Below are 115343 nucleotides of genomic sequence, written 5' to 3' on the forward strand. Positions count from 1 at the left end.
TCTTAATGAAAGTGGTAGCTGTTGATGTCTTAAGCGCATCGTCAAGTTCAAATCATCGAGTAGATCTTGCATATGCAATGATTGTTTTTCAATAATTTTGGCGTATTCTGTTTGCTCACTATAAGCTAATTGATCATCGTTCAATAGCTCTGCATAACCACGAATAGAAGCAAGCGGTGTTTTCATATCGTGTGAGACATTACTAATCCATTCCTCCCGCATAATCTCTAATCGTTTTCTTTCCTGTTCATGGGCTGCCAATTCTCGTGATACTTCATTTAAATTTTCAAAAACTGGTTTATATACACCACCAGGAGTTGTAGCAGTCTGATGTTCATGGTTTTTTAAATGGCGAATGCGTTCTATCATTGCATATAGAGGCTTCGTTAACGTACGACCAAAAAGCCAGCCAACTAATGTAGCTACTAACAAGTCGGCAATAACAATGAAAAGTCCGAATTTACCAATAAACTGTAAAAATGATGTGCCGGAAACATGCATGACTAACCGCGAAACATCACTCCTAATACCAATGAGATAACTAACCTCATCCTTGACGCCAATAAAAACAGTCGTATCAGCTTCAAATTCTTTATATTTATAAACTTGGATTAAGTCAATAGGTGCATAGTGTGAAGGTGCCTTTTCTGGTGTAAAGTGTGCATCAATAACTTGACCATTTACATCAAGCAATTGAATCCAAGCATTCCGCTGATGCAACTGTTCAAGCCCTTCTTTATTGATTGTCGCTGACCCATTCTTTATCTCAATATATTGTTGGAAATCCCGTACAAAGTCTTCCTCTTTAGTTGCAGATGGACCATCATAATCATTTGACAATCGATAAGTAAGGAGTCCTACGAAAATGGCTGTATTGACGAAAATAACAATAATGACAATAGATAGTACGGAAAGGAGAAAGCGCGCTGTTAATTTCCACTTCATCCTTGCGCCTCTTTTGGTATGACAAATTTATAGCCAAGTCCCTTTACTGTTGTGATGTAAAGAGGTTTAGAGGCATCCTGCTCAATTTTCTCACGTAGACGTCGTATATGCACCATGACCGTATTATCAGAGCCGAAAAAATCCTCTCCCCAAACACGTTCAAACAATGTTTCCTTACTTAAAATTCGATTAGGATTATGCATAAAGCAGGCCATTAAACCAATTTCCTTAGCTGTTAACTCCAATAAAACCCCATCCTTATGCACTTCCGTTTCATCAGCGTTTAGCTGGAATGGTCCAACCTTTAGTGCTTTTTCGGCAATGCTCGGAGTGGTATCCAGTAGTTGATAGCCGGCTCTACGTAATTGTGCCTTTACACGATAAGCAACTTCCTTTGGACTAAAAGGCTTCGTAATATAATCGTCGCCACCAATGGCTAGTCCTAAAATTTTATCTATTTCCTCATTTTTAGCAGACATGAATAGCACAGGCACATGGGACACCTCTCGGATTCGTCGACATAAATCGTAGCCCTCACCATCTGGTAGCATGACATCTAGCAGGACTATATCTGGATTTGTTTGTTGGAAACTTGTCCAAGCCTCGTGAATGGAGCCAGCTGTATAAATTTGTTTATAGCCCTCTTTTTCTAGACTACGTTTTAGAAGATTAGCTAAATCAGCCTCATCGTCCACGACTAATATGGTTGGTTCTTGCACTTATTCACACGACCTTTCAATTTAAAAGAATCTTTTCTGACAATCATTATAAATGAAATGTACAAGAAAGAGGAAATGAAGCATTGTTTTTGTAAAATTTGACCTAGCTGGCATTCCCTTATAATGAGTTGAGAGGGAGGAATGAAACCTTTACACATTCTAAAGCGTAAAAAGAGTATTACTATTTAGGGGGAATGACAATGTTTAAAAAAATAGCAGCGGATGCACTTGGACTTTCAGATATTGGGGTAGTTGTACCAAAAGAGGATTATGATAAAACGGATGCGGATGATTTTATCCTACATGAAATTGATGAGAAAATTTATTTTCTAATTAAAACGAAGGCAGATGAGTATTGCTTTACAAATCGTGCCATTATTCATGTAGATGGCGAAAGCGCTATGAGTAAGAAGCGATTACTACGACGCTATGACTATTCTATGTATTCCATTACAGATGTTTTTCTCGAAACAGCAGGAACAATAGACCTTGATGTCGAAATTAAGTTTACAATCGGCAATTCTCCACTTTCCATCGACATCCACAAACGCTTTATTGATGACATTAAAGATTTGTATAAAGCACTACATGCCATTAGCTACGAGCAGAAGCACAATGCCTATAAATTAGAGGTAGCAGAAAAAAGCCTTAACATTGCATCATCATCACTTGGTCGAATTGGCAATGACAATATATCTCCAGCGTCGTCATTCAAAGAAATTACAAGCTTTGCGAACAAATGGATGATTGAACATAAAGATAAATATAAAAAAGAAGACTTCTCACATATTTTTGATTTATATATGAATAATTAAATCTTTAGCACTCGGCGTAATGCACGTTGTCGCTTTGCTTTCTCATACATCCTGACAACTGTCAAAGATAAGTATTCATAACACGAACTTTTGGTAGGCTTCTTGTCGAAAAGATTAAATAGCTCTCTGCAAATGTGGAGAGCATTTTTAACATAAAGTTATACATAAAAATCAAACTAGGAGCGTGACGAAAAATGACAAACGAATTGCATGTGCTTGAAAAAGAAGGATTAAAAAATGATGACTTTATACAGCAACCGCAAGCCGCTGAGACATTGTTCGTAAATGAGTTCATCGATGGAATTTTAGATCCCTCACAGAAAATGTTGGGGCCAGTTAAAGATGGTGGGACAATCATTGCCAATACAACACCTGGATGCTGGGGACCCATGCTTACGCCTACTATTCGTGGAGGACATGAAGTAACAAAGCCTGTTTTTGTAGAAGGGGCTGAGGTGGGTGACGCTATTGTCATAAAAATACAATCAATTCAGGTTACATCGTTAGCAACCTCATCTGGACATGATGAAGCCATTACTGATCGATTTATTGGCGATCCGTTTGTTTCCGTCAAATGCCCTGGCTGTGGCAAGCTACATCCAAATACAGTCGTAAAAGGAATAGGGCCACAAGCCATTCGCTGCTCGACATGTGATACCGAAACAGCACCATTTAAAATAACAAACGGCTATACAATGGCACTAGATCATAGAGGTCAAATGGGTGTGACTGTTGGACGAGAGGGTGCTCGCCGAATTGCTCTTGACGCTAAAAACTACATGAGAACACCTGAAAATTCTATACAAAATCCTGTTGTTGCATTAGCACCAAGCGACTTAGTCGGTGTAATGGCCAGAATGCGACCATTTTTAGGTCAGCTTGGAACAACTCCTTCTAAAGCGATGCCAGATTCTCATAATGCGGGTGATTTTGGTTCGTTCTTGATTGGCGCCCCACATGAATATGCCTTTACACAAGATGAATTGGATGTACATCGTACGGATGGACATATGGATATTAGTCGAGTTCGTGAAGGAGCTACCCTAATTTGTCCTGTGAAGGTTCCTGGGGGTGGTGTCTATATTGGTGATATGCATGCCATGCAGGGAGACGGCGAGATTGCAGGACATACAACAGATGTAGCAGGTATCGTACAGCTCCAAGTTAGTGTCTTGAAAAAGGTAGCATTGGAGGGCCCAATCTTACTACCGAACGTGGAAGATCTACCTTATACAGCAAAGCCCTTTACAAAGGAAGAAAAACGGCGTGCTCGCGAATTAGCAGAGGAGTTCGGGGTGAAACAAGTTGAAGAATCATTTCCTGTATCTGTGGTAGGTTCTGGTAAAACATTAAACGAAGCTACTGATAATGCCATCTATAGAGCTGCAAAACTATTTGAGATGAGCGAGCCAGAAGTATTAAATAGAGCAACGATAACAGGTTCCATAGAGATTGGACGTCATCCAGGAGTTGTCACAGCAACCTTCCAAGTTCCTAAAACAATATTAAAGAAGGTACGAATTTTTAAAACTGTTAAAAAACAATATGATTAATAGTGTTCTTTTTTCGAAAGCAAACTTTTATAGGTTTGCTTTTTTGTATGGTTAATAAAGTATATAAGTAAGCATTTGTCTGAAAAATGAAGTTTAGATTGAATTCTATTGTTGTGTTGATATAATAATTAAAGTTTAACAACGATCAACATGAAAATAGTTTTGAATAGATGAGTAAAGATTAGAAAAGTTGGTGTCAAATGGCAGATTCCTTGAGTGTGGAAAATAAGTTAGAGAAAAAGAATAGTATTAAACCCTTTATATTAAAAATGAGGGGAGGAGGTCATGCGCCATCTCGGACTAATTTCGCAGATGCCTTCACAGGAGCAATTGGTGGATTAATATGTATCTTTGTGCTCCTCTGGCTAACAAGCTTTACAGATGCACCTTGGTTAATGGCATCACTAGGTGGAAGCTGTGTGCTTGTATTTGTTGTCTGGAATGCCCCATTGTCGCAGCCTCGAAATATTATTGGTGGTCATTTAATTTCTGCGTTTATTGGTTTGGCCATGTATGCATTACTAGGTTCGAGCATGCTATCTATTAGTCTTGGTGTTGGGTTAACCATATTTTTTATGGCTTTTCTAGGCATTATCCATCCTCCAGCGGGTGCTAATCCTATTATTATTATTTTAGGAGGCTATGGTTGGAGCTATTTAGTAATGCCCGTATTAATTGGTGCCGTTATTATTGTAATTTTTGGGTTATTGATAAATAATTTACGAGAAAAAAGAAAATATCCACTGTTTTGGTGATGAAAGTTTTCCATCTATGAAGTGTTTTCACTTAATAGATGGTTCTTTTTTTTGTTAACGTTTTCGTTATGCATATCACTATTTTTTTAGCATATGTTAGTTAAGATTTGTTATATTGAAGAAAGAGTGTTAAAAACATGTATTTTAATGATAGGGGAAGATCTTTGTTGGTCGAATTCGATGGGAGGCTCCAATTGTATGCTGTTGGACTGTGATGAGCAATTATTCAAGGCTTATAAACAAAGAAGTGAAGAGGGTGCTGAAAATTTACTAGCAACATGGCTAGAGGCAGAGTCATATCTGCAGGAAGATCCAAAAATACTTGGAACTTCACTCTCACCCCATTTATTTTTAGTTAATGAAGAAACGGCTAAAAATATTGCCTTTTCCACAGCTCGTAAATATTGGGGTCGTGTATCAACAGAAATGCAAATGTATTTTGACAAATATGGTTTAGAAGCAAAATTTGTGAATGAACGGCTCAATGCTTTTTTCTATACGCAAAAAGGAAAAGAAACTTTTTTTGACCAGCTCTTTGCACAACATACCATAGATTTAGAACGATTAATTTGGCTAGTTTTTGGGAAAAGAATGCAAATGGAAATGCCAGTTAATGAGCTGCAGACCATAATTTTGTATAAGTTTCAAGATGATTATTTAGTGCATATGCTGTATAAACAACATGCTTCATTTTGGCATTGGCTATTTATGAAAAAAGTTTATTCACTGTTTATCCACAGACCTTTAGAGCAATTCACATTTCTTTATGAAATAATGGGTCTTTTTGAGAATTCTGTGAGAAAAAGTTGTGAACATGTGGATAACTTTGTGAATAACTATAAAACGATACTGGATAAGTGTATAACTCATGTGGATAAGCATAATGCTAGCTGTTTGGCAAAGAAACAGTTACGTCTTTATCAAATTGTTACACATTATTGTTTATCAGAGGACGATTATGACAATGTCAAAGCGCTGATAACTTCATTCGAAGTAGAGTGGCGCTACTCCATGTACGCACTTACAGAGAAGGAAAAAGTGTTAATTGCCTATATTTTATTTCATATAGCTAATAGAGAACATCAGAGTGATAAAGTTATACATTATGGCGAGTATTTATTGGAGGACGAACGATTAAATAATTATGCTATCGAAATTTTACTAGAATACAAGGATCTTTTACCAAATCGTAAACCCACACCACCTGCCATTATTAAAAACTATCAGCTTAATTATTTAGAGAATTTATATGCTATACTACTCGATCATTATGTAAAAATGGCGTTTTATGAGGATGGATTACTTTTATTAAAGGAGCACGTACTAGCGTCTAATAAAAAAATTAATGCTTCATTAGTACAAAAAAACTTTAGTAGTGAACAACTGATCGCTATTGAGGCATACGTTCAACAGGACATTGCACTACATGTGAATAACTCATTACAGCATATTGGCTTATCCGTGGAAGAATGGCGACGTAATTATCGACAACCTGAAGTGCCATACCATGTTGTAGCGCAAAGTGCCTCCTTGCATATGTTAAATATTTTAAGAGTATTATTTGTAACCGAGCAATTTGAGCTTTTTGAAAAGTTGATGGAAATTTATAAAAAATATTTGCTAATTGATGATCATTTTGAAAACATGCGCATGTTTATTAGTGCATATGTATAAATAATTGATAAAAAACCCGAGCTATAGTAGGAAACACTCATTTAGTTTTTCCTACTAGTTCGGGTTTGCTGTAGCTAATCTGCAAAGCAATTTTTTAGTCTAAAACGCCTTTTTCCTTTAAGGCTTTGATTTGTTCAGCACTATAACCTAAAGAAAGTAAGACCTCTTCATTATGTTCGCCTAGTTTGGCACCAACATGCTTATATTCTGGCTGTGCACCGTCAAATTTAAAGGGTGATGCTATTTGATTTTGCATCGTCCCATCACTTTTTGGAATAGCTACAATCATTTCTCTTGCCCTTAGCTGTGGATGCTCACATGCTTCTGGAAATGTTAGAACGGGTTCTACACAGCCTTCAAAATCCTCGTTAAATACCTCAAGCCATTCCTCATATGTCTTTGATAGAAATGCATCATGAACTGCCTCTTTAAAACGAATCTGCGTATAGTAGGAATCATTGAAGGTATTATCAATCAACTCTGGAATATCAAGTGCCTCACAGAGCAATTTACGGAATTGAGGTTCTAAACTACCAACAGAGAAAAAGCGTCCATCCTTTGTTTTGTAAAAATCATAGTAACTTCCGCCATTTAATATTTCTTGCTCTGGCTGCGGCACACGACCACCTCCAATAAAGGCAGAGCCGTACATAGCATTAAGGGAGAATACAGCATCTGTCATACTAATATCAATGAATTGTCCTTCTCCTGTTTTTTCACGATGCAAGGCTGCAGCTAGTACACCAATAGCGGCATGCATAGTCCCACCGGCTATATCCGCGAGTTGAACACCCATTGAAACAGGTTTTTTATCCTTATGGCGTGAATAGTCAAGTAATCCTGCTAATGATAGATAGTTATTATCGTGTCCAGGCCGGTTGCTATAAGGTCCTGTTTGACCATAGCCTGTAATTGCACAATAAATAACTTGAGGATTTATTTCTTTAAGTGCCTCATAGCCAATGCCAAGCCTTTGCATGACACCAGGTCGAAACCCCTCGATAATAACGTCGTATTCTTGAACAAGTGTTCTAACAATGTCTATAGCCTCTGGTGATTTTAGGTTTAATGTAAGTGACTTTTTAGATCGATTTAAATGTTGGTGAATATATGCCTCGTGATCATCATCATAGGGTGGCATAATCCTAGTTAAATCAACACGCTTTGATGATTCAACATGGATCACATCTGCCCCTAAATCAGCAAATATCATTGTTGCCATTGGTCCTGGTAGTAATGCAGAAAAATCGAGAATTTTTAACCCCTTTAAAATGCCCAAATCTTCCAACCCCTTTTTGTGTAGGCTACACGACCATCCCTATGATGGCAGCGCAGCGCTTTTCTCATAATCCCCATTGTGTGAAAAGCGACATAACATCCTGTATTAATACAGTTTATTTTATTTTAATGAGTATTATAACAGAATATATATTAAATTGCCTATGCTATTTTTAATTATAAAATAAACCTTACGAATTTTATATGTCAGAATAACAATAAAAATAGGAAAATTTAGAATTTAGATCCTTTAGCAATTTTCAGTTATTGAATGTTGAATTTCAGATAATTCAGTTAACTTTAGTTTGAATAAAATGAAAGTTTTCTAGATGTCCATATGATTCGGACCTCTTTATTGATACAATCTATGTTCTAGTGTACAAAGGACAGAATTAAACCGATATAATAGGCTCAAATATTGTTATAAATAAAAAACTAATATACATAGGTGGAAGGTAATGAAAACATATCAGTTAAAATTAAAGCATTTAATTATGGGTGTAGCGATGGCAGCATTCTTCTTTACAAGCATTGGCAGTGTTTGGAGCGGATACAGAATGAATGTTGATTCGATAAAGGAAAATACACTTGAGACAAATCGAGTGTATGCGCAAAAACTGGCATCAACGGCAGATGGCTATCTTGATGAAGCCTTTCAACTTTTGGGTTATAGTGCAAATCAAGTAAGTACAAATATGAATGATGAGCATGCGCTAAACCAGGAAACAGAGCGTCTAAGATTGCAAAATCAAATGTTCAATTCTGTAGTCATAACAAATGCAAAAGGTCTTGTCTTATCTGTATCTCCGCCATCAGTTGAAATTAAAGGGGAGGTTTTAACATCTATTGGGGCAAAGGAGGCGTTATCCAAAAAGAAACCATTCATCTCTAAACCATATGAGGCGATGACAGGACGTCTTATTATTTTTATATCTCATCCTATTTTCTCAGAGTCCAACGAGTATTTAGGGATGGTGGCGGGGACTATTTACTTAAAGGAACCTAATGTCTTTCAAACGTTACTTGGAGAACATTATAGTAAGGATGGCTCCTACGTCTATGTAGTAGATTCTGATGGACGCGTAATCTATCATCAGGACCCAAGCCGTATTAATGATGTCGTAACAAAAAACAAAGTGGTTCAAGCTGTGATGTCAGGCAAAAGTGGGATTCAATTAGTCGAGAATACAAAAGGAGTAAAAATGCTAGCTGGCTATAGTGCAGTCCCTTCAACAGGTTGGGGAGTTGTTGCTCAAAAACCTTTAGAAGTAGCATTAGCCCCTTCATTTGATCGTGTACAGGAGGTCATTATAAAATCTGTACCGCTTATGGCTGTTTCAATTATTATCGTCCTTTGGGCTGCAGCACGGATAGCCAATCCGTTACAGCAATTAGCTATTTTAACAGAGGAAAGTCTCGATAAGAAGGATGTAGAGGGGTTAAAGTCGGTTAGTGGCTGGTATTTTGAAGCTTATTCTTTGAAGAATGTGTTGATTCGGAGTTTATCATTTTTACATGGACAAGTCACATTTTTCAAGGACCAATCAACCGTCGATCCACTAACGGGTGTTACGAATCGACGTACAATGGACTCCGTACTTGCAGAATGGTCTGCAAGTAATGTACCTCATGCGTTTATTCTGTTAGATTTAGATCACTTTAAAAGTGTCAATGATACATATGGTCATGCCGTTGGGGATAAAGTATTACAATTTTTAGCGAGACACATGGAGTCTGTAGCACGTGAAGGCGATATTTGTTGTCGCTATGGTGGCGAGGAATTTGTTATGCTACTGCCGAAAACTACGGCAGATGAAGCGACACAGGTAGCAGAGCAATTACGTGAAATTTTATCCACTACAGAAAGCCCCTGTGGTAAACCAGTAACGTTATCAGCAGGAATTGCTGTGTTTCCAGAGATGGCCGATTCTACAGAGGCATTAATTGAAGCGGCAGATAGTGCATTATATCGAGCAAAACAAGCAGGGCGCAATCAAGTAAAAATTGCTGAGAAAATTTGAATAAAAAACTTATAACAAATGGGCTTACATCTCTAATTTTTGGGGTAATTGATTAATGCAAACATCATTTGGGCAAGCTATTCTTAAGTCATCCGCCAAATGACTTCTCAACCATGTTCAAATGATATGTAACTCGGGTCACATCTCTCGATCGACTTGACAAGACGTAAGGTTATCCCCCTTTCCCTTATGACACCCAAGTACGACTAGATGTATGCCTATATATCGTGAAAGCCAAGAGAGCACCGATGCTCCTTGGCTTTTTTATGTTTTCGTCAATGTTGCTTGCCGGAATGGGTGCATTGATCACAAATGGTGTTAATCTGCTCTGAGAGTGTGTGGAGGTGATCCAAACGAGTCAGGAACCGCTCAAAGGAAACAAGGAAGTGATCCAAATAAAGCAGCTCCCGCTCATAAGTCGTTTGAAGGTGATCATAAAAGGGAAGCCCCGCTCATAAGTCGTGAGAAGGTGATCATAAAAGGGATGTCTCCGCTCATAAGTCGTGAGAAGGTGATCATAAAAGGGAAGCCCCCGCTCTAAAGTGGAAAGAAGGTGATCATAAAAGGGATGTCTCCGCTCATAAGTCGTGAGAAGGTGATCATAAAAGGGAAGCCCCCGCTCCAAAGCGGAGAGAAGGTGATCATAAAAGGGAAGCCCCCGCTCCAAAAAGGTGAGAAAGTGATCATAAAAGGGATGTCTCCGCTCCAAAGTGGAGAGAAGGTGATCATAAAAGGGAAGCCCCCGCTCCAAAAGGACGTGAAGGTGATCATAAAAGGTATGCCTCCGCTCCAAAGTGGAGAGAAGGTGATCATAAAAGGTATGCCCCCGCTCTAAAGCGGAGAGAAAGTGATCATAAAATGGGAATCCCCGCTCATAAGTCGTGAGAAGGTGATCTTAGAAGGGATACCTCCGCTCCAAAGTGAAAAGAAGGTGATCATAAAAGGGATGCCGCCGCTCCAAAAAGGTGAGAAGGAGATCATAGAATGGATGCCCTCGCTCTAAAGTGGAAAGAAGGTGATCATAAAAGGTATGCCTCCGCTCCAAAGTGGAGAAGGAGATCATAAAATGGATGCTCCCGCTCCAAAGTGGAGAGAAGGAGATCATAAAATGGATGCCCCCGCTCCAAAGTGTAAAGAAGGTGATCGTAAAATGGATGCCGCCGCTCCAAAAAGGTGAGAAAGTGATCATAAAAGGTATGCCTCCGCTCCAAAGTAGAGAGCAGGTGATCCTATAAAGGGAGAATCCGCTCAAAGGAAACGAGAAAATGATCCAAACAAACCTCCCCTCCTTTGAAAAGGTGAGAAGCTTAACAGAAGCGTAAGACTCCCCCGAAAAGTAACATGAAATCGAAAAGAGAACCCCTTCAAAAACTCATATGATTATGAAGAAATTTACCTAACTATTTTCGATTTATCTATGAAGGTTCACTAGCTTTTGGTCGATATAAAGAGTATGAGGAAAATGATAGTTGTACGTATCAAAATACATAAGTGAAAGGAAGAGTGGAATGGATAAATCTAAAATCCAAAAAGTAAATAAAGCCTTGATTGCAACAGTATTTGCTTCAAGTGGGATTGCTGTTGTAGTGCCTTCACCACAAAAAGCGGCAGCGGCTACTTCTCCCTTTACGGATATTAACCAATACTCGGATAATTATAATGAAATATTAAAAGCTTATTCTCAAGGTATAATGAGCGGTTTTTCGGATAACACTTTCCGCCCAAATGTAAGTGTAACTCGTGGAGAGGCAGCGAAAATGCTGGCTACAGCGTTAAAATTGGATACGAAAAATATCCAAGATCCTTACTATAAGGATGTACCGAAGGGCAATCAGTATTATAAATATGTAGCGGCATTACAAAATGCTGGCATTATGTCTGGTTATTCAAATGGCACATTTATGCCAAATGAAGTGCTTACTAGAGGCGAATTAGCCAAAATGGTTGTAGTTGGATTCCATCTAGAGGTTTCTCCTACATACAATAATATTTTCAAAGATGTGAATAGCCAAACAAGCAATGCTATCTATATTCAAACTTTAATCGATTTGAATATTACGAAAGGCACAACGCCTGTTACATTTTCTCCATTTGATCCTGTAACGCGCGGACAGTTTGCTTCATTTGTTGTAGGTTCACAAGAGAAGAAGAATAATGAAACATCATACAAAATTACAAATGTTGATGATGACGCTGTTTACATAAATGGGAAATCTTATTCGATTCCGGAAAGTTTATCCCATATCTTTAATGACTATAATGCACCTGTATTAAAAGGTGCCTTTATTGAGGGGGATCTTTCGGGGAAAAGTATTCGCTCCATCTCAAAATTAACGATTAATGCAAGTGGTACAAGTTCAAGCTTCCTTGATTTCGATGGTGATTATGGATCATTAGGCGCAACGATTGTTGTAAATGGTAATTATATTGAGTTCTCAAATATGACGATGACAGGAACAATGTTTGTCAACGAAACCGTTCGTCCACCGTTGCATTTAGGGGCTACACACAATCAGCCATTAGCTCTTGGACGCGTGGCAAGCAACAATATCTCATTTATTAATTGGTCAAATCCAGATAATAACAAAGGTGAAGATTCGCCAAATAACAATTCAAATGATCTTCAAAATTGGACAAACCCAAAACCTGATAAAGATAAGCCATTCGTCAACTGGTCTAAAGAAAAGCAGGAAATGAAAAACGTTGAAAAGCATCTTGAATTCTATAACAGTAGCGTTTCTCGATTAGTTGTATCGCAAACAGGTACAAAGATTGAAACGAATACAAAACTCCCTCGTGTAGACATCATTGGAAATGTACGAGAGTTTGAAATTCAAGGTGATATCGGCACGTTAAATCTGAATACAGAAACGAAGCTTACAATCTACGGTTCAGGAAATATAGATTGGATTAATTACAATAGCTACACAGATCTTGAGCTATATATTGATGGTCGTATCGGCACATTATTTGTAGATAACTCATATGGAAAAATTGATATTGGCGACTATACGTATATCGATAAAGTCATCTTACCTAAAGATGGATCACCAAATAATATCTTCGATGATTTCCTGGATGATAAAGATAATATCGGCAATATTACTGATCCAGATGGTAAACCAATTGATAAAGACGAAAACGAGAATCAGGTTCCAGATGATAAAACAAAACCGATTGTTAGTATAACGAATGTCAAAGTACTAAGTGGTAGCGAGATTCAAGCAGACTTCACATCAGATGAGGTTGGTACGTACTACTATATTGTGCGTGAAAAAGGTGAAGAGGCACCAAATAAAAGTGAAATGGTCAACCGACTCTCCAATAAGAACGTGGCACATGGTACGGGGGCAGCTATCAAAGGAACAAATTCTATCAAGGTTTCTAATTTAGGTGAGAAAAAAGAATATGTCATCTACATTATGGTCGTGGACGGTTCAAAAAATGCTTCGGATACCGTGTCACAATCGTTCCAAATGAAAGATGGAACTCCTCCAGTAGTCAAATCCCTACAAGTTACTCCTTTACATGGAGGCACTCGAGCTGAATTTACTTTTGCAGCTAGTGAACCAGGAGATTATTACTACTATGTACGTAAGAAAACAACAGCAGCAGATCCAACTACAGCAGATATCGTTGCTAACCCAACTGGAAAAGGAGTAGCAAAAGCTGGTGAACTTGGCATAAAAGAAATGTTAACAGACTTAGAGGCTGAGACTGAGTATCAGCTTTACGTTGTTATGAAGGATAATTCAGGTAACTACTCCGTAGATCCTGCTGTAGCTAAGGAATTTAAAACAGGTGAGCTTGATAATATTCCACCATATGTTGTTGGTGGAGAATTAGTCTTACTTGATGAAATCAAAAATGAATTTTATATAACAGTAAGTGAAGAACTGGATCCTATTTCTGCAGAAAAAGTAGAGAATTATGATCTTTCTGGCACAGGTATAGTAAACCAAGGAGCACAACAACCGATACATCCCACAAAGGTTGTCTATAATAAAGCTCAGAAAAGACTTATTTTCACTATTCCATCACTTACAGGCTTTGTTAATGGGGATAACCTAGTTGTTACTATTTCACCGAATGTCAAAGATTTAGCTGATATTGAATTTGAAAATATAAAAAATATCCCAAATAATACCGTTCCACGAAATACAGCTGAGTACATTCATAATGATATGGAATTACCGGTTCTCACAATTATAGGGGAGCCAGTAATAAATAATACAAAGGATCAAACACTTCTAGAGTTTAATGCTTCAAAAGCGGGGACGTATCATTATTTAATTATGGAGTCAGATTTAACTCTAACGCGTGATGATCGTTTACGTTTAATTGAGGCAGTTCAATTAAATGAGACAACATTTAAAGTTGGAACACAGGATGTGGCAATTATAGGTAGTGGTGGAAATAAACCAGCACAATTAGGGAAGCAGAAAGTAACAATCCCTTTACCAAATACAATACCACCATTAGATCCATTTAAGAGCTACTCCATCTATATGGTATTGCGTGATCGTTCAGGAAATGTTTCTGATATACAAACAAAACATGTTATTGATGATAGAACGGCACCTAAGATTGAAAATACCTCTATTAAAATAGCTGAGGGTGATACAAAAGCATCCTTTAAATTTATGTCTGATGAAGCTGGAACGTATCACTATATTCTTAGAAGAGCTGATGATTCAACAGTTTCCGTACCAACTAGCGCTGAGGAAGTTATTGCAAGAGGAAGAGCAAGTACTATGCGAAAAGATACAAATGAAATTAACCTTTCTCCTCTAGAACCACATCAGAATTACGAGCTATATGTTGCAGTTCAGGATAGATATAAGAATGCAACAATGGTCCAAGTTGGTACAGAGTCAACAATCTATACACATGATGAAAAACAAAATAAACCAATTAGTCTAACGCCTGGCGAAAGTGGAACAGGTGTAATGGCATATAAATTCTTCTCTGACGGTACACCACCAAAAGTAGAAGATCCAATCGTTAAACAGCTTGATGGTAAAACATTAGAAGTGACTTTCTCGGAGGCTGTTGATTTAAAAGACTCGGACTTCCAATTAGTGGATCCTGAAACAGGTAACGCGATTACTCCTACTTATGCTTCATGGAAGTGGCAGGATAAAGTAGAGGATATTAATGAATGGAAGCCACGTAAAATGATACTTACATTTGCTAATGAAGTAACACAAAGTTTTGATATGACAATTAATGCAACTGCAAAGGATAAAGGCGGATGGACGTTTAGTAAGCTATCTTCATCATTTATCTATAGAACGCTTACTACAAACATTGAGAGTGCTAAATTACAGCCTCCAATTGCAACAGATAGAAGCAAAACTATTATTACTACATTTGACTTTACATTCGCAGATCCATCTGTGGTACCTGGAGAAGAGGCTAAATTCTACTATAAAGCCTACAGTAATACTTATACCCAAGCCCAAATTGATGCCGTTAAACCAGTAGAGGTAATCATACCAGAGACGCCTGGAGCCCTAGTAAGTTTAAGTAGTGGAAATGGTAAAACAAAGCTTTCTGATGGACGTACTGAACAATCTATTACTCATCCATCTGTTTCGTTTATTGAAGGGGATTATATTGTCATTGTTATTGTGGATAAATACGGGAATATGTATAAAGTACAAGGTAAAATAACAAAATAAATAAGGCTAAGGTAAGTAAGATTTAAGTATATTTTTAATGTAAAAATAAAAAGGAAATTTAAAAATATAAACGCAAGAAATCTCTCCTAGGGTTGATTTCTTGCGTTTTTTTAAGTTTGGGGAAAGTATGCAGAGGGAGAAGCCTGTACTAAACTAATTGCCCGTTATGAAACATATGAGTAAAGAGTTGTAAAGGAAAATCTCAAACTAAATGCAAATGAGAGTTACGTTATATGATTCGAATTGTTCTTTGTCCCGGCTCTCGGATTGTTATAAATGATAATAAGATTTAATTTCTTACAATCTGAAACGTTCCAGAAGTAGTTGTTTGGATAATATGGCGATTACCACTGACAGTAAAGTCGGCTGGGACTTGCTTACCAAAATCATTGGAGCGATAGAAGGATGAATTAGCTGGTAATCCCTCCATAATGATTTCCATATTGGCATCGAATGTCACAGGCTCCTTATTTAATTCAGCTTTGAGTGTAATACGATTGCCCTTTTTCGTTACTTCTATATTCATCACGCCTTCATCCTCATTCACTAGCGTATAGAGTGGAGGAATGATGATCGTCATTTTATCTTTTGTCGTGAGAATAAAGCGTTCTGTATCAATCTCTGTCTCAGCAACATTAATTTTGGCTTTATAGGTATTTTTGTTTTTTGTCATAGCTGTAGTTTTACCTGGAGCAGCTGCGACATCAGAGAGAACGGGTTTTTTAGGTACGTTGTCTTTTGTAGGGAGTGTATATTTACCTTGTACAAAATCAACTAAAGTCCAGACATTCGGCACTAGTTCCTGTTGTACAGGTGTTAACGCTTCAAAGGCTGTTTTAACTTCCTGAACATCATGAACCGTGGATGTTTTCGGCGATAGGGAAGCAATGGCATTTTCAACTTCCTTTGCAACTATTTTATCCTTCGCCACAAGCAGTTCAGCATCAAGTAACTTCTGCTCGATCCCTACAGGTAAAGAAACATTGGTAAATCTCCGCAATGCATTAAGCTCCGCCCTGGCATCGGCCACCTCTTTATGGAACGTCAGGCGAGATGAATTAAGTAGTTGAATTTTATTGACCACTTTATCAACAGATGTATTTGGTGTGATATAGGACGTTAATATTTTTTGCGCAGAGGCACTTACATAAGACTTTTGCGCAGCGTTTAATGTATTATACCAATCGCGTGTTTCAAGGACATTTTGATAATAATGAACAGATGATGATTCTACAGAATTTAGCTTTTCTTCAATTTGAGCAGCTAGTTTACGGTAAGCCACTCTCGTTTGTTGATGTGCTGATAAGGTTGAATAGTTCGTCACATATTGTTTTTCAACTTCCGTCAACGCATTATATGCTTTAAGAGCTGCCTCTAAATTTGGTTGGAAGGTAGCAGTTGTATTGTTTATGTTGTTAATTAGTTGTATAACATTCGAGACGTTAGCATTGTAGTTGTATACATAGGCAGTTCTTGAATGGTCAGTCAAATTAGCTGCCGATGCTGGCGCACTGTAAAGTAGTGAAGGAACGGCCACTAAAGTCAGCAAGGCCAATCTTTTTTTGTTTTTCATCTTGGAGAATCCTCCTATTTTAATTGTTATTGTATATGGAACTATAACCCAACTAATATTTGGTATTATACTAATTTTATCATAGCCTAGGAATTTTTTATGCATTTTTTGGATGAATAGGTATATTGGTTATAAATTTAATTTAAGAATGGTATAACTTCAGTACCTATAAAGGGAATCAGACTGATTAAGATAATAGAAAATATAGTGAAAAAACAGGTGATGTAAGGTTAATACATTGCCTGTTATTTTTATGTAGTAGAAATCTGTTTATCCAAAGGCACAATGAATAATTGAAGCAAACAGTGCTACAGGCATCACCAATAATCTTCATACCAAAATAACTTTAACATGTGCACAACCTGTAGTGATGATGATCCTTATTTAACGTGGTCTTCTATATGGAATGACAAAATTAAGCTTCCTAGATGTCAAAGCAACTCATGGGGCATAAAAAGAATTTCAGGAAGCTGCAAATTGAATAGTGAAGGGAGGCCATTCTAGGGATGGATAGGATGATCGAATCGGCGGATAAAACATTCAAAGTAGCGGATAGAATGATCGAATTAATCGATAAATCCAAAAAACTCATGGATAACCCTAAAATGTACTCTAGTGAACATCTAATGTTCAGAAATTGTTGAGAATGGTGTTATAAATTTATAGTGTTATTTTTGTGAGGATCACACGTGCAATTATCAAAAGTGACTAGGCATCTTATTGCCTGGTCGTTTTTTATTTTTAGCACAATTTGTTCAGAAACTGTTCAGTTTATTAACGTAAGCTAGAAGCAATAAAAGAAGAGTGACTATAGGAATCACAATAGTTTGGCAGGTAATGAACAAAAAGGATGGTACATCATAATGGTAGTATGGCGTCAGTATTTAGTTCCAGAAACACAGGCAGCTAAAGTGACTTATGGAAAACAAAATACAAAAAAATATATTATTATTCATGAAACGGATAATGAGAAATCCGGGGCCGATGCGGATGCCTACGCCCGTTTACAATATAATGGTCATTATAGGGAAGCTAGCTGGCACTTAACGGTGGACGATAAAGAAGCGGTTCAGTCATTTGCGTTTGAATATGCATGTGTGGGGGCAGGATCAGCTAAAGGTAATTTACAAAGTATCCAAATAAACATTTGTGTCAATTCAGACGGAGATTATTTACAGGCTGTGAATAATACAGCTGTTATAGTTGCAAGGATCATGAAAGAAGAAAACATTACAATTAACAACGTAGTACAGCATCATTATTTCAACAACAAAAATTGCCCAAGAAAAATGCGGGAAGAGCGAGTAAAATGGATGCAGTTTATTTCTATGGTTAGAAATGCTTCGGTCGGTACTGTAAGGAAGAGAAATGCCGCAAATGCTACTACGAAGTATTTTGTCGTAACAGGCCTATATGAAACTCAACAAGCTGCTGAAAATGCACATGATGTGTTAAAGTACCGGTTTGGCTGGAATGCCTATATTGAACAATTAAACGACAAATGGAGAATTAAGGCCGGAAAATTTATAAGCAAAACGGAAGCAAAAGTAGCGGAGAAGAAAATAAAAGTCGCACAACTATCAAAGATAACAGAGGTAGTGGCTGACTTAACTGAGTGAAATCGGTTGTTCAGGAATTGTTCAGAACAATGTAGTAAGCTAATTTATGTAATCTTGTCAAATGTCTTAATCCTTAAACAAACCAAGAAAGACTAGGCCCTTTTGGGAACCTAGTCTTTTTTGATTATTTTAGCAGATAGAAAGAGGAGAGAGCAAATGACTGTTAGAATAGACTAATACTGATTTAGAAATCAAGTCATGAGCTAGATGGAGTGCAAATTTTAAGTCGAATTACAGAATTCGGGCTATAAACTGCTGAAAGAAAATGTTGTTGTAGATCTTGAACAGTGGCTATCTAACTTCAAGTCAATGCCTCCAATCCAACAGCGGATAAGTATAAAAAGTATTCCAAGTAAGTTTTACATGAAAAATTATCTTGATATGCAAGAAAAAGTTCATGAGGAAATTGAGGACTGGTTTCAAAGGTGGAAACCAATGGAGTTTAACAACATTGAAAAGGACTCTACTAAGCGCAGAGTCCAATTTTTAGCTCTAATATGTTCTAATGATTAATTTGCAGATTTATACTGCCCTCTATAAATAGAGATAGCGTTGTTTAAATATTCAGTTGCACTTGAAACGTCATACTGTGACGAATTGCTATTAGATGTAATTCTTTCAGCATATGAAATTGCGGAGTTGAAATCATCCCATTCTCTTTGAGTTGTATAAAGAGTACCCGATGTCAAGCCAGCTCCATTTTCAGAGACAGTAACCCGTACACTATAAGCATAATTCACAAGTGATTGTAAATTAGTTTTATCCACATACCCATTATTCCCATACTTATAAGCACTCTTATAAGTCCAAATAGCATTGTTTAAATTATTGATAGCATTAGCTATATCCGTTTGAGTTGCATAATAATTATTAACAACTGATTGAGCCGATGATACAGCAGACTCTATTGCGTTTCTTTCTGTTTGTGTAGTCCATGGGGTATTATATGGCACATTCGAGCCATCCCAAGAAACCGTAACGTATTGAACAGAATTGATTAAAGATTGTAGTGAAGCTTTATCGCCATAGCCATATTTTGTTCCGCTTTTTTGAGCAGCTTGATAAACAGCTAGGGCATTTTTGTATTGACTGATGGCATTTTTCACTTGTTCTTGGGAGGCACTGTTGTTGTTTGCTACAGCTCTTGCGCTTGCTACTGCTGAATCAAATGCGTTTCGCTCAGCCTGTGTTGTCCACTTGTCTGTTGTTAAAATATCATAGCCGTTTACAGATACATGTACATACGGTGGTGATGCTAGTAGTGTATTAAGCTCTTTTTTATCAATAATAGGAAGAGTAACCGAAACATTTTTATTGTCTACTTGTACGTTCCCTACTTGATGTCCTGAATCTAACGCTACTTTAGTACCGCCTTTTACAACGATTTGATCAATTTTTCCTTCACCGTACAGGTTGAAATCTTTGTCCACATTAATTGTAAGTTTTTCTACATTAGACATTACCTCAAAAGAAGTAACTTTCCCTACTACATCCACTTTTGAAAGTGTTTGATCAGAAGATACATTAACTTTAGTACGTGCTAAATTAATATCAGCTGATTTCATATCTCTTAACGTTACATATAACCAATTTACCTTTTTTGTGACAATTGGTTTTAGCGTAATTGTATCACCCACTTCGACTTCATCGAGCGTTATGGCCTTCTTTACTCTGTTAGTAATGATCAACTGACCATCAACACTAACGTCTTGAATCTTTACATAGTCTGCATTTACAGTGAGGTCTCCAGAGATATCTGCGTCACCACCGTCGAAATAGACAGATTTTTTGCTTGTCCCTGCTTTGTTTAATGTTAAAGCTGTGACGTCCGTAATTTGGCCGTTTTTTACGACAATAGTAGCTCGGGCGTTTGTTAAAGCTGTTTTGTTAGAAGTTTGAAAAAGAGATTTTAAATCTTTATGGACTCTAAATGTACCGTTCGATGTGATGACCGTATCTTTTGTTAGATTTCGGATAGTCACAGATTCACCAATGACTTTTTTTGTTGCTGCTACTTGAGTTTCATAGGAATTTACTTGATTTAAAGGTGTAGCGGCACTTGCGGAAGACACTGGTATTACTAGCGTCGCTGTAATAGCCGTGGCCATTAATGTTGATAGCGCTTTATTTTTCATGTAAGTCACTCCAATCAGGTTATTTATTAGTTAATATATCATATTTTTCTATAATTTAGAATTGGGGGAGGATGTTATACTATGAAGCCCTATTCAAATAAGTCATAAGTCCTTTCCTTTGTAAAATGAGTTATTGGCGAAATATCGGTATTTCTCTCTATTATTATGTAAAATTTCTACTTTATTCGATAAATATTTTATTGTGATACTATCTTCCATCCTTTATCATTATTATAAAAAAGGGGTGTTAGTGGTGAAAAAATCGAGGGGTATTGCATTAAAACTATCTTCCTTAATTATAGGATTATTTTTAGTATTATTTTTATCCTATACAGTGACCACGGGCATTATCATAAAAAAACAAAGTGTTGAAGACGCAGAGCATGGAACATTGCAAACGGCTGAATCTTCAGCAGCTATTATGAGTGAGCGTTTTAAGAAAGCCAATACAACATTACATACGACAAAGCGCATTATTGAAAGCATGGAGAAAAATAATACATTATCAGCTCAGGGCATCCTAGACATGATGAAAAGTAATTTAGCTAATAACGATGATTTACTTGGGGTTGGAGCTGTCTTTGAGCAAAATTCTATTATGCTGAAGCCGAATGATGAAGCTACTTTAGTGGATTCCAAAAATCGATTTGGCCCTTATTTAAGTAAAAATGGTAATGACATTACGACAGCTCTTATTGAAGGTGTCGATGATAAAAGTGTTTCTGAATGGTATTGGATACCAAAAGAAGAGGGACGCGCAGTTTTGACTGAACCGTATGATTATAATGTAAACGGACAAACCGTTTTAATGACAACCATTTCGGTGCCATTAGTCAATGCTTCTGGTTCATTCTTTGGTGTACTGACAGCAGATGTTTCTATAGATTTTTTAAATGAACTAACAGAATCGGTTGCACCAGAAGGTGGTTACGCAGCCATTATTACGAATAAAGGTATACTGACAGCCAATAGCTTTGGTAAAGAGCTAGATGGTCGCAATATGCAAGAGGATCCGACTTGGAAAAGTATAAGTAAGACAATGGAAAATGGCGAGCTAACAAATATGTACATTGATTCTAATCAGCTAAAGGAAAGGGCTTATAATGTCTTTGCTCCAATGATATTAGAGGATATTGATGAAACATGGACAGTTCAAGTCGTGTTACCCGAATCAAAAATACTAGAGACATATAATCACGTATTCGTATTTACGATTATTGCCTCCATTATTATGGTAATTTTAATGACAGCTGCAAGTGTGTTATTCATCTATAAACAGCTAAAGCCACTCAAGTTTTTACGTACATCTATCGAAACGGCAGCAGAGGGAGATTTAACCCAAAAGGTGGATGAGAAGTATATTAAGGCTGATGAAATTGGGGCAGTTGCATTAGCTTACAATAATATGCTAGATAAAACCAATGGTGCGATTCAAACCGTATTGAACTCTACTACATTATTAAACCAATCGTCCAATCAAGTACATGAGGCCTTTAATGAAATTGTAGCGTCTAGTCAAGAGGTGTCTGTTGCCATCAATGAAATTGCACAAGGCGCATCGAAGCAATCTGAGGATACGGAAGAAACGAATTATCGAATCATGGATTTATCTGAACAGATTGATGCCATTACAGCTCTTTCTAATGAAATGGATGAACTCTCTCATAAAACGAACGAAACAACAGAAAAGGGATTGTACGAGGTTGAAAGCTTACGTGAACGTAATATAGAGACAAATGAGATGAACGGTCGTATTCAACAACAAATCGAATCATTAGCCTCTCACATTGCGAATATTAATCATATCATTGCTTCGATCCAAAGCATTACTGAGCAAACTAATCTATTAGCTTTAAATGCAAGTATTGAGGCAGCACGTGCTGGTGAACATGGTAAAGGATTTGCTGTCGTTGCAGAGGAAGTAAGAAAGTTAGCCGAGCAATCTAAAAGTGAAACAGAAATTATTAAGAATACAGTAGAAAGCATCCTTGAAAATTCACAGCAAACAGTTGCTGTCATTGCATCTAATGCGGATTTAATGCAATCTCAAAATGAATCCGTACAAAGTACACAACTGGCATTTAAAGATAACAGTGATTTGTCACGTTCAATTGCAGCCTCTATTAGTGAATTAATGAGTAAGCTATCGAGTATGTTAGAGCATAAAAATCAAGCGATTATGGCCATCCAAAGCATATCAGCAATTTCAGAGGAAACGGCTGCCTCAGCTGAACAAGTAAGTGCATCTGCAATGGATCAACAAGCAGAGTTACAAAAAGTAGCCGAGTCTATACAAAATATGAACGATATTTCCAATGAACTGCAAGAAGTCGTGAATCGTTTTAAATTAGCGTAAAATGAAGGGCTGCCTAAACAAATAGGCAGTCTTTTTTTATTGGAAGAGACATTGACCTAGTAGAAATTCGGCACTACTATAAAAGAAGGGAAGGGGGTCATCGAAATGATGTATCTCGGAATGATTTTCTTTCAAATTGTTGCACCTATTTTAGTGTTACTTATAGTAGGTGCTATCTTACAAAAGAGATTTCGCTTTAATTTAAAAGCGTTGTCTCAGCTTATTACATATTGCTTTATGCCAGCAGCTGTTTTTGTAAATTTATATGAGACGAGTGTAGAGCTGTCTGTACTGGCAGAGGTCGGATTGTTTATTGTGCTTTTTATTGGGAGCCAAATGCTACTCAGTCACCTTTTTGCGAAGTGGCTTGGTTTAGTTAAAACAGAGGCAGCAGTTTTTAAAAATAGTGTTGTGCTCATTAACTCTGGGAACTATGGCATTCCGGTAGCTCAAATGATTTTTGTAACACAACCTATTGGTGTAGCGATTCAGGTCATCCTTGTAATCTTTCAAAATATGACAACTTATACATATGGTTTGTATAATTTAATTTCCTCTACCAAATCAGGAATGACGATTATTAAAGATTTTTTTAAAATGCCCATCATTCATGCGTTGATTATTGGTGTAGCCATGAACTATTTTAATATCGGTATTCCACAGTTTATTAAAATACCAATAGACCATGTAGCAGATGGCTTTATTGCTGTGGCACTAATCACGTTAGGTGCGCAATTATCGCAGCTTGAAATCAAATCTATGTTTAATAAAACGGTTTTCGTCAGCTGCTTCACACGTTTAATTGTCGGACCAGCCGTAGCTTTAGCCATTATTTTTTTATTGGGGTTAGATGGAGTTGTCGCTCAATCACTATTTATAGCCAGTGCTTTCCCGACATCCCGCAATAGCTCTAGTCTAGCATTGGAATACGATGTGGAATCGGCAACAGCTGCCCAAACTGTTTTATTTTCAACTATTGTCAGCTGTATAACGGTAACAATAGTGATTTATCTTGCGGACGTATTATTTGCTTAATCAATAGAATATTAAAAAATAATGAATGGAAAACTTCCATCTCATAGTAATATCTGCTACACTAGCATCAAACTAAATAGTATTAACTAGGGGAGTCTGATGAGTCAGGCTGAGAGGGAAACGCTTAGAGGTTTCTTGACCCTTTGGACCTGATCTGGCTCATACCAGCGTGGGAAAGTTAAGAAACTATTGCATAGTATGTGTATGCAATTTCAACCTTTACATTCGTGGCCGGATCCAAATAATTATTTTGGATTCGGCCTTTATTTATTTGTTAGGGTGAGCTAGATCCGGTCCTTGTAACAAAAAACATTTAAGGGAGAGAAGTAGCTCATGTCAGCAATTAGTGAAAAGAACATTACGATTATGTCTAGCTTTGAAGGAAGCAAAAAGGTGTATGTTGAAGGTTCCCGTCCGGATATTTTAGTACCAATGCGAGAAATTGCATTAAGTCCGACAACAGGAAGCTTTGGAAATGAAGAAAACGCCCCTATTCGAGTATATGATACGAGTGGTCCCTATACAGATCCATCTTATCAAGTAGATATTACAAAAGGTTTACCTGCCTTACGAAGTGGATGGATTCAAGAGCGAGGAGATGTAGAAGCATATGAGGGCCGCTCTATAAAACCGGAGGATAATGGTTTTCGTCGTGCAGATGATCCGCGTAATCATGAAAATGTCTTTCCTGAATTGGCAAGAAAGCCTTTACGAGCAAAAAAAGGGAGAAATGTAACGCAGCTGCATTATGCAAGACAGGGGATTATTACACCTGAAATGGAGTTTGTAGCGATACGTGAAAATATGGATCCAGAATTTGTCCGATCTGAAATTGCAGCTGGGCGCGCTATTATGCCTTCTAATATTAATCATCCAGAGGCGGAGCCAATGATCATCGGTCGTAACTTCCATGTGAAAATCAATGCCAATATTGGGAATTCCGCGGTATCGTCTTCTATAGCAGAAGAGGTTGAAAAAATGACATGGGCAACACGCTGGGGTGCTGATAATATTATGGATCTTTCAACAGGTAAGCATATTCATACAACGAGAGAATGGATTATTCGAAATGCAGCGGTACCAGTGGGGACAGTGCCAATTTATCAAGCATTGGAAAAGGTAAATGGCGTAGCAGAGGATTTAACGTGGGAAGTTTACCGTGATACGCTTATTGAGCAAGCCGAGCAGGGTGTAGATTATTTCACGATTCATGCAGGTGTACTATTACGCTATGTTCCCCTTACAGCTAATCGTGTAACGGGAATTGTATCTCGTGGTGGTTCTATTATGGCACAGTGGTGTTTATATCATCATCAAGAGAATTTCCTTTATACTCATTTTGAGGAAATCTGTGAAATTATGAAGACTTATGATGTTGCTTTTTCTTTAGGTGATGGCCTACGTCCAGGTTCAATTGCAGACGCCAATGATGAAGCCCAATTTGCAGAGCTTGAAACACTAGGTGAACTAACACAGATTGCGTGGAAACATGATGTTCAAGTGATGGTGGAGGGGCCAGGTCATGTACCGATGCATCTGATTAAAGAAAACATGGACAAGCAATTAGAAGTTTGTAAGGAGGCGCCTTTTTATACGTTAGGTCCACTTACAACGGATATTGCTCCAGGCTATGACCACATTACATCGGCTATTGGGGCAGCGATGATTGGCTGGTTTGGGACAGCAATGCTCTGCTATGTGACACCAAAGGAGCACCTTGGCTTACCTAATCGCGAGGATGTTCGAGTGGGAGTAATTACGTATAAAATAGCGGCACATGCGGCAGATTTAGCGAAGGGGCATCCTGGTGCACAACGCCGAGATGATGCACTATCAAAAGCACGTTTTGAATTCCGCTGGCGTGATCAATTCAATCTATCTCTCGATCCAGAAAGAGCGGTGGAGTATCATGATGAGACTTTGCCAGCAGAAGGAGCAAAAACAGCACACTTTTGCTCTATGTGTGGTCCTAAGTTCTGTAGTATGCGAATTTCACAAGATATTCGAAATTATGCTAAAGAAAAAGACTTGAATACGACAGAAGCGATCCATCGAGGTATGAAGGAAAAGGCAGAGGAATTTAAAAAAGCGGGTAGTCAGATTTATCAATAATGTAAAAAGGCTTGTGTTGTAGTATCGACACAAGCCTTTTGTGATTAAAAAACTCCATGTGAGTGAAAAATTCACATGGAGTAAAAATTGGATTTGGATATCAATAATAAGTGGAATATTAAACGTTTGTTGGTTGTTTTACATATGGGTTTGTAAGATCCATACCTTCTAATGAAAGACCCATTGCTTTTGCTACACCTTCACCATATGCTGGATCTGCTAAATAGCAGTGAAGGATGTGACGGCGCTTGATGAATTCTTCAACAGAAGCCATATCATTTGCCGTATTTTCAAATAGACGTTGTTGCTCTTCTGCCGTCATAAGTCGGAATAGTTTACCTGGTTGTTCAAAGTAATTGTTGTCGTCTTCACGGAAGTCGTGAATACCTGCATGACCATCGATACGTAATTCAGGCTCTTTATAGTCTAAGTTATGCTCCCATTCACCATAGCTATTTGGTTCATAACCTAGTGTTGAACCAAGGTTGCCATCAAAACGCATTGCACCATCACGGTGGAAAGTGCGGAATGGACATTTCGGTGCGTTAACAGGAAGCATATAGTGGTTAACACCGAGACGATAACGCTGTGCATCTGCATATGCAAAGATACGACCTTGTAACATTTTATCTGGTGAGAAGCTAATACCAGGAACAATATTAGACGGTGCAAATGCAGCTTGTTCAACTTCTGCAAAATAGTTGTCCGGGTTTTTGTTTAACTCAAACTCACCCACTGGAATTAATGGGAAGTCTTTTTTATACCATACCTTTGTTAAATCAAATGGGTTGTATGGTAGCTCGCGAGCTTGCTCTTCAGTCATTACCTGAATGTACATTTTCCATTTAGGGAAATCGCCTTTTTCGATTGCTTCATATAAATCACGTTGTGAAGATTCGCGGTCTTGACCAATGATGTCATTAGCTTCAGCGCCAGTTAAGTTTTTAATGCCTTGCTCTGTACGGAAGTGGAATTTAACCCAAACACGTTCATTATCAGCATTGATAAAGCTATACGTATGAGAACCAAAACCATGCATATTGCGGTAACCAGCTGGAATACCACGGTCAGACATTACGATTGTCACTTGGTGAAGTGCTTCTGGTAATGAAGTCCAGAAATCCCAGTTAGAATTAGCGTTTTTCATATTTGTACGTGGGTCACGTTTTACCACGTGGTTTAAATCTGTGAAGTGTAATGGGTCGCGGAAGAAGAATACAGGTGTATTATTACCTACTAAATCCCAGTTACCTTCTTCTGTATAGAATTTAAGAGCAAAGCCACGGATATCGCGCTCAGCATCTGCCGCACCACGTTCACCTGCAACTGTAGAGAAACGTGCGAACATTTCTGTTTTTTTGCCAATCTCTGAGAAGATTTTAGCTTTTGTATATTGAGTAATATCATGCGTTACAGTAAAAGTACCAAATGCACCTGAACCTTTTGCGTGCATACGACGCTCAGGAATTACTTCACGGTTGAAATTTGCTAATTTTTCAACTAACCATACATCTTGAAGTAAAAGAGGGCCACGTGGACCTGCTGACATAGAGTCATGGTTACTTACTACTGGAGCGCCACCTGCTGTTGTAAAACGACGGCTACGATCATTTGCGTTTGTCATATTAGTTTACCTCCTGAAAAAAATGTGAGTCAAACTCTTCATCTATAACTATAACAAATATAAAATAGAATTGCTAGTACATTATAATAATTATCGTTAAAGAATTTATATATTTAAGTATAAACTATAAATATATGCGCTATACAGAAGTAATATACATAGTTTTTCACTTGAATTTTGCTTAGCTAATCTCAATTTGTAAAGTAATAAAGAGAAATGACTGCGTTAAAAATATCTTTATTGAAAATAAAGTGAGCTAATTGAAAACTATTTTAAACAAACTTTTATTTTTTTCTATATCGGTTTGGCGTAATACCAGTTTGTTGTTTAAAGATTTTAATGAAATAATTTGGATCATCAAATCCATTTAAATGAGCAATCTCACTAATTGCAAAATCTGTTTCTAGTAGCATTTTTGTAGCATGATGAATTCTAACTTGCTGTAAATAGCGCTTAAATGGCAGGCCTTGCTTCTTAGAGAAAATCGTACTTAAATAATTAGGACTAATTCCGAGCTTATGAGCAACAAAGGGTAGAGATAATGCACTATCTTTAAAGTGTTGATCAATTATTTCTAAAGCTAGTTCAACATAATCGGCTCTTTTCTCCATCCGGGCTTCTCTTGCTAACTCGATTAAAGTTTGTGTAAAAGAAATAATGCTGTTGAGAATAGTATAAAAAATAGGATGCTCGATAATGATGTGAAATAGCTGACGATAGTTTTGTTCAATAACAGCTTTTTCATGTAATTTATATTTCAACATAAAGCGCCGGATTTGTGCTAAGACACTTGTCAGATGAATACGTAAATCATCTTGTTCATAATAGATTCCCTCATTAGAAAGTCGATATAAAAAAGTTTTAACAGCCTCTAAGTTTCCATCTTCCAAACTACTTATTAATAATTGTTGCTCCTCTGGTGTTAGTAATGGATCAAAGGGCTGTGTTTCAAATTGTTTGCTGGCATAAAAAATATGACCAAAGCCTTCGTAAAAACTTTGATGTAGTGCACGCTTTGTTAATGCATACATATTTTTAATGGTTGTAGGTGTTCCATCATATATCCCGATATTTAAAGAACTATTACTAATCAAACGCCATTCCTTCATTAACGTTCGAACATCCTTCTCCACCATTTTTATATCGTCTGTGTCAAAAAGACATACGATTTTATTGGATAGAGGATATGTTTTCATATGGAAATGAATTGGAGTTTGTTGGAGCCAAGTGTAGAGCTTATTAAATGTCTCGTGATGCTCGGGTTCAATCATTGTAAAATGCAAAGTAGGTTCAATAGAGCTAGATTTGTTATCTAAAAATAATTGATAATAAAAGGAATCATTTGTCGCCTCTTGTGCATAATCTGTAATTTTTGGTGTGCGAAGAGAAATGGCAGCGAGTTTTTGCTTTAATAGTTCTAAGTCAATTGGTTTCACAAAAAGATGGGCAACCTGTAAATCAATTGCTTTTAATGCATTTTTAAATAGGGGTTCTGTCGTCATTGCTAGAATGGCACCGGATAGTTTTTGTAAATCTCGATAAAGAGCGTTTAAGCGATTATTAGGAAATAAATCGATATTTAAAAGAATCGCATCTGGTTCAAATTGTCGAATACTTTGAGTCACTTCTGAAATACTTGTACACATTTCAATAAAAACATCTCCAGGAAAATATGTATGTAAAAACCATTTTATGCCTGCTAATTCGGTTGGGTCACGATCAATTAATAACAGCTTCATACCATCAATCCTCCTTAAAATATTCTAGTTTCATATAAGATTACGATTATATTAATAAAAATAACATAAGAATCTGAAAAAAGTCTTGTTTTCTCTTTTAAAATTCTCTATATTCTGAAAAAGGTAGTTAGTACAATGTAAATAGAGTAATTGAACAACTATCAGCAACATCGAATTTTGCAATGAAAACGCTTAAAAGTGTTTTAATGCTGATGTTTTAACTATTACGATGAAATAAATCCCCCAGTGGATTTCGCAGATTTTGAAGAGGAGCTTTTTGAGCAATTTCGAGAAAATCTGGACGCATTGTTTTTCTACGTAAAAGCTAAGCGTCAACGGCTATGATGCCAAGGCGTAATTGATTTACATAGTTACATAAGGGAATAGGAGGATGTCATGTGAATTCGATCATCGAGCTTGATGGCAATACATTAACAAGACAACAAATTGAGGAAATCGTAAAGGGGCAAGCAACTGTAGCACTTTCTGCAGATAGTTTAGAACGAATTCGTTTAAGTAGAGAGCGTATCGAAAAACGTTTAGCAGAAGGGCAAACGATTTATGGTGTAAATACAGGGTTTGGAAAACTCAGCAATATAAAAATTGAAGAAGAAGATATTGAATTATTACAGTTGAATTTACTACGTTCAGATGCAACGGGTGTTGGCGAACCATTCCCAACTGATGTTGTACGCGCAATGATGGTGTTACGTGCTAATGCATTGGCTAGAGGATTTTCTGGTATTCGTGAAGAAACCGTCCAGCTATTATTAGATCTTATTAATAAAGGCGTGCATCCAATTGTTCCATCACAAGGTTCGGTAGGAGCAAGTGGTGATTTAGCGCCATTATCCCATTTGGCATTAGTATTAGTGGGTGAAGGTAAGGCAGAGTTCAACGGAGAAAAAATGAGTGGTAGCGAGGCGTTAAAGCAAGCTGGATTAACACCAGTTCGACTACAAGCGAAAGAGGGTCTGGCACTTGTTAACGGTACGCAAGCAATGACAGGTATTGGAGTTTTAACGGTCAATGAAGCTGAACGAATTGGACTTGCAGCAGATATGGCGGCTAGTTTGACGCTAGAAGCATTGAAGGGCATTACGTCAGCATTTGATCCAGCGCTATTAGCTGTAAGACCACATCCAGAATTAGAGCTGGTTGGTGGACGTATTCGTAAGTGGCTTGATGGTAGTAAACGTGTAACAAAGCAAGGGGAAATTCGCATGCAAGATGCGTATTCGCTACGCTGTATTCCGCAAGTACACGGTGCATCTTGGCAGTCATTTTTCTATGCAGAGAACCGCGTTCAAACGGAAATGAATGCTACGACAGATAATCCGATTGTATTAGAGAGTGGTGAAGTATTGTCGGGAGGTCATTTCCATGGTCAACCGATTGCTTTAGCAATGGACTTTTTGAAAATTGGTGTAAGTGAATGGGCTAATATTTCAGAACGTCGTACAGAACGTATGGTAAATCCACAGCTTAACGAAGGCTTACCGCCATTTTTAGCGACAAATCCTGGAATTGAATGTGGACTGATGATTGCACAATATACAGCGGCTTCCATTGTCTCAGAAAATAAAGTCTTGGCACATCCCTCTAGTGTGGATTCTATTCCGACATCAGGCAACCAAGAGGATCATGTGAGTATGGGCACAACTTCGGCTCGTCAAGTACGTCAAATTGTTCACAATGCGGCTCGTGTTATAGCAATAGAGTTGATTTGTGCATCACAGGCAATTCATTTAGATAAAGCGGAAGAGCAATTATCTCCAACAACTCGAAAGTATTTAGAAAAAGTGCGTGAATTCTGTCCACCATTATTAGCAGATCAACCAATCGGTGATGAAATTGAAGCATTGGCTAAGTATTTATTAGCAAGTGATGATCTAGTTAATGAGTATGTGTAAATTAATTGAATAAACTTGTTAGAAATCAAAGTTAAAAGCTCTTTCTAAATAATATCTGAGGGGGACTTGGATGGAATTTCAACAACAAGAGCTGAGGCAAGACTCGGTTTTCCGAGCTTCCTCCGCTTTGAAAATGATTATATGCAGTTTAGTTGGAATATTCAGTTTCTTTGTTTCGTTTGAATGGCAAGGCAAAGATACAATCTTAATCGATCATATTGTGAACTTTATCCGTGCAGAGGTACCACTATTGGTGACTGCATATGTTCTGATCATGCTCGTAGGGGGAGCATTACTTCCATTTTTAACTAAAAAATGGAATAACTCAATTGTTAGTATTGTGTTATCTATTTTTAAAGTGTGTGGAATGGTAGCAGGAATTTTATTAATTTTTAATTTAGCACCGGGATGGCTAGCGAACGAAAGTATTGGACCGTATTTGATGGAGAAGCTTATTAAGCCTGTAGGAGTACTGATTCCAATTGGTTCATTATTTCTAGCACTTCTTGTAAGCTATGGGCTACTTGAATACATTGGTGTGTTAACGCAACCGTTTATGAAGCCAATCTTTAAAACACCTGGACGGTCAGCAGTTGATGCTGTTGCCTCATTCGTGGGTAGTTATTCGGTTGGTTTACTTCTAACAAACCGTGTCTATATGGAAGGGCGTTATACAGCGAAAGAAGCTGCTATTATTGCGACCGGCTTCTCTACTGTATCGGCAACGTTTATGGTAGTCATTGCGAGTACGCTTGATATTATGCAGCATTGGAATGCATTCTTCTGGGTATCGCTCGTAGTAACATTTGTGGTCACGGCCATAACAGCTCGTATATATCCACTTCGTTCAATGAAGGATGAATATTACCAGGGTTCGACACCTATGCCCGAAAAGATCGTTAAGAAGGATCGTTTTAAGGAAGCTTGGCGACAAGCGATGGAGGCTGTAGAGCAAAACCCACCTTTATCCAAAATTTTATGGATGAATTTGAAGGATGGTTTCATTATGGCAATGGGTGTTATTCCTTCTATTCTATCAATAGGTTTACTTGGATTGGTTCTTGCGACGTACACGCCTATTTTTGATTGGTTAGCTTATATTTTTGTACCTTTCACTTACGTACTACAAATTCCAGAGCCATTTTTAGCAGCCAAGGCACTATCTTTATCGCTTGCAGAGGTATTTTTACCAGCACTTGTCGTGACACAAGCACCACTCGTAACAAAATTTATTGTAGCAGTAGTATCCATTTCGGCTATATTGTTCTTCTCAGCCGTTATTCCACTAATTTTATCATCTGAAATTCCATTGACGTTGCGTCAAATTTTACTGATTTGGTTTGAGCGTGTCGTATTAACTTTAATTATCGTAACACCTATAGCATTTTTACTATTTTAAAGGAGAGTGTTTTGTATGGTATTCAAAACAGAAATTCGTGCACCACGTGGAAATGAACTAACATGTAAGGGTTGGACACAAGAAGCAGCTATGCGTATGTTAATGAACAATTTGGACCCAGAGGTTGCAGAAAACCCGGATGAACTGATTGTTTATGGAGGTATTGGTAAGGCTGCCCGTAACTGGGAGAGCTATGAACAAATTATTGCTTCTTTAAAAGAATTAGAAAATGATGAAACATTGCTCATTCAATCTGGGAAGCCAGTAGCTGTTTTCCGTACACACGAGCATTCCCCACGTGTATTAATTGCCAATTCAAACCTTGTTCCTGCATGGGCAAATTGGGATCATTTCTATGAATTAGAAGATAGAGATTTAATGATGTATGGTCAAATGACTGCAGGAAGCTGGATTTATATTGGTGCTCAAGGTATTTTACAAGGTACTTATTTATCGTTTGTTGAAGCAGGGAAAAAAGTATTTGGCACTGCGGATTTACGTGGTAAATTCATCCTTACAGGTGGTATGGGTGGCATGAGTGGTGCACAGCCATTAGCTGGAAAAATGGCAGGAGCTGTAATTCTAGTTGTTGAAGTAGAACGTGCACGCATTGAACGTAAAATTAAAGAAGGTTACTGTGATTACATTGTGGAAACGGTGGACGAAGCAATTGCCTTAGTGAATAAATTACGTGACCAAAAAGAGCCTGCATCAATTGGTCTTGTTGGTAACTGTGCAGACGTCAATCGTGAACTGCTAAATCGAGGGATTATTCCAGACTTTGTAACAGATCAGACATCTGCACATGACCCTATTAATGGCTATGTACCAAACGGCATGACATTTGAAGAAGCACTAGAACTGCGTAAATCAGATGTTAAAACATATGAACGAAAAGCGAAAGAAACAATGGCAGAACATGTGCGGACAATGCTAGAGTTCCAAGAAGCGGGCGCTGAAGTATTTGATTATGGTAATAACATTCGTGCATACGCTAAAGAGATGGGTGTAACAAATGCCTTTGATTTCCCAGGCTTTGTACCAGCATATATTCGTCCATTGTTCTGTGAAGGCAAGGGTCCATTCCGTTGGGCGGCTCTTTCAGGAGACCCAGAGGATATTTATAAAACAGATGCACTTGCGAAAGAGATGTTCGCTGAAGATGAAGGCCTTGTTAACTGGATTGATATGGCGCAAAAAATGGTTAAATGGCAAGGCTTACCTGCACGTATTTGCTGGTTAGGCTATGGTGATCGCCACCGTTTTGCATTAAAAGTAAATGAAATGGTTGCCAATGGTGAATTATCAGCGCCAATTGTCTTTGGCCGTGATCATTTAGATTCAGGTTCAGTGGCATCGCCAAACCGTGAAACAGAAGGAATGTTGGATGGTTCGGATGCAGTATCCGATTGGCCAATTTTAAATGCTCTTGTCAATACAGCGAGTGGTGCAAGCTGGGTAAGTGTACACCATGGTGGTGGTGTTGGAATGGGTTATTCCCAACATGCAGGCCAAGTGCTAGTAGCAGATGGATCTGAGCTTGCTGCAGAAAAAATTGCACGTGTATTAGTTTCAGATCCAGGGATGGGCGTTGTTCGTCATGCAGATGCAGGCTATGACATTGCTATTAATACAGCGAAAAACAAAGGTGTGCATATACCAATGTTAAAGGGTGATGTGAAGTGACCATTTTAATCAAGAATGCCAATGAAGTGATTACATTAAAAAGTAACATACAAGGTCCGCGTACGAAGGAACAAATGCGTGAAATTGCGGTGGTAGAAAACGGCTCTGTTCTTATTGAGGCAGATCATATTGTTGCTGTTGGAGCTTTGGATCAACTAGAGGTAGACTTTCCTGATTTAGTAAAGAAAGCGGAGACTATTGATGCTTCAGGTAAGATAGTTATGCCAGGGTTAGTTGATTGTCATACACATTTAGTACATGGTGGGACTCGTGAACAAGAGTTTAATATGCGACTTAATGGTTCTACCTACATGGAAATTATGAATGCTGGTGGTGGCATTCACGCTACAACTAAACGTACACGGGAAACTAGCTTTGAAGATTTATATGAAAAAACGATGCAACACTTAGATGTATTTTTAAAGCATGGTGTGACAACAGTTGAAGCGAAATCAGGCTATGGCTTGGATTGGGAAACAGAAAAGAAGCAGCTGGAGGTAGCAAAACAATTACAAGCTACACATGACATTGATGTCGTGAGTACATTTATGGGAGCGCATGCAGTACCGCGAGACTATAAAGGTCGTGAGGATGAATTTGTTGATGTCGTCATCAAGGATATGTTACCTAAAGTGGCCGAGCTAGAACTAGCTGAATTTAATGATGTATTTTGTGAAAAAGGTGTATTCACACCAGAGCAATCTCAACGAATTTTAGAAGCCGGGAAAGCACTTGGTTTAACCCCGAAAATACATGCTGATGAAATCGAGCCATATAAAGGTGCAGAGCTTGCTGCGGAAGTAGGGGCAATTTCGGCAGAGCATTTGTTAGTGGCATCGGATGAAGGTATTAAAAAAATGGCTGAAGCAGGTACAATTGCTGTCTTGCTACCGGGAACAGCATTCTTCTTACGGGCACCATTTGCAAGAGGACGCCTAATGATTGATGAAGGGGTGCCCGTAGCAATCTCAACGGACTTTAATCCTGGATCATCTCCGACAATGAGTCTACCATTTATTATGAATTTAGCTTGTATGCATATGGGTATGACATTGGAGGAAGTATTAACAGCTACAACGATTAATGCGGCTTATGCACTGAATCGGGGCGAACAAATAGGGTCCCTTGAAGCGGACAAAAAAGCGGACGTTGTGATTCTAGATGTTGCTAATTACAAGCAATTACAATACTTCTACGGTATGAACCATACACATACGGTCATCAAAAATGGTCAAGTTGTTGTGCAAAATGGAATTCTGCTGAAAGATCAATAATATTATGGGCATAAATAAGGCTAGAAAGCTTTATTTATGCTTTTTTTATATATAGGTTGCAATTACTTTGGTAAAAGATTATAATCAATTTAAATAGTAATTCATGAATTACAAATTACTAAAACCTTGATATTGATTGAAGGGGTTACTCAATGAAAAAATTTCATACTGAAGAAGAAGTGCTTGCGAATTATGATTCTTCAAAATATCAAACACCTGATGGGTATACAGCGGATATTGCTATTTTTACAATTACGTCAGAGAAAATAGAAGAAAAAGCACCTCCTCAAATGACACTGAAGATTATGTTAATTAAGCGTGCGGCAAAAGATGCTGAAGGAAACCAGAATATTGAAGGGGGAAAATGGGCACTTCCAGGAGGATTTGTAGATGCTGTTCAAAAGGAAACAGCATATATCGCTGCTAGAAGAGAATTAAAAGAAGAAACAAATGTAGAAGGTTTACATGTACAACATTTTGGTGTTTATGATGAAATCGATCGAGATCCACGTGGTTGGATGATATCGAATGCGTTTTATGCAATTGTTCCTGAGACATATATAGAGCAACGCCAAGCTAATGATGATGCTGATGATGTACAGTTATTTGATATAGAAAATGTATTTTCGCTACAGTTAGCTTTCGATCATCGAAGAATTATTACAGATGCGTTGGAATTTATTAAAAGGGATATGATACAAACGACAGTTGCCAAAAACTTTTTACCACAAGAGTTTACTTTATCTGAATTACAGCGGGTGCTCCTGACAGTTGGAGAAGATCCTCGAATTTCAAATGATTCAGTATTTTTTACAAAAGCACCTAAATTACCTTTTATCCAAAAAGTGTTAGATGAGGAAGGTAAACCGAAGAAAACGAAACGCAATTCATTTAGGCCTTCACAACTTTATACATTCACTGATTTTGAAATAGTGGAGTCCATCTATCATTAGGAAAGAGCCATCTTTCCTGATTGTTTTAAATGAAGTAATTTGTAATTTTTATATTACTAATTAATAAAGTGGAGTGATGAGACGATGATGAAAAAACGTGCATTAATTAATATTGATTATACAGTGGATTTTGTAGCGACAGATGGAGCTCTTACTTGTGGAGAGCCTGGGCAGTTACTCGAACATACAAATGTTGAATTAACAAAGGAATTTATTAAGAACGGTGATTTTACAGTTTTTGCGATAGATGTTCATGAACAGGGGGATGTCTACCATCCAGAAACAAAGCTATTCCCACCACATAATATTCGAAATACAGAAGGTAGAAATTTATATGGAGCATTAAAGCAACTATATGAGGCAAATAAAGAGCAGGATTGCGTCTATTACATGGATAAAACACGCTACTCTGCTTTTGCAGGAACAGATTTAGAATTGAAATTACGTGAAAGAGGAATTACTGAGCTTCACTTAATCGGCGTTTGTACAGATATCTGTGTTCTTCATACAGCAGTAGATGCTTATAATAAAGGGTTCGATATTGTCATTCATAAAGATGCTGTTGCCTCCTTTAACCAAGCAGGACATGAGTGGGCGTTAGGGCATTTCGAGCACACGCTCGGTGCCACTATTATTTGACAATAAGGGATGGAGGAGAAAACATGAAATATGCAGACGATAGCTTCATGTTACACACAGATTTATATCAAATTAATATGGTTCAAGCTTATTGGCAAGATGGTGTTCAACAACGAAAAGCTGTTTTTGAGCTATATTTTAGAAAACTTCCATTTGGCAATGGCTATGCGGTATTTGCTGGTTTGAAAAAAGTGATCGATTTTATTAATAACTTTAGATTTTCCCAAAGTGATATTCAATATTTACGAGAAGAGGGGAAATATCCAGAGGATTTTCTTCAATATCTGCAGGAGCTTAAGTTTACAGGAAGCATAAAGGGAATGAAAGAGGGTGAACTTGTCTTCGCCAATGAACCTATCCTGCGAATTGAAGCACCATTGGCAGAGGCCCAATTAATCGAAACCCCTTTGTTAAATATTGTGAACTACCAAACGCTCATCGCCACAAAGGCTTCACGTATCAAGCAAGTGACAGGTGAGGATATTGTTATGGAGTTCGGCACTCGACGTGCACATGAATTTGATGCTGCAATTTGGGGTACTCGGGCTGCTTATATAGGTGGATTTTCTGCAACAAGTAATGTGAGAGCGGGGAAATTGTTCGGTATTCCTGTGTCAGGAACTCATGCCCATGCAATGATTCAAACCTATCGAGATGAGTATACTGCTTTTAAAAAATATGCAGCAGCTCATAAAGACTGCGTTTTCTTAGTAGATACTTATGACACGCTACGTTCAGGCGTTCCTAATGCTATTCGTGTGGCAAAGGAGCTTGGAGATCAGATTAATTTTGTTGGTATTCGTTTAGACAGTGGCGATTTAGCCTACCTTTCAAAAGAGGCAAGAAAAATGCTAGATGAAGCAGGGTTTACAGAAGCTAAAATTATGGCTTCGAATGATTTGGACGAATATACAATCATGCATTTAAAATCGCAAGGTGCGCGAATCGATGCATGGGGCATCGGAACAAAGCTAATTACAGCCTACGATCAAGCTGCTCTTGGTGGAGTATACAAATTGGTTTCTATTGAAGATGAGAGGGGAGAAATGGTTGACACCATTAAAATTTCAGCAAATCCTGAGAAAGTAACTACACCAGGGCGTAAACGTGTTTACCGTATTATTAATAATGAGAATGGTCATGCTGAAGGGGACTATATTGCATTAGATGAAGAAAACATAGAACAAGAAGAAAGATTAAAAATGTTCCACCCTATTCATACGTATATTAGTAAATTTGTTACGAATTTTTCAGCAAAAGAGTTACATGAAAGTATTGTCGAAAAGGGAAAAGTGATTTATGAGGAGCCGACTCTTCAAGAAATTCAAGCATATGCGAAGGAAAATTTACGTTTGCTCTGGTGTGAGTACAAACGAACAATGAATCCAGAAGAGTATCCAGTCGATTTAAGTCAAGCTTGCTGGGACAATAAAATGGCAAGCATACAGACAATTAAAGAAAAAATCTCACAAGGAAACAGCAGGAGGTAGAGAAAATGGCGAGGATAGGTATTTATGGTTCATCTTTTGACCCTATTACCAATGTTCATCTTTGGACAGCAAGTACGGTCGCACACCGCTGTAAATTAGATAAAGTTATCTTTTTGCCATGCTCAAATAAACGCAAAGATAAAACGATAAAAACCGCTGATATTCATCGTTGGAATATGCTACAGCTCGCTATTGCTAAGGACGATCGTTTTATTGCAGATTCCTATGAGATGGACCAAGAAGGCTGGAACATCTACACATATGACACGATGAAATACTTTAGAGAAAAACATCCAGATGATGAAGTCCATTTTATCATGGGGGCTGATTTATTAGTGGATATTGGTGCAGGGCTGTGGAAAAAAGGCGACGCATTAGTAGCAGAAAATAAATTTATTGTAATGGCAAGACATGGAATTGATATGCTGTCCACGATTAGTCGTTCTCCTATATTAAGGAATCATGATGATGGTAGATTCCATCTAATCGATAAAGGGCTAGCGATGGAAATTAGTTCTACCTATATTCGAGAAGAATTTGCTATGCGGGGAGAACCAAGATACCTCTTGCCTAATGCATGTTACGACTATATTAAAGAACATCATCTTTATCAAAAATAGTAAAGTACGGTTAAAAGTGTGGATAGGTGCCACACTTTTTTAATTTTGAAAAGATGGTGAATTTTATCATATGCTCCTCTAGGTAAGCTATAATAAAAAGAGCAATAACATACAATCTTTTTGCTGGTAATAATTATAATGATTAATGTTAGAAAGGAATTCATGGATGTGCAACTTACATTAACATTTCTTATTTTAGGAGTAACGATTTTCGCATTTGTGACCAATAAAGTACGGGCAGATCTTGTAGCAATTGTGTCACTTCTAGCATTTGTCATTACGAATATTTTAACGCCGGCCGAGGCATTAGCTGGTTTTTCTAACTCTGTCGTTTTAATGATTGCAGGGTTATTTGTCGTGGGTGCAGGAATTTTACGGACAGGACTTGCAGGAATGGCAGGGCAACTTTTACTTAAGTGGTCTGGTAATAGTGAGCTAAAACTATTTGTGTTACTGCTTATTATTGTAGGATCAGTCGGTGCCTTTATGAGTAATACCGGTACTGTAGCACTAATGATGCCGATAGTCGTGAGTATAGCAATTAGTATGAAAGTCAGCCCTTCTAAATTTCTTCTACCACTTTCATATGTAGCAAGTCTTTCTGGGCTGATGACTTTGATTGCATCACCAACAAATTTAATCGTTAGTCAGTTATTGGTCGACCGAGGCTATCATAAACTTGGCTTTTTTGAAGTGACCCCTATTGGTATTATCGGGATGATTGCGGGGATAACTTACTTAGTACTTGTGCGTAATATTTTGTTACCAAAGGATCGTAATCGAACTCAGACAAATGAGGGGTATAAACTTTCACCTAAGAAAATTATTAAGCAATATGATTTAAATAATCGCCTATTTAAAATCTCTGTTCCTGATGAATCACCTATTATTGAAACATCTTTAGCAGAATTAAAACTGCCAGCTACGTATATGCTTTGTATGATGAAAATTCATCGTAAATCTCAGGAGGGCATTAACTTATTACCGATGACTTATCAAGAAATGGCTGGTCCAACAAGTGTTATACATGCAAAAGACGAGCTATATGTTCAAGGTGAAGAAGAGGATATTCGTCGGTTTGTTGAGGATTATCAGCTTGAGATGCAAGGATTAGTAGAAGGAGAAGCCGACGAACTAGTATCGAAACATCTTGGTATTGCAGAAGTATTGCTCACACCTAATTCAAGCTTTATCAATGAAACGGTCAGCTCTCTTGGATTCCGAGAAAAATATAACTTAAATATCATTGGTATTAATCGTAGAGGTGGCTATAAGCTCCAAGATATGGTTTCACATAAATTGAAATTTGGAGATGCGATATTAGTGCAAGGAGCATGGGATGAAATTCTTTTGTTAGCAAGAGAGACCCAGGATGTTGTGGTTGTCGGTCAGCCTAAGGAACATGCAAGTGTAGCAGCGGCTACAGGCAAAGCTGGTATTGCAGGTATTATTATGTTGTTCATGATTTTTTTGATGGCATTCGAAATTTTTCCTGCTGTCATCTCGGTCATGATTGGTGCTGTCCTAATGATATTGACGGGTTGTTTAAGAAACATGGAAGATGCCTATAGCAATATGAATTTTGAAAGTATCGTGCTTGTAGCTGCTATGCTGCCAATGGCGACAGCATTAGAAAAAACAGGAGGCATGGCTATTTTATCTGATGGGATCATCAATGCTCTAGGCGATTTCGGACCTTATGGTGTACTAATAGGTGTTTATATTTTAACTGCTGTATTTGGTCAATTTATTAGTAATACAGCAACTGCAGTATTGTTTGCGCCGATTGCCATGAGTGCCGCCATTGCAATGGATGTAAGTCCCACAACATTTATGATTGCAGTTGCGGTAGCCGCAAGTATGGCATTTGCTACACCAATTGCTTCCCCAACAAATGCACTAGTAATGACAGCAGGGGGCTATAAATTTATGGACTTTGTCAGAATAGGGGTTCCATTACAAATTGTTATGTTCATTGTCATGATGGTAGCCATCCCATTCTTTTTCCCATTTTAAAATCTCAGGCTATCCATCTAAAGGAATCGAGAAGTACTTCTCGATTCTTTTCTAATTGATCACGTGGAGTAGATTTGATGTTTCGTCCGTCATAAATGTAAATGAAAAAGAACATAGAGAAAGTCTCAACTTTTTTAGTCTATCTTTAGGTTGAAAACTCAATTTTAATATTCAATTATTTTGATTATAGTTCTAAAAAAAACTACTAAATTATTATCGAGGGATATGCTAAAATAAAATACAACAGCTAGTGAAAACATCTTTATTAGCCAAAATATTTTATGTTATTAATATAGGAAGTTTTCCTGCTTTGAGAAAAAACTTAATTTTTTTTTAGAAAAAGTGTTGACCTTTTAAAAATAAGGGTGTAGTATTATACAAGTCGCCACGGTGACACGCTAAAATAAAGCAAAACATGAACCTTGAAAACTGAACAAGCAAAACGTAATCAATAAAGTTTTAAGTAACTAGTTTTGGCTAGTGAACGAAACAAAATTTTGGACATCAAAATTGATGCCAGCAAAACAATTTGAGCTAATCAAATTTCTTTTATGGAGAGTTTGATCCTGGCTCAGGACGAACGCTGGCGGCGTGCCTAATACATGCAAGTCGAGCGAACAGAGAAGGAGCTTGCTCCTTTGACGTTAGCGGCGGACGGGTGAGTAACACGTGGGCAACCTACCTTATAGTTTGGGATAACTCCGGGAAACCGGGGCTAATACCGAATAATCTGTTCCACCTCATGGTGGAACACTGAAAGACGGTTTCGGCTGTCGCTATAAGATGGGCCCGCGGCGCATTAGCTAGTTGGTGAGGTAACGGCTCACCAAGGCGACGATGCGTAGCCGACCTGAGAGGGTGATCGGCCACACTGGGACTGAGACACGGCCCAGACTCCTACGGGAGGCAGCAGTAGGGAATCTTCCACAATGGGCGAAAGCCTGATGGAGCAACGCCGCGTGAGTGAAGAAGGTTTTCGGATCGTAAAACTCTGTTGTAAGGGAAGAACAAGTACAGTAGTAACTGGCTGTACCTTGACGGTACCTTATTAGAAAGCCACGGCTAACTACGTGCCAGCAGCCGCGGTAATACGTAGGTGGCAAGCGTTGTCCGGAATTATTGGGCGTAAAGCGCGCGCAGGCGGTCCTTTAAGTCTGATGTGAAAGCCCACGGCTCAACCGTGGAGGGTCATTGGAAACTGGGGGACTTGAGTGCAGAAGAGGAAAGTGGAATTCCAAGTGTAGCGGTGAAATGCGTAGAGATTTGGAGGAACACCAGTGGCGAAGGCGACTTTCTGGTCTGTAACTGACGCTGAGGCGCGAAAGCGTGGGGAGCAAACAGGATTAGATACCCTGGTAGTCCACGCCGTAAACGATGAGTGCTAAGTGTTAGGGGGTTTCCGCCCCTTAGTGCTGCAGCTAACGCATTAAGCACTCCGCCTGGGGAGTACGGTCGCAAGACTGAAACTCAAAGGAATTGACGGGGGCCCGCACAAGCGGTGGAGCATGTGGTTTAATTCGAAGCAACGCGAAGAACCTTACCAGGTCTTGACATCCCGTTGACCACTGTAGAGATATAGTTTCCCCTTCGGGGGCAACGGTGACAGGTGGTGCATGGTTGTCGTCAGCTCGTGTCGTGAGATGTTGGGTTAAGTCCCGCAACGAGCGCAACCCTTGATCTTAGTTGCCATCATTTAGTTGGGCACTCTAAGGTGACTGCCGGTGACAAACCGGAGGAAGGTGGGGATGACGTCAAATCATCATGCCCCTTATGACCTGGGCTACACACGTGCTACAATGGACGATACAAACGGTTGCCAACTCGCGAGAGGGAGCTAATCCGATAAAGTCGTTCTCAGTTCGGATTGTAGGCTGCAACTCGCCTACATGAAGCCGGAATCGCTAGTAATCGCGGATCAGCATGCCGCGGTGAATACGTTCCCGGGCCTTGTACACACCGCCCGTCACACCACGAGAGTTTGTAACACCCGAAGTCGGTGAGGTAACCTTTTGGAGCCAGCCGCCGAAGGTGGGATAGATGATTGGGGTGAAGTCGTAACAAGGTAGCCGTATCGGAAGGTGCGGCTGGATCACCTCCTTTCTAAGGATTATTTCGGAATACAAACCTAGGGTTTGTAAGATTACGTTTTGCGTTCAGTTTTGAAGGTTCATTCTTCCGAATGAAATACTTCAAATATTTGCTCCTGTCGCTACGCTTTCGTCGCAAAGCTGCGAAGAAGTAGAAGCAGGCAGTAACTTTGTTCTTTGAAAACTGGATAAAACGACATTGAAATTGTAACAAACACATTTATTTTTTAAGTTTTTTATAGGCTTAATAACATTAGTAAGGTTTCAAGACACAAGCAGTTCTAGGAAGCAATCGAGTGAATGAAGGAGCGTACTTCAGTACGTGACTGATTGAACGAGTGAAGCTGACAACGAAATGCGATGTGTATTGAAAGCTGTAGGTTAAGTTATTAAGGGCGCACGGCGAATGCCTTGGCACTAGGAGCCGAAGAAGGACGGCACTAACACCGATATGCTTCGGGGAGCTGTAAGTGAGCTTTGATCCGGAGATTTCCGAATGGGGGAACCCACTACGTTTAATCGCGTAGTATCTTGACGTGAATACATAGCGTCTTGAAGGCAGACCCAGGGAACTGAAACATCTAAGTACCTGGAGGAAGAGAAAGAAAAATCGATTCCCTGAGTAGCGGCGAGCGAAACGGGAAGAGCCCAAACCAAGAGGCTTGCCTCTTGGGGTTGTAGGACACTCTATACGGAGTTACAAAAGAGCGAGTTAGATGAAGCGACTTGGAAAGGTCCGCCAGAGCAGGTAAAAGCCCTGTAGTCGAAAGTTCGTTCTCTCCTGAGTGGATCCTGAGTACGGCGGAACACGTGAAATTCCGTCGGAATCCGGGAGGACCATCTCCCAAGGCTAAATACTACCTAGTGACCGATAGTGAACCAGTACCGTGAGGGAAAGGTGAAAAGCACCCCGGGAGGGGAGTGAAAGAGATCCTGAAACCGTGTGCCTACAAGTAGTTAGAGCCCGTTAATGGGTGATAGCGTGCCTTTTGTAGAATGAACCGGCGAGTTACGATTACGTGCAAGGTTAAGCTTTAGAAGGCGGAGCCGCAGCGAAAGCGAGTCTGAATAGGGCGAAATAGTACGTGGTCGTAGACCCGAAACCAGGTGATCTACCCATGTCCAGGGTGAAGGTAAGGTAACACTTACTGGAGGCCCGAACCCACGCACGTTGAAAAGTGCGGGGATGAGGTGTGGGTAGCGGAGAAATTCCAATCGAACTTGGAGATAGCTGGTTCTCTCCGAAATAGCTTTAGGGCTAGCCTCGTGATGAGAATACTGGAGGTAGAGCACTGTTTGGACTAGGGGGCCATCCCGGTTTACCGAATTCAGACAAACTCCGAATGCCAGATATTTATACACGGGAGTCAGACTGCGAGTGATAAGATCCGTAGTCAAAAGGGAAACAGCCCAGACCACCAGCTAAGGTCCCAAAGTAATCGTTAAGTGGAAAAGGATGTGGCGTTGCACAGACAACCAGGATGTTGGCTTAGAAGCAGCCATCATTTAAAGAGTGCGTAATAGCTCACTGGTCGAGTGACGCTGCGCCGAAAATGTATCGGGGCTAAACGATTCACCGAAGCTGTGGATTGACATCTACGATGTCAGTGGTAGGAGAGCGTTCTAAGTGCGTTGAAGTCAGACCGGAAGGACTGGTGGAGCGCTTAGAAGTGAGAATGCCGGTATGAGTAGCGAAAGACGGGTGAGAATCCCGTCCACCGTATGACTAAGGTTTCCTGAGGAAGGCTCGTCCGCTCAGGGTTAGTCGGGACCTAAGCCGAGGCCGACAGGCGTAGGCGATGGACAACAGGTTGATATTCCTGTACCACCTCCTCACCGTTTGAGAAATGGGGGGACGCAGTAGGATAGGGTAAGCGCGCTGTTGGTTATGCGCGTCCAAGCAGTAAGGCGTGTGTGTAGGCAAATCCGCACACTGTAACGTTGAGCTGTGATGGCGAGTCCGTATGGACGAAGTTCCTGATTTCACACTGCCAAGAAAAGCCTCTATCGAGGTGAGAGGTGCCCGTACCGCAAACCGACACAGGTAGTCGAGGAGAGAATCCTAAGGTGTGCGAGAGAACTCTCGTTAAGGAACTCGGCAAAATGACCCCGTAACTTCGGGAGAAGGGGTGCTCTTGAGCGTGCAAGCGCATGAGAGCCGCAGTGAATAGGCCCAGGCGACTGTTTAGCAAAAACACAGGTCTCTGCAAAACCGTAAGGTGACGTATAGGGGCTGACGCCTGCCCGGTGCTGGAAGGTTAAGAGGAGTGGTTAGCGCAAGCGAAGCTGCGAATTGAAGCCCCAGTAAACGGCGGCCGTAACTATAACGGTCCTAAGGTAGCGAAATTCCTTGTCGGGTAAGTTCCGACCCGCACGAAAGGCGTAACGATCTGGGCACTGTCTCAACGAGAGACTCGGTGAAATTATAGTACCTGTGAAGATGCAGGTTACCCGCGACAGGACGGAAAGACCCCGTGGAGCTTTACTGTAGCCTGATATTGAATTTTGGTACAACTTGTACAGGATAGGTAGGAGCCAGAGATCTCGGAGCGCCAGCTTCGAAGGAGGCGTCGGTGGGATACTACCCTGGTTGTATTGAAATTCTAACCCATGCCCCTTAGCGGGGCAGGAGACAGTGTCAGGCGGACAGTTTGACTGGGGCGGTCGCCTCCTAAAAGGTAACGGAGGCGCCCAAAGGTTCCCTCAGAATGGTTGGAAATCATTCGTAGAGTGTAAAGGCACAAGGGAGCTTGACTGCGAGACCTACAAGTCGAGCAGGGTCGAAAGACGGGCTTAGTGATCCGGTGGTTCCGCATGGAAGGGCCATCGCTCAACGGATAAAAGCTACCCCGGGGATAACAGGCTTATCTCCCCCAAGAGTCCACATCGACGGGGAGGTTTGGCACCTCGATGTCGGCTCATCGCATCCTGGGGCTGTAGTCGGTCCCAAGGGTTGGGCTGTTCGCCCATTAAAGCGGTACGCGAGCTGGGTTCAGAACGTCGTGAGACAGTTCGGTCCCTATCCGTCGTGGGCGTAGGAAATTTGAGAGGAGCTGTCCTTAGTACGAGAGGACCGGGATGGACACACCGCTGGTGTACCAGTTGTCTTGCCAAAGGCATCGCTGGGTAGCTATGTGTGGACGGGATAAGTGCTGAAAGCATCTAAGCATGAAGCCCCCCTCAAGATGAGATTTCCCATTACACAAGTAAGTAAGATCCCTCAAAGACGATGAGGTAGATAGGTTCGAGGTGGAAGTGTGGTGACACATGGAGCTGACGAATACTAATCGATCGAGGACTTAACCAAATTGTTTGAAGCATTCAATGTACGTTTATCTAGTTTTGAAAGAATAAGTCTTTCAACTGAATAAGTGAAGTGATGATGGCAAAGAGGCCACACCCGTTCCCATACCGAACACGGAAGTTAAGCTCTTTAGCGCCGATGGTAGTTGGGGGCTTCCCCCTGTGAGAGTAGGACGTCGCTTCGCTTATTTTTTGTGGAGGATTAGCTCAGCTGGGAGAGCACCTGCCTTACAAGCAGGGGGTCGGCGGTTCGAGCCCGTCATCCTCCACCATATGGTCCCGTGGTGTAGCGGTTAACATGCCTGCCTGTCACGCAGGAGATCGCCGGTTCGATCCCGGTCGGGACCGCCATTATTTTTGCCGGTGTAGCTCAGTTGGTAGAGCAACTGACTTGTAATCAGTAGGTCGTGGGTTCGACTCCTATCGCCGGCACCATTCCCTTGGAGGGGTAGCGAAGTGGCTAAACGCGGCGGACTGTAAATCCGCTCCTTAGGGTTCGGCGGTTCGAATCCGTCCCCCTCCACCATTTTAGGGGCATAGTTCAACGGTAGAATAGAGGTCTCCAAAACCTTTGGTGTGGGTTCGATTCCTACTGCCCCTGCCAGGTATTGAGGTACTCGTTCATATACAGCTGTTATGATTTATATAGTGGCGATTGTGGCGAAGTGGTTAACGCATCGGATTGTGGTTCCGACATTCGTGGGTTCGATTCCCATCAGTCGCCCCATTTCAACATTGGGGTATAGCCAAGCGGTAAGGCAACGGATTTTGATTCCGTCATGCCTAGGTTCGAATCCTAGTACCCCAGCCATTTTTTTCTTTAACGAGCCATTAGCTCAGTTGGTAGAGCATCTGACTTTTAATCAGAGGGTCGAAGGTTCGAGTCCTTCATGGCTCATCATTTTTATTTACTAAGCGCCCGTAGCTCAATTGGATAGAGCGTCTGACTACGGATCAGAAGGTTATGGGTTCGACTCCTGTCGGGCGCGCCAATAAATATATTTTACGGAATGTAGCTCAGCTTGGTAGAGCACTTGGTTTGGGACCAAGGGGTCGTAGGTTCGAATCCTGTCATTCCGACCATCTTTTATTTAAATGGGGCCTTAGCTCAGCTGGGAGAGCGCCTGCCTTGCACGCAGGAGGTCAGCGGTTCGATCCCGCTAGGCTCCACCATTTCAATATTTTTGGAGGTATACCCAAGTCTGGCTGAAGGGATCGGTCTTGAAAACCGACAGGCGGGTAACACCGCGCGGGGGTTCGAATCCCTCTACCTCCTCCATTTCGGGTCAGTAGCTCAGTTGGTAGAGCATTAGATTGAAGCTCTAAGTGTCGGCGGTTCGATTCCGTCCTGACCCACCATTATTTGCGGGTGTAGTTTAATGGTAAAACCTCAGCCTTCCAAGCTGATGTCGTGAGTTCGATTCTCATCACCCGCTCCAAAATGGGCCTATAGCTCAGCTGGTTAGAGCGCACGCCTGATAAGCGTGAGGTCGATGGTTCGAGTCCATTTAGGCCCATCATTATTCCGAAGTAGCTCAGTTGGTAGTAGCACCTGACTGTTAATCAGGTTGTCGCAGGTTCGAGTCCTGCCTTCGGAGCCACGGCCCGTTGGTCAAGTGGTTAAGACACCGCCCTTTCACGGCGGTAACACGGGTTCGAATCCCGTACGGGTCATCAAGCATGTAGCACAGATGTGTGTTACATGCTTTTTTCTATATGTAGATGTTCAACCAAGACTATAAAACCATTAAAAGGTTCTGTAGCTTTTTTATGGTGAACATAGGACAGTATAAGTGCTTTAGCTCATTTCAAGGTCCTGTTCCATTTATCAATCACATGTTTCACCCACTAATAAATTTGAACAAACTATTTCATATATGCAATATGTATGTTTTTTCAACAGCTATTTTCATGGTGCTTGCCGTATCGTTGCTCTAATATGAGGGTAAGTGGAGGAATCGATATGAGTATACAGGAGATAGAGCAATTCTTAAGTCAATATCAGAAAGAACAAAATAAATCAGATCTTTGGTTAGAGAATAGATTGCAAGAGATTAAGAGTGAAGGTGAATATTACCCCACAACAGAGGAACTAGTTTTTGGAGCACGTGTCGCATGGCGTAATAGTAACAAATGTATTGGACGCTTGTTTTGGCAGTCATTGCATGTAGTAGACGCACGAGATCTTTTAGACGAAGAGGATATTTTTCGAAAATTACTAGAGCATATCGATTATGCAACAAATAGTGGGAAAATCCGCCCTACAATAACCGTGTTTGCCTCAGATCGAGTACGGATTTGGAATCACCAACTTATCCGTTATGCGGGCTATGAAACGGAATTAGGTGTTATAGGTGATTCTCATTCTGTTGCGTTTACACAAGTATGTGAAACGCTAGGCTGGAAAAGTGAGAGAACAGCTTTTGATGTGTTACCACTTGTTATACAAGTAGATGGGCGAGCTCCAAGGCTGTTTACAATTCCAGCAGAATATATTTTAGAGGTGCCAATCCGCCATCCAGAGGAAGCTGAAATAGAAAAATTAGAGATGAAATGGTATGCTGTACCCATTATCTCGAGTATGCGTTTTCGAATGGCAGGCATTGATTACCAAGCTGCTCCTTTTAATGGTTGGTATATGGGGACAGAAATTGGAGCACGTAATTTAGCTGATCATGACCGCTATAATATGCTACCAGCTATTGCTGAGATTTTTAATCTTGATACAACCAAACAAGCTTCTCTTTGGCGTGATCGTGCATTAGTGGAGCTTAATATAGCAGTTCTCCATTCCTTTAAAGAAGATGGGGTAAGCATTGTCGATCATCATACAGCGGCTCAGCAGTTTAAATTGTTTGAGGAAGCAGAGCTATCGGCTGAACGGGAAGTTACAGGCAACTGGACATGGTTAATTCCACCGCTTTCACCTGCAACAACGCATATTTTCCATAAGCCCTATGTAAATGTCTATCATACACCAAATTATTTTTATCAAAAACCATGCTATTAACAATAGAAGACTCTTCAATTTCCTATCAGTAAATTTATCAATTAATTGTATTTTAAGAAGAGGGTGATCCACTATGTTGGAGCAGCAAATTCCAGATATCCCGTGGCAACAATTGACCACACCTTATGGAAGAGGTGCAGCCATTCCGCAGCTGATTGAAGAGGAAAATTACCGACAACTAGCTGAGTTAATTGAACATCAAGGTACACTTTGGCAGGTGACACCATGGGTTTTGTTAATCCTTTTAAAAAAGCTGGGTAGTCAAGATAAGGAGGATGTCTCCTTACAAGAAATTGAACTTTATTTAGCCGTTGCTCAGGCGATTACTGTGGATTATTTAGAGCCAACACAAACTGTTCAACCCATGCAGAAGCTGCTAGATAGAAACTACTTATGGACAGAAAATGAAGAGGATGACGATCAAGAGTGGGAAAGAGAAACGCCGACGGGCTATGAGCAGACAGCATTTTTAAGCTATTATTATTTCAGCTATCTACTCTTACAAGAGGCTATCCCTAGTTTAACGGCTATTACAGTGCACAATAACGAAGCAGCAGACCGTCTTGCGGAACTGCTAAGGTTATTAGAGCAGCTGAATAAATAGGTTGATAAAAAAGCAGATGAGAAACATATGCCATTTCCCATCTGCTCCAATTTAATGGACATATTCATCTTTAGAAGCTCTCATTGAGCAGAAGAAAAGTACCATTGCCACAACTACAAAAAGCCAGCCAGCAATATCCCAGCCACCGAATAAATCATGCAAGTAGCCAAAAAGAATAGGACCAATTGCGGCAAATAAATACCCTAAAGATTGTGCAAAGCCTGATAAATCTGCTGCTTCAAAGGCAGTACGGGTGCGAAGGGTGAAAAACATCATGGCTAATGCGAATGAAGAACCACCTGCTAATCCTAGAAGGACCATCCAAAGTACTCCAAGGCTTGTCCATTCCATTACAACACCAACAAAGCCTACTAAATAGAACGACGTAAACATCAGTACAAGAGGTCGCTGTGAAGTCATTTTACTAGCAATAATAGGCACAGCTAATGCCATTGGAACTTGAGAGAATTGCATAATAGAAAACATCCAGCCAGCCTTATCAGGAGCTAATCCTTGGGCAATATAGATTTCTGGAATCCAAGCTGCAGTCGTGTAGAATAATAAAGACTGTAAACCCATTGCGCCTGTGACGGCCCACGTAACAGGTGATTTCCATAGTGGTGGACCTGACTTTTTAGATGAGGTAGTTGGTTCAGGTTTATTTGATTTTAATTGAGGTATCCAAATTAAAATCGTAACGACAACAAGTACAAGAGCAATGGCCAAAGCCCCTTGCCAGCCTAATGATGAATTAGCTATTGGATAGCTAATACCTGCGCCAAGGCCAGCAGTTAAATTCATGGACATGGTGAAGAAGGCCATCAGTAAGCCTACATGGTATGGAAATTTCAATTTTAGTAATCCTGGAATGAGTACATTTCCAAAAGATATTGCTACGCCAATTAGCATAGTACCAAATATAAGTAATCCTGTTGTTCCAAGTGAGCGTAGAACTATCCCTAAGGCCAATAGAATAGTGGATAAAAATAAAGTAAGCTCAAGCCCTAGTTTACGTGCTACGATAGGTGCAAAAGGCGATATGATGGCAAAAGCAAGCAATGGAATAGTTGTTAGAAAGCCTGCTAATACATTAGAGATACCAAGATCATCACGGATAAAGGATATGATTGGACCAACAACAGTTAATGGCATTCGTAATGTAGAGGCAATAAAAATAACCCCAAAGACTAAAAGTAATGTTGTTCCTTTCCAGCTAATTTTTTTACTTGGATAACTAGCGGAATGATCATTTGTAGTCAAAATAACTCCCCCCTGTTATTAACCATTCTAATTGAACTACTATAACACTTTATCACACTATTAAAAATAGTAGAAGATTCATAAAATACAGAACATTTTCCGTGTTGTTGAAATGTCTATGGTCTTATGTTAGTATAATAATCATCATAAATTTAATAATTATATGCCTCATGTTTGTATTGAGGTAGAGGTCGCGATATTTATAAGTATGCTAATTGAAATGACAAGCATTGATGAGATTAGCTGAAAGGAAATATTGCCGAAGTGTGAGGGGACTTGAAAACCTCATGCTGGGGCTGTCTCCGAAAGGAACAGAACTGTCACGTTTGTACAACGTGTTGAGCTATCATTTAGGAAAAACTGAGGATTAACTTAGCCATCACATTGTTCATGTGATGGCATTTTTTTGCCTCATAAATAGGAAGGAAGCTATATCGTGAGTGAAATAAAAGTAAATCAGCTCGGTCATAACGAACCAAAGCTGAAAAAAGAATTAAAAAGCCGTCATATTACAATGATTTCTTTAGGCGGTACAATTGGTACGGGGCTATTTTTAGCTAGTGGTGGTGCCATTGCACAAGCAGGGCCAGGAGGCGCATTGCTTGCCTATGCCTTAATTGGTGTTATGGTGTACTTCCTAATGACGAGCTTAGGAGAGATGGCTGCTTATATGCCATCATCAGGTTCATTTAGTACGTATGCAACAAAATTCGTAGATCCAGCACTAGGCTTCGCTTTAGGTTGGAACTATTGGTATAACTGGGCAATTACGATTGCAGCAGAAATTGCAGCAGTGTCTTTAATAATGAAATATTGGTTCCCAGATAGCTCATCAGCACTTTGGACAGTATTATTTATTGCTGTTGTGCTAACGTTTAATTTACTTTCTGTAAAGAGCTATGGTGAAAGTGAATATTGGTTTGCTATGATTAAAGTAGCAACGGTCATTGTTTTTATTATTATTAGTTTATTAATGATTTTTGGTATTTTAGGTGGTCAGGCACCTGTAGGCTTCACAAATTTCTTTATTAGTGATGGGCCATTCCATGGGGGCTTCCTTGCTACCTTTGGTATTTTCCTGGCTGCAGGGTTTTCATTCCAAGGAACAGAGCTTCTAGGTATAACAGCTGGTGAAACTGATGATCCAGGTAAAAATATTCCGAAAGCTGTAAAATCCGTATTCTGGCGTATTCTTTTATTCTATATTTTAGCAATTGGTGCAATAGGAATGCTGATTCCTTTCACAGATGAGCGCCTATTATCAGAAGATATTGCAGTATCACCATTTACATTAGTGTTTGATCGCTTAGGTATCGCCTTTGCTGCGTCGTTAATGAACGCTATTATTTTAACGGCTATGCTATCAGCAGGTAACTCAGGGCTTTATGCATCATCTCGTATGTTATGGCAATTAGCGGTGGATGGTCATGCGCCTAAAATCTTTACAAAGCTTAGTCGCCGTGGTATTCCAATTTACGCGCTACTAGCAACATTAGCTGTAGGCTGTTTAGCATTTTTAGCGTCATTTTTCGGTGACGGTGTGGTGTATATCTGGCTATTAAATGCCTCTGGAATGTCTGGCTTTATTGCATGGCTTGGCATTGCATTTAGTCATTATCGTTTCCGTCGTGCATTCGACGCACAGGGCTTAGATCCAAAGCTATTACCTTATAAAGCAAAATTGTATCCATTCGGACCACTATTCGCCTTTACAGTTTGTATGATTGTGGTCATTGGACAAAATTACACAGCCTTTACAGGAGACAAAATCGATTGGTACGGTATTCTAGTTTCTTATATTGGAATTCCATTTTTCTTACTATTATGGTTAGGCTATAAAATTAAACATAAAACAAAAATGCTTCCACTTAATGAGTGTGATTTAAAAGTGGAGGATTAAATAGAAAAGCTGTTCTGTATACCGTTGTATGACGGTTGATAGGACGGCTTTTTTATATTTGGGCGTTAAATTTATTTCTTAATCTATATCATATATATGGTAATATACTATAGATGTGGAAAGTCATACTAATGGCTTTTTAGTTAGGAAGAGGTGCATGAAAATGCAAAAACATATTTTACTAGTTGAAGATGATGAGGCTATTCGTGAAATGGTAGAAAACTTTTTACTATTGGAAGGCTTCGGTGTTACAACTGCAAAGAATGGAGAAGAGGCATTACAGTATTGTTTAAACCATTCATTTGATTTAGTTATCTTAGATATTATGATTCCTAAACTTAATGGATTAGAAGTACTAAAAATAATTCGAGAACAAGCAGCGCTTCCTATCATCATTATGTCAGCAAAGGATAGTGATGTAGATAAAGCTTTAGGGTTAGGCTTAGGTGCAGATGATTATATTGCTAAACCATTTTCTATGCTAGAGTTTTCTGCTCGCGTAAAAGCCGTTATTAGACGAGCAACCAAATATTCTAGTCAAGTGGATAACAAACAAGATGTAGTAGTGATCGATAATTTAACGATAAATATGATTAACTTTTCTGTAGATAAAGATGGGCAAGAAGTGAAACTAACATCTAAGGAATTTGCCATTTTAAAATTGCTTGTAACAAATCGCCAGCGAGTTTTTACTAAGGAGCAAATTTATCAGACAATATGGAAAGATACTTACTACGGTGATGAAAATATTATTAATGTACATATAAGAAGACTTCGCGAAAAAATTGAAGATGATCCGTCTAATCCTCATTATATAAAAACGCTGTGGGGAATTGGCTATAAGTTTGAGGGATAAAATATGACGTTATGTCTATTACTAATTATTTTGTTGCTGGCGGGTATTATTCTTTATCAAAGAAAAGTAAAAAAAGAACAAGATGATACAATCCAATACATGCATGAAAAAATACAAGCAATTGTTAATAAACCAACTAATGAAAAGGTTTTAGTTGCTACGACAAATCCAGAAATTCAGCAATTACTGATTACAATAAATGCCTTATTGGATGACAAGCAAAAGGTTCTTGCTACACATCGAAAAATGGAAGATTCAATGAAAAAGATGTTGGCAAATATTTCACATGATCTTAAAACACCTTTAACAGTTGTATTAGGCTATATTGAAATACTTCAGCTTCAAAGTTCAATTAGTGAGGAAGAGCGACAGCGATTACTCACTGGTGTTCATGCTAAAACGTTAGAAGTATTAAAAATCATTCATACATTTTTTGATCTGGCAAAATTAGAGGCAGGAGATGCAAATTATCCAATCACGAAAATCAATATTTGTGAAATATGCCGAAAAAATATTTTATCCTTTTACGATATGGTCACATCGGTGGGATTAAATATCAATATTTCAATCCCCGAACTTCCTATGTATGCCCTTGGTAATGAAGAAGCGTTAGATAGAGTTTTAAACAATCTATTATCAAATGCTATAGCTTATGGAGCGGATGGCAATGTGATTGGCTTAACCGTAAGAAATGATGAGACAAACATTTATATTGATGTGTGGGATCAAGGCAAGGGCATTGATGAATATCATATCGATACTGTTTTTGAAAGAATGTATACACTAGAAGACTCTCGAAATAAATCCTTCCAGGGAAGCGGCCTAGGTCTAACCATTACAAAGCGTCTTGTGGAAATAATGGATGGTTCCATCCAGCTATCAAGTATTCCTTATAAAAAGACCATTTTTACAATTGCTTTAAAACGAATGATGTATTGAATTCACACTGCCTGTAGAGCTTTCAATGCTTTACAGGCTTTTATTTTGCTCTTAAGAAATTTGTAAGAATCAAGTAATTAATTAGAGAGGTTCATTTTTTATAATGAAACTAGCCACAATTGAGGGAGAGATTTACATGACATACATTGTAAAAACAAATCAGCTTACGAAAGTGTACGATGGTAAAGAAGTGGTATCCACTGTCAATATGAACGTCAAAAAGGGAGAGATTTATGGATTTTTAGGTCCAAATGGTGCAGGTAAAACCACTGTCATGAAGATGCTAACAAATCTGACGAAGCCAACAAGCGGGGATGTAGAAATATTTGGCGAAAAGCTGACGGATCGATCCTATGAAGTACTAAAAAGAATGGGAACGATTATTGAGTATCCTATTTTCTATGAAAAATTGACGGCTAAGGAGACCTTAGAACTGCATTGCGAATATATGGGGTATTACGATAAAAAAGAAATTGCTCATGTTCTAAATTTAGTAAAATTATCAAATACAGAAGAGAAACGTGTAAAAGACTTTTCTCTAGGGATGAAACAGAGACTAGGCATTGCACGTGCCATTATAACAAAGCCAGAACTTCTTATTTTAGATGAACCAATTAATGGATTAGATCCTGTAGGGATTAAAGAGTTGAGAGAGCTCTTCAAAATGCTCTGTAAGGAGTATGGTATTACGATTATCATCTCCAGCCATATATTAGGGGAAATTGAACAATTGGCTGATACAATAGGTGTCATTAAGGATGGTAGGCTACTCACGGAAGTTACAATGGAAACAATTAATCGTAATCAAGCAGATTATATTGAAGTCATTGTCAATGATGGCAAGAAGGCAGCTTTTATTTTAGAAAGTGTATTGAAGATTGCTAATTTTAAGCTGATGGACGACAACTCTATTCGAGTTTATGATTCGACAGTATCCCAAAAGAGCCTAACAAAAACATTAATTGAACATGACATCGAAATCGAAGAGATAAGCAAAAAAACAAGCTCACTTGAGGATTATTTCCTAAAATTAATCAATGGAGGAGTTGTCCATGCTTAATTTAATGCGTTTAGAAATGAAAAAGTATCATTTAGGCTCATATGTTAAGGGGGCTATTATTGCTAATTTTATTATTCTTGGATTTCTATTTTTGGTAGTAGGTATTTCCAAAGTGGAGGGGGACCAAGACCTTGAAAATTACCAGGTTGCTTTAAGTGTCATTGAATCAATGATTAGAGTCGTCTTTAGTATTTTTGCTTCTACGTTAATAGCTAAGTTGATTATCGGAGAATATAAATTTAAGACCATCACCTTAGCTTTTATGTATCCTATAAGTAGAAAGAAATTAATCGTCGCGAAGCTTGCCATTGTAATGCTTTTTACGTTTAGTACGATCATCATTTCAAATGCTTTTATTACAACGGCTTTCTGTGTTATTAGTGATAAATTTGATTTGATTCCAAATGTACTATCAAGCTCATTAATCTTACAACACATTCCTTCCGTATTGATGAATGCGATTGCTGCCTCGGGTATAGCTTTAATCCCATTGTATTTCGGAATGAGAAAATACTCCATACCAGCAACTATTATTTCATCGATTATAATAGTATCTCTGACTTCGTCTAATACAGGTAACTTTACGTTAAACGATATTATTTTTATTCCTATTACTTTAGCAATTGTAGGTCTAGGCATTGCCTATTTAGCCATTAGAAATATTGAAAAGGTGGATGTTTAATCAAAAAAATACCAGGTACTCATTCTATCTACAGAGTACCTGGCTTTTTATTATCCAAATATTGTTTCCCACAGTAAGTAAATATTCAGCGTAACAACAATGACTACGACAAACCAACCCAAAATTGTTGTAATACGGTGATTAACTAGGCTACCCATGATGTCTCGTTTACTTGTAAACATAACAAGAGGGATAAGTGCAAAGGCAATACCAAATGATAAAACAACCTGACTAAGAACTAGAGCATAGGTTGCATTCACACCAGATGCAATGATTGCAAGTGGAGGTACCATGGTAATTGCTCTACGTAAATAAAGAGGTATTTTTCTTTGAATAAAGCCTTGCATGACTACATCACCGGCTAAAGTCCCTACAGAGGAGCTAGCAAGCCCTGCAATAAGTAAACCAAGACCAAAAGAAATGGCAGCCAATGGGCCAAGAGCCTCTTTTAAGCCGTTATAGGCAACATCTAAATCTTCAACTACAACGCCTTGTGTATGGAATACTGCTGCGGCGATAATAAGCATGCTCATATTAATAGCTCCAGCAATAATCATAGCGATGATAATATCAATAAATTCAAAACGGAAAATGCGTCTTTTTTCTTCTTCATTACGACCAATAATACGGCTTTGAGTTAATGAAGAATGTAAGTAAATAGCATGAGGCATGACGGTTGCACCTAAAATACCTGTTGCTAATAATAGTGAATCTACACCTTCAAAGTGTGGTGTGAACATGCCAATCGCCACATCGCCCCATGCTGGCTGCGCTAAAAATGTTTGGAAGGCAAATGCTAATACGACAATTAAAACCATACCAGAAATCCCCGCTTCAAAGGCTCTGAATCCTCGTCTTTGGAGTTCTAAAATAGCAAATGAGCCAACCGCTGTAATCAATGCTGCTGGTAGCATTGGAATATTAAATAACAAATAAAGCCCTAAGGCTGCTCCGATGAATTCCGCGAGGTCTGTGGCAATGATAACTAACTCTGCCTGAATCCAAAGGAATATAGAGGTTTTTTTAGAAAAATGCTCGCGTGCCACTTCAGGTAGGTTTTTTCCTGTCGCGATTCCAAGCTTTGCAGATAAGGATTGAATTAAAACAGCCATTAAATTGGAAAAGGCAATTACCCAAAGTAGCAAGTAGCCATATTGTGAGCCTGCTGTTATATTTGTGGCAAAATTGCCAGGGTCGATATAAGCTACGGCTGCAATGAAAGCGGGCCCTAAAAACGGTAAAAAGCGTCGCCAACCTTTTATATCTCCGTCTAAAACAGCCTCGGCTGGCGATTTTGTGACTCGTTTATAAACCATATTGTTCCCTCGTTTCAAAAAGTATCATCAACGAAATAAAGTTTCCTATAGGAAAATAAGATATTAGTATTCTAACGCTAGGAATAAAAAAAGTGAAGTAGTTTGCATTATCTTTTGTTTAATAAGTATGGACAATTCTCATCATTTTCTAATTAGACTTTCACCGCTTGCATCGTTTACGATGAAAAGAAAAGGTGAAGGATGGATTCGACATGACCAATCGAATTTTAATTATAGAAGATGAAGAAAAAATTGGGCGAGTGCTACAGTTAGAGCTTCAATTTGAAGGCTATGAAGCAGTAATGGCTCATACAGGAACAGATGGTTTACTTCAATATCGTGAGCAGCAATGGGATTTAATCCTACTGGATGTCATGCTACCTGAGATGAGTGGTATTGACGTGCTAAAGCGAATTCGTGCAACAGAAACCCAAACACCTATTATTATGCTGACTGCCAAAAGTGAGGTGGAGGATAAAGTAAAGGGGCTAGATTTAGGCGCCAATGATTATGTGACAAAACCGTTTGAAATTGAGGAGCTGCTTGCGCGTATTCGCAATGCTTTACGTTTTTCACAAAAGACTAGTCCAAAGCAAGCTGCTCTCACATTTGGACATTTATCTATAAACGAGCAAACAAGAGAAGTTGTATATTTTGATAAGGAGATTCAACTGACACCCCGAGAATATGATTTGTTGTTCTATTTACTAAAGCATCCAAAACAGGTACTGACTAGAGAGCAAATTCTAGAGGCTGTATGGGGCTATGATTATTATGGAGATACAAATGTTGTAGATGTTTATATTCGTTATGTCCGACAAAAGCTTGAAGCTGCTAATGCAAAGCCCATTATTCAAACGGTTCGTGGAGTTGGGTATGTGCTAAAGGAACATAGCTATGAGACTTAAAACAAAAATTCATTTACTAACAACGATGCTCATGCTTGTCATTTTAGTGGCAACTACTAATGGCATTTATTTTTTGTATGAGAAATTTGCCTATGATACGGAATACAATCAGCTCCAGTCACGGGCAAATGATTTAAGCTCTTCACTGAGTCAGTTAAATGCACAAACCAACCTCCAGCAAGTATTAAGGGTATATATGCCAACGGACGGTGCTGTCTATATTTATGATGGAGAGCGTTTGAAAACAAAGGTTCAGGCTACACTTGAAATGCCAGAGGTCCCTTCCATTACCTACACGATGCCTACCATTTGGATAGACGGAACAGTTGTAGACATAACATTACAGCAATCCATGGAAGAGGTAGAGCAGACATTAGACTTACTAAAGGTGATCTTAGTCGTTGTATCTATTATGGCAACGCTCCCCATTTTCTTAGCAAGCTTAGTACTTGGGCGCTTAATTTTATTACCACTAGAGCGTTTAAACATTACTATGCGTAAAAGTGCAGCGACAGGGAAATATGAAAAAATAGATATTCCTGAAAAGGGTGGAGACGAGTTAACAAACATTAATCGTACCTTTAATATGATGATGGAGAAGCTTGAACAGCATTATCAAAAGCAACAAGAGTTTGTTTCAAATGCTTCCCATGAGCTAAAAACGCCGATTACCGTTATTGAAAGCTATGCAAAATTACTCCTTCGAAGAGGCTTTGATAATCGTGAAGTTGCGCAAGAATCATTACAAGCGATCGCTAATGAATCGACTCGCATGCATGAAATGGTACTACAATTGCTAGAACTAGCTAAAAATAATGAGCATCTGGCTATTCATTTGGAACAGCTAGAGCTTGAACCGTTCTTGCAGAAAGTTGCCTCACAAATGCAGCAGGCTTATCATCGAACATTTATAGTCGATGCGAAGCTTCCAAGATTTATTTATAGTGATGAAAAAATCTTGAAGCAACTACTTTTTATTTTGCTCGATAATGCTAGAAAGTATAGTGAGGATGAGGTGCGTATTCTTACAGCAGAAACAACCAATCATGCCTGCATTACCATCCAAGATTTTGGTATAGGTATTCCAGAGGAGCACTTACCTCATTTGTTTGAGCGTTTTTATCGGGTAACAGAGGATCGAAATCGTAAGACAGGTGGCTCTGGATTAGGGCTTGCGATAGCCCATGAGCTTGCAGAACAACTGGGCATAACCATTGATGTGAAAAGTACACTTGGAGAAGGAACAAGCTTTACCCTATGTATACCAAAGGAGGAGGAGCAATGAAAAAATGGGTTCTGATAATAATTGTTATTCTCCTTCTTTGTAGTGGAACGCTGTGGTTTATTCAGTATCGCTATTTTCATGTTGAACCACTTAGCAAGTCAGAGGCTATAAACCATATTGAAGCCATCTATAAAGCCCATGTTACGCAGGTGAAGAAACAAGGAGACATCTATGAAATGTTTTTTACACGTGACAATGTCAAGTATATAGCTATGCTAGATGCTAAAACACAACAGGTAACTGATTTAACAATAAAAGAAGGACAAACGAAGTTATTGTTAACTGAAAAGCAAATAAGACAAATGGTAAAACAGAAATATGGTGATGTTGAAAGTATCAAGTTAACAGATACCACTTATACGGTACGTGTTGAGAAAGAAAACCAACAAAAAGATTTAACTGTCAATGCCTACTCGGGTGAAATAGTATCGGTGGAAAATGTTGAGCCGCATAAACCACCTGTAGAAGAACCTATAATTACTGAACAACAGGCTATTCAAATAGCGCTAGGACAATTGACGGGGGAAGTGGACTCAGTTGATTTTGAAGAAACGGCAGAAGGTGGTTATTATTTAATTGAAATTGAAACACAGGATGACGAAGCCACTTTTCAAATCCATGCTGTTTCAGGGGAAGTTCTGTCCATTACATGGGATGATGATCAATAATTCATTCTCATGAAATTCTAATGTTTCTCTTATAGTTCTATCATCTTTGCTTGGTAAGCTAAGAATAGATAAAACAAAGGAGAGATAGATATGAAAAAAATGATTATGATTCCAGCATTAGTAGTTACACTTGGGGTTGGTGCAGCGATTGGCTCGACAACATTATTATCTGGAGATGCTCAAGAAAAAAAGGTGTTAACAATGCAAGAGATTGAGAAGAAGGCCCTTACAGTAGTTGATGGTACAGTAGCGGATATCGAGTTAGACAAAAATCAGTATCGTTCTATTTATGAAGTAGAGGTCTATACTGATACAGAAGAATATGATTTGAAATTTGATGCTTATACTGGGAAATTACTCAAGCAGAAAAAAGAACGTCGAGATAACGATGATATGGACGACAATAAACTAGCAACTACAGCAACTACTATCATTACTAAAGAGCAAGCTATCGAAACAGCCTTAAAGAAAGCAAAAGGTACTGTAACAAAAATTAAGCTCGATGATGGTATCTATGAAATTGAATTGAAAGATGGTCAATATGAATATGAAGTAGATGTGGATTCTATGACGGGGAATATTGTTGATTTTGAACAGGATTATAATGACTAATATAGAGGGCTACCGTAAAAGTAGAGCATACTTTTACAGTAGCCTTTTGTTGTTCTACGAATATTTGCTTGGCATTCGTAGGTGAATTCCAAACGATTTCTAAAAAAAGTCTATGTTTTTCTCTCATAAAAGTGAAAAATTTTCTTCTTTACTTTTTTAATTGACAGGCGTAATATGACATCATTATAAAAGTTTCAAATTTCTAAATCGCTGAAGCAACTAAACGCGGGGGACCCATTTTTGACGGATGGCATCAGCCATCCTTGGGGTGAATCTCTTCATTTGAAGAGTAGGGCTACTCAGGCCCGAATCCGACAGCTAACCTCGTAAGCGTTAAGAGCAGAAAAGTTGGAGCTTGGCAGACGGATGAGCGTCTACAAGTCTTATTTAGTGATGACTTGTAGGCGTTTTTTGATCTTATTTAGAAAGGCGAAACACACTCTATAAAACTAGAAGGTGTTTAACAATGAAATCCTCATTCAAACGTTATGTAATCGGTAAACCATTAAGATCCGATGCGTTAGGGGAACAAAAGCTTAGTAAAACAAAGGCATTAGCCATATTATCATCAGATGCCTTGTCTTCAGTAGCCTATGGACCAGAACAAATTTTAATTGTCCTGATGACAGTGGGTACACTTGCCCTTTGGTACTCTCTACCAATTGCTGCTGGAGTCGTTATCTTGCTTGTGGCACTAATTCTCTCCTATCGTCAAGTTATTTTCGCCTATCCACATGGGGGAGGGGCCTATGTAGTATCACGGGAGAATTTAGGGGTAAATGCAGGTCTTGTGGCTGGAGGGTCCTTACTTGTTGATTATATTTTAACAGTAGCGGTAAGTGTATCAGCAGGTACAGATGCCATTACTTCGGCATTTCCAAGCCTCCACCCCTACAATGTACCCATTGCTATATTCTTTGTGGTTTTTTTAACAATCTTAAACTTACGTGGTGTAACAGAATCTGCTTCTATTTTGGCATACCCAGTCTATCTGTTTGTAGGTGTTATGCTCTTGTTAATTGGAATGGGGCTCTATCATGTCGCAACTGGTCAGGTGCCAGCAGAGCTACATCCAAAGGTCGGTACACCGGTTGCAGGAATTAGTTTATTTATTTTATTAAAGGCATTTGCATCAGGGAGCTCAGCTTTAACAGGGGTAGAGGCTATTTCAAATGCCATCCCTAATTTTAAAAATCCTGCTCCTAATAACGCAGCTAAAACGCTTTTAGCAATGGGTGCTATTTTAGCCGTTTTATTTATAGGCATTGTTAGTTTGGCTTATTTTTATGGGATTGCGCCAACAGCGGAAGCTACAGTTGTTTCTCAACTTGCAGAAGCGAGCGTAGGTAGAAATCTATTTTATTACATTGTCCAGGGTACAACGGCAATGATTTTAGTTCTTGCTGCAAATACAGGTTACTCAGCATTTCCTTTGTTAGCAGTAAATTTATCAAAGGATGGCTTTATCCCAAGAATATTCCAAATTCGTGGAGACCGTCTTGGTTATTCAAATGGCATCCTGATGCTAGGTGCAGCGGCTATTGTCTTAATCATTTTATTTGATGGAGCAACTGAGCATTTAATTCCACTATATGCTGTAGGGGTATTTATTCCGTTTACATTAGCGCAAACAGGAATGATGCGAAAATGGTGGCGTGATAAACCTAAAGGATGGATTGCAAAATTTACGATCAACACAATTGGTGCTGCTATTTCTTTCATCGTAGCGATGATGTTTTTTGTAACAAAAATGCCTCAAGTATGGCCAGTGTTTATCTTTTTACCAATTATTATTTTTCTATTCCATCGGATTAAGCTCCATTATCAGGCCGTTGGAGAACAATTAAGATTAAATCATGAGGAACTAGCTGCTATTGAGGGGAATGTTTTTATTGTACCAGTAGCAGGTATAACGAAAGTTGTTGAAAATTCCCTTCATTATGCGAAATCATTACATGTTGAGAAGGTAATTGCATTTTACGTAGCCTTCGACCAAGCGGATGCAAAGGCTTTTGAAGAGAAATGGAAGGCCTGGCAACCAGATGTACGACTAGTAACTTATTATTCACCATATCGCAGTATCACACAGCCATTGATTAAATTTATTGATAAGGTAGAACATCAATGTACGAAGACAGGTCATAAAGTAACAGTTGTCATCCCGCAATTTTTACCAAAAAAAGGGTGGCACCATATGCTACACAATCAATCTAGCTTATTAATTCGTACGACACTGTTATTTCACAGAAATGTCGTCATTATGACAGTACCTTTCCATTTATCAAAATAATGCTAGCAAGCTAGAAAATAGTCTGTTATAATCAGTACGTTGATTGAAAACACGAACGTTTACAATTGAAAAGTTGCAGAATACCATTAAATTCCGAAAAATTAAACTTTTTTCAATATGAGATATAAGCTCTTACCGAATAAAGTGATAAATTGGTTATTCTGATAGTTTCATACAATCCACTCATATAATAGCGAGAATAGGGCTCGCAAGTTTCTACCGATTTACCGTAAATAAATCGACTATGGGTAGCAATGCTTTTAGAGAACTTCAATTTAATGATGTTTTCTATTCGTTTCGACGTTTTTACGCTGAATGCCTTGCTCCACTCGTAGCTGAATGGAAACAAGACATCCAGCGTTTTTTTATTATTATTAACGAAAGAAGGATATGAAAGAAATGAAGTTATTACACGACAAAATTATGCAAGAAGGTAAGGTTTTATCTTCATCAGTATTAAAGGTAGATTCATTTTTAAATCATCAAATTGATCCGATGTTAATGAAGGAAATTGGTCACGAATTCGCAAATCGTTTCTCTGATCAAGTTATTACTAAGATTTTAACAATTGAATCTTCAGGCATTGCGCCATCTGTCATGCTAGGCTTAGAAATTGGTGCACCTGTAGTATTTGCTCGTAAACGTAAATCTTTAACACTTTCAGATAACCTTTACTCATCAAAGGTACATTCATTCACAAAGAATGAAACAAATGATATCTCTGTATCACGTAATTTCTTAAATGAAGATGACAATATTTTAATCATTGACGATTTCTTAGCAAATGGTGAAGCTGTCAAAGGCTTACTTGATATTGCTGCACAAGCTGGTGCGAATGTTGTGGGTGTGGGTATCGTTATTGAAAAGGGCTTCCAAGATGGAGGGAAATTATTGCGTGAACAAGGTGTTCGCGTTGAGTCATTAGCGATTGTAGACTCTCTTGAAGATGGCAAAGTAACATTTGCTGCGGAGGCTCGCGCGTAATGAATACCTTTAAATCAACGACGCTAGCGATTCAACATTTACTTGCGATGTATGCTGGAGCCATCTTAGTGCCACTAATTATTGGTGGGGCAATTGGCTTTGATTCAACACAAATGACGTATTTAGTGGCGATTGATATTATGATGTGCGGGATCGCAACACTTTTACAGGTTTATTCAGGTAAATTTATCGGTATTGGCTTACCAGTAGTACTAGGCTGTACATTCACAGCAGTAAGTCCAATTATTGCTATCGGTACAAACCCGGAGCAAGGTATCACAGATATTTATGGTTCTATTATTGCATCTGGTGTAATTGTGATGATTATTGCTGGCTTCTTCGGTAAGCTTGTGAAATTCTTCCCACCAGTAGTTACGGGATCGGTAGTTTCTATTATTGGTATTTCATTATTACCTGTGGCTTTAAACAATATGGCTGGTGGACAAGGTGCTGAGGATTTTGCCTCTGCTTCTAATGTTGCTTTAGCGTTCATTACATTAGTCATTATTTTAATTGTTTATCGTTTTTCTACAGGGTTTGTCCGTGCAATCTCGATTCTTATTGGATTAGTAGTCGGTACTATTTTAGGTGCATTCATGGGTAAAGTAGATTTTACACCAGTAGCAGATGCTGATGTATTCCATATGGTTCAGCCTTTCTATTTTGGAATGCCAACTTTTGATGTGACTGCAATTATTACCATGACACTCGTAGCAATGGTATCTTTAGTAGAGTCATCTGGTGTCTATTTTGCACTAAGTGATATTTGTAATAAAAAATTAGATTCAAAGGATTTAGCTCGTGGCTATCGTTCTGAAGGTCTTGCTTCAGTAATCGGCGGGATTTTCAATGCTTTTCCATATACAACATTCTCACAAAACGTGGGGCTAACTCGTATGTCAGGTGTAAAAGATCGTAAAGTCATTTACATCACAGGTGGCTTACTTGTAGCACTTGGCTTCCTACCAAAAATCGCAGCGTTAACAACGATTATTCCAACATCTGTACTAGGTGCGGCGATGCTTGCGATGTTCGGTATGGTGATTACACAAGGTATGGGCATGCTTGTACCTGTAATGAATGAATCAGCAGAAAACGCGATGATTGCTGCGATATCAGTAAGCTTAGGTGTTGGTGTATCTGTAGTTCCTGGCATTTTTGATGCACTACCAACAAGCGTTTCAATTCTTACATCTAATGGTATTGTCTGTGGTTCTGTCACAGCAATTATCCTTAATATTTTATTCAACATGATTGGACCTAAGCATAAGGAAGACCCAATGCATGGGGAAATATAAAGGGAAAACTAAATAACATTCATCTAAATACCCCACATATTTTGATGAAAAGAACGTTGTCACCTACTTTTATCTATTGATTTAGATTTAAGGAGGTGACATTTTTTATGCGGAAAAAGGGGTACCTATTAAGGAATGATACAAATGATGATACTGAATCACTTACTCTACAGCAGGCTTATGACTATTTTTATTCAGCTAAAAAGGCAGAAAATATTCGAGAAAAAACATTGGTCACCTATGTAGAACATTTTCGTTTTTTTACTAATTGGTTAGAGATTACGGACTATAAATTGAAAAGTGTTAATGACTTATCAGGAGAAATTGCACGGGCTTATATTAACTACATGAGGGAAGAACATTACAATTTCAAAACAGGAAAAAGAGGACTGTCTATTCAAACTATCAACGCTAGAATAAGATTTCTAAAAACGTGGTATTCCTTTTTAAAAAAAGAGAACTTAATAAAAGACAATATTATGCTTACAGTTAATTACTTAAAAGTAGACGAAAAGAAGGTGACGCTATTAACTAAGTATGAAATGGAAAGGTTATTTGAAATACCTGACCAAAAATATTATCCGCAGTGGCGTGATTTTGTGTTGTTCCATGTACTCTACGATAGTTCATTGCGAATTTCCGAAGCGGTCAATCTCGATGTAATGGATATAGACTTAATGAGGAAACAGATTATCCTTCCAGCAGATAAGGCGAAGGACAGACGATATAGGACAATTCCAATATCAAATATAACTGTACAGTTACTAATTAAATTGATTGATGAAAATAAGAAAGTGTTTAAGGATGCGGAAGCTGTTTTCTTGAATTGGTACGGTGAAAGAATGGCGGTAGACACCTTTAGAAGGAACTTAAAACGTTACCTTAAAAAAGCTGGAATCCATAAGGAATACAGTTGTCATGATTTCAGAAGGCAAGCTATTACAGACATGCTTAAGAATGGTGCTTCAGTATTTATGGTACAAGCAATAGCTGGTCATTCACAAATAAGCACTACGAAAAAATACGTTCACTTTGATGATGAAACAATAAAAAATCAGCATGATTTGTATAGTCCACTTAATCAAATGGTCTACAAAAGGCGTAGATGATGTATTTAAGACAAATAAAAAGAGAGTGCTGGAAACACCCTCTTGAAGAAATGCACTATATGTTTGGCGACATAGTAGTGCGAAACCCATAATAAATCGACCCAAAATCGATAACTGAATATGAGTTACATTGCCTTCATTTTACTTCAAAAAAAGCTAAAGTGCAAAGGTCTACTTTCCTATTGTCTTTTTTAGGAAAAACTCTTTCGAGGTTGCCCACTAACTCGAATCAAAATAAAACTGGAAAGGTTATGACTTAGCCGACGCATTAAATAAGTCTAGGGCACTAATAAGCGAGTTCCTTGTTTCTCGTAGTGTCTGAATGGTGTTAGCGACCATTAACAGCTAGGTGTGGAAGGTCTGAATGATTACGGTCATGCAGAATACACGATACATTGTAATTGTTGCCGAGTTCCTCATAACAGTAGGATAGGTATTCACGATACATACAAAGAGTGTGTAGACGGGTTGCAAGACGTTTCGGGGGCAGAAGTAGAAACTACGTGTATTGATTCGAGAGAGTCTCATTTAAACAAGGGCATACATACTGGATACCTCAAATGACGGATTCATGAAGTAATGCGAATGTCTGCCTATGTCATTGATTCAATTTTTAGTTTCAGTGATATAGGCAGTCATTTTCAGCACCGCCTGTTGTCCTCAACTCAGGCTTCATGGTGGGAGGTGAATCAAGATTTGTCAATAGAATAGTAAGGGAGATAAAGATGATGTCTGACGAAACTAAAATTATTCGCTATTTATTGGGAGAGGTAGTTCGAGAATATCAAGGTAAGTTAAAACTGGAAATTGCATTAAGTGTATTTGGTGTAGAACCTAAATTATCCGATAATCCAAAAAGGATATTAAAGTATGTACTAGATGGTGATGGAGAATTTAAATTACCAGAAATCAATGAATCTGTTGAAGAATATTTAAATGCTGCTTGGTGTCAAATCCAACAGATTTATACTATTCTTGATAAAGATAGTTAAGCTTTGTTTGTCCTCAGATTGAAATTAAAAGTAGAAACTATTATTAAAAATGCTAATTAGGGTCTTCAACTATAGAGGTGAATTAAATTGGAAAACGAAATGAAAATGATTTTGGAAATGCTATAAGGTATGCAAGCTGCAAAAAATGAACGAACGCTTTGAGAACGTGATCAAGGAAATCAAAGAGGTTTAATCCGAACTACAAGAATTTCGAGTTGAAGTGAACGAGTTCAAGAATAGTCCTACTGAAGATCATGATAGAGTAGTTGGAAAGTTTAATAACATTGACTTCAACCAAATGACCAGAGAAAAAAGAAAAAGATTCGATGTTATAGCAGAAAAACTTAGTAGACAATAAACAAGGCATTCGAATGAGTCCTTTTTTATTCTAACTGAAAGGGGAAATTAACAATGGATGATATGAACGATAATGAAGCTAAAAAAGCGATTATGGACATGCTGTTGGAAATGCAAGGCACAGTAAAAGGTATAGGTGCAGATGTAAAAGATATTCACACAGATGTGAAAGACATTCATGCTGATATAAAAGAAACACGTGCATCTTTCAAGGAACACACCGAAAACATGAAAGCACGGTACGCTAAAATTCATGCCATTCTGGATAGAATACAGGAAAACAATGAAGCAATAGACAATTCAATTGATTCAATAGATAATTCACTGGATTCAATCGGCAATAAACTAAAGGAGATATAACCAATGGATGATAAAGAAGCAAAAGTGATTATAGACATGCTGAAGGAACTTCAGGGCAATATGGATAGCTTTCGTGCAGACATGAAAGAAATGCTTACAGTAACGAAAGCCGATTTGAAGGAAATGTGTAAAGATTTGCGTACCTATATACAGGAAATACGTGAAGATTTACGTGTCAACATGCAAACACGGTTTGATACAATCGAAAATAGTCTTGATAAAGTTGAAAAACGCGTTGAATCCGACGAAAGCAAACATAATAGCATTGGTCAACAATTTGAAGAAACTGAAAAAGCTTTACAATTGCAAGCAAGAACACAACGAGAAACCGAAAATGCGGTTCAAAGAACGCAAGACTTCTTTAAAATCACTTTAATGGACATAAAACAAGAAATACTTTCTTTAAAGATGGAACAAGTATCACACAAAGTACTGAATGAATCTGTAAGGTATCTCACACATAAATTACAAGAAATTGATATGGAACTTCACGCTATGCGGAAAAAGTAGTAAGAACAACGCAAATGGTACATACCTTCTTGCTAACATAACAGTAACTAACGAGGGTAATGAAGTAATTACAGCTTATACTTCTCCCTAAAGAAACAAGAAAATAATTTATTGTAAAGTCGTTCGGATAGTCGGACGGCTTTTTTATTTTACATGTCCTATATTGAATCATATTTGCAAGTGTATCTATGAAAGGATATTTATTAAAACAAATGGAGGTAATATAGTGACTAATTTATTTATTAAAAGGAAGGCAGTAGCCGCAACAGTTGTCGATTCAATTATGGGTAGTGGTAAAACAAGCTGGGCTATTCAATACATCAATGAAAGTAATAACAAAACGAAATTTATGTTTGTTACCCCATACTTAACGGAAGTGAATCGTATCAAAGAATCTACAACAAAGGATTTTGTAGAACCAGAAAGTCAAGATGGAAAACTAAATCATTTGAAGGAACTAGTTCGTCAAGGGAAGAATGTTGTATGTTCACATGAATTATTAAAACGAACTGATAGCGAGTTAATTGAACTTATTGAAGCAGAACACTATACGCTAATCTTGGATGAAGTGATGGATGTAATTAGTGAAATAGATATGTCGTCAGATGATATTCGCTTATTACTCAATTCTAATGATGATAAAGGTAATCCGACTATAAATGTAGATGGAAAAGGTAAAGTACAGTGGAACAATCCTGAGTATATGAATGGTAGCTATGAAGGGGTAAGAAATTTAGCCAATGCAGATCGCTTAATGTTGCATGAAGAAAAGAAGGTTCTAAAAATGTATTGGCTATTCCCACCACAGTTATTTAAAGCGTTTGAGGATATTTATATCTTAACGTATATGTTCAATGGGCAGATTCAAAGCTATTACTATAACCTATTTAACTTTGAATATGGGTTCCGTTCGGTAAAGTATAGTGAAGATAGGGGATATCAGCTAGTAGACTACATTACACCAGCTAACGAGGATAGGAAACATCTTAAAGAGTTAATTACAATCCACTATTCAACACCTAGGGATAAGAATGATTTAAATTTGATTGGTGACAAACCTAGTGCATTAAGTAAAAATCATTTACTAGGTGTTAAAACTAAGCAACAACTAAAAAAGAGGTATAAAGATAACGGTTATAATTTCTACTTTCACAAAGCTAAAGTAAAGCCTTCACAAGTGATTTGGACATCATTTAAGGAAATGAGAAAGCCACTACTAATTAAAGGATTAAAGAATAGATTTGTCCCAGTTAATGCAAGGGCTACAAATGAATATGCTGATGCTAATACATGTATTTATTTTGCTAATAGATATATGAATCCAATCACTAAGCGTTTCTTTATGGATAAAGGAATAAAAGTAGATGAAGGATTATTTGCATTATCAGAAATGTTGCAATGGATATTTAGAAGTGCTATTCGGAATGATGAACCTATAACTGTTTATATTCCATCAAAACGTATGAGGGGGTTATTAGAAATGTATTTGGATAATCAAATTTAATGTTATTATAACTTACCAAATAATCGTTGGAACTGTTGGTACATAAGGGTTTATAACAGTTTTCTTTAAAAGAAAGTATTAAAAAAGTAATAAGTTAAAATACTGAATAACTTTTGGCAGATTTATCTGCCAAAGTTGTTCAGTCGAAGTACACGCTAGTGTCCTTCGGCTATTAGATAATCAATAACTAATATATTTATAGAATTACTATGGGAGGGGAGAGACGTGAAGCGTCACTCACCCATAACAAGGTGAAGAAAGGAGGTATACCATGAACCAATCTAGAAAAAAGAATTTAAAATCAATGGCAAATGTAGCTATAAATAATCACAAACATTTATATGATGAGACAATAAGTGAGACAAGTGTAATGGAACTAGCTTTACGACAGTATATCAAACAACAAGAAAAACAATATAAAAAAATTTATGCATAGATGTGTAATTTTAAGATAACAAAATGGGTGTACACTATGGGGGATAAGGGTTATAGAGTTATTCTCTCTAGTGTATGCACAATTTTAACGCTTGCTGAAATTTGGTTAAATACTTATGCTGAGTGTACAAGTTATAAAGCTTTTTCCATTGTTGATAGGGTGTTAGCTAATTGTTCTAGTTTGACCCTGCTGAATTTAATAAGACGTTATTGACAGTCCTATCCTTGATTTAAAGCACCTCGTTAATTAAGATTGTCATAGTATCTAGTTCATTTTCTTATCGTTTTTGTCACGTATAATAATTTCATATGGTATTTCCTCAATTGAAAGTTCTTCTCTTTTCAACTCTATTATCTTATCTACATACATTGTTATTTGTTTAACCTTATTATTATTAGATTTCCAAAACCCTTTAGGCTTTTCTAAGTCAGTTTTAATAATAATTTGTAAGGGGTCAGGGTGGAATGAATATGCAAATCCTCTATATTCTTTAAACTCCTTTTTCGTTTCGTCTCTTATTGCACTAAATACAGGTTGCCATTCTTGGTCTTTGATTTTACTCTTGTTTTTTTCTTTTATAACAACCTTTAAGTTCATGTTGGTATTAGAATAAACTGAATTGGCGATAAGCTTTTCGATTTCATTCTTATCTATCAATTCCCCATTCGTTACCTCAATAATGATTCCCTTATTCGGGTCAAGAGTTAATGAATAATTGGTTTTATCATAACCATTCGCTTTTAATAAATCTAAAGTTATTTTTAGTACTTCATTTAACGATTCATTTAGCTTTTCATCTTCCTCATTTAATTCGTAACCATCCAATACAATGTAATCCACCTTGAAGTTTTTGAAATCCGTCTCTTTTGCTATATTTAAGACGATGTTTTCAATACTACTCTTATTCTTTTCAATAAAATCCTTATCTATGGCTTGAATAGTTAATACACGGTCATCATCGGAAAAACCAAATCCTATTTGATCGAATCCTTTTTTATTAAACTCTTGAGAAATTTTCCTTAATATTTCGTTTCTCTTCTCATTTACCTTTCTAGTTTCCTCCATACTTTTAACTAAAGCAATTTCCAATTTTTCTTCAGAATCAGCAGATTTTGATTTATCTAGATTTGTCGTTATAACAATTGCGGTAACAATTGTAGCGATAAAAATAAAACTAATAATGGTTTTTTTCAAAATAGTCACCTCTCAAATAATGTATGTACTTTAATACTCATTATGAACTGAGTTAAAAACACACTATTTTAAATAGAACTAATCGCCATGAAAACTATCAAATACCAACACATATGTTAGTGAGTTGATAACAACAGTAGAATGAGGGTTCATCCACTATCAAAAGTGGCTATCAAAAATCTAGGTGAAAATTTTGAGGAAATGGTGCATTTACATAAAGTTTTGCTACAGAATTGAATGGTGAAGCTGCTAATTCGTGAAAGGTATAATTGATAGTAAGAATAACTGAATAGAGGTGAGATAATAACGCTTGAACATGTTGCAACACCTGACCTTAAAGGGGAATGGAGAACTATAGCTGTTTGATAGTATGGGTAGACAGCCACCCACCTTGACAGGAAGCCGCAGTTCACGCTACACAAGGAATGCAGCCAAACAAACAGACGACCGTAAGAATACAACAACAGCCCCCAAGAGACAGGATAGAGGAAGGATAGATACAACGATACCACAGCTAAATACCATAAACATCACCAGTGAACTAAGAATACAAGTGAAGTCACCCTATACTATCAATAGGACAGAACGTTAAGAATATGCTGGGATGCCCTTATAACGCCCCTATATCCTGTATAGAGGGATGTATTTCATCATGTCTACTCAGCTGTATCTGAGAAGCCTACCCTATGGGGGCTGGGGGGTGGTATAGGTTCGGTCTGCTATACAGAAAATAAATGTGATATTTTTGAAACTGTTTCATGCACAATCAGCTGGAAAGCCAGTAATACTAATGGTTAGATTGACCTGAGAGGGGTCGGAATATAGTTTTATGGGTAAGGTATCGCCTCGATTACTCTCACAGAGTTTTAGGAAAGGGGTGGTTAAGGTTTTTGCTATAATGGGAAAGCTTTTCTCAGAAATAAAATTTTGTGGGGTTTTTTAAAAAATATTTTGGGGGTATACTACATGACAAAAATGACTGCTGAACAAATGATTTCATTGATTAAAGATATGGAGAATATTGAACGTAATAAATTTTTAGAATACCTATTCCATACCCATTTTGATTCAAGATTTACAGGTGATTATGAAATGGCTACAAAAAATCAGATTGATGATATTTTAGACCGTGATTTAACAGAAGATGAATTGTTGGTTATGAATATAGCGTACTGCAACGGTTATTTTAGAGGCGGAAAAGATGGTATGGAGAAAGTGCTAAGGAAATATTCTAAGGAATAGGATTATCTCAATGCTTAAACTCGTTTCTATATTACTGTATATTACCTTTTTTAGGTTGCTAGAATGATACTCACTGTACTAATAAAATATTTGTATATAATGAGAGAACCGTCTAGCCGTAACTAGGCGGTTTTTTGTATGGAACATAATCATTATTAAAACAACTTATCTTTATATGAAGTAACAAGTTCCTCGAATTGACCTTTCATTTTATATCTATACTTCAAGAAAACCTCATGACAATCCTGTCGGGACTTTCCATTCACGATATTTCTTATTGTAGATTTGGCAACATTAAAAGTTGGTGCAAGGTAGCATGGCAAGACATTTTTTTCATGGTACAAATAAAGAATTTGATAAACCTGTTGATCTGTTAATTTTGCTACATAAGGATTGATTTTTATTGTCATAATGTAGACCTCCTAAATTAGTGTACATAGGAACACTTGCATTATAGAGGTGTTTTAGGACCTGTAAAAAAATATTCAAGATCTTGTGGAACTGAGTTTCGGAAATTAAATCTACAATTATCAAAAGAGTGACATTTTAAATACTTTATATCAAAATTATCCTATTTACGTAAAAGTATAACTAATTTATAGTTGATATAAAATAATAAACTGAGAGTGAGAGTATTTTGAAGTTCTATCATTGTACAAAATCAAAAAATGCTAGAAAAATTTTAAAATTAAAAGATCCGAAAAAGATTACTCCTTCTTTATTTACATACATTGATTGTTTAAATGATTGGTTAGGAAAACTTTTAAATCCAAATTTTTCGGAAATAAGCAGTGAGGACTTTGTTTTCCCGAGATTTTATTATTCTCAAGGTGAAAATAGAACTGTTTTTTGGTTGGGAACAGGATTATATTGTTTTGCGGAAGAGAATAAAGATGAAAGTCCAAATTATGCAAAAAGGAATAATTTAGACGTAATATTAGATATAAATTATTCTGACGAGTATACTGAATTCGAAATGCATAAAAACAAAGACTTGTTAACGAAATTCTTAGAAGATGATGTTGTTGGGTATTTTAAAGTTAGGGGTTTTTCAGGTGAAAAATTAGAAGCACTCGAACTTGTAGTTCAATATTTAATTTTAGAAATTGAGGACGAATATTTTAAGAATCCACATTGTGCAGCAGTTATTATAGAAATGTTTATCCATATACTTAATTTGAATTTTGATGTGGTTAGTAATAAATATTTGAAAAATGATGTTAATTTTACTTATGATAATTATAGTTCAATAAGAAATTTAGATTTTATATCCGGATTTGAATACAATTATGATTTATCGCATAAAATAAAAGAATAAATGTCGATATAATAAAAAAGGGGGCCTCAATGTATGAAAATCAATGTAGAAAACATGAATCAATTTATGAATGAATTTGAGTATAAGGTTTTCCCGACAATTAAAGGATCAGATGGTCAAGGTATTGAAAGACTTAAAGCAATTGTAGAAGAGAAAAGAATGGAAGTTACATCTAGAAAAATTAAACGTGAAATTTACGAACAAATTACTAAAAAACCTAAAATAGTTAAAAGTAATTCAATTGAAAATGAAGAGGATTACCAAAAAATTAATTTTAGAGAAGACACATATAGATTCGATATTAAATTTGATTCGAAAAAATCTACTAATATAATGTCTAAGGAAGGCTATAAAAATAATAATGAATCAGCCCACATGATATCAGGTGTTAATACAAATTATTCCGAATCTAAATATAAGATCGCATGATTAGAAAGGGTATAAAAAATGTCAGCACCTATTTTTGAATTTAAAGGATATACAATAAATAACTTAATATATTCCAAAAGTAAGATTGAAGGTATGAAATTTACTGATCCAGATGAAAATTTAGAATTTGAGGCTAATCACGGATTTACAGATGATTTTTCTAAGGGGAAATTAGGTTTAAAAGTTCAACTAGCTTCAAAAGAAAACGATTCATTTCTAATATTAGAAGTAGATGGTTTCTTTGATATTGACTCAGGTTTATTAAAGGACGATGAAGGAAACGAAAGGGATATTTCAGATGTTCATCATATATTTATAGTGAATGCAGCTGCTATTTTATATCCTTATTTAAGAAGTATAGTTTCTATGGTAACAGGATTGGATAATTCCAATAATATTATATTACCTACAATAAATTTGCGGAATTTATCAATGGAAAATTAAAACACCCTAGCTGGGGTGTTTTTTATATTGCCGAATAAACTTCTACCTCTAGATTATGCGTCGTAAGTGATGGCTGGCTGACCATGATTCGGTAATAAATACTTTTAATCATATTGAAATACACTTTTAACTGGGCATGGGATCTATATAATCTATATCAAGGTTTATCCAAGTGGCAAAAGTTGTTTCCCTTTCTGTTAAGTAATTACTTGTAAACGTGAGTATAATACATTACAATTTTGAATAATACGATAGTTGAACGTAGGTGACTATCGAATGTGGGATTTTAATTATTATTATTTAAGAAAATAAAAGTTTATATATAGAGATTAAATTCTATTCGGATATAGTTCTCACAAAACGTGGGGCTAACTCGTATGTCAGGTGTAAAAGATCGTAAAGTCATTTACATCACAGGTGGCTTACTTGTAGCACTTGGCTTCCTACCAAAAATCGCAGCGTTAACAACGATTATTCCAACATCTGTACTAGGTGCGGCGATGCTTGCGATGTTCGGTATGGTGATTACACAAGGTATGGGCATGCTTGTACCTGTAATGAATGAATCAGCAGAAAACGCGATGATTGCTGCCATCGCAGTTAGTCTTGGTGTTGGTGTATCTGTAGTTCCTGGCATTTTTGATGCACTACCAACAAGCGTTTCAATTCTTACATCTAATGGTATTGTCTGTGGTTCTGTCACAGCAATTATCCTTAATATTTTATTCAACATGATTGGGCCTAAGCATAAGGAAGACCCAATGCATGGGGAAGCATAGGCACAACTAAATAACCTTCATCTAAATATCCCACATATTTTGATGAAAAGAACGTTGTCACCTACTTTTATCTATTGATTTAGATTTAAGGAGGTGGCATTTTAGTATGTAAAACAACTATTGTTCATTTTTTAAATGGTAGTCGCGGCTGTTCGTCTTGATAGCTAGAATAAGTCCAACCGCTATTCTCCATCTCTGAACATTGCTTATCTTTACAATAAAAAATATATGTCTGTTTATCTGTACGAACATTTACTTCAAAATAATAAGGGAATACGCCGCCTTTATTCTTATCGATACTTGTATCAATAGCGATAACTTTCTCTTGCGAAGCTATTTCTTTATATTTTTCACTTGCTACTGTTTTTTGAACCATTTCGCTTAATATAACACGTTCCTCAGCATTAGCTTCATACCATTGATCAAGCAAAAACCATTTTCCCAATATATATAAATTTGTGCTTAAGCTAATGATAAGAAAAATAATTATCATTTTCTTCCTCAATATTTTACATCCTCCTTCTTTAAATATTCTTGAATAATACCATATCACACATTAAGTGTAAAATTACACTTATACCTCATGAATTTTTATACAGTTGTTTAAAATGTTTAACATTGCTGCTTGAAGGGAATTTAAAATTAGTAGAATGTAACTTTCTATTTCAACATACACTTATATATAATTACTCTCAGAAAGGTCTAGAATAAATGCAAAGTATCGTGTTAATTTTAATCCTTCAACTAGTTTATGTACCTTTTTTAACATTACGTACAATATTTTTAGTAAAGAATATTACTTTCCTTGCTGCGATATTTGGTATGTTGGAGATGTTAGTGTATGTATTTGGCCTTTCGCTCGTTTTTAGTGGAAAACAAAGTATGTTAGCTATGGGCGTTTATGCGGTTGGATTTGGATTAGGAATATTTTTAGGGGCCAAAATTGAACGTAAGCTAGCAATAGGCTATGTCTATACGACCATCAATACGCAAAATAAGAATGAGGAGCTTGTGAGATTTCTTCGTAATGAAGGGTTTGCGGTTACGATTTATATTGGGGAAGGGCGAGATAGTAATCGCTATAAATATGAAATATTAACGAAGAGGAATCGTGAGGGTGAACTCTTTCAAATAGTAGAACAGTTTGAGCCTAATGCATTTATTATCTCGTACGAACCAAAGTCATTTAAAGGTGGGTTTTTGCTTGCTCGTATGAAGGCCAAGCACAAATAAATGTGAATAGAGGGACCTCTGCTAATAGCCGAGGTCCTTTTTAAAATTGAATTTTGTTTCAACAAAGCTTTTAAATATGTCAAAGTCTGTGTAGACTATTTCCTTGTAGCTCATGGCTTGTAAAATTGTCTGCTCAATAAATATAGTACGATCTTTACCTATAGCCTTTAAAATCTCTTCCTCGCTGTGATAGGTAAAAACATGAGAATAATCGATATCAGCGCGAGCATGTATTTTGGCAGCTATTTTTCCCATAAGTGATGTTGTTGTAAAATAATCCTCTAAATCCTTATAGTTTTTAGGCTTAATCTTCTTTTTATAAGGAGAGCGTTCTCGAATATAAAATTCTTGGTTATTCATCGTGATATAGGCTAAATGAGGGTCCTCTAAATGATGCATAGCTTTTTGTGTACCCACAACACGTGCTCCTTGGTGCTCATAATGATCCCAAAATTGCTCTTGATAGGGGAGGAAATAGGCAGGAATCGCTGTACGTACTTCTTTCATTTCTAGCACTAAATCATTCTCTTCAGATGTAATTTTTTTATCTTCCACTAAAATATAGTAACGTTTTAGACCGATAGAAGCTGTGCCAGAGCCATGCTTATAAGCAATATCCTTAATTTTATAAGTTGGAAGTGCGTTTGCTATGGCACTGTATTCCTCTGAAGAGACTGGTTGAATTTCATCATTCCATAAAAAAGCTCGTTGGCCATCTTCACTCTTATATGAAATATCCTCTAAAAAAAGAGAGTGTGGACGTTTTTCAAGCTTTTTCAAAAGTTTTTTAGCAGGTCCTTTAGTATTATCCTTTGTAAACATCAGTGTTAGTGGATCATCTTTTTTGCGCTGAAACCGTTTTAGTTGATCGATATAGCTATTGAGAAAATATTGAATAGCCGTTTCTTGGGTTGCCTTATGTAAGCCTTGTTCTTCTAAATAGAGTGCAATACTGACGCTCATTCGAATAATATCGTATAAATAAGAGCCGACATAGCCCTCATCGAAATCATTGACATCAAAGACAATGGTGCCTGCTTCATTTTGAAAGGCCCCAAAGTTGTCCATATGCATATCACCTTGAATCCAAGTTGGCCTACTGTTAGGAGTATGGAAGATAGAGGTAGTCTTTGCCATATCAAAGTAAAATAGATAGGCACTTCCACGGAAAAAGCGGAATGGACTTTCTAGCATTTTGCGATATTTTTCTAGGCGCTGTGCCTCTGTTAATCTCATTCGCTGCACATCAAATTCCTCAAAGATTGTTTCTAATTGCCCTTTTCTTAAATGTATTCTAGTATGTTTAACCTGTTCTAATAAAGCATGCTCCATAAGGAACCCCCTTTTTTAAAAATCAAATTTTACTTGTATTTACGGGAAATAATAGAATAAGTTTCGAAGAAATTTAGCAAATATACTCGATAAAAATGATCATTCATCTAAGGTTATTTCATAACATGTTCGATTACCTATTTTCATACTATAAGACATGCGTAATTACGGAGGGGGGTTGTATGTATTTCTTTACAAAAAGTCTTGTCATTATAATAGGAAGTATTTCTTTGTCGTTAGGAATTAATTTATTTTTAACGCCTTATGAAATATTAGATGGAGGAGTAGTTGGATTAGCGCTAATTTTACATTATTTATATAAGCTAAAAATCGGTTTAATGATTATTGTCATTAGTATTCCCATTTTTATTATCGCTTGGTTTAAATATAGAGCCTATTTTTTCAATAGTATACATGGCTTAATAATGTCTTCCTTCATTATTGATTTATTAAAGCCTGTCCGTAATCTTGTTCAAATTGATGCGCTTTACAGTGCGATTCTTGGAGGCATTCTTGTAGGGTTTGGAATTGGTCTGATGTTGCGATTTCAGACAAGCACTGGAGGGACAGACTTAATCGCTCAATTTATCTGTGATAAAACAGGTATTAATGTGGGGATATTAATATTTTTTATCGATTCCATCGTTATTGTTATAGGCGGCTTCCTATTATCCACTTCAACCTTTCTATTATCCATTATTACCGTTTTAGTAGTAGGTATTACAACAAGCATCATTACTAGTCGAGCTTAAAAAAATAGTTCCAGTTTTAAACTGAAACTATTTTGGCGTTTGATTTTCTAGTGTTTTCATAAGCTTCTTTTTAGGATGTGCTGGTTTGACTTCGGCAATTAGTATAGCCAATAAAATGAGCACTGCGCCTACGACCATACGGCTTGTTAAAATTTCATGCAAGAAGATGACGGATAGTACCATACCGAAGAAAGATTCAGTCGATAGGATAATCGCAGCTTTAGTGGCCGTTGTGTATTGATTGGCCACATTTTGGAATAGATAAGCAATCGTCGTAGAAAAAATTCCTAGATAAATAAGAGAATAGATTGCTTCTTTTTCAAATGATGTTGGGATTTCGCCTTGGCTAATGACGACTAGAACACCTATAAGGGAGGCCGTGAGAAACTGAATAATAGTAAGAGCAATGGCATCTTCCTTTTGAACAAAAAGGTTTGTACAAAAAATGTCAAATGCAAAAGCAACGGCACAAGCTAAAGAAAGTGCATCACCCACATTCATTGTCAATGAGCCCTGTAATGATAAAAAGCCAATTCCAACGATTGCCATTATCGAACCAATGATTTCATAGCCATCAATGCGGCGCTTATAAACCGCATAGGCAATTAAAGGAACAATAATAACATTTACGGCAGTTAAAAAGGCATTTTTAGAAGGTGTTGTATACTGAAGTCCGACTGTTTGAAGGGCGAATGCTATATATAGAATGGTCCCTAATAAAGCTCCTTTCCAAATAACCGATTTTGAAGCTTTTTTTAATCGAGAGCCAAATAGAACGGTTAATATAATCGAAGCTAATAAAAATCTACCAGCCATTACTTGATAAGCTGTTAAATATTCTAAGGCAATGGCTGTAATAACAAATCCACTGCCCCACACGATTGCAGTAATCAATAGCATGCCATCTGCTATGTAAGTTTTCATATGTTTCTTCCTCCTGACTTCAATAGAATAGCATAAGAGTGAAGAAAAGGTTTTGATTTTATTTCTAAATATTCAGGCGTTTTTTTGTACTTATTCCAAAGTAATTATTCGACAGTCAATTTACTATGTAATAAGTACAATTTAACGGCTGCAGCTAGGTGTTCATAAAAAACATAATCATTATCTTCTAGTGCTACTAATTGACGTATTTTAGCCATACGATAGCGAATTGTATTGGGGTGACAGAACTGTGCCACTGCGACTTCCTTAATATTTCCTTTCTTAATGATATAGGTTTTGGCAGTTTCCATTAAATCTGAATCAGCCTTATCATCAAGTAATGGGGCTAAAAAGGAATTTACGTAGTCCATTGCAAATGTTCGATCTTTACGATACAACTCAATTAATAAGCGTTCAGATGCGAGATTGTTATAATGACAGCTAGGTAGTCTATCAATTTCAGCTAAAATACTGGCAAAGAAAGCTTCGCGTAAGGCGCTGGGTAATCCTGTTTCGGTATCGTAGCTACTACTATAGCCAAAGGTGATTGTATCAGTTGGTATGGCGTATAGAGCTAACCATTCATCTAAAACTTTTTCAAATTGAAACTGCTGAGATGCATGTGTCATGATAATGAAAAGGCTTTGTTTATAGGAACAAATTAGACCCGATTTTAATAATGGTTCTAATGAAAAAATAGATTGCATCGAGCTATGATGGAGTGGGTCACTTGTACGCAAATTTGCTGCAAATACATATTTTTCAAAGGGCTTATTAAGTTGCTGTAAAATGGATTTGATTTGCTCTTGCGTAACATCTTCTTCCATTAATCTTCGTAAAATAGTTTCTAAAAAGAATGAGTAATCCTGTGTCTTGGCATAGGCCATCGTTTCTAAAATAATTTTTTCAAAAAATTCATCTCCACCGAATCTAAGTATAGGGAAATTTTGCTCTTCAGCGTAAGTCAAAACTTCTTCAGGCAAGTCCTTGAAAATGACAGGCTTATAAGCTAAGGCACTCGCCCCTAGCTCAATCAAATTTTTGACAGCATTTAATAAATACTCTGGTTTTTGTTTTGCAAACAATAAACTACTTAAAACAACACTATGGGGCGTGAAAATCGTATCTCGAACATGGGGTATGTCCGGTGAAAATTCAAAGTCTAAAATTTCCACATTTTGAACAGCTTTATGCAAACCGTTGTGCCCAGCTACAACGGTGAAATCCTTAGTAATCGGTAATTGTAAAAAATTCTCTACATTCATGAGTACATCATTGCCTTTCCTATAGTAAGCTTCTAGCTTCTATTATAGAATTACTTGTTTATAAAAAACCATTAGTATTCACACTTGCTTGTATCCACCAAAAAAATCTGCTCATTCAGGGTATCCCGTGAAGTGAGCAGATTTTTTTCAAAACTATCTTTTAAATATTAATAAAAATATTCGGCTTTCTATTTCGTAATGGGTTAGTTTGTTCAACTGCATATCCTACATTTAATATACGTCCTTCTTTAAAGGCAGGCCCTATAATTTGTAAGCCAATTGGTAAGTTCCCTTTGAAGCCGCAAGGAACGGAAAGTGCAGGTAATCCTGTTAAGTTGCTAGGGCCAGTAAAGCGAATAATATTATCAATTAAATCCACTTTTTGACCATTCAACTCTGCGAAATCATCGCCAATCGTACTTGCCACAACTGGTAGGGTAGGGGTAATGAGTACATCTACCTCATTAAAAATTTCAGTAAACTCTTGCTTAATTTGACGTCGTACCTGTTGAGCTTGTAGGTAATCAACTGCAGAAGGTAATTCACCAAGCTCAAATAGTAGACGTATATCATCCCCAAAACCTTGTGGTCGCTTTTGTAAATCTGAATGGTGTATAGCTGCTGCCTCTGAAAGGGACGTAACAAGCTCCGCCCATTCTGCATATTGTAAAGAAGGAATTCGGACCACTTCTACTTTTGCACCTTGATCCACTAAGCTTTGAATGTTTGCTCGTACAGCTTTTTCCACTTCAGCATCCACATTTTTAAAGAAGTATTCTTCATTAATTCCAATCACTAAATCCTTAATATCTCCAGATAATTGCTGCACATAGTCGTCCGTTGGGACATCAATGCAAGTAGGGTCTCGATGGTCAAAGCCAGCAATGACTTCAAGCAAGCCTGCTGCATCCTTTACGGTCTTTGTCATTGGACCAATATGATCTAAGCTCCATGCTAAAGGATAACAGCCATATTTACTTACACGACCGTGTGTAGGTTTTAACCCAACTATGCCACAAGCAGAAGAAGGAATTCGAATGGAGCCTGCTGTATCCGTCCCTAGTGAAGCTACGCTTGCCCCAGCCGCAACAGCTGCTCCAGAGCCTCCGCTTGAACCACCAGGAATTTTATCTAAATCCCATGGGTTGCGAACAGGTCCGTAATGAGGGTTGTTATTGGTAATGCCCCATGCGTATTCATGCATGCTTAATTTTCCGGTGAATATAACGCCAGCGTCTCGAAGCTTTTCAACAACTGTTGCATCATAATGAGAAACGAAGTCCTTATGAATTTTTGAGGACATCGTTGTTATTTTATCTTTAAAATACAAGTTATCCTTTAAGGCCATAGGAATTCCATGATACATACCTTTATAGTGGCCTTGGAGAATCTCCTGTTCAATTTCTTTTGCCTTTGCTAATGCTTCTTCCCGATAAAATGCCATATAGGAATTAATTTTCGGCTGACTTTCCTCAGCAAAGTCTAAAATAGCTTTTGTTAATTCCACGGGGGAGAGCGTCTTCGATGCAAGTAAAGGTGCCAGCTCTTCAACGGATTTTAAATGTAAATCAGTTGTCAATATGATCACCTCCAGGAATATTACGTACAGCGATATCTGCATCATCAATCGCAATACCTTCTAAATTGCTACGAAGTGACTGCATACCTTCCCAGCGTGTTTTTAATAGTTCAAGGTGTTCAGATTTCGGTGTAATTCCTTTGTTCTCCAATAATTGTTGAATAGACAAGCTCATTAACAGGATCCTCCCTTGAATAATTTTTTATCTAAATAGGTTTCCCTATAAAGATCGATCAGGTAAAAGCACAAAAAAATATAATAGGTAATATAAACCTATTATTACAATCATACACTAATAATGGTTTATATCAATAAATCATTTGTAATATATTGAATATTATGAAAAATGTATTATGAGAAAATATCTCAAAGTATAGTACGGGGGCTTACACTTTTTACATACCATTCACAGTCTGTTTACAATAAAAGGGTACAATGAACCATAATAACCAATTGAAGAGGTGCAAGAATGGAGTCTACAATGGGACAAAGTATAAAAACAAGGAGTATATTTTCCTTTTTAAAATATTTATATGGGCAACATCAAAGAAATTCATTATATATGAAACGTTTAAAAGCGTTGAAACATATTATTCAGCATAATGATTTACATACATATTTCCAACCTATTGTAGATTTACAGTCAAAGCAAACGATGGGATTTGAAGCATTAAATCGCCCAGTTCCATCAGTATTATTTAATAGTGTGGATCAGTTCTATGAGTTTGTTGGGCAAACAGATTGTGTTTTTTTATTTGAGTGTTTTTGTAGGAATCTTTCCTTACAGCGTTTCAAGGAGCGTATGCATAAAGATGTGAAGGATACGAACTTCTTAGTATTTCTTAATATACATCCGAATGTGTTAGTAGATAAAAAATATCACAGTGGAGAAACGCTACAATTACTTAAGGAGCTGGGCATTAAACCTCAGCAGGTAGTATTTGAATTAACAGAGCGCAGTGCTGTAATAGATTTTGAGGAATTCGAACGGGTGTTGTCACATTATCGATCACAAGGTTATCGCATTGCAGTAGACGATGTAGGCTCAGGTTATAATAGCTTGAAAACTCTTATTTATTTAAAGCCAGAATTTATTAAACTTGATCGTTCGTTAATTCAATTTATCGATCAAAATAGCGAGCAGCAACAGCTCGTTACCTTATTGATGAAATATGCTGAACAGGTGAAAACAAAAATTATCGCTGAGGGGATTGAACGACAAGAAGAGCTTGATTATCTGCATCGTATAGGCATTCATTATGCACAAGGTTATGCGATAGGAAAGCCATCAAAGGAAATACATTTGGGAAAAATAAGGGTGGGTGACCATGAAGATAGGGGAAGTCATTGAAAAGGTTCCGTGTATTGATGAATTTGTGAAAAATAACGAAGTAGATGTACTTTTTATGAGTAATCCTTCATTGCGAAGCATTGTAGTAGTTCGTGATGAAAAACCAATTGGACATATTACACGTACACATTTCTATCAAAAAATTGGTACTCGCTATGGCTATCATTTATTTATGGGACGCCAAAATCAACTTATCATGAAAGAAAACCCTTTAATTGTAGATCGTAATACACCAATTACTGAAGTGAGTACACTAGCTATGTCTAGACCTCCTGAAGATTTATATGATGATGTCGTTGTCACAAAAAATAACTTATATGATGGTTTAGTTAGTATTCGAGAGTTACTATTAAAGCTTGTTGATACACAAGTAGCCATTGCAAGCTTCTTAAATCCTTTAAGTAGTCTTCCCGGGAATAAATTAATTGATGAAAAGCTAGAGGAAGCATTACAGCTATCACAATATAGCTTAATCTATTTTGATTTAGATCATTTTAAATCCTATAATGACACATATGGTTTTAATAAAGGTGATAAAATTTTAATGTATTTAACAGATATACTAAAAAGACATATCTGTGGGATGGAAGATTTTTTAGGGCATATAGGTGGCGACGATTTTGTTGCCATTCTACCTCATTATGAAGTAGAAAAGATTTGTCAAAAGATTATAGATGACTTTGATGCCAATATTGTAAGTTTTTATGAGCTTGAGGATTTAGTATGTGTTCAAGTGGCCAATAGAGCAGGTGAACTAGAACCTTTAACATGTACGACCTTATCTATCGCCGTTATTACAAACGAATATCAGTATTTTAATTCCGTTGAACAATTGTCCAATGCGGTCACACATATCAAAAAGCAGTGTAAAAAAATCGCAGGAAGCTGTTACCTCATTAATAAACAACAAACCTACTTCGTCCATTAACTTAGTGCATTTCGCAAGGTTTATTGCTGGAGCTTTACTATGAATTTTTAAAAGCTTATATGTAAAATATATGAATTTTTGAATAAAGTTTCTATATAAAAGGAGGTTTTTAGATGGACTTAAGAAGACTGCATATTTGGCAGCCTATTACTTGCTTGGAGAGGGCTCAAGTCGTTAATGCTACATTAAATTATACAGATTTAGGGTTATCCTTAACATTAATAGATCGAAACAATACGGAAGTTGATATTATTTATGATAAGATTTCCCCAATTCAAGATTACGTTTGGTCATTCCGCTACACTGGAGAAATCCCTCGATCTAATTTAGTGCCCTTAGTCGATGAAGCATTGCAACAAGAAAATGCTATAAATTTTTCAGCAGAATGGTTTTATAAAATGAGCCATTCAGATTATATAGCATGGTTTGACCAACTTCCCTGGATTGGGAGCAAAGAAATTCCGCACGTTGAACATCATATTTATTGTTTTAATGATGGTGTTTTTGACATAATTAGCGACTATGAACCGAGATTTGTCATTAGAAATGAAGCGATATAAGTAAACCTATAATGCTGCCTCTAGACTGTTAGTTTTTATAACAATCTAGGGGCAGTTTATCATTTGTCACCAAATGTAGTACCAATGACTAAACTATCTATACAATCGCCTGCACATATGCTGATGATCTTGGTTTGTTAAATGTCTTTTATAATAAAGCGTCAGGGGCAAAAAGGGTGATTGTGATTCATTTTTTGAGGGTATAATCATAGGCAAAGAACCATTTCCTTTAGGAATTTATTAATCTTAATAAAACATACTTGAATTATAGGGATTATGGGTATATAATTCGATTACATTAATAATAAAACATCTTAGGAGGCATTCCATTGTCGAATTTACAAATCATTCTTAACGTAGCAGTGTTGCTTGTGTTCGTTGGAATTTTATTTATTATGAATAAAAAACACGTCAAATTTTCAAATCGTGTTTTTGCAGGCTTAGGTTTAGGGATTGTACTTGGCCTTGGACTTCATTTTATCTATGGTATAGATTCTGAAGTACTAGCCAAAACAACTTCTTGGTACAATATTATAGGTACTGGGTATGTTAAACTGCTACAAATGGTTGCAATGCCTTTAGTATTCATCTCCATTTTAATTGCCTTTACAAAAATGAAAATTGGCAAAAACTTTGGGAAAATGGCAGCTCTTATTTTAGCCATTTTAATTGGTACAACAGCCGTTTCGGCAGCAGTAGGTATTCTTTCTGCAACGGTATTTGATTTAGATGCAACACATATTTTACAAGGTGAAGCAGAAACAGCTCGAGGACAATATCTTGAGGAAAAAACAACTGGCTTAGCAGCACCGGATTTACCAACTCAAATTGTTGAGCTATTCCCAGCAAATCCCTTCCTTGATTTAACTGGAGCTCGTTCAACTTCAACAATTGCTGTAGTAATTTTCTCAGCATTCCTTGGTTTTGCTTACTTACGTGTGGCACGTAAAGATGAAGGGACAGCAGCTACAATTAAAAAAGGCTTAGATGCTATTTATGCACTAGTAATGGGTGTTGTAACAATCATTTTACGTTTAACACCATATGGAATTTTAGCTATTATGGCTCGTACGGTTGCAACATCAGATTTCGGTGCCATTTATAATTTAGGTAAGTTTGTGATTGCTTCTTATGCGGCGCTAATAATTGTTTTCTTAGTACATTTATTAATCCTAACATTAAGTGGATTAAACCCAGTTACGTACGTGAAAAAATCAGCGGAAACATTGTTATTTGCCTTTACATCACGTTCAAGTGCTGGTACTTTACCAATGAACATTAAAACGCAAACAGGCCGTCTTGGGGTATCTGAAGGTATCGCAAACTTCTCAGGTTCATTTGGTTTATCAATCGGCCAAAATGGCTGTGCTGGAGTATACCCTGCTATGTTAGCGATTATGATCGCACCTACAGTAGGTATTAATCCTCTTGATCCTGTGTTCATTATTACAGTTATCGCAGTAGTAGCCGTTAGCTCCTTTGGTGTAGCAGGTGTTGGTGGTGGTGCAACATTTGCAGCGATCCTTGTACTTTCAGCTCTTGACTTACCAGTTGCACTTGCAGGTGTATTAATCTCTGTTGAGCCTTTGATCGATATGGGACGTACAGCTTTAAATGTAAGTGGTTCAATGACTGCTGGTGTTACAACAGCACGTATTACAAAAGAACTTGATACAGAAATGTATAATAATAAAGAATTAGGTGCGCAAGTAGCAGACCTATAACATAAAAAAAGCCCCTTTAAAAGAAAAATTTTAAAGGGGCTTATGTTTTATATTATTTTTACATAAAAATCTTTACCATTAATTATCTCAGCTATCTCAATATTATAATGTTGTTTATAGTATTCATAAATATTGTAGGCTAAACCGGAGTGTCCATTTAAATAGGTTCCCTTTTTAATCTCTTTACGCGGATTATGGAAATCGAAATATAAGCGTGAATCATTGCTCATCGTATTCAAAATAGCTGAAAATTCCTGTTCCTCAATATGAATTCCACGTGTATACCGACATTCTCTACGATACGTATCGTGAGTGACATTAACAGGAGAAGCTTCAAGAACCATTTCAATATGTTTATTCAAATGATACAGCTCCTTTCAATTTATTGGTAGCCTTCATGAAAATAGTAGGCTACAAAAAGGAATAACTAATTATAGTATATGATTGTCAGAAAATTATAGCAATATTTTTCTACCAGTCTTGCTGTTGTATTTCTTCAGCTATCACCTGTAAATCATAGGCGTTTATTGTTAAAAGAGAATAGTCATGAGATTCCATATATTTTTCTGCAAGACGTTTAATGTACTTTGGAGAACCTTCATTTTCTTCATCGTAAATTAATAAAAGACCGTCAGTATTTTGAATAATAAATTTATCCTTCTCAATAAATTGCCAAGGTGCTTCGTACGGTTTTTTGGTCACGCTTGTAACAAAATCGGCTTGGGCAATTAATGCTTGATACTTTTCCTTTTTAGGGTCTTGCCAATTCTTCTCCTGCTCTAAAAAGGGCGTTATAACGGCATATTTTAAATTTGGATATTCCTTTTTTAGCATTAAAACAACTTCAGCACTCCAAGATTCGACGCCCTGCTGTCCACTAATAATAACCCATTCCAGTCCTTCATCCAGTAGTGTACGTAGACGAGCTTCTAGTGCCTTTTTTATAATGACAATGCCAGGGTGTTTATCATTAAAAATACCAAGTTCATGTGGCTTATAGCCAGTAATCATCATACGCTGTAACAACAAAATGCCCCCTAAGCTGTATAGTTGTAGTACTTACTAGTATACAGTAGGGGGCAAATGAAAATGAAATCTAATGTGTAATTTATTTGAATGCAAATAGTGTTAAAATTACTGCTACAGTCGCACAAATACCCAAAAACCACCATGAGTCTGTAAAGTCTTCTTTAGAGTCACTATTCATAAAAATAATTCCTTTCTATTTTAGTCTTGTTTTACCTGCCCAGACCAAGACCAATTTGTCCATATCCGTAAAATTGTTTCAAATGGACCACGTTTAAATTTCTTTAAATAGGCTAGGCTGAAAACACATTGCAAGCTATACACAACGATTCCAAATAGGATACCGCCAAAAACGCCTAGTTTGCCGTATAATCCAAGGCCATAGCCATAAAAAACAGTTGTACAAATAATGGTTTGTAGTAAATAATTGGTTAATGACAGTTTGCCTACGCTCTCGAATGCAGGAGCAAGCAGTTGAACAGGGCGTGTTTTATAAATCAATGCTGCAAGGCAGACATAGCCAATCGCTAATAATTGCGAGCCACCCATTAATAAAATGGAAGAAAAAGCATTTTCTATAAAACTAACACTTTTACATACAAGTCCAATAGGAACGAGGAGAGCACCTAGTTTATACCATTTCATTTCCTTATCCATCTCCACAAAGGCTTGCTTCTTAGCAAGTGCCATGCCGAAAAGGAATAGTGGTGCGTAGAACATTGGTGCAAAAATTAATAAAATAAAGATGAACGCTGGATCTTCCATTCCTGGTGGTTCTACATTTGCACGGAAATCAAAAATCTCTAAATAGTTTCCATTAGCGTAGATAGCATCTGCTTGTTCAATGTAAGTATCTAGCTCCTTTTGTTCCTTTTTAGATACTTCCATAGAGCCGTATGTTAACGCTGTTGTTAGTACAAAAAGGATACCAGCCCATATTAATAGAGTTTTTGGCTTACGATTAATAAAAGGAATCAAGAATAAAGTCATACAGCCATAAGAAAACAGAATATCGCCTTCCCATAAGAAGATGGAATGAAGTAAGCCAAGAGAAATTAAGCCTGTTGCACGGCGTAAAATAGACCAGCGGCTTTTATTCTTTTTTCTGCGGATGGATTCAATTAATTTAATAAGCGAGAAGCCAAATAAAATGGTGAAAATGGGCATAAACGAGCCTTCAATTACAATTTTCACAAAATATAAAGCTCCGTTATCTAAGGTAGAAAGATTTTTTAATTCATCTTTGCCATACATCCCAAACTGGAAAATCAGCAAATTTGCCATTAAGATGCCAAATAAACTAAATCCACGCATTGTATCAATGAAGGTAACACGATTAGTTGTCATTGCGTTTTATCTCCTTAATTGGTTATCTTATACATATAATAGTTGAGGAAGCTTATGGTGAAATAATGACTACCTTAAAGTAATCTTAAAAGTAGGTGGAAAAATGCAGGAAGCATCAATTTTAGTGTTAGAGGACGAACGTGCAATTGCCGAAATGATTGAAATCATTTTAAGAAAAGAGGGAATTGCCAATATAACATTATGCAACACGATAGAAGAGGCAAAAAACGAGATTAATACTAAACCATTTGATTTCTATCTATTAGATATCATGCTACCAGATGGTAGTGGGTTGAATATCGCGCATATCATTCGAGAGAAAAGTGATGCCCCTATTTTTTATTTAACAGCAAAAAGCAGTGACGCCGATAAGCTCCGAGGTTTTATGAATGGTGCAGATGATTATATTACAAAACCATTTAACCCATTAGAACTTGTGGCAAGAGTGAAGGTACAGCTAGTACGTTATATGAAGAAAAAGAATGTTCAAGAAAATCACATTTTTACTTGTAGCCGTTTTACATTCGATATTGACGCAGCAGAGATTCAGGTAGATGGCGTAAAGGAAATGATTAGTGGCCGCTTATTTCATTTATTAAAATATTTATGTGATAATGCAGGGCAAGTGTTATCAAAGGAACAAATATACGAGAGTGTGTGGGGAGATTGCTTGTTTGATGATAATACAGTAATGGTACATATACGCAAACTACGTGAAAAAATCGAAAAAAATCCTGGAAAGCCAACATGCATTATAACGGTCCGAGGCATTGGTTATAAACTTGTTGGGGATGTTTCTTCATGAAGCCTGCTGGAAAATTAACACTCCGTTTTGTTTCATATTTCATCATATTCTATCTCTTAATTATTTCAGGCTTTATTATGAGCTTGGTATTTTTCGCCATCTTTATTAATGATCGTGTTGGTGACAATATTCATGTTATGAGCTCCTTTGAAATTGAAGATGATGCTGTTGTTGAAAAAGGACAAACGGTTAAAATAGCGGATTACTTAGTGAAGCGAGCAGAGGAAAACGTAGGACAGCTATACTTATTTGATCAATCCATGACCATTGTTGATTACACAGGAGATAGTTGTGAATTATGTGGAAAGTCCGATAGCGAAATATTAGCATTGAAGCAACCGGGTATGCATACATGGGAACTCCCAAATTACTACTTATTATTTATTCCGACTTCGCCTGTTCAACCTTTGTTTGAAGAGGCCTTCGAAAATTGGGTTTCAACAGGGGACATTTCTGCCGTAACCTTGCAACGTTTAAAAGAAAATAAGGCGAGTGTTGAAATCTATGACGAACAATGGAATCGGACGGATGTCATAGGAAAGCGTTATGATAAGCTGAAGAAGCCGCAATTACTCGAGGAAAAATATGATATTTTCGAGCATGAGGAGCTTACACAAAGCGTAGCCCTAGCTGATGATGCCACTTTTGTTGTGCGAATGCCTAACCCATCCTATAAGCCATTTGAAGAGCCCTTTAATAAGGCGATGGTATTGTTTGTTTCTATATTCTTCGGTGGGCATATTATTTTGATACTCGGCGTGATCTTTTTATCCATTAGTATTTCACGGCAATTTGTGCGACCACTCGTTTATGTTATTTCGCGTATTGAGCGACTGACTCAATTTGATTACAGAGAAATAAGTGATAAAAAAATTCATCATAACAAAACGGGGAAGCTCAAGCGGAAATTTAAACTGTTCCAGCCTGTAGAGGAATCACTCAATCATTTATCTGAACGACTTAATTCAAATGAAAGACAGATCAAGCACGCAGAGCAATTACGTGAAGAGTGGATAACGGGCTTATCACATGATTTAAAGACGCCGTTAAGTTCAATTTATGGCTATTCCACAATGCTGGCATCGGAAGATTATGAGTGGACCAAGGATGAGATGCGTATTTTTGCACAAACGATGCAAGAAAAGGCGACCTATATGGATGCGCTCATTCAAGATTTAACCTATACGTATCAATTAAAAAATAAGGCCATACAGCTGGATGAAGTATTACTGCCGTTAGCAGCATGGTTACCACAGTTTGCAGATGAGCAGGTAAGTGTGAAAGTTTATGGGGATGTATTGCTGCAAGCAGATGAGCTTTTACTCAAGCGAATTATGGATAATTTAATTACCAATGCGAAAAAGTATACGCCCGAAGGCACAAAAGTAATTGTAGAGGCACAACATACTGGTAAAGAAGTGATGCTAACCATTGCTGATCGAGGTCCTGGCATTCCTCAGGAGGAGCTTGATAATTTATTCGAGCGTTATTATCGTGGTACTAATACGACTGACGATATAACGGGAACAGGACTAGGACTAGCCATTACAAAACAGCTCATTGATTTGCATAATGGCACCATTAGTGTTCGTTCTGGCCAAGGTGGAACTATTTTCGTTCTGAAATTTCAATGCCACGAAGGCTGATTTTCATGCAATCCAAAGACATAAAAACCATGAAGTTGAATCTTAGAGTATATTTCATCATAGTAAAGAGGTATCAAGAATTTTTGATACCTCTTTTTGTATTTATTTATTTTTCGTACAGCGCTCAGCTGGTTGTTCAATTTTTACATAGCGCCACAAGTTATTGGCGATGTCGCGGGCTTCTGCGATATGTTCTGTGCCGACAAAAGCCTTACGGAAAGGTGTAAGAAGTGATTCAATAATAAAAAGTTTTGGCTTTTCGCTCTGTAGTTCCTCTAATAAGAATTGAGCATATTCTAAACCTTCCATTGTTTCGTTTTTCGATAATCCCTTCGTAAACCCCCGTAATTGTTCAATAACCATTTCCTTTGTAACCGTTTTATAGTTCACCACATTTTGAATGGTATTGATCATTTCAACACTTACGATGATTTCTTTCGATTCAAGCATAGTGGGTATAATTACGCTTATATTGCGCAATGCTACACGTACAATGGCTTCTCGATTGATATATTTATAATCGGCAATAAAGACGGCACGCAGTGTAAGGTTAATCATTCCAAGCGTTTGTACAGCACACTCATAGCTAATAGGGCTAATCTCTTCGCCAAAGACTTGTACTAGCCGATTGGCAAGCCATTCCAATTCTTGTAAATGGTAGTTGATAATGATTTTTTTTAGTTCTTTATCTCTTGATTGGAAAATGGATTCAAAAATTTGTATTAAATTATGTTCCCGATTGACATACATGAGTACAGCAACTTGCTGTGTCAATACTTCTAAATCTGTTGGATCCTTACCATATATAAGTTCATGGCGGCGATTACTTGCTTCCTCTCGTCCTTCGTCTAAAATGGCGATTAAGCATTCGTTCTTTGAAGTAAAGTGATTATAAAATGTACCTTTCGAAATCTTGGCCGCATTGATGATGTCGTTAATCGATGTATCTAGAAAACCTTTTTCAATAAAAAGTTCACGGGCTGCTGTAATAATCTGTCTTTTTCTTTTGTTCATGACCTCACCTTTTTTATAGTATTATACTCTTATTCTACACTTAAAAAGCCCATATATCAACGTTTGTAAAAAATATAAACTTATTTGTTGAAAAAAGTAGACTACGAGTATAAAATAAGTTTTATCGTAAAACACAAGAAAGAATTGAGGGATATAAATGAATAGTGAGCAAACAATGAAGAAGCCCCCTTATGGCATGATAGCTATTCTATTTGTGGGTGCTTTTGTTGCTTTTCTAAACAACACATTGCTGAATGTGGCATTACCAACAATCATGAAAGATTTTGGAATAACATATTCAAAGGTACAATGGCTAGCAACAGGTTATATGCTAGTAAGCGGTATTTTAGTTCCTGCTTCAGCATTTTTTGTGACACGCTTTAAAAATAGACATCTATTTATAGTAGCGATGTCCGTCTTTACAATAGGTACAATTATGGCAGGCTTCGCACCAAACTTTGGTGTGCTTCTAGCAGGTCGTATGGTGCAGGCAGCCGGTGCATCAAGTATGTCACCACTTTTAATGAACGTTATGTTAACAAGCTTCCCGAAAGAAAAACGTGGGGCTGCGATGGGTATATTTGGTCTAGTTATGATTATGGCGCCAGCAATCGGTCCTACATTATCAGGGTACATTGTTGAGCATCATGATTGGCGTATGCTTTTCCAAATGATTATTCCTTTTGCTTTAATTAGTTTATTATTTGGTGTTTGGAAATTAAGAAACGTGATGGAGACACGTGAAGTTCACTTAGATTTCCTTTCAGTACTTTTATCAACAGTTGCCTTCGGTGGTATTTTATACGGCTTTAGTACAGCAGGGGATAAAGGCTGGTCAAGTCCATGGGTATATGGCACAATTACAGTTGGTTTCATCGCATTAATTATTTTCGTTGTTAAACAGCTGAAAATGGATGAACCATTGTTAGAATTACGTATTTATAAATATCCAATGTTTGCATTAGGGTCTGTCATCTCCGTCATTGTCTCTATGGCGATGTTCTCAGGGATGATTTTAACACCAGCTTATGTGCAATCTATTCGTGGTATTGAACCATTTGAAGCAGGCTTGATGATGCTTCCAGGGGCACTTGTAATGGGGATTATGTCACCAATCACAGGTAAGCTTTTCGATAAATTTGGTCCACGAGTGCTGGCTATTACTGGTTTAGTCATTACGACGATTGCAACATTTGGTTTAACAAAATTAGAAATTGATTCAAGTTACACATATATCGTCTCGATGTATACAATTCGTATGTTCGGTATGTCAATGGTTATGATGCCAATTATGACAAACGGGTTAAATCAACTACCACAAATTATGAATCCTCATGGTACAGCTATTAACAATACATTACAGCAAGTATCAGGAGCAATCGGTAGTGCGATCCTAGTTACATTTATGAATAATCGTACAAAAGTAAAAGCTGAAGAATTAGTTGCAGAAGCAAAAGCTAATGCTGCACAATCAGGTGCGGCACCAACACCAGAGCAAATGCAACAAATGCAAGATCAAATTATGCAAAATGCGCTATTAGATGGAATCACGCACTCCTTCTTAATTGCAGCAGGCATAACAGTAATTGCGGTAATTCTTGCGTTCTTCTTAAAGCGTGTAAAAGTTGAAAGCGCAGCATCTTCAATGGATTTAAAAAAATCAACTAAATAATTAATAGAATTCCCATTAAGTAATCATTTACTTGGTGGGGATTTTTTATTGCTCAATTTTAAAAAAAAATTTTAGGATTTTTGTTATTTTTCATCATTTAATTTTATATGATGATAATAAAATTTACTGAAAATTTAGATATTTACACAATGAGGTGTTTGCTTGATAGATGCATATATCAATGAATTAGTGCAAGAAAAGAAAATTCCAGGTGCCGTATTAATCGTTCAAAAGAAGCAAAGAAGGATGTTAACAAGCAGTTATGGAGCTTATACAGGTGAAGATGATAGAGAGCTAGCCATTGAAACCGATACGTTGTTTGATTTGGCTTCCCTAACAAAGATTGTTGCAACTTTACCAGCAATATTATTGTTGATGAGCCAAAATCAATTAATGTTAAATAGGCCAATTCAATTTTTCCTACCAGAGTTTAAATTCTCTACTATTACAATCCAACACTTGCTACAGCATTGCTCCGGTCTGCCGGCAGACTTAACCCCGGTAGTGGAAAGACATCATAAGCGCGACATCATGAAGGAGATATTTGCAAGTGAAGTTGTATGTCAGCCAAATGAACAAGTGTTATACAGCGATTTAGGAATGATTTTATTAGGAAAGGTAATTGAAAAAGTAACTGGAAAGTCTCTAAAAGGTTTTGTAGAGCAAGAAATTTTTATACCATGGGGCATGCATCGAACTTGTTTTCAACTACCGAAGCATAATAGAGGACTTGCAGCAGCAACAGAAAGAGTATCCGGTAAATTTGTACAGGGGATTGTACACGATGAAAAAGCGCTGTTACTAGATGGAATTGCTGGTAGTGCAGGTTTATTTTCTTGTGCAGAGGATTTAGCAAAGTATGCGGAAATTTGGGTAGGAACCAGGCAACAAAATGTAATACCGTATCAATGGCTCAAGCTGGCCTATACAGAAGTGTTTAGAAATAGAGGATTAGGATTTGAAGTATGGATGGGGGAAGATTCAACATTTTGTTTTGGCAGGAGGTGGAGCAAGGGCTCATTTGGTCATACAGGATTTACAGGCACAAGTATTTGGATGGACCCTGTTCACCAGGGATTTGCTATTTTTCTAACGAATGCGGTGCATTATGGGAGGAAAACAAACATGAGAAGCATTCGGGAGAGGCTTCATACGATGATTTATGAAAAATTACTGATATGAAGGGTGGAACGGACATGAGACAAAAGAGTAAATGGTTATTACCGTTTCTTTTATTATTCGTTGTAGCTTTAGTAGGCTGTAACTCTGATGAGGAATCAACGAGCTCCACAACACCTAACAAGGAGGAGGAACCGAAAACAGAAGAAGTTTCGCTAACTATAGGGAGTTGGCGGACAGAGGATGTTGCTAAATATGAAAAAGTCATTGCTTTATTTAATGAACAACATCCTGATATACACATTTCATTTAACCCAACTAAAAATACAGAATATAACACAGTCCTCAATACAGCTTTACAGGCTGGTGAAGGGCCGGATATTTTTCACTTACGGCCATATGCAGCTGGATTAAAGCTTGCTGAAGCAGGTTATGTTGAGAAAATTAATGATTTAAATGGATTAAGTGCATTCCCTGAAGAAGCATTAATGGCTTCTCGTGATGAACAAGGGAATCAATATGGTGTACCGATTAATTTAAGCTCAACTCAATTTTTCTATAATAAAAAGATCTTTGAAGATAACAATCTTGTAGTTCCATCTACATGGGAAGAATTCATAGCATTAAATGATCAATTATTAGAAAAGGGTATTACACCAATAGCAATGGGTACAAAGGAAGGTTGGTTATTGTCGTTGCTACACGGTATTATAGGTCCAGCAATTTATGAAGGAAATGACTTCTATCAAGCTGTACTTGCGGGAGAAAAAGATTTTACGGATGCGAAATTTATCGAATCGCTTCAAGTAATGAATGACTTGAAAAAGTATTTCCCAGCCAATTCTGAAGGATTAGGAATGGATGATATTCGGACATTGTTTGCTTTAGAAGATGCAGCAATGTTTCCGCTAGGTAGTTGGGAAATTCCTGTTGTGTTAGAAATGAATCCAGATTTAGAGTTAGGCTATTTCCCAATTCCTTCAAAAGAGGGCAATAAAACAGTAACAACTTGGGTAGACGGCTCATTTGCAATTAATGCAAATTCAAAAAATAAAGAAGCAGCGAAGCTATTCCTAGAGTTTTTAACATCGAAGGAATTTGGTGAGTTATTTGTGAAGGAATTTTCTATGATTAGTGCTATTCCGGGCATTACCTCTGATGATGCATTACTAAATGACATTAGTAATTCGACTACAAATGAAGCAACACCATATATGTGGGTAACTAATTTCACGGGTGGGGACCCAACAACGAAGAGCTTACTGGAAAGTGAGCTTCAAGGTATGTATTTAGGCCAAGTAACGCCAGAAGAGGTAGCTACAAAGGTGCAGGAAAACGCTAAAACTTGGTTTGCACCATTTCAAAAATAATTCAACCATGAAGCAAGACCCTGAAGCGCCAACTAAGGAGTGTAGGGGTCTTCTTGGCACAATATTATTAAAAGGGCGGCTGTTCATTATGAGAGAATCTACAGCTTCACCGTTAAGAAAAAGGAAATCTTGGGCGAGATGGACTATCCATCTATTCCCTATTCCTGCGTTAATACTGTATGGAATGTTTGTACTTTATCCGATTTTAGCAGCATTATCCTATAGTTTTTTTGAGTGGAAAGGGATGGCTCGCGGAAATTTTATCGGATTCAAAAATTTTGTGACGCTTTTTACGACAGAACCATATGGCTCCCTGTTTTGGAACGCCTTCAAACATAATGTCCTATATTTTATCCTGCAAATGATTGTCATGAATGGATTAGCATTTTTTCTTGCGTTTATTATTTATCAAAAAATTAAGGGAGCTGAGTTTTTTAAGGCAGCTTTCTTTTTACCCAGATTATTATCGGTTATTGTAGTAGGTTTCCTATGGAAGCTCATTCTGAATCCTAATTTCGGTACGTTAAATGTGATTTTAGAGAAACTCGGTTTGGAAACCCTACAAAAAGCATGGCTTGGTGATCCTAAAACAGCTTTAATTGCCATTATTTTAGTTAATTGTTGGTTTGGATTAGGTTTTGGCGTTTTAATTTTTCTTGCAGGTTTTCAGGGGATACCAAGTGAGTTAGTTGAAGCAGCAAAGTTAGACGGCGCCAAAGGATTTACCTTATTACGCACCATTTATTTACCTTTAATGGTGCCATCGATTATGATCATGGGCATTTTAACATTTATTCAATCCTTTGAGGCATTTGAACTTGTTTATGCAATGCAAGGCTCCATGGGAGAGCCGTATTACTCAACAGATACATTAGCTGTATTTTTCTATCGCTTGGCATTTGGTAGCTCTACAGCTTCTGGGGCGACAGCTATAGGTCTAGGGTCCGCTTTAGCGACCGTATTATTCCTCTTTATATTAATTTGTACCACACTATTTTTACGTTTTGCTAATAAAAAGGATGTTCAAATGTAGGGGGGGAGTATATGAAGCAAAGTGCCATTTGGGTTCGACCGCTTTACTACCTTGTTGTATTTACGGTGGCGACCATCAGTTTATACCCTATTTTGTTAATGATTTTGTCTTCCTTTAAGAAAAGTGTGGACATTTACAAAGATCCATTGGGCTTACCGACTAGCTTTAGCTTAGATACTTACCGCACATTATTATCTAAAATTCCATTTACTACGTATTTTATGAATAGTATGTTTGTGAGCATTTTATCCGTTGTATTAATTGTTGTTGTTTGTTCATTGGCTTCTTTCTATATTGCTCGCTTTAAATTTTCTTGGAATCATGCATTATTCTTTATTTTCTTATTAGGTATGATGATTCCTATTAAGTTAGGGATTGTGCCGCTCTTCATTTTAATGCGTGATTTAGGACTGATTAACTCTTTATGGTCCTTAGTTTTAATGAATACAGCGACAGGAATTCCATTATCAATGCTAATATTAACAGGATTTTTTAAAACGATGCCATATGAACTTGAGGAGGCTGCTCGTATTGATGGAGCAGGGAATTTAAAAATCCTTTGGCATGTCGTATTACCGTTAATGAGACCAGCACTTGGTACAGTCGTTATTATAAACTTTATCGCCGCATGGAATGATTTTTTCTTCCCACTTATTTTTATTACGGAGAAGATGAAACGAACTATACCAGTAGGCATGATGTCGCTCTTTGGAGAGCATTCAGCAGATTGGGGCTCGCTCTTTGCAGGTCTAACATTAGCATCGTTACCTATGATTCTACTATTCTTTATTGCTTCAAAGCAATTTATGGAGGGGTTGACGGCTGGTGCCATTAAATAGGCCATACATTATTGGGGTAGATGGTGGTGGTACGGGAACTCGGGCAGTGATCGGTACACAAAAAGGAGAAGTGCTAGCCATTGTTGAAGGAGCAGGAACAAATATGAAGTCAAAGCCACCAGATGAGGTAAGGCAACAGATTGTGCAGCTACTAGAGCAGCTATTACAAAAAGTTAGTGCCACAAAGAATGATATTTCTACAGTCTTTCTATGTGTGGCGGGAGGGGATCGACAAGTAGATAAAGATCGATGGGAACGATGGCTGGGCTTTTTATTCCCTGCTAGCACCTGTCAGATAACGATTACCAATGATGCAGTAGCTGCGCTTACTAGTGGCACTTTTACAAAGCAAGGGGTTGTTGTAATAGCAGGAACGGGTTCCATCGTATATGCTATCGCAAAAAAACTTCAAGTTAGTCGTGTCGGAGGATGGGGTTACTTATTAGGTGATGAAGGCAGTGGCTACTATATTGGGCAAGAGGCATTGCGTGCTATTGCACAACATTATGATGTTTTTGGTATGAATGGTGATGTGTTTACAGCGACTATTTTAAATCAGCTATCATTAACCAATCCTGCTGACATCATTACGCAAGTTTATGAGCATCCTCAGCCTCGTGTACTTATAGCCTCCCTAGCTCGGACGGTGTTACGTTTAGCTGAACAACAGAATGCTAAGGCGGAGAATATCATCAAACAGGCAGTTCACCATCTAGTTCAATTCATCCAAACGATGTTAATAAAAGAACCACAGGTAAAAAACCTGCCCATTGTCCTATGCGGAGGCTTATTTGAAAATCTTTACTTTGTTCAGTGTTTTCAAATGAAGCTGAAACAAGCTTCAATCCATAATCGATTAATTCAACCTGAAGTACCACCTGTTATAGGGGCATTTATTAATGGGCTTTTCAATGAGGGAATTCAAATGACAGAGGCTTTACAACGAACGATAAAGAAAACTTGGATGAGCATTCACGAAAATAGTATGGGGGGATTTGATCATAATGGAACGAATGACAAAACTGACGACTGAAGGCTATCATCCAGATACGGCAAATTTAGATTTAATGAGCACTGCTGAAATTGTAAAGCTGATGAATGAAGAGGATAAAAAAATACCGCAAGCAATAGCTAAGGTCTTGCCTGCAATTGAACAAGCTATAATAGCCGTTGTTCAGGCACTTAAGAACGGTGGGAGATTATTTTATGTAGGTGCAGGGACAAGTGGACGTATTGGGTTGCTTGATGCGGTGGAATGTCCACCTACATTTAGTACGTCCCCGAAGCTTGTGCAGGCTATATTGGCTGGAGGATCAGAGGCGGTAATGATAGCTATAGAAGGCGCCGAAGATGATCTATCTTTAGGAGAAGCAGAACTAAAGAAACAGCAGCTAACAAACCGCGATGTAGTGATCGGTATTGCGGCAAGTGGTCGAACTCCTTTTGTGAAGGGGGCATTAATTTATGCTCAGCAACAAGGGGCTAAAACAATTAGTTTAGTTAGTAATGCTCATGCGGTTATTAGTCAGTACGCTGATATTAAAATTGAGGTGATTACGGGACCAGAAATTTTAACAGGTTCTACAAGATTGAAGGCTGCAACCGCTCATAAACAAATATTGAATATGATTACAACGGCTTCGATGATTAAACTCGGAAAAGTTTATAAAAATTTAATGGTGGATGTCCATGCTAGTAACTTTAAATTACGAGAGCGTGCCAAACATATTGTCTGTGAAGTGACGGGTGTTACTTATAGTCAGGCTGAAAGAGTTCTGGAGCAAACCAATTTCCAAGTAAAGCTTGCGATTGTGATGCTCTTGACGAATACAACTATTGAAGAAGCAACAGAATTACTCGCTCAATCCGAAGGGCACGTGCGTAGAGCGGTGGCGCTAAAGAAGTATTGATGAAGAAGGTGCATGGATAACCTCCTTTTATCTAGAGATGGGGCTGGAAAAATGGAAAAAATAAATGCTGGTTTAATTATGCTTGCTGAAATGCACGAAAAGCTTCCCCCCTCCGAAAAGAAGGTGGCAAGCTATATATTAGCACATCCAACACAGGCAATAAAAATGACTGCGGTTGAACTAGGAGAAGCTAGTCAAACAAGTAGTGCGGCTGTTATTCGGCTGTGTAAATCTCTAAATATTAGCGGTGTTCAAGAGCTGAAATTACGTATTGCTGGTGATTTACAACATACGATAACTGTAGATCGAGATATTGAGGCAAATGAAGCATTACCATCGATTGTAGAAAAGGTAACGATACAAAGTAGTGAAATTTTAACACAAACAGCTAATTTAATAGATATAGCTGAATTAGAACGTGCGGTATCTGCTTTATCGCAAGCACGCAAAATTATTTTTTTTGGTGTAGGTGCTTCAGGTATAACAGCAATGGATGCAGATCAAAAGTTTTTAAGAATTAATAAAAATAGTAGGGCATTTATGGATTTACACTTAGGAGCTACTGCGGTTGTTAATGCGCAGAAGGGGGATGTAATAGTAGGGATTTCCTTTTCTGGGGAAACACATGAAGTGGCAAAAATCCTGGAGATAGCTAGTGAAACACCTGCAACTACAATTAGTTTAACACGCTATGGAAGTTCATTAGTTTCTAGTTTAGCGGATATTTCTTTATATGTATCTCCAAATGTTGAAGCAACCTTTAGAAGCGGTGCTACATCATCACGTCTTGCCCAGTTGCTTGTCATTGATATTTTATTCATGGGGGTAGTGACAAGTGCCTATGAACAAACAATAGACTATTTAGACGAAACACGTACCATCATTCAAGGATTGCAAAAAAAAGTGGCTAAACGAAAAAATAGAATAAAATAAAACGAAGACGATCAAGATTCATAGCATCGTCTTCGTTTTTTATAGTTTTGTTTATATCCGTTCTTCTGTTTCGGGGTCGAAGAAATGAATCTTTTCTTCTTTCATAACGAGCGTTACGACCTCAGTTGGTTGAAAATTACTATCAGCTTGAACACGCGCAATAAATGGCTGAGTTACTAAAGAAGAATATAAGAAGGTTTCTGCACCGAGCAATTCAGCAACATCAACAGTTGCTTTGAAAGCAAAAGGGGAAATGATATCAGTGATTTGTAAATCCTCTGGTCGTATTCCCATAACAATTTCTTTCCCTAAATAATTTTTTCTCTGTAATAATGGCAAGTACTTGGGAGGGATAGGGAAGCTTTGACCATCTAAAAGAATCTCCGTTTCTGTAAGTCGACAATGGAATAGGTTCATAGATGGTGAACCGATAAAGCCTGCCACAAACATGTTATGTGGTGTATTATATACTTCTTTTGGTGTCCCAATTTGTTGAATAAGCCCATCTTTCATCACCACGAGACGTGTAGCCATTGTCATAGCCTCGGTTTGATCATGAGTAACATAGATCGTTGTTGTTTGAATTCGTTGATGGAGCTTTTGAATTTCCGCACGCATTTGCACACGTAATTTAGCATCCAAATTAGAAAGAGGTTCATCCATTAAAAATACCTTCGCTTCTCTAACAATAGCACGGCCAAGAGCCACACGTTGACGTTGTCCACCTGATAAAGCTTTTGGCTTTCTTTTTAAATAATCCTCTAATCCTAAGATTTTAGCAGCCTCTTTGACACGGCGATCAATCTCTTTTTTATCGACCTTCCGGAGCTTTAAGCTAAACGCCATATTATCATAGACGGTCATATGCGGATATAAAGCATAGCTTTGGAATACCATTGCGATACTTCTATCTTTCGATTCCACATCATTCATTAAGATATCATCAATAAAAAGTTCCCCTTTGGATATATCCTCTAAACCAGCAATCATACGTAATGTTGTAGTCTTTCCACAGCCCGATGGACCTACAAACACAATGAATTCTTTATCATGAATATGCAAATTAAAATCAGTTACAGCCTGGACATTTTTATCGTATATTTTATAGATGTGCTCTAGCCGTAGTTCCGCCATACACGCTACACCCCTTTGCAAGTCATACTATCATTGTAAATGACTTCTTAATTGAACGATAGGGCAATGGTGCACAGTGGTGGGGGTATAAATTGTGCAGTTGACCTTAATGTGACTCCAAGAAAATAATGGCGAGATAAACCTCTAGTCGATGAGAAAATTGCCTAATGTCCTTTTGTGTTAGTTGCTGGAATTTTTCTAAGCGATTTTGTAGTGTATTACGGTGCATATACAACTTTTTTGAGGCTACTGTGATATTACCTTCGTATTCTATTAATTGTTTTATTGTATGAAGTAAATCAGGCTGAGAGGTAGCATTTTTTAAGATAGAGGAGATAAAAATATCTTTCGCTTGAGGCTCTGTATGCTGAGCTACGTATGGCACTAAAAGCTCTTGCTGTGTGAGCACATGCTTATTTGTGTAAGTCCAAATCGATTGTTGTAGCTGGACATACCAGTTAAATTGCTCCTTTGTCGTGCTAATGTCTTGTATTACATCAGAAACGAAGATTTTAAAATGAACCTCAATGTTCTCTATTAAAGGGTCGAGATAATGAGCAAGGTTTAATATTTCATTGCCCTCGATACATTCTATAATGGTGAATAATTGGGGATGAAGTGATATCAATAGAATATCCTTTCCCAATAAAGCTTCGAAGACTTTTCGTAGTAAAGATGGTGCTGTAAATGCTTTGTCAAAGTGGAGAAATATTAAACGGTGCATAGGAAGGACTGTAGGAGCAACATCCGACTTATCTGTTAAATATTCTAACCAGACAAGGTCATAGTCATTTGGCAAAGCAATAGGGCCTGAGAAAATTTGCAATAGCTCTAATTCACTTTGTGTTATCGTGTGTTTTGGAATTTCATAGAGCTGATTATTAAAATTAAATACATAGTTTTCATCCGTTTTATTGGAAAAGGGGCTTAATGAAGGGAAGCGTTGCTGTAATTTTTGATAGTCCATACATACAACTCCTTTTAAATTGAAAGAAAAATAGGTCGAATTCGTATAGTTATATATATGAAGAAATATTTATAGTAATCATACAAAAACACGAATATTAGCTAGTATGATAGTTTACATACCTAATGCTAATATCCGTGTTATCCTTTAAGCGTCTTTTTTAAATAACTTACCTGGCCAGAATGCATATTTACCAAGTACTGTTGTGATTGCTGGAACTAGCAATGGTCTTACAATGAATGTATCGAGAAGCACACCAATCGCTGTTACAACACCAAATTGTACAAGTACCTGAATCGGTAATGTGGCAAGAACAGCAAATGTACCTGCTAAAATGAGGCCAGCAGATGTAATAACACTTCCCGTCCGAACTACACCTTCTTCTACAGCTGTTAAATGATTGACTGTTTTACGTTTTTTCCAAATTTCCGAAATCATAAAGATATTATAATCTTCTCCGAGTGCGACTAAGAACACGAAGGAATACAGTGGGATAGCTCCAGAAATGGCCTCTGCCCCCATGATGTGGTGTAAGATTAACCATCCAGCGCCTAATGCACCGAAGTAAGAAATAATAACGGTTGCTAATAAATAAATAGTAGCTGTAATGGAACGCAAATAGACAAACAATAGTAATGCGATTAATGCAATCATCGTTGGCATGATCACCGTTTCATCACGCTTAGTTATTTGTTTTGTATCATATTGGCTAGCAGTTTCTCCACCAATCCATACATGCTTCTCCGCATTAGTAAGTCCTTGATCCTCCAAAATTTTAATAACCTTAGTTTTAAGATCAGGAATACGGGCTAATGATTCCTTTGCGTATGGGTTGGCATTTAAAGTGAGTTCGTATAATTGAATGTCATTATTTTTTTCGCCTGTTCGTACATCTTCAACTCCATCAATATAGGAGATTGCTGTAAGTTGCTGCTGTAAATTAACATTAGCCCCTTCAGTATCAATAACTAATTGCACAGGTGCTAATTCTCCAGGCGAAAAATTTTCTTCTATTAATGTAAAACCTTCTCGAGACGGCATATCTTTCGGGAAGGATGACAGTAAATCAAAGGTATATTGAATACGTGGAACAAATGCTGCTAATCCTCCCAGTAATATTACCGTTATGGTGATAACAATCCATGGCTTATGCGTAACAAAATGTCCGATTTTATGGCTAACCTTATGGGAAGGCTTATGTTGTTTCTTACCTTTTTTAGTGGCCATTTGCTCTGTACGGGGGATGAATGGAAAGAAAGCGACGCGCCCTATTAGTACAAGAATAGCCGGTAGGACAACAAGAGCAGCAATTCCCATCACCAGCACGCCAAAGCTAAATGGGACAGCAAAACGCTGAAATGCACCATAATGAGCAAGACTGAGTGTAGCTAGACCAATAACAACTGTTAAGGCACTCATTAAAATAGCACCGCCTGATTCTTTGACAGCCAGCTTCATAGCGGCAGTCTTATCCTCCACATCAAAGAGAATTTCTCTATATTTAGATATTAAAAATAAACAATAGTCAGTCCCCGCACCAAAAAGTAAAACAGTCATAATAGAAACTGCTTGTGAATCCTTATCAATCCATCCATGGTCAGCAAAGAAACCTAAGGTCGGACTGATAACACCATAGGCAAGCCCAACAACAAGTAAAGGAATAATAGCTAGCAATGGTGAACGGTAAATAATAATAAGTAATACTAAAACAAGTAATACTGTTGCTATTAATAGTTTTACATCTGCTTGAGAAAATAAACTAACAGCATCTGTAGCAATCCCAACTGGTCCAGAATAACGCACATGAAGTCCATCACTGGAAAGTTCTTTATCTTGTTGGACTTGGTAGCGCTCCATAATCTTTGTTAGATTATCCAAACTATCCTGTAGCAAATCTGTCGCGACTCCTTTTTCAAAAAACACAGGTGTTACTATTGTGGTGCCATTTTCGGAAGTAGAAGCCATTAAAGCTTGAGTTGGCATTTGGTCAAATGGTGGGACAAGAGTTTGATGAGCTAATGGCTTTGCCGAAAGCTCGCTGTAAACACGCTGGATTGCTGAAAAATCATCGGATGTTAGACCACTGTCACGATGCCATACTAGCAATAAGGGTGTTCCAGCATCATTAGGAAATTGCTCTGCAATAATCGCTGCCGCTTGTTCAGACATTTCAGTGTCAGGTAAATTTTTGCCCGACTCGCTTTCTATGCTATTGATTTGTGGCCAAGCAAATGACAGCACAACTACTAATAACACCCAAAAAGCTAGTGCTACTAATCGCCCCTTTTTACTTGCAACCATTGAGCCCCATTGCTCAAGTGGATGTTTTTTCATCAAAAGACCTCCATTTCATGTAAGTGACTTAATTATATATACTAGAAGGTTAATTAATCAATCAAGAAATATTAATATGTTATAATATGTGTTAAAACAATGCTTTATTTAAGGAGGCGAACTTGATGAAACAATCACCGCGTGTTCTCGGGAGACCTCGCCATGATGAAAATGCGAAACCAACAAAAGATATTGTTCTTGAAACGGCCACAAGGCTTTTTATTAAAGAGGGCTACAAAAATGTGTCGATGGATGATGTAGCAAAAGCTTGTAACGTAACAAAGGCGACTATCTATTACTACTACCCAACTAAAGGCGAGTTATATACATCTGCATTAATCGCAATGATGGATCGTATCAAGCTATCTATCCTACAAATTTTAGAGCAGTCGAAACCATTTAAAGAACGGCTTGAACAGCTTGTTGAGATTCATTTATCAGCAACAATCGATATTGATATGAAAAATTTTATGAAAGAGGCGGCCATTAATTTATCAGAAGACCAGTTAAGTCAAGTTCATGCTTCTGAAAACAGAATGTACCAAACGATTGAGCGAGCCATGGAAATGGAAATGGATAAGGGTACTATTAGAAAAGGAAATTCAACATTTTTTGCCCATACCTTCATGGCACTGATGTCTGTAGGATATTTTAAAGATGGGGATGGAAATAGATTATTTCAAACAGAGGCAATTGCTGCAAAAGAAATAGTGGAATTTTTCTGGCTTTCTGTCCAAGTTTAAGACTAAATTTTAGGTGAAAACAAATGGAATCTTCGTAGAAATAGCTTGCGCAAAATTCCTAATAGTATTTTTTTACATCTAGGACAAAATACAAACGTAAATACAATAAATAGTTGACGAAATCAATGAATTTTGAAAAGATTGTCGAAATTGTGATTTAGCTCATTGAAATAATGTACAAACAGCCTTATAATGAAGGTTGTAATGTCACCAAGACAAGATAAGGATGGTATTATGATGCGCTTTTTGCGGTTTAAAGTAAACATTGTAATAACAAGTCATACGAAACGCTATCCAGCCCTTGTGACTGGTGAATGTGTAAGATATACGCTGTAACGACTGTTAAGTTTTACCTTAATGGTCTTTTTTACATGTAGGCAATAAAAAATAGTACTAGTGATGGCAAAGGAGAGTTCAAAATGTCAGAAACGAATAACCAAACACAGGCTGAGCAAGTAACTGTGAGCAAAGAACAATTAGATGTGCTAGATCAATTATTAAAGCCTGAAGTTCAAGAATCTCTTACAACTTTAGTTGAGCAATTACCAAAGTTAACTGAAATGATGACATTATTAACGAAATCATACGAGTTTGCTCAAGCTGTTGCAACAGACGAAGTGCTTAAAAATGATACTGTTGGAGCAGTAACAGAAATCGCTGGACCTGTAGTGGGCTCTGCGAAAAACCTTGCAGCAACTGCAATTGAAGCTAAAGACCGTGCAGCTGAAAGCCATGAAGTAATTGGTTTATTCGGTCTTGTGAAAATGTTAAAAGACCCTCAAGTTCAAAATGTTTTCCGTTTTGTTAATGCTTTCTTACAAGTAAATGCAGAGCGTAAAGCTAAATAAGACTCAAGGTAAATTCAATTCGTAAGGACGGAGGATTAATTAATCATGTCAAAAGAAATCGTCATCTTAGGTGCAGGTTATGCTGGCGTTTTAACTGCATTAACAGCACGTAAGTATCTATCAGCTGATGAAGCTAAAATTACTGTAGTAAACCAATTTCCAACACACCAAATCATCACTGAGCTTCACCGTTTAGCTGGTGGTACAATTGCAGAAGGTGCTGTTGCTCTACCACTTAAAAAAATCTTTAAAGGTTTAGATATCGATCTACACATTGCGAAAGTAACAAAATTCAATGTAGATACTAAAAAAGTTGATTTAGATAATGGCTATACATTAACTTACGATACACTTGTTGTATCTTTAGGAAGCCAAACTGGATTCTTCGGTATCCCAGGATTAGAAGAAAACTCAATGGTACTTAAATCAGTAAATGATGCCAACAAAATTAACAAGCATATTGAAGACCGCATTAAAGCATATGCTCAGTCTAAAGATGAAGCAGACGCAACAATCGTTATCGGTGGTGGCGGTTTAACAGGTGTTGAGCTTGTTGGTGAAATCGTGGACAACTTCCCGAAAATCGCTGCAAAACACGGTGTTAATTTTGCTGATCTTAAAATTAAGCTTGTTGAAGCTGGTCCAAAAATCTTACCAGTACTTCCAGATACACTTATCCAACGCGCTACTGAAAGCTTAACAAAACGTGGCGTAGAATTTATTACTGGTACGCCTGTAACTGGTGTGGATGGTAATGTTATTTCTCTTAAAGATCGTGAACCAATTGTTGCCAATACACTTGTTTGGACAGGTGGAGTTGCTCCACTTCCAATCGTAGGCGAATCAGGTCTAGCAGCTGATCGTGGTAAAGCAACAATCAACGAATTCTTACAATCTACATCTCATGAAGACGTATTTGTTATTGGTGACGCGTCTGTTGCATTACCAGCAGATGGTGGTCGTCCGCTTTACGCTCCAACTGCACAAGTTGCTTGGCAAATGGGTGAATGCGCTGGTTATAATGTATTTGCACAATATAAAAACCAAGAAATGAAACCATTCTCAGCAGTTAACTCTGGTACACTTGCAAGCTTAGGTCGTAAAGATGCTGTTGCTACAATCGGAGCTAGCAACACAGAGCTTAAAGGTCTTCCTGCAACATTAATGAAAGAAGCTTCTAACATTCGTTATTTAACACATATTAAAGCTTTATTCGGTTTAGCATATTAAAATAGTGAATTCCCTTAAATGCAATTTTGCGTTTAAGGGGATTTTTTTTGTGTAAAAACCTGGGATATTATTGATTAATCGTAAGGTAATGGATAAAATTAATTGGATAGGAAAAATTTACTTGGGGTGATAGGACGATGTTCACGATATTTCGATCAAAAGAAGAGGATGTTGAGCAATTTAAAAAGAAAATTGATGAGCTAAATGCGACATTAGATAAAAAAGACCATGAATTTCAATTATTTTTAAATCTGTTACATAAGGAAATCATTGAAACTATTGAACAACATAACAAGGTAAATAATCAGCATGCAATTTTAGGAGAAATGGTTGCTGATATTGTGGGAGAGTTTAATAAAGTAGAGGCAAGCACAATTCAATCTAAGGAGATTTCTGAAAACGCACTAGATAAAGGCAATGTATTAATTTCTTCATCCGATCAAATGATGACATTATCAGTAGAAAGCAAGCAAGCTGTCCATGAAGTTGAACAGCTTATTGATGCATTAGGAGAGCAATCTCAGAAAACCTCTTTAAGCATGAGCCATTTAAGTGAACGATCCAAGCAAATTGCAGAAATAGTAAATGTTATTGGGGAAATTTCAAATCAAACAAATTTACTAGCTTTGAATGCATCAATTGAAGCAGCAAGAGCAGGGGAGCATGGTAAAGGTTTTTCAGTTGTTGCTGAGGAAGTTCGGAAATTAGCTGAAAACACGAAAACTAGCACAGAGGATATTGCAAATTTAACAAAGAAAATTGAGGAACAAATTGCACATGCTTACGAAGATAATAAAAATAATATGCAGCTAGTAACGGAAGGTATTGATAAAAGTGCTAAAACCTCAGTGAAAATTGATCAATTACTACAAATTATGACCAATGTTCAAAGAGGAATTAATGAGCTATTAGATTCCATTAAAGATCAAAAACTATCAAACGAAGATGTGATGCATAAATTTAAAACGACAACAGCCTTATTCGATGAAACTAATCATGTCCTAACAAGCCATATTGATGAATCCGAAATTGTGACGAAAAAACTTTTAGCAGCAGTAGAGCAAGTAAAATATTTCCCAACTGAATAAATAAATAGGTTACACTATTGAAACCATTCTAAAATTTTAAGGTTTAATAAAGAAAACCCTGTATAGACCTCCTAAAGTGTCTATTACAGGGTTCATTTGTTTATTTAAAATCGCCAACTTTTTCTTTTAAAGCGGCTAATTGATCTGGATAGTTCTTTTCAGTAATGTCATTCCATAATTCTGCATCTTTTATACCGCATCTCTCTGGAATAAATACTGGATCAAGCCCCATTTTCTTTTGCTCCTCATAATCTCTCAACGTAGCAATACCTGGCTTTGTTAATAGGATAATAGCTATTAGGTTTAACCAAGCAAGGGTTCCTACACCAATATCCGCAAGATTCCAAGCCGTCGAGGATGAACGAATAGTACCGAAAAAGATGGAGATAACCAATAGTACCTTTACAACAACTGAAATAGTCCCAAAGTTTTTACTGTTTTTAAATAAGTAAGCAACATTACTCTCTGTATATACTCCAAAAGCAAGCATTGTAGTAATGGCAAAGAAGAATACAGCGATTGCTACAAACGGGCTTCCTAAGCCAGGAATAAATGAGTTAATAGCCTCTTGAGCGAAAGCTGTACCCGCTTCAACTCCAGGAAGATTCTCGACTATAAATCCACCGTTAGGATGGGCGATATTGTAACTACCTGTAGAGATAATCATAATGGCTGTAGCTGTACAAACAAGTAATGTATCTACATAGACAGAGAATGCTTGTACAAGCCCTTGTTTGGCAGGGTGAGATACTTCTGCGGTACCAGCTGCTTGTGCTCCTGTACCTTGACCTGCTTCATTTGAATAAGCACCTCTTTTTACTCCCCACATAATGGCATTCCCAAAAACAGCTCCGAATGCAGCATTTAAATTAAAGGCAGAGCTAAAAATTAATGCAAATATAGCAGGCACTTCTTTTATATTGATAAATAAGATAACGAACGCAAGAAGTATGTAAGCTGTTGCCATAAACGGTACAGCATACTCAGCAACTTTACCAACCCTTTTGATTCCGCCGAAAATAGCAAATCCAAATATTGCCGAAACAATGATACCTGTGATTATTGGTGAAATCCCGAATGCACTTTTTGTAGAATCTGCAATGTTAAAGGCTTGGACACCAGAGCCAGTGAAACCAGTTGCTAAAATAGTAGCAATGGCAAACAGTATAGCAAATGGCTTATTTTTCAGCCCTTTTTCGATGTAGTAGGCTGGTCCTCCACGATACTCGCCTGCAATTTCTTGTTTCCAAACTTGTGCTAGAGCGGACTCAATATAGGCAGCACCAGCACCTAAAAAGGCGATGACCCACATCCAAAATATAGCTCCTGGTCCTCCGAAATAAATTGCTGTCGCTACACCGGCGATATTACCAATACCAACACGGCCACCTAATGCCATAGCAAAACTTTGAAAAGATGAAACACCATTTGCTGATTTTTTCCTATTAAACAATTGTTTAATCATATCTTTGAAAAGACGTAGCTGTGGAAACTTCATGAGAAGTGAAAAATAAATTCCTGCTCCTAAACAAAGATAAACTAAAGCATTACTCCAAATAATCCCTGCTATTTTCCCTGTTAAAGCGGCAAAATCCATATAACAACCTCATTTCTATATTCATCCTAGATACATTGGTGACAATTCAAATTAGAGATAGTGAAAACCATTTTGAATGAAGTTTTTCTTACAATAAGCTTTTAATTAACGTATCAATCATCATAGGCATTTCTTTAAAAGCACTATCTACATGTAATCGTTCTGTTTTTTGGTGTGCATCTTTGCCAAATGGACCGACATTTAAGACAGGGCCTTGGAGGGCTGTCATTTCTTTAAATGGAATGCTATACGTTTCGCCCCAGACAGGTGTATTTCGTTCAAAGGCTAGCCACTCATTGGATGCATCTGAATAGTTTACATAGCTTAAATCACAAATCCCGTTAAAATAATGAATTTGTTCTACTTCAACACCAAATGTTTGGGCTGTCTTTTTCATCAATTCAATCGACTGTTTTACTAGTGGATGATTGGATGAATTAATGGCAGGGTAGTATGGTGGTGCATATAACAGAACCGTCGCTGGTGCTAATTCCTGACAGCGAATCATGAGCTGGTCTACGATGCGAATGGATTTTTCACGATCATCCCATTCACTATGCTGTAGAACTTGCTGTTTAATTGCTTGTACTTCTTCAGCACCTAATTTTTCGATGGCATGTTCCAATAGAGCTTCGTAACGTAAAACCTTTACCTTGCCTACGCCCTGTACATTTTCTCGTGTACAAATTTGCTCATAGTGGTCATTACAAGCAGCCATAGCTTCTAGTGCAACCTGTTCAAAAATAGCCATCACTTCTGCAGCTGTACGTTTTAGCAAAAAGACATTGTAAAGGGCTGCCGCACGGTAGGGCGTTTGTGTAGAATATTCCATTTTTAAATCTTTTAATTGTAACGAGACGGGTAGTGGTGTACTTTCACCTAAATCACTTTCACGGAAAAGTGGATTCCACTCCATATGCTGTGTCATATAGGAAGCAATAAAGTTAGCAGTCATGCCTTTTAATGGCTCACCAACATGGGTTTCCTTCCCATAAAACAGGGCAGCGGGCATGATCTTACCTATGGTCCCTGAATAAATATATTCATTCGTATCAGATGGTCCTTGTGAGAAGGACGGTTCACTATTTAAAAATAATTTATACGTTAAACCATGTTGTTCTCGTAGTCTTACAAGCTCTACTACCGCTGCTCGCATACCTGCAGAGTTCACTTCCTCATCCGGCACAGCTGTCAATAATAGATTGATCGGCCATTGCTCAAAGCTAGCTTTTTCAATCAACTGCATATGTAACGCCAGACCCATTTTCATATCCATTGTGCCGCGGCCAAATAAATAATTACCAGACTCCAAATCAATTCGAGCTGCCTCTGGCAAATCTTTTTTATATTTCGGTTCCATTAACTTTTTAGTTAATTCCTCTGGATAAAAAGCTAATGGCTCTAGCTCTCCATATTCCTCCGTATGCACAGTATCAAAGTGGCTAATTAACACGACTGTTTCCGTTGCCGCTGGATGCTTATATAAGGCTGTTACAGCATTTCTTCCTAAACCGGCATCATGTAATTCAATATACTCAGGATGATTTTTATAATATGGAAGCGTTAACAATTTATCTTTTAATTTATAGGCAAATTCATTTTCGCCCTTTGTTAGTGTTCGACTTTCCCAGCTAACAATTTCACAAAGTAGGGCACGTAGTTTTTCAGGTGTATTCC

Annotated in this window: 92 protein-coding genes, 17 tRNA genes, 3 rRNA genes, 1 pseudogene and 4 riboswitches (2 of these 117 running past the window's edge); of the genes and pseudogenes, 87 read left to right on the forward strand and 26 right to left on the reverse strand. The window is 37.5% G+C overall.

The genetic code is table 11. The features are described 5' to 3' along the window. Nucleotides 1-945: the 5' portion of a sensor histidine kinase gene (locus OU989_RS00905; RefSeq protein ID WP_274795244.1), read on the reverse strand. Its footprint begins 462 nt before the window's first position; only the first 945 of its 1407 coding nucleotides appear in the window; the start codon lies at nucleotides 943-945; the stop codon falls past the left edge of the window. Beyond that, entirely contained in the window at nucleotides 942-1664 is a 723-nt protein-coding gene (locus OU989_RS00910) for a response regulator transcription factor (protein WP_274795245.1), read from the reverse strand. The genes OU989_RS00905 and OU989_RS00910 overlap by 4 nt, the downstream gene beginning before the upstream one ends. A gap of 200 nt (nucleotides 1665-1864) precedes the next feature. Between OU989_RS00910 and OU989_RS00915 the strand changes: the two genes are divergently transcribed. The 4 genes from OU989_RS00915 to OU989_RS00930 all read left to right on the forward strand — a co-directional run bounded on the left by OU989_RS00915 (nucleotide 1865) and on the right by OU989_RS00930 (nucleotide 6461). Then, nucleotides 1865-2479 (forward strand): PH domain-containing protein, encoded by a 615-nt coding sequence (locus OU989_RS00915; protein ID WP_274795246.1) that lies wholly within the window; start codon nucleotides 1865-1867, stop codon nucleotides 2477-2479. 194 nt (nucleotides 2480-2673) lie between these two features. Next, the gene (locus OU989_RS00920; protein WP_274795247.1) at nucleotides 2674-4032 is read left to right on the forward strand and encodes an acetamidase/formamidase family protein; all 1359 of its coding nucleotides are present in this window, start codon (nucleotides 2674-2676) and stop codon (nucleotides 4030-4032) included. Between the two features lie 200 nt (nucleotides 4033-4232). Beyond that, nucleotides 4233-4787, forward strand: a complete 555-nt coding sequence (locus OU989_RS00925) for an HPP family protein (protein WP_274795248.1) — start codon at nucleotides 4233-4235, stop codon at nucleotides 4785-4787. A gap of 198 nt (nucleotides 4788-4985) precedes the next feature. After that, nucleotides 4986-6461 carry a hypothetical protein gene (locus OU989_RS00930; protein WP_274795249.1) on the forward strand — a complete coding sequence of 492 codons (1476 nt, stop codon included), beginning with the start codon at nucleotides 4986-4988 and terminating at the stop codon, nucleotides 6459-6461. A gap of 94 nt (nucleotides 6462-6555) precedes the next feature. Here OU989_RS00930 and OU989_RS00935 read toward each other — a convergent pair whose 3' ends face one another. Next, on the reverse strand, nucleotides 6556-7740 hold the full coding sequence (locus tag OU989_RS00935) for a CaiB/BaiF CoA transferase family protein (RefSeq protein WP_274795250.1): 1185 nt from the start codon (nucleotides 7738-7740) through the stop codon (nucleotides 6556-6558). A 457-nt stretch (nucleotides 7741-8197) separates the two neighbouring features. On the opposite strand from OU989_RS00935, the gene OU989_RS00940 reads away from it, so the two are divergent. The 5 genes from OU989_RS00940 to OU989_RS00960 all read left to right on the forward strand — a co-directional run bounded on the left by OU989_RS00940 (nucleotide 8198) and on the right by OU989_RS00960 (nucleotide 15444). Further along, entirely contained in the window at nucleotides 8198-9760 is a 1563-nt protein-coding gene (locus OU989_RS00940; protein WP_274795251.1) for a sensor domain-containing diguanylate cyclase, read from the forward strand. 553 nt (nucleotides 9761-10313) lie between these two features. Next, on the forward strand, nucleotides 10314-10595 hold the full coding sequence (locus OU989_RS00945; RefSeq protein WP_274795252.1) for a hypothetical protein: 282 nt from the start codon (nucleotides 10314-10316) through the stop codon (nucleotides 10593-10595). A 12-nt stretch (nucleotides 10596-10607) separates the two neighbouring features. Then, the gene (locus OU989_RS00950; RefSeq protein ID WP_274795253.1) at nucleotides 10608-10763 is read left to right on the forward strand and encodes a hypothetical protein; all 156 of its coding nucleotides are present in this window, start codon (nucleotides 10608-10610) and stop codon (nucleotides 10761-10763) included. A 67-nt stretch (nucleotides 10764-10830) separates the two neighbouring features. Continuing rightward, nucleotides 10831-10995, forward strand: coding sequence for a hypothetical protein (locus OU989_RS00955; protein WP_274795254.1), 165 nt, complete (start codon nucleotides 10831-10833; stop codon nucleotides 10993-10995). A gap of 273 nt (nucleotides 10996-11268) precedes the next feature. Next, on the forward strand, nucleotides 11269-15444 hold the full coding sequence (locus OU989_RS00960) for an S-layer homology domain-containing protein (protein ID WP_274795255.1): 4176 nt from the start codon (nucleotides 11269-11271) through the stop codon (nucleotides 15442-15444). Between the two features lie 289 nt (nucleotides 15445-15733). Here the strand turns inward: OU989_RS00960 and OU989_RS00965 are convergent, their stop codons facing one another. Beyond that, nucleotides 15734-17017: a hypothetical protein gene (locus OU989_RS00965; protein ID WP_274795256.1), complete on the reverse strand. Its 1284-nt coding sequence runs from the start codon at nucleotides 17015-17017 to the stop codon at nucleotides 15734-15736. Nucleotides 17018-17880: 863 nt separating this feature from the next. On the opposite strand from OU989_RS00965, the gene OU989_RS00970 reads away from it, so the two are divergent. Further along, complete coding sequence (locus OU989_RS00970; protein ID WP_274795257.1) at nucleotides 17881-18636, forward strand: N-acetylmuramoyl-L-alanine amidase; 756 nt, start codon at nucleotides 17881-17883, stop codon at nucleotides 18634-18636. A 509-nt stretch (nucleotides 18637-19145) separates the two neighbouring features. Here the strand turns inward: OU989_RS00970 and OU989_RS00975 are convergent. Beyond that, nucleotides 19146-20771 (reverse strand): S-layer protein, encoded by a 1626-nt coding sequence (locus OU989_RS00975; protein ID WP_274795259.1) that lies wholly within the window; start codon nucleotides 20769-20771, stop codon nucleotides 19146-19148. Between the two features lie 253 nt (nucleotides 20772-21024). On the opposite strand from OU989_RS00975, the gene OU989_RS00980 reads away from it, so the two are divergent. The 3 genes from OU989_RS00980 (at nucleotide 21025) to thiC (ending at nucleotide 26274) form a co-directional block, all read left to right on the forward strand. Further along, nucleotides 21025-23127 (forward strand): methyl-accepting chemotaxis protein, encoded by a 2103-nt coding sequence (locus OU989_RS00980; RefSeq protein ID WP_274795260.1) that lies wholly within the window; start codon nucleotides 21025-21027, stop codon nucleotides 23125-23127. 105 nt (nucleotides 23128-23232) lie between these two features. Then, nucleotides 23233-24162, forward strand: coding sequence for an AEC family transporter (locus tag OU989_RS00985; protein ID WP_274795261.1), 930 nt, complete (start codon nucleotides 23233-23235; stop codon nucleotides 24160-24162). A gap of 78 nt (nucleotides 24163-24240) precedes the next feature. Continuing rightward, nucleotides 24241-24355: riboswitch (TPP riboswitch) on the forward strand. Between the two features lie 140 nt (nucleotides 24356-24495). After that, entirely contained in the window at nucleotides 24496-26274 is a 1779-nt protein-coding gene (thiC, locus tag OU989_RS00990; RefSeq protein ID WP_274795262.1) for a phosphomethylpyrimidine synthase ThiC, read from the forward strand. Nucleotides 26275-26392: 118 nt separating this feature from the next. Here the strand turns inward: thiC and OU989_RS00995 are convergent, their stop codons facing one another. Beyond that, nucleotides 26393-27898, reverse strand: a complete 1506-nt coding sequence (locus OU989_RS00995; protein WP_274795263.1) for a catalase — start codon at nucleotides 27896-27898, stop codon at nucleotides 26393-26395. Between the two features lie 284 nt (nucleotides 27899-28182). Further along, entirely contained in the window at nucleotides 28183-29637 is a 1455-nt protein-coding gene (locus OU989_RS01000) for a helix-turn-helix domain-containing protein (RefSeq protein ID WP_274795264.1), read from the reverse strand. A gap of 398 nt (nucleotides 29638-30035) precedes the next feature. Between OU989_RS01000 and hutH the strand changes: the two genes are divergently transcribed. The 31 genes from hutH to OU989_RS01155 all read left to right on the forward strand — a co-directional run bounded on the left by hutH (nucleotide 30036) and on the right by OU989_RS01155 (nucleotide 50631). After that, complete coding sequence (hutH, locus tag OU989_RS01005) at nucleotides 30036-31550, forward strand: histidine ammonia-lyase (RefSeq protein ID WP_274795265.1); 1515 nt, start codon at nucleotides 30036-30038, stop codon at nucleotides 31548-31550. Nucleotides 31551-31620: 70 nt separating this feature from the next. Next, nucleotides 31621-32949: a YjiH family protein gene (locus OU989_RS01010; protein ID WP_274795266.1), complete on the forward strand. Its 1329-nt coding sequence runs from the start codon at nucleotides 31621-31623 to the stop codon at nucleotides 32947-32949. A gap of 15 nt (nucleotides 32950-32964) precedes the next feature. Further along, complete coding sequence (hutU, locus tag OU989_RS01015; RefSeq protein ID WP_274795267.1) at nucleotides 32965-34635, forward strand: urocanate hydratase; 1671 nt, start codon at nucleotides 32965-32967, stop codon at nucleotides 34633-34635. Next, nucleotides 34632-35909: an imidazolonepropionase gene (hutI, locus tag OU989_RS01020; protein ID WP_274795268.1), complete on the forward strand. Its 1278-nt coding sequence runs from the start codon at nucleotides 34632-34634 to the stop codon at nucleotides 35907-35909. Before hutU ends, hutI begins: the two co-directional genes overlap by 4 nt. Nucleotides 35910-36061: 152 nt before the next feature. After that, nucleotides 36062-36862: an NUDIX domain-containing protein gene (locus OU989_RS01025; RefSeq protein ID WP_274795269.1), complete on the forward strand. Its 801-nt coding sequence runs from the start codon at nucleotides 36062-36064 to the stop codon at nucleotides 36860-36862. Nucleotides 36863-36946: 84 nt separating this feature from the next. After that, entirely contained in the window at nucleotides 36947-37501 is a 555-nt protein-coding gene (locus OU989_RS01030; RefSeq protein WP_274795270.1) for a cysteine hydrolase family protein, read from the forward strand. 23 nt (nucleotides 37502-37524) lie between these two features. Next, nucleotides 37525-38991: a nicotinate phosphoribosyltransferase gene (locus OU989_RS01035; RefSeq protein ID WP_274795271.1), complete on the forward strand. Its 1467-nt coding sequence runs from the start codon at nucleotides 37525-37527 to the stop codon at nucleotides 38989-38991. 5 nt (nucleotides 38992-38996) lie between these two features. Continuing rightward, nucleotides 38997-39611, forward strand: a complete 615-nt coding sequence (gene nadD / locus OU989_RS01040) for a nicotinate-nucleotide adenylyltransferase (protein WP_274795272.1) — start codon at nucleotides 38997-38999, stop codon at nucleotides 39609-39611. 162 nt (nucleotides 39612-39773) lie between these two features. Continuing rightward, nucleotides 39774-41627, forward strand: a complete 1854-nt coding sequence (locus OU989_RS01045; protein WP_274795273.1) for an SLC13 family permease — start codon at nucleotides 39774-39776, stop codon at nucleotides 41625-41627. 548 nt (nucleotides 41628-42175) lie between these two features. Then, a 16S ribosomal RNA gene (locus tag OU989_RS01050) occupies nucleotides 42176-43727 on the forward strand. 366 nt (nucleotides 43728-44093) lie between these two features. Then, nucleotides 44094-47021 (forward strand): 23S ribosomal RNA (locus OU989_RS01055). Between the two features lie 65 nt (nucleotides 47022-47086). Further along, nucleotides 47087-47202 (forward strand): 5S ribosomal RNA (gene rrf / locus OU989_RS01060). Together the 16S, 23S and 5S rRNA genes with 17 tRNA genes alongside form the textbook arrangement of a ribosomal RNA operon. A gap of 11 nt (nucleotides 47203-47213) precedes the next feature. Further along, a tRNA-Val gene (locus OU989_RS01065) sits at nucleotides 47214-47289 on the forward strand. Nucleotides 47290-47292: 3 nt separating this feature from the next. Then, a tRNA-Asp gene (locus OU989_RS01070) sits at nucleotides 47293-47368 on the forward strand. Between the two features lie 8 nt (nucleotides 47369-47376). Further along, nucleotides 47377-47452: transfer RNA gene (locus OU989_RS01075), tRNA-Thr, on the forward strand. Between the two features lie 7 nt (nucleotides 47453-47459). Beyond that, nucleotides 47460-47543 (forward strand) — tRNA-Tyr (locus OU989_RS01080). A gap of 4 nt (nucleotides 47544-47547) precedes the next feature. Further along, nucleotides 47548-47621, forward strand: a tRNA-Trp gene (locus OU989_RS01085). 47 nt (nucleotides 47622-47668) lie between these two features. Beyond that, nucleotides 47669-47744: transfer RNA gene (locus OU989_RS01090), tRNA-His, on the forward strand. A 9-nt stretch (nucleotides 47745-47753) separates the two neighbouring features. Next, nucleotides 47754-47828 (forward strand) — tRNA-Gln (locus OU989_RS01095). A gap of 14 nt (nucleotides 47829-47842) precedes the next feature. Beyond that, nucleotides 47843-47915: transfer RNA gene (locus OU989_RS01100), tRNA-Lys, on the forward strand. Between the two features lie 17 nt (nucleotides 47916-47932). Then, nucleotides 47933-48009 (forward strand) — tRNA-Arg (locus OU989_RS01105). Nucleotides 48010-48023: 14 nt separating this feature from the next. Further along, nucleotides 48024-48100: transfer RNA gene (locus tag OU989_RS01110), tRNA-Pro, on the forward strand. 14 nt (nucleotides 48101-48114) lie between these two features. Further along, a tRNA-Ala gene (locus OU989_RS01115) sits at nucleotides 48115-48190 on the forward strand. Between the two features lie 13 nt (nucleotides 48191-48203). After that, nucleotides 48204-48296, forward strand: a tRNA-Ser gene (locus OU989_RS01120). 4 nt (nucleotides 48297-48300) lie between these two features. Next, nucleotides 48301-48376, forward strand: a tRNA-Phe gene (locus tag OU989_RS01125). 6 nt (nucleotides 48377-48382) lie between these two features. Further along, nucleotides 48383-48456 (forward strand) — tRNA-Gly (locus OU989_RS01130). Nucleotides 48457-48460: 4 nt separating this feature from the next. Continuing rightward, a tRNA-Ile gene (locus OU989_RS01135) sits at nucleotides 48461-48534 on the forward strand. 7 nt (nucleotides 48535-48541) lie between these two features. Beyond that, nucleotides 48542-48618: transfer RNA gene (locus OU989_RS01140), tRNA-Asn, on the forward strand. Nucleotide 48619: 1 nt separating this feature from the next. Further along, a tRNA-Glu gene (locus OU989_RS01145) sits at nucleotides 48620-48691 on the forward strand. 289 nt (nucleotides 48692-48980) lie between these two features. Next, nucleotides 48981-50027, forward strand: a complete 1047-nt coding sequence (locus OU989_RS01150; RefSeq protein WP_274795274.1) for a nitric oxide synthase oxygenase — start codon at nucleotides 48981-48983, stop codon at nucleotides 50025-50027. A gap of 73 nt (nucleotides 50028-50100) precedes the next feature. Next, nucleotides 50101-50631: a TraB/GumN family protein gene (locus tag OU989_RS01155; protein ID WP_274795275.1), complete on the forward strand. Its 531-nt coding sequence runs from the start codon at nucleotides 50101-50103 to the stop codon at nucleotides 50629-50631. A gap of 51 nt (nucleotides 50632-50682) precedes the next feature. On the opposite strand, the gene OU989_RS01160 is transcribed toward OU989_RS01155, so the two are convergent. Next, entirely contained in the window at nucleotides 50683-51891 is a 1209-nt protein-coding gene (locus OU989_RS01160; protein ID WP_274795276.1) for a CynX/NimT family MFS transporter, read from the reverse strand. Between the two features lie 177 nt (nucleotides 51892-52068). Continuing rightward, nucleotides 52069-52245: riboswitch (Lysine riboswitch) on the forward strand. Between the two features lie 82 nt (nucleotides 52246-52327). On the opposite strand from OU989_RS01160, the gene OU989_RS01165 reads away from it, so the two are divergent. The 5 genes from OU989_RS01165 (at nucleotide 52328) to OU989_RS01185 (ending at nucleotide 57328) form a co-directional block, all read left to right on the forward strand. After that, nucleotides 52328-53791 carry an amino acid permease gene (locus OU989_RS01165; RefSeq protein ID WP_274795277.1) on the forward strand — a complete coding sequence of 488 codons (1464 nt, stop codon included), beginning with the start codon at nucleotides 52328-52330 and terminating at the stop codon, nucleotides 53789-53791. 163 nt (nucleotides 53792-53954) lie between these two features. Then, the gene (locus tag OU989_RS01170) at nucleotides 53955-54647 is read left to right on the forward strand and encodes a response regulator transcription factor (RefSeq protein WP_274795278.1); all 693 of its coding nucleotides are present in this window, start codon (nucleotides 53955-53957) and stop codon (nucleotides 54645-54647) included. A 3-nt stretch (nucleotides 54648-54650) separates the two neighbouring features. Further along, entirely contained in the window at nucleotides 54651-55586 is a 936-nt protein-coding gene (locus OU989_RS01175) for a sensor histidine kinase (protein ID WP_274795279.1), read from the forward strand. Between the two features lie 136 nt (nucleotides 55587-55722). Then, entirely contained in the window at nucleotides 55723-56646 is a 924-nt protein-coding gene (locus tag OU989_RS01180) for an ABC transporter ATP-binding protein (protein WP_274795280.1), read from the forward strand. Next, nucleotides 56639-57328 (forward strand): ABC transporter permease, encoded by a 690-nt coding sequence (locus OU989_RS01185; protein ID WP_274795281.1) that lies wholly within the window; start codon nucleotides 56639-56641, stop codon nucleotides 57326-57328. Before OU989_RS01180 ends, OU989_RS01185 begins: the two co-directional genes overlap by 8 nt. A gap of 50 nt (nucleotides 57329-57378) precedes the next feature. On the opposite strand, the gene OU989_RS01190 is transcribed toward OU989_RS01185, so the two are convergent. Further along, nucleotides 57379-58644: an Nramp family divalent metal transporter gene (locus tag OU989_RS01190; protein WP_274795282.1), complete on the reverse strand. Its 1266-nt coding sequence runs from the start codon at nucleotides 58642-58644 to the stop codon at nucleotides 57379-57381. Nucleotides 58645-58856: 212 nt separating this feature from the next. Between OU989_RS01190 and OU989_RS01195 the strand changes: the two genes are divergently transcribed. The 13 genes from OU989_RS01195 (at nucleotide 58857) to OU989_RS01255 (ending at nucleotide 71957) form a co-directional block, all read left to right on the forward strand. Further along, on the forward strand, nucleotides 58857-59552 hold the full coding sequence (locus tag OU989_RS01195; protein ID WP_274795283.1) for a response regulator transcription factor: 696 nt from the start codon (nucleotides 58857-58859) through the stop codon (nucleotides 59550-59552). Next, nucleotides 59542-60837: a sensor histidine kinase gene (locus OU989_RS01200; RefSeq protein WP_274795285.1), complete on the forward strand. Its 1296-nt coding sequence runs from the start codon at nucleotides 59542-59544 to the stop codon at nucleotides 60835-60837. Before OU989_RS01195 ends, OU989_RS01200 begins: the two co-directional genes overlap by 11 nt. Then, a complete protein-coding gene (locus OU989_RS01205; protein WP_274795286.1) occupies nucleotides 60834-61505 on the forward strand; it encodes a PepSY domain-containing protein in 672 nt (223 codons plus the stop codon). The genes OU989_RS01200 and OU989_RS01205 overlap by 4 nt, the downstream gene beginning before the upstream one ends. Before the next feature lie 90 nt (nucleotides 61506-61595). After that, complete coding sequence (locus tag OU989_RS01210; RefSeq protein ID WP_274795287.1) at nucleotides 61596-62117, forward strand: PepSY domain-containing protein; 522 nt, start codon at nucleotides 61596-61598, stop codon at nucleotides 62115-62117. A gap of 198 nt (nucleotides 62118-62315) precedes the next feature. Further along, a riboswitch (cyclic di-AMP (ydaO/yuaA leader) is annotated at nucleotides 62316-62464 on the forward strand. A 119-nt stretch (nucleotides 62465-62583) separates the two neighbouring features. Beyond that, nucleotides 62584-64407, forward strand: coding sequence for an APC family permease (locus tag OU989_RS01215; protein WP_274795288.1), 1824 nt, complete (start codon nucleotides 62584-62586; stop codon nucleotides 64405-64407). Nucleotides 64408-64570: 163 nt separating this feature from the next. After that, a riboswitch (purine riboswitch) is annotated at nucleotides 64571-64672 on the forward strand. A 134-nt stretch (nucleotides 64673-64806) separates the two neighbouring features. Next, a complete protein-coding gene (locus OU989_RS01220) occupies nucleotides 64807-65391 on the forward strand; it encodes a xanthine phosphoribosyltransferase (protein ID WP_274795289.1) in 585 nt (194 codons plus the stop codon). Beyond that, on the forward strand, nucleotides 65391-66689 hold the full coding sequence (locus OU989_RS01225; protein WP_274795290.1) for a nucleobase:cation symporter-2 family protein: 1299 nt from the start codon (nucleotides 65391-65393) through the stop codon (nucleotides 66687-66689). Before OU989_RS01220 ends, OU989_RS01225 begins: the two co-directional genes overlap by 1 nt. A 107-nt stretch (nucleotides 66690-66796) precedes the next feature. After that, on the forward strand, nucleotides 66797-67798 hold the full coding sequence (locus OU989_RS01230) for a tyrosine-type recombinase/integrase (RefSeq protein WP_274795291.1): 1002 nt from the start codon (nucleotides 66797-66799) through the stop codon (nucleotides 67796-67798). A 725-nt stretch (nucleotides 67799-68523) separates the two neighbouring features. Further along, complete coding sequence (locus OU989_RS01235) at nucleotides 68524-68790, forward strand: hypothetical protein (RefSeq protein WP_274795292.1); 267 nt, start codon at nucleotides 68524-68526, stop codon at nucleotides 68788-68790. 411 nt (nucleotides 68791-69201) lie between these two features. Then, nucleotides 69202-69507, forward strand: coding sequence for a hypothetical protein (locus OU989_RS01240; RefSeq protein WP_274795293.1), 306 nt, complete (start codon nucleotides 69202-69204; stop codon nucleotides 69505-69507). Nucleotides 69508-69510: 3 nt separating this feature from the next. Next, the gene (locus OU989_RS01245) at nucleotides 69511-70017 is read left to right on the forward strand and encodes a hypothetical protein (protein ID WP_274795294.1); all 507 of its coding nucleotides are present in this window, start codon (nucleotides 69511-69513) and stop codon (nucleotides 70015-70017) included. A 226-nt stretch (nucleotides 70018-70243) separates the two neighbouring features. Then, entirely contained in the window at nucleotides 70244-71521 is a 1278-nt protein-coding gene (locus tag OU989_RS01250; RefSeq protein WP_274795295.1) for a hypothetical protein, read from the forward strand. Between the two features lie 271 nt (nucleotides 71522-71792). Beyond that, complete coding sequence (locus OU989_RS01255; RefSeq protein ID WP_274795296.1) at nucleotides 71793-71957, forward strand: hypothetical protein; 165 nt, start codon at nucleotides 71793-71795, stop codon at nucleotides 71955-71957. A gap of 264 nt (nucleotides 71958-72221) precedes the next feature. On the opposite strand, the gene OU989_RS01260 is transcribed toward OU989_RS01255, so the two are convergent. Next, nucleotides 72222-73151, reverse strand: coding sequence for a hypothetical protein (locus OU989_RS01260; protein WP_274795297.1), 930 nt, complete (start codon nucleotides 73149-73151; stop codon nucleotides 72222-72224). Between the two features lie 966 nt (nucleotides 73152-74117). On the opposite strand from OU989_RS01260, the gene OU989_RS01265 reads away from it, so the two are divergent. Next, a complete protein-coding gene (locus tag OU989_RS01265; RefSeq protein ID WP_274795298.1) occupies nucleotides 74118-74393 on the forward strand; it encodes a hypothetical protein in 276 nt (91 codons plus the stop codon). A gap of 155 nt (nucleotides 74394-74548) precedes the next feature. Here the strand turns inward: OU989_RS01265 and OU989_RS01270 are convergent, their stop codons facing one another. After that, on the reverse strand, nucleotides 74549-74803 hold the full coding sequence (locus OU989_RS01270) for a hypothetical protein (protein ID WP_274795299.1): 255 nt from the start codon (nucleotides 74801-74803) through the stop codon (nucleotides 74549-74551). Between the two features lie 227 nt (nucleotides 74804-75030). On the opposite strand from OU989_RS01270, the gene OU989_RS01275 reads away from it, so the two are divergent. The 4 genes and pseudogenes from OU989_RS01275 to OU989_RS01290 form a co-directional block, all read left to right on the forward strand. Beyond that, nucleotides 75031-75711: a hypothetical protein gene (locus OU989_RS01275; RefSeq protein WP_274795300.1), complete on the forward strand. Its 681-nt coding sequence runs from the start codon at nucleotides 75031-75033 to the stop codon at nucleotides 75709-75711. A 33-nt stretch (nucleotides 75712-75744) separates the two neighbouring features. Continuing rightward, complete coding sequence (locus OU989_RS01280) at nucleotides 75745-76140, forward strand: hypothetical protein (protein WP_274795301.1); 396 nt, start codon at nucleotides 75745-75747, stop codon at nucleotides 76138-76140. 18 nt (nucleotides 76141-76158) lie between these two features. Then, nucleotides 76159-76584, forward strand: coding sequence for a protein-export chaperone SecB (locus OU989_RS01285; protein ID WP_274795302.1), 426 nt, complete (start codon nucleotides 76159-76161; stop codon nucleotides 76582-76584). A gap of 350 nt (nucleotides 76585-76934) precedes the next feature. Next, nucleotides 76935-77363, forward strand: a pseudogene (locus tag OU989_RS01290) (solute carrier family 23 protein); the annotation flags it as partial. A 124-nt stretch (nucleotides 77364-77487) separates the two neighbouring features. On the opposite strand, the gene OU989_RS01295 reads toward OU989_RS01290, so the two are convergent. Next, entirely contained in the window at nucleotides 77488-77868 is a 381-nt protein-coding gene (locus tag OU989_RS01295) for a hypothetical protein (protein WP_274795303.1), read from the reverse strand. 206 nt (nucleotides 77869-78074) lie between these two features. On the opposite strand from OU989_RS01295, the gene OU989_RS01300 reads away from it, so the two are divergent. Then, on the forward strand, nucleotides 78075-78596 hold the full coding sequence (locus tag OU989_RS01300; RefSeq protein ID WP_274795304.1) for a DUF2179 domain-containing protein: 522 nt from the start codon (nucleotides 78075-78077) through the stop codon (nucleotides 78594-78596). A gap of 21 nt (nucleotides 78597-78617) precedes the next feature. Here OU989_RS01300 and OU989_RS01305 read toward each other — a convergent pair whose 3' ends face one another. Next, on the reverse strand, nucleotides 78618-79928 hold the full coding sequence (locus OU989_RS01305; RefSeq protein ID WP_274795306.1) for a DUF2252 family protein: 1311 nt from the start codon (nucleotides 79926-79928) through the stop codon (nucleotides 78618-78620). 182 nt (nucleotides 79929-80110) lie between these two features. On the opposite strand from OU989_RS01305, the gene OU989_RS01310 reads away from it, so the two are divergent. Next, nucleotides 80111-80680 (forward strand): YitT family protein, encoded by a 570-nt coding sequence (locus OU989_RS01310; protein WP_274795308.1) that lies wholly within the window; start codon nucleotides 80111-80113, stop codon nucleotides 80678-80680. Between the two features lie 27 nt (nucleotides 80681-80707). Here OU989_RS01310 and OU989_RS01315 read toward each other — a convergent pair whose 3' ends face one another. From OU989_RS01315 to OU989_RS01330, 4 genes are all read right to left on the reverse strand, one after another. After that, nucleotides 80708-81604 carry a DMT family transporter gene (locus OU989_RS01315; RefSeq protein ID WP_274795309.1) on the reverse strand — a complete coding sequence of 299 codons (897 nt, stop codon included), beginning with the start codon at nucleotides 81602-81604 and terminating at the stop codon, nucleotides 80708-80710. Nucleotides 81605-81708: 104 nt separating this feature from the next. Then, nucleotides 81709-82869 (reverse strand): PucR family transcriptional regulator, encoded by a 1161-nt coding sequence (locus OU989_RS01320; protein WP_274795310.1) that lies wholly within the window; start codon nucleotides 82867-82869, stop codon nucleotides 81709-81711. Between the two features lie 160 nt (nucleotides 82870-83029). Then, on the reverse strand, nucleotides 83030-84448 hold the full coding sequence (locus OU989_RS01325) for an amidase (RefSeq protein ID WP_274795311.1): 1419 nt from the start codon (nucleotides 84446-84448) through the stop codon (nucleotides 83030-83032). Beyond that, nucleotides 84438-84623: a hypothetical protein gene (locus tag OU989_RS01330; RefSeq protein WP_274795312.1), complete on the reverse strand. Its 186-nt coding sequence runs from the start codon at nucleotides 84621-84623 to the stop codon at nucleotides 84438-84440. Before OU989_RS01330 ends, OU989_RS01325 begins: the two co-directional genes overlap by 11 nt. A 294-nt stretch (nucleotides 84624-84917) precedes the next feature. On the opposite strand from OU989_RS01330, the gene OU989_RS01335 reads away from it, so the two are divergent. The 4 genes from OU989_RS01335 (at nucleotide 84918) to OU989_RS01350 (ending at nucleotide 89011) form a co-directional block, all read left to right on the forward strand. After that, the gene (locus OU989_RS01335) at nucleotides 84918-85799 is read left to right on the forward strand and encodes an EAL domain-containing protein (protein WP_274795313.1); all 882 of its coding nucleotides are present in this window, start codon (nucleotides 84918-84920) and stop codon (nucleotides 85797-85799) included. Then, complete coding sequence (locus OU989_RS01340) at nucleotides 85777-86727, forward strand: GGDEF domain-containing protein (RefSeq protein ID WP_274795314.1); 951 nt, start codon at nucleotides 85777-85779, stop codon at nucleotides 86725-86727. Before OU989_RS01335 ends, OU989_RS01340 begins: the two co-directional genes overlap by 23 nt. A 113-nt stretch (nucleotides 86728-86840) precedes the next feature. Then, the gene (locus tag OU989_RS01345) at nucleotides 86841-87287 is read left to right on the forward strand and encodes a hypothetical protein (protein WP_274795315.1); all 447 of its coding nucleotides are present in this window, start codon (nucleotides 86841-86843) and stop codon (nucleotides 87285-87287) included. Between the two features lie 329 nt (nucleotides 87288-87616). Continuing rightward, nucleotides 87617-89011 carry an L-cystine transporter gene (locus tag OU989_RS01350; protein WP_274795316.1) on the forward strand — a complete coding sequence of 465 codons (1395 nt, stop codon included), beginning with the start codon at nucleotides 87617-87619 and terminating at the stop codon, nucleotides 89009-89011. A gap of 47 nt (nucleotides 89012-89058) precedes the next feature. Here the strand turns inward: OU989_RS01350 and OU989_RS01355 are convergent, their stop codons facing one another. The 3 genes from OU989_RS01355 to OU989_RS01365 form a co-directional block, all read right to left on the reverse strand. After that, nucleotides 89059-89373, reverse strand: coding sequence for a hypothetical protein (locus tag OU989_RS01355; protein ID WP_274795317.1), 315 nt, complete (start codon nucleotides 89371-89373; stop codon nucleotides 89059-89061). A gap of 109 nt (nucleotides 89374-89482) precedes the next feature. Beyond that, a complete protein-coding gene (locus OU989_RS01360) occupies nucleotides 89483-90022 on the reverse strand; it encodes an SLOG family protein (RefSeq protein WP_396631783.1) in 540 nt (179 codons plus the stop codon). A gap of 216 nt (nucleotides 90023-90238) precedes the next feature. Then, entirely contained in the window at nucleotides 90239-91384 is a 1146-nt protein-coding gene (locus tag OU989_RS01365; RefSeq protein WP_274795320.1) for a DUF418 domain-containing protein, read from the reverse strand. 103 nt (nucleotides 91385-91487) lie between these two features. Between OU989_RS01365 and OU989_RS01370 the strand changes: the two genes are divergently transcribed. Then, the gene (locus tag OU989_RS01370; RefSeq protein WP_274795321.1) at nucleotides 91488-92189 is read left to right on the forward strand and encodes a response regulator transcription factor; all 702 of its coding nucleotides are present in this window, start codon (nucleotides 91488-91490) and stop codon (nucleotides 92187-92189) included. Next, nucleotides 92186-93835, forward strand: a complete 1650-nt coding sequence (locus OU989_RS01375; RefSeq protein WP_274795322.1) for a sensor histidine kinase — start codon at nucleotides 92186-92188, stop codon at nucleotides 93833-93835. The genes OU989_RS01370 and OU989_RS01375 overlap by 4 nt, the downstream gene beginning before the upstream one ends. Nucleotides 93836-93937: 102 nt before the next feature. Here OU989_RS01375 and OU989_RS01380 read toward each other — a convergent pair whose 3' ends face one another. After that, a complete protein-coding gene (locus OU989_RS01380) occupies nucleotides 93938-94849 on the reverse strand; it encodes a TetR/AcrR family transcriptional regulator (protein WP_274795323.1) in 912 nt (303 codons plus the stop codon). Nucleotides 94850-95006: 157 nt separating this feature from the next. Here OU989_RS01380 and OU989_RS01385 point away from each other — a divergent pair, with 157 nt between their 5' ends. The 8 genes from OU989_RS01385 (at nucleotide 95007) to OU989_RS01420 (ending at nucleotide 103725) form a co-directional block, all read left to right on the forward strand. Next, entirely contained in the window at nucleotides 95007-96521 is a 1515-nt protein-coding gene (locus OU989_RS01385; RefSeq protein ID WP_274795324.1) for a DHA2 family efflux MFS transporter permease subunit, read from the forward strand. Between the two features lie 162 nt (nucleotides 96522-96683). Continuing rightward, a complete protein-coding gene (locus OU989_RS01390) occupies nucleotides 96684-97703 on the forward strand; it encodes a serine hydrolase domain-containing protein (RefSeq protein WP_274795325.1) in 1020 nt (339 codons plus the stop codon). Next, nucleotides 97700-99010 carry an ABC transporter substrate-binding protein gene (locus tag OU989_RS01395; protein WP_404809708.1) on the forward strand — a complete coding sequence of 437 codons (1311 nt, stop codon included), beginning with the start codon at nucleotides 97700-97702 and terminating at the stop codon, nucleotides 99008-99010. Before OU989_RS01390 ends, OU989_RS01395 begins: the two co-directional genes overlap by 4 nt. 88 nt (nucleotides 99011-99098) lie before the next feature. Then, nucleotides 99099-100043 carry a carbohydrate ABC transporter permease gene (locus tag OU989_RS01400; RefSeq protein WP_274795327.1) on the forward strand — a complete coding sequence of 315 codons (945 nt, stop codon included), beginning with the start codon at nucleotides 99099-99101 and terminating at the stop codon, nucleotides 100041-100043. 11 nt (nucleotides 100044-100054) lie between these two features. Continuing rightward, complete coding sequence (locus tag OU989_RS01405) at nucleotides 100055-100882, forward strand: carbohydrate ABC transporter permease (protein WP_274795328.1); 828 nt, start codon at nucleotides 100055-100057, stop codon at nucleotides 100880-100882. After that, a complete protein-coding gene (locus OU989_RS01410; protein WP_274795329.1) occupies nucleotides 100869-101915 on the forward strand; it encodes an N-acetylglucosamine kinase in 1047 nt (348 codons plus the stop codon). The genes OU989_RS01405 and OU989_RS01410 overlap by 14 nt, the downstream gene beginning before the upstream one ends. Next, nucleotides 101887-102792, forward strand: a complete 906-nt coding sequence (gene murQ / locus OU989_RS01415; protein WP_274795330.1) for an N-acetylmuramic acid 6-phosphate etherase — start codon at nucleotides 101887-101889, stop codon at nucleotides 102790-102792. Before OU989_RS01410 ends, murQ begins: the two co-directional genes overlap by 29 nt. A 51-nt stretch (nucleotides 102793-102843) precedes the next feature. Next, nucleotides 102844-103725, forward strand: coding sequence for a MurR/RpiR family transcriptional regulator (locus OU989_RS01420; protein WP_274795331.1), 882 nt, complete (start codon nucleotides 102844-102846; stop codon nucleotides 103723-103725). A gap of 51 nt (nucleotides 103726-103776) precedes the next feature. Here the strand turns inward: OU989_RS01420 and OU989_RS01425 are convergent, their stop codons facing one another. The 3 genes from OU989_RS01425 to OU989_RS01435 form a co-directional block, all read right to left on the reverse strand. Further along, on the reverse strand, nucleotides 103777-104859 hold the full coding sequence (locus tag OU989_RS01425) for an ABC transporter ATP-binding protein (RefSeq protein ID WP_274795332.1): 1083 nt from the start codon (nucleotides 104857-104859) through the stop codon (nucleotides 103777-103779). Between the two features lie 106 nt (nucleotides 104860-104965). Continuing rightward, complete coding sequence (locus OU989_RS01430; protein ID WP_274795333.1) at nucleotides 104966-105826, reverse strand: PucR family transcriptional regulator; 861 nt, start codon at nucleotides 105824-105826, stop codon at nucleotides 104966-104968. A gap of 147 nt (nucleotides 105827-105973) precedes the next feature. Then, nucleotides 105974-108160: an MMPL family transporter gene (locus OU989_RS01435; RefSeq protein WP_274795334.1), complete on the reverse strand. Its 2187-nt coding sequence runs from the start codon at nucleotides 108158-108160 to the stop codon at nucleotides 105974-105976. A 125-nt stretch (nucleotides 108161-108285) separates the two neighbouring features. Between OU989_RS01435 and OU989_RS01440 the strand changes: the two genes are divergently transcribed. From OU989_RS01440 to OU989_RS01455, 4 genes are all read left to right on the forward strand, one after another. Further along, the gene (locus OU989_RS01440; RefSeq protein WP_274795335.1) at nucleotides 108286-108903 is read left to right on the forward strand and encodes a TetR/AcrR family transcriptional regulator; all 618 of its coding nucleotides are present in this window, start codon (nucleotides 108286-108288) and stop codon (nucleotides 108901-108903) included. A 419-nt stretch (nucleotides 108904-109322) separates the two neighbouring features. After that, complete coding sequence (locus tag OU989_RS01445) at nucleotides 109323-109751, forward strand: helical membrane plugin domain-containing protein (RefSeq protein WP_274795336.1); 429 nt, start codon at nucleotides 109323-109325, stop codon at nucleotides 109749-109751. Between the two features lie 45 nt (nucleotides 109752-109796). Then, nucleotides 109797-110981, forward strand: a complete 1185-nt coding sequence (locus OU989_RS01450) for an NAD(P)/FAD-dependent oxidoreductase (protein ID WP_274795337.1) — start codon at nucleotides 109797-109799, stop codon at nucleotides 110979-110981. 137 nt (nucleotides 110982-111118) lie between these two features. Further along, a complete protein-coding gene (locus OU989_RS01455; protein WP_274795338.1) occupies nucleotides 111119-112069 on the forward strand; it encodes a methyl-accepting chemotaxis protein in 951 nt (316 codons plus the stop codon). Between the two features lie 100 nt (nucleotides 112070-112169). Here the strand turns inward: OU989_RS01455 and OU989_RS01460 are convergent, their stop codons facing one another. Both OU989_RS01460 and OU989_RS01465 read right to left on the reverse strand, forming a co-directional pair. Then, nucleotides 112170-113666, reverse strand: coding sequence for an alanine/glycine:cation symporter family protein (locus OU989_RS01460; RefSeq protein ID WP_274795339.1), 1497 nt, complete (start codon nucleotides 113664-113666; stop codon nucleotides 112170-112172). An 88-nt stretch (nucleotides 113667-113754) separates the two neighbouring features. Next, nucleotides 113755-115343, reverse strand: the 3' portion of a protein-coding gene (locus OU989_RS01465; RefSeq protein ID WP_274795340.1) for a M20/M25/M40 family metallo-hydrolase. Its footprint extends 16 nt past the window's final position; only the last 1589 of its 1605 coding nucleotides appear in the window; the start codon falls outside the window, past its right edge; it ends in the stop codon at nucleotides 113755-113757.

Source organism: Lysinibacillus irui (assembly GCF_028877475.1).
Classification (GTDB): Bacteria; Bacillota; Bacilli; order Bacillales_A; family Planococcaceae; genus Lysinibacillus; species Lysinibacillus irui.

Bases quoted from the DNA above. Each gene is read 5' to 3' on its own strand.
- OU989_RS00915 (WP_274795246.1), top strand. From the start codon at position 1,865: ATGTTTAAAAAAATAGCAGCGGATGCACTTGGACTTTCAGATATTGGG.
- OU989_RS00920 (WP_274795247.1), top strand. From the start codon at position 2,674: ATGACAAACGAATTGCATGTGCTTGAAAAAGAAGGATTAAAAAATGAT.
- OU989_RS00925 (WP_274795248.1), top strand. From the start codon at position 4,233: ATGGCAGATTCCTTGAGTGTGGAAAATAAGTTAGAGAAAAAGAATAGT.
- OU989_RS00930 (WP_274795249.1), top strand. From the start codon at position 4,986: ATGCTGTTGGACTGTGATGAGCAATTATTCAAGGCTTATAAACAAAGA.
- OU989_RS00940 (WP_274795251.1), top strand. From the start codon at position 8,198: ATGAAAACATATCAGTTAAAATTAAAGCATTTAATTATGGGTGTAGCG.
- OU989_RS00955 (WP_274795254.1), top strand. From the start codon at position 10,831: ATGCTCCCGCTCCAAAGTGGAGAGAAGGAGATCATAAAATGGATGCCC.
- OU989_RS00960 (WP_274795255.1), top strand. From the start codon at position 11,269: ATGGATAAATCTAAAATCCAAAAAGTAAATAAAGCCTTGATTGCAACA.
- OU989_RS00965 (WP_274795256.1), bottom strand. From the start codon at position 17,017: ATGAAAAACAAAAAAAGATTGGCCTTGCTGACTTTAGTGGCCGTTCCT.
- OU989_RS00970 (WP_274795257.1), top strand. From the start codon at position 17,881: ATGGTAGTATGGCGTCAGTATTTAGTTCCAGAAACACAGGCAGCTAAA.
- OU989_RS00975 (WP_274795259.1), bottom strand. From the start codon at position 20,771: ATGAAAAATAAAGCGCTATCAACATTAATGGCCACGGCTATTACAGCG.
- OU989_RS00985 (WP_274795261.1), top strand. From the start codon at position 23,233: ATGATGTATCTCGGAATGATTTTCTTTCAAATTGTTGCACCTATTTTA.
- thiC (WP_274795262.1), top strand. From the start codon at position 24,496: ATGTCAGCAATTAGTGAAAAGAACATTACGATTATGTCTAGCTTTGAA.
- OU989_RS00995 (WP_274795263.1), bottom strand. From the start codon at position 27,898: ATGACAAACGCAAATGATCGTAGCCGTCGTTTTACAACAGCAGGTGGC.
- OU989_RS01000 (WP_274795264.1), bottom strand. From the start codon at position 29,637: ATGAAGCTGTTATTAATTGATCGTGACCCAACCGAATTAGCAGGCATA.
- OU989_RS01010 (WP_274795266.1), top strand. From the start codon at position 31,621: ATGGAATTTCAACAACAAGAGCTGAGGCAAGACTCGGTTTTCCGAGCT.
- hutU (WP_274795267.1), top strand. From the start codon at position 32,965: ATGGTATTCAAAACAGAAATTCGTGCACCACGTGGAAATGAACTAACA.
- OU989_RS01025 (WP_274795269.1), top strand. From the start codon at position 36,062: ATGAAAAAATTTCATACTGAAGAAGAAGTGCTTGCGAATTATGATTCT.
- OU989_RS01030 (WP_274795270.1), top strand. From the start codon at position 36,947: ATGATGAAAAAACGTGCATTAATTAATATTGATTATACAGTGGATTTT.
- OU989_RS01035 (WP_274795271.1), top strand. From the start codon at position 37,525: ATGAAATATGCAGACGATAGCTTCATGTTACACACAGATTTATATCAA.
- nadD (WP_274795272.1), top strand. From the start codon at position 38,997: ATGGCGAGGATAGGTATTTATGGTTCATCTTTTGACCCTATTACCAAT.
- OU989_RS01045 (WP_274795273.1), top strand. From the start codon at position 39,774: ATGGATGTGCAACTTACATTAACATTTCTTATTTTAGGAGTAACGATT.
- OU989_RS01150 (WP_274795274.1), top strand. From the start codon at position 48,981: ATGAGTATACAGGAGATAGAGCAATTCTTAAGTCAATATCAGAAAGAA.
- OU989_RS01155 (WP_274795275.1), top strand. From the start codon at position 50,101: ATGTTGGAGCAGCAAATTCCAGATATCCCGTGGCAACAATTGACCACA.
- OU989_RS01170 (WP_274795278.1), top strand. From the start codon at position 53,955: ATGCAAAAACATATTTTACTAGTTGAAGATGATGAGGCTATTCGTGAA.
- OU989_RS01175 (WP_274795279.1), top strand. From the start codon at position 54,651: ATGACGTTATGTCTATTACTAATTATTTTGTTGCTGGCGGGTATTATT.
- OU989_RS01180 (WP_274795280.1), top strand. From the start codon at position 55,723: ATGACATACATTGTAAAAACAAATCAGCTTACGAAAGTGTACGATGGT.
- OU989_RS01185 (WP_274795281.1), top strand. From the start codon at position 56,639: ATGCTTAATTTAATGCGTTTAGAAATGAAAAAGTATCATTTAGGCTCA.
- OU989_RS01190 (WP_274795282.1), bottom strand. From the start codon at position 58,644: ATGGTTTATAAACGAGTCACAAAATCGCCAGCCGAGGCTGTTTTAGAC.
- OU989_RS01195 (WP_274795283.1), top strand. From the start codon at position 58,857: ATGACCAATCGAATTTTAATTATAGAAGATGAAGAAAAAATTGGGCGA.
- OU989_RS01200 (WP_274795285.1), top strand. From the start codon at position 59,542: ATGAGACTTAAAACAAAAATTCATTTACTAACAACGATGCTCATGCTT.
- OU989_RS01205 (WP_274795286.1), top strand. From the start codon at position 60,834: ATGAAAAAATGGGTTCTGATAATAATTGTTATTCTCCTTCTTTGTAGT.
- OU989_RS01210 (WP_274795287.1), top strand. From the start codon at position 61,596: ATGAAAAAAATGATTATGATTCCAGCATTAGTAGTTACACTTGGGGTT.
- OU989_RS01215 (WP_274795288.1), top strand. From the start codon at position 62,584: ATGAAATCCTCATTCAAACGTTATGTAATCGGTAAACCATTAAGATCC.
- OU989_RS01220 (WP_274795289.1), top strand. From the start codon at position 64,807: ATGAAGTTATTACACGACAAAATTATGCAAGAAGGTAAGGTTTTATCT.
- OU989_RS01225 (WP_274795290.1), top strand. From the start codon at position 65,391: ATGAATACCTTTAAATCAACGACGCTAGCGATTCAACATTTACTTGCG.
- OU989_RS01230 (WP_274795291.1), top strand. From the start codon at position 66,797: ATGCGGAAAAAGGGGTACCTATTAAGGAATGATACAAATGATGATACT.
- OU989_RS01235 (WP_274795292.1), top strand. From the start codon at position 68,524: ATGATGTCTGACGAAACTAAAATTATTCGCTATTTATTGGGAGAGGTA.
- OU989_RS01240 (WP_274795293.1), top strand. From the start codon at position 69,202: ATGGATGATATGAACGATAATGAAGCTAAAAAAGCGATTATGGACATG.
- OU989_RS01245 (WP_274795294.1), top strand. From the start codon at position 69,511: ATGGATGATAAAGAAGCAAAAGTGATTATAGACATGCTGAAGGAACTT.
- OU989_RS01255 (WP_274795296.1), top strand. From the start codon at position 71,793: ATGAACCAATCTAGAAAAAAGAATTTAAAATCAATGGCAAATGTAGCT.
- OU989_RS01265 (WP_274795298.1), top strand. From the start codon at position 74,118: ATGACAAAAATGACTGCTGAACAAATGATTTCATTGATTAAAGATATG.
- OU989_RS01270 (WP_274795299.1), bottom strand. From the start codon at position 74,803: ATGACAATAAAAATCAATCCTTATGTAGCAAAATTAACAGATCAACAG.
- OU989_RS01280 (WP_274795301.1), top strand. From the start codon at position 75,745: ATGAAAATCAATGTAGAAAACATGAATCAATTTATGAATGAATTTGAG.
- OU989_RS01285 (WP_274795302.1), top strand. From the start codon at position 76,159: ATGTCAGCACCTATTTTTGAATTTAAAGGATATACAATAAATAACTTA.
- OU989_RS01300 (WP_274795304.1), top strand. From the start codon at position 78,075: ATGCAAAGTATCGTGTTAATTTTAATCCTTCAACTAGTTTATGTACCT.
- OU989_RS01305 (WP_274795306.1), bottom strand. From the start codon at position 79,928: ATGGAGCATGCTTTATTAGAACAGGTTAAACATACTAGAATACATTTA.
- OU989_RS01310 (WP_274795308.1), top strand. From the start codon at position 80,111: ATGTATTTCTTTACAAAAAGTCTTGTCATTATAATAGGAAGTATTTCT.
- OU989_RS01315 (WP_274795309.1), bottom strand. From the start codon at position 81,604: ATGAAAACTTACATAGCAGATGGCATGCTATTGATTACTGCAATCGTG.
- OU989_RS01320 (WP_274795310.1), bottom strand. From the start codon at position 82,869: ATGAATGTAGAGAATTTTTTACAATTACCGATTACTAAGGATTTCACC.
- OU989_RS01330 (WP_274795312.1), bottom strand. From the start codon at position 84,623: ATGAGCTTGTCTATTCAACAATTATTGGAGAACAAAGGAATTACACCG.
- OU989_RS01335 (WP_274795313.1), top strand. From the start codon at position 84,918: ATGGAGTCTACAATGGGACAAAGTATAAAAACAAGGAGTATATTTTCC.
- OU989_RS01340 (WP_274795314.1), top strand. From the start codon at position 85,777: ATGAAGATAGGGGAAGTCATTGAAAAGGTTCCGTGTATTGATGAATTT.
- OU989_RS01345 (WP_274795315.1), top strand. From the start codon at position 86,841: ATGGACTTAAGAAGACTGCATATTTGGCAGCCTATTACTTGCTTGGAG.
- OU989_RS01360 (WP_396631783.1), bottom strand. From the start codon at position 90,022: ATGATTACTGGCTATAAGCCACATGAACTTGGTATTTTTAATGATAAA.
- OU989_RS01365 (WP_274795320.1), bottom strand. From the start codon at position 91,384: ATGACAACTAATCGTGTTACCTTCATTGATACAATGCGTGGATTTAGT.
- OU989_RS01370 (WP_274795321.1), top strand. From the start codon at position 91,488: ATGCAGGAAGCATCAATTTTAGTGTTAGAGGACGAACGTGCAATTGCC.
- OU989_RS01375 (WP_274795322.1), top strand. From the start codon at position 92,186: ATGAAGCCTGCTGGAAAATTAACACTCCGTTTTGTTTCATATTTCATC.
- OU989_RS01380 (WP_274795323.1), bottom strand. From the start codon at position 94,849: ATGAACAAAAGAAAAAGACAGATTATTACAGCAGCCCGTGAACTTTTT.
- OU989_RS01385 (WP_274795324.1), top strand. From the start codon at position 95,007: ATGAATAGTGAGCAAACAATGAAGAAGCCCCCTTATGGCATGATAGCT.
- OU989_RS01395 (WP_404809708.1), top strand. From the start codon at position 97,700: ATGAAGGGTGGAACGGACATGAGACAAAAGAGTAAATGGTTATTACCG.
- OU989_RS01400 (WP_274795327.1), top strand. From the start codon at position 99,099: ATGAGAGAATCTACAGCTTCACCGTTAAGAAAAAGGAAATCTTGGGCG.
- OU989_RS01405 (WP_274795328.1), top strand. From the start codon at position 100,055: ATGAAGCAAAGTGCCATTTGGGTTCGACCGCTTTACTACCTTGTTGTA.
- murQ (WP_274795330.1), top strand. From the start codon at position 101,887: ATGGAACGAATGACAAAACTGACGACTGAAGGCTATCATCCAGATACG.
- OU989_RS01420 (WP_274795331.1), top strand. From the start codon at position 102,844: ATGGAAAAAATAAATGCTGGTTTAATTATGCTTGCTGAAATGCACGAA.
- OU989_RS01425 (WP_274795332.1), bottom strand. From the start codon at position 104,859: ATGGCGGAACTACGGCTAGAGCACATCTATAAAATATACGATAAAAAT.
- OU989_RS01430 (WP_274795333.1), bottom strand. From the start codon at position 105,826: ATGGACTATCAAAAATTACAGCAACGCTTCCCTTCATTAAGCCCCTTT.
- OU989_RS01435 (WP_274795334.1), bottom strand. From the start codon at position 108,160: ATGAAAAAACATCCACTTGAGCAATGGGGCTCAATGGTTGCAAGTAAA.
- OU989_RS01440 (WP_274795335.1), top strand. From the start codon at position 108,286: ATGAAACAATCACCGCGTGTTCTCGGGAGACCTCGCCATGATGAAAAT.
- OU989_RS01445 (WP_274795336.1), top strand. From the start codon at position 109,323: ATGTCAGAAACGAATAACCAAACACAGGCTGAGCAAGTAACTGTGAGC.
- OU989_RS01450 (WP_274795337.1), top strand. From the start codon at position 109,797: ATGTCAAAAGAAATCGTCATCTTAGGTGCAGGTTATGCTGGCGTTTTA.
- OU989_RS01455 (WP_274795338.1), top strand. From the start codon at position 111,119: ATGTTCACGATATTTCGATCAAAAGAAGAGGATGTTGAGCAATTTAAA.
- OU989_RS01460 (WP_274795339.1), bottom strand. From the start codon at position 113,666: ATGGATTTTGCCGCTTTAACAGGGAAAATAGCAGGGATTATTTGGAGT.